General features: G+C 62.9%; 104 protein-coding genes and 1 pseudogene (2 of these 105 cut by a window edge). 50 read left to right on the forward strand and 55 right to left on the reverse strand.

Annotated features, from left to right (window positions below; all coding sequences use genetic code 11):
* Positions 1-990, forward strand: partial view of an ABC transporter substrate-binding protein gene (locus JQ609_RS02790; protein ID WP_212271929.1) — the 3' portion only. Its footprint begins 6 nt before the window's first position; the window shows 990 of its 996 coding nt (coding positions 7-996); its start codon lies beyond the left edge, outside the window; the stop codon is at positions 988-990.
* Between the two features lie 242 nt (positions 991-1232).
* Here JQ609_RS02790 and JQ609_RS02795 read toward each other — a convergent pair whose 3' ends face one another.
* Entirely contained in the window at positions 1233-1460 is a 228-nt protein-coding gene (locus JQ609_RS02795; RefSeq protein WP_212271930.1) for a hypothetical protein, read from the reverse strand.
* A 188-nt stretch (positions 1461-1648) separates the two neighbouring features.
* On the opposite strand from JQ609_RS02795, the gene JQ609_RS02800 reads away from it, so the two are divergent.
* The 6 genes from JQ609_RS02800 (at position 1649) to JQ609_RS02820 (ending at position 8383) form a co-directional block, all read left to right on the forward strand.
* On the forward strand, positions 1649-1858 hold the full coding sequence (locus JQ609_RS02800) for a hypothetical protein (protein WP_212206942.1): 210 nt from the start codon (positions 1649-1651) through the stop codon (positions 1856-1858).
* A gap of 139 nt (positions 1859-1997) precedes the next feature.
* Positions 1998-2132: a hypothetical protein gene (locus JQ609_RS35455; protein WP_283813732.1), complete on the forward strand. Its 135-nt coding sequence runs from the start codon at positions 1998-2000 to the stop codon at positions 2130-2132.
* 302 nt (positions 2133-2434) lie between these two features.
* Positions 2435-4336 (forward strand): Spy/CpxP family protein refolding chaperone, encoded by a 1902-nt coding sequence (locus JQ609_RS02805; RefSeq protein WP_249127567.1) that lies wholly within the window; start codon positions 2435-2437, stop codon positions 4334-4336.
* Positions 4337-4523: 187 nt separating this feature from the next.
* Complete coding sequence (locus JQ609_RS02810; protein WP_212271931.1) at positions 4524-6203, forward strand: hypothetical protein; 1680 nt, start codon at positions 4524-4526, stop codon at positions 6201-6203.
* Between the two features lie 10 nt (positions 6204-6213).
* A complete protein-coding gene (locus JQ609_RS02815; protein WP_212271932.1) occupies positions 6214-7698 on the forward strand; it encodes a UbiA family prenyltransferase in 1485 nt (494 codons plus the stop codon).
* A gap of 211 nt (positions 7699-7909) precedes the next feature.
* Entirely contained in the window at positions 7910-8383 is a 474-nt protein-coding gene (locus JQ609_RS02820; protein WP_212272050.1) for a VOC family protein, read from the forward strand.
* Between the two features lie 52 nt (positions 8384-8435).
* On the opposite strand, the gene JQ609_RS02825 is transcribed toward JQ609_RS02820, so the two are convergent.
* Positions 8436-9365, reverse strand: coding sequence for a LysR family transcriptional regulator (locus JQ609_RS02825; RefSeq protein ID WP_212206939.1), 930 nt, complete (start codon positions 9363-9365; stop codon positions 8436-8438).
* Between the two features lie 182 nt (positions 9366-9547).
* Between JQ609_RS02825 and JQ609_RS02830 the strand changes: the two genes are divergently transcribed.
* Both JQ609_RS02830 and JQ609_RS02835 read left to right on the forward strand, forming a co-directional pair.
* Positions 9548-9994: an ester cyclase gene (locus tag JQ609_RS02830; protein ID WP_212206938.1), complete on the forward strand. Its 447-nt coding sequence runs from the start codon at positions 9548-9550 to the stop codon at positions 9992-9994.
* 41 nt (positions 9995-10035) lie between these two features.
* A complete protein-coding gene (locus JQ609_RS02835; protein WP_212206937.1) occupies positions 10036-10635 on the forward strand; it encodes an NADPH-dependent F420 reductase in 600 nt (199 codons plus the stop codon).
* A gap of 212 nt (positions 10636-10847) precedes the next feature.
* Here the strand turns inward: JQ609_RS02835 and JQ609_RS02840 are convergent, their stop codons facing one another.
* The 3 genes from JQ609_RS02840 to JQ609_RS02850 form a co-directional block, all read right to left on the reverse strand.
* The gene (locus JQ609_RS02840; protein ID WP_212206936.1) at positions 10848-11081 is read right to left on the reverse strand and encodes a pentapeptide MXKDX repeat protein; all 234 of its coding nucleotides are present in this window, start codon (positions 11079-11081) and stop codon (positions 10848-10850) included.
* Between the two features lie 111 nt (positions 11082-11192).
* The gene (locus JQ609_RS02845; protein ID WP_212271933.1) at positions 11193-12443 is read right to left on the reverse strand and encodes an MFS transporter; all 1251 of its coding nucleotides are present in this window, start codon (positions 12441-12443) and stop codon (positions 11193-11195) included.
* Positions 12444-12556: 113 nt separating this feature from the next.
* Positions 12557-13048: a cupin domain-containing protein gene (locus JQ609_RS02850; protein WP_212271934.1), complete on the reverse strand. Its 492-nt coding sequence runs from the start codon at positions 13046-13048 to the stop codon at positions 12557-12559.
* 297 nt (positions 13049-13345) lie between these two features.
* On the opposite strand from JQ609_RS02850, the gene JQ609_RS02855 reads away from it, so the two are divergent.
* Positions 13346-14062 (forward strand): peroxiredoxin-like family protein, encoded by a 717-nt coding sequence (locus tag JQ609_RS02855; RefSeq protein ID WP_212206933.1) that lies wholly within the window; start codon positions 13346-13348, stop codon positions 14060-14062.
* A gap of 13 nt (positions 14063-14075) precedes the next feature.
* On the opposite strand, the gene JQ609_RS02860 is transcribed toward JQ609_RS02855, so the two are convergent.
* Entirely contained in the window at positions 14076-14972 is an 897-nt protein-coding gene (locus JQ609_RS02860; protein WP_212271935.1) for a LysR family transcriptional regulator, read from the reverse strand.
* A gap of 167 nt (positions 14973-15139) precedes the next feature.
* Here JQ609_RS02860 and JQ609_RS02865 point away from each other — a divergent pair, with 167 nt between their 5' ends.
* Together JQ609_RS02865 and JQ609_RS02870 are read left to right on the forward strand one after the other, a co-directional pair.
* Positions 15140-15964, forward strand: a complete 825-nt coding sequence (locus JQ609_RS02865; RefSeq protein WP_212271936.1) for a 3-hydroxybutyrate dehydrogenase — start codon at positions 15140-15142, stop codon at positions 15962-15964.
* Between the two features lie 33 nt (positions 15965-15997).
* Positions 15998-17155, forward strand: coding sequence for a patatin-like phospholipase family protein (locus JQ609_RS02870; protein ID WP_212271937.1), 1158 nt, complete (start codon positions 15998-16000; stop codon positions 17153-17155).
* 24 nt (positions 17156-17179) lie between these two features.
* Here the strand turns inward: JQ609_RS02870 and JQ609_RS02875 are convergent, their stop codons facing one another.
* A complete protein-coding gene (locus JQ609_RS02875; RefSeq protein WP_212206929.1) occupies positions 17180-17812 on the reverse strand; it encodes a LysE family translocator in 633 nt (210 codons plus the stop codon).
* Positions 17813-18184: 372 nt separating this feature from the next.
* Between JQ609_RS02875 and JQ609_RS02880 the strand changes: the two genes are divergently transcribed.
* The 7 genes from JQ609_RS02880 to JQ609_RS02910 all read left to right on the forward strand — a co-directional run bounded on the left by JQ609_RS02880 (position 18185) and on the right by JQ609_RS02910 (position 24844).
* Positions 18185-18406, forward strand: a complete 222-nt coding sequence (locus JQ609_RS02880; RefSeq protein ID WP_212271938.1) for a hypothetical protein — start codon at positions 18185-18187, stop codon at positions 18404-18406.
* Positions 18407-18412: 6 nt separating this feature from the next.
* Positions 18413-18832, forward strand: coding sequence for a hypothetical protein (locus JQ609_RS02885; RefSeq protein ID WP_249119352.1), 420 nt, complete (start codon positions 18413-18415; stop codon positions 18830-18832).
* A gap of 571 nt (positions 18833-19403) precedes the next feature.
* Positions 19404-19889: a hypothetical protein gene (locus JQ609_RS02890; protein WP_212206927.1), complete on the forward strand. Its 486-nt coding sequence runs from the start codon at positions 19404-19406 to the stop codon at positions 19887-19889.
* Positions 19890-20627: 738 nt separating this feature from the next.
* A complete protein-coding gene (locus tag JQ609_RS02895) occupies positions 20628-21440 on the forward strand; it encodes a lytic transglycosylase domain-containing protein (RefSeq protein WP_312014792.1) in 813 nt (270 codons plus the stop codon).
* Between the two features lie 87 nt (positions 21441-21527).
* Complete coding sequence (locus JQ609_RS02900; protein WP_212206925.1) at positions 21528-22511, forward strand: ABC transporter substrate-binding protein; 984 nt, start codon at positions 21528-21530, stop codon at positions 22509-22511.
* A gap of 166 nt (positions 22512-22677) precedes the next feature.
* Positions 22678-24267 (forward strand): M48 family metallopeptidase, encoded by a 1590-nt coding sequence (locus JQ609_RS02905; RefSeq protein ID WP_212271939.1) that lies wholly within the window; start codon positions 22678-22680, stop codon positions 24265-24267.
* 19 nt (positions 24268-24286) lie between these two features.
* On the forward strand, positions 24287-24844 hold the full coding sequence (locus JQ609_RS02910; protein WP_212271940.1) for a hypothetical protein: 558 nt from the start codon (positions 24287-24289) through the stop codon (positions 24842-24844).
* Between the two features lie 121 nt (positions 24845-24965).
* On the opposite strand, the gene JQ609_RS02915 is transcribed toward JQ609_RS02910, so the two are convergent.
* Entirely contained in the window at positions 24966-25220 is a 255-nt protein-coding gene (locus JQ609_RS02915; RefSeq protein WP_212206922.1) for a hypothetical protein, read from the reverse strand.
* Positions 25221-25376: 156 nt separating this feature from the next.
* Here JQ609_RS02915 and JQ609_RS02920 point away from each other — a divergent pair, with 156 nt between their 5' ends.
* Positions 25377-27041, forward strand: coding sequence for a thiamine pyrophosphate-binding protein (locus JQ609_RS02920; protein ID WP_212271941.1), 1665 nt, complete (start codon positions 25377-25379; stop codon positions 27039-27041).
* Here the strand turns inward: JQ609_RS02920 and JQ609_RS02925 are convergent.
* The 4 genes from JQ609_RS02925 to JQ609_RS02940 all read right to left on the reverse strand — a co-directional run bounded on the left by JQ609_RS02925 (position 27038) and on the right by JQ609_RS02940 (position 30272).
* Positions 27038-28249: an NAD(P)/FAD-dependent oxidoreductase gene (locus JQ609_RS02925; protein WP_212271942.1), complete on the reverse strand. Its 1212-nt coding sequence runs from the start codon at positions 28247-28249 to the stop codon at positions 27038-27040. The two genes, JQ609_RS02920 and JQ609_RS02925, sit on opposite strands and share 4 nt — an antisense overlap.
* A gap of 214 nt (positions 28250-28463) precedes the next feature.
* On the reverse strand, positions 28464-29180 hold the full coding sequence (locus JQ609_RS02930; RefSeq protein WP_212271943.1) for a dihydrofolate reductase family protein: 717 nt from the start codon (positions 29178-29180) through the stop codon (positions 28464-28466).
* Between the two features lie 86 nt (positions 29181-29266).
* Positions 29267-29698, reverse strand: coding sequence for a cyclophilin-like fold protein (locus JQ609_RS02935; RefSeq protein ID WP_249127571.1), 432 nt, complete (start codon positions 29696-29698; stop codon positions 29267-29269).
* Positions 29699-29876: 178 nt separating this feature from the next.
* Entirely contained in the window at positions 29877-30272 is a 396-nt protein-coding gene (locus JQ609_RS02940; RefSeq protein WP_212272052.1) for a cupin domain-containing protein, read from the reverse strand.
* Between the two features lie 253 nt (positions 30273-30525).
* On the opposite strand from JQ609_RS02940, the gene JQ609_RS02945 reads away from it, so the two are divergent.
* Positions 30526-31419, forward strand: coding sequence for a LysR family transcriptional regulator (locus tag JQ609_RS02945; protein WP_212271944.1), 894 nt, complete (start codon positions 30526-30528; stop codon positions 31417-31419).
* An 18-nt stretch (positions 31420-31437) separates the two neighbouring features.
* Here the strand turns inward: JQ609_RS02945 and JQ609_RS02950 are convergent, their stop codons facing one another.
* The 4 genes from JQ609_RS02950 to JQ609_RS02965 are packed head-to-tail and all read right to left on the reverse strand — an operon-like array spanning position 31438 to position 33407.
* Positions 31438-31833: a putative quinol monooxygenase gene (locus tag JQ609_RS02950; RefSeq protein WP_249119351.1), complete on the reverse strand. Its 396-nt coding sequence runs from the start codon at positions 31831-31833 to the stop codon at positions 31438-31440.
* Between the two features lie 25 nt (positions 31834-31858).
* A complete protein-coding gene (locus JQ609_RS02955) occupies positions 31859-32236 on the reverse strand; it encodes a cyclophilin-like fold protein (RefSeq protein ID WP_212206915.1) in 378 nt (125 codons plus the stop codon).
* Complete coding sequence (locus JQ609_RS02960; RefSeq protein WP_212271945.1) at positions 32233-32625, reverse strand: DUF1330 domain-containing protein; 393 nt, start codon at positions 32623-32625, stop codon at positions 32233-32235. The genes JQ609_RS02955 and JQ609_RS02960 overlap by 4 nt, the downstream gene beginning before the upstream one ends.
* A gap of 20 nt (positions 32626-32645) precedes the next feature.
* On the reverse strand, positions 32646-33407 hold the full coding sequence (locus JQ609_RS02965) for a carboxymuconolactone decarboxylase family protein (protein WP_212271946.1): 762 nt from the start codon (positions 33405-33407) through the stop codon (positions 32646-32648).
* A gap of 1092 nt (positions 33408-34499) precedes the next feature.
* Between JQ609_RS02965 and JQ609_RS02970 the strand changes: the two are divergent.
* The 4 genes and pseudogenes from JQ609_RS02970 to JQ609_RS02985 all read left to right on the forward strand — a co-directional run.
* Positions 34500-35863 (forward strand): annotated as a pseudogene (locus JQ609_RS02970) (CoA transferase); the annotation flags it as partial.
* A gap of 156 nt (positions 35864-36019) precedes the next feature.
* The gene (locus JQ609_RS02975) at positions 36020-37267 is read left to right on the forward strand and encodes an efflux RND transporter periplasmic adaptor subunit (RefSeq protein WP_212271947.1); all 1248 of its coding nucleotides are present in this window, start codon (positions 36020-36022) and stop codon (positions 37265-37267) included.
* A 34-nt stretch (positions 37268-37301) separates the two neighbouring features.
* The gene (locus tag JQ609_RS02980; protein WP_212271948.1) at positions 37302-40424 is read left to right on the forward strand and encodes an efflux RND transporter permease subunit; all 3123 of its coding nucleotides are present in this window, start codon (positions 37302-37304) and stop codon (positions 40422-40424) included.
* 107 nt (positions 40425-40531) lie between these two features.
* The gene (locus JQ609_RS02985) at positions 40532-42130 is read left to right on the forward strand and encodes an FAD-binding protein (RefSeq protein ID WP_212271949.1); all 1599 of its coding nucleotides are present in this window, start codon (positions 40532-40534) and stop codon (positions 42128-42130) included.
* Here JQ609_RS02985 and JQ609_RS02990 read toward each other — a convergent pair.
* The 5 genes from JQ609_RS02990 to JQ609_RS03010 all read right to left on the reverse strand — a co-directional run bounded on the left by JQ609_RS02990 (position 42125) and on the right by JQ609_RS03010 (position 46534).
* Complete coding sequence (locus JQ609_RS02990; RefSeq protein WP_212271950.1) at positions 42125-42376, reverse strand: hypothetical protein; 252 nt, start codon at positions 42374-42376, stop codon at positions 42125-42127. The two genes, JQ609_RS02985 and JQ609_RS02990, sit on opposite strands and share 6 nt — an antisense overlap.
* An 82-nt stretch (positions 42377-42458) precedes the next feature.
* Positions 42459-43559, reverse strand: a complete 1101-nt coding sequence (locus JQ609_RS02995) for a hypothetical protein (protein ID WP_212271951.1) — start codon at positions 43557-43559, stop codon at positions 42459-42461.
* Positions 43552-43974: a hypothetical protein gene (locus JQ609_RS03000; protein ID WP_212205293.1), complete on the reverse strand. Its 423-nt coding sequence runs from the start codon at positions 43972-43974 to the stop codon at positions 43552-43554. Before JQ609_RS03000 ends, JQ609_RS02995 begins: the two co-directional genes overlap by 8 nt.
* Before the next feature lie 34 nt (positions 43975-44008).
* Positions 44009-44980 (reverse strand): alpha/beta fold hydrolase, encoded by a 972-nt coding sequence (locus JQ609_RS03005; protein WP_212271952.1) that lies wholly within the window; start codon positions 44978-44980, stop codon positions 44009-44011.
* A gap of 135 nt (positions 44981-45115) precedes the next feature.
* Positions 45116-46534 carry a TolC family outer membrane protein gene (locus JQ609_RS03010; RefSeq protein ID WP_212271953.1) on the reverse strand — a complete coding sequence of 473 codons (1419 nt, stop codon included), beginning with the start codon at positions 46532-46534 and terminating at the stop codon, positions 45116-45118.
* Between the two features lie 238 nt (positions 46535-46772).
* Between JQ609_RS03010 and JQ609_RS03015 the strand changes: the two genes are divergently transcribed.
* Positions 46773-48623, forward strand: coding sequence for an acetyl-CoA hydrolase/transferase C-terminal domain-containing protein (locus JQ609_RS03015; RefSeq protein ID WP_212271954.1), 1851 nt, complete (start codon positions 46773-46775; stop codon positions 48621-48623).
* Between the two features lie 149 nt (positions 48624-48772).
* Here the strand turns inward: JQ609_RS03015 and JQ609_RS03020 are convergent, their stop codons facing one another.
* On the reverse strand, positions 48773-49552 hold the full coding sequence (locus JQ609_RS03020; RefSeq protein ID WP_192737398.1) for an enoyl-CoA hydratase: 780 nt from the start codon (positions 49550-49552) through the stop codon (positions 48773-48775).
* Between the two features lie 143 nt (positions 49553-49695).
* Positions 49696-50328 (reverse strand): hypothetical protein, encoded by a 633-nt coding sequence (locus JQ609_RS03025; protein ID WP_249119640.1) that lies wholly within the window; start codon positions 50326-50328, stop codon positions 49696-49698.
* A gap of 307 nt (positions 50329-50635) precedes the next feature.
* Between JQ609_RS03025 and JQ609_RS03030 the strand changes: the two genes are divergently transcribed.
* Together JQ609_RS03030 and JQ609_RS03035 are read left to right on the forward strand one after the other, a co-directional pair.
* The gene (locus tag JQ609_RS03030) at positions 50636-51181 is read left to right on the forward strand and encodes a sigma-70 family RNA polymerase sigma factor (RefSeq protein WP_212271955.1); all 546 of its coding nucleotides are present in this window, start codon (positions 50636-50638) and stop codon (positions 51179-51181) included.
* Positions 51182-51183: 2 nt separating this feature from the next.
* The gene (locus JQ609_RS03035) at positions 51184-51822 is read left to right on the forward strand and encodes an NrsF family protein (RefSeq protein WP_212205310.1); all 639 of its coding nucleotides are present in this window, start codon (positions 51184-51186) and stop codon (positions 51820-51822) included.
* Between the two features lie 47 nt (positions 51823-51869).
* Here JQ609_RS03035 and JQ609_RS03040 read toward each other — a convergent pair whose 3' ends face one another.
* Both JQ609_RS03040 and JQ609_RS03045 read right to left on the reverse strand, forming a co-directional pair.
* On the reverse strand, positions 51870-52976 hold the full coding sequence (locus JQ609_RS03040) for a DUF2336 domain-containing protein (protein ID WP_212271956.1): 1107 nt from the start codon (positions 52974-52976) through the stop codon (positions 51870-51872).
* 68 nt (positions 52977-53044) lie between these two features.
* A complete protein-coding gene (locus JQ609_RS03045) occupies positions 53045-54187 on the reverse strand; it encodes a GGDEF domain-containing protein (RefSeq protein ID WP_212271957.1) in 1143 nt (380 codons plus the stop codon).
* 416 nt (positions 54188-54603) lie between these two features.
* Here JQ609_RS03045 and JQ609_RS03050 point away from each other — a divergent pair, with 416 nt between their 5' ends.
* Genes JQ609_RS03050 through JQ609_RS03060 form a run of 3 tightly spaced genes read left to right on the forward strand, consistent with a single transcriptional unit; the run spans position 54604 to position 57771 of the window.
* Positions 54604-55173 carry a sigma-70 family RNA polymerase sigma factor gene (locus tag JQ609_RS03050; RefSeq protein ID WP_212205314.1) on the forward strand — a complete coding sequence of 190 codons (570 nt, stop codon included), beginning with the start codon at positions 54604-54606 and terminating at the stop codon, positions 55171-55173.
* The gene (locus JQ609_RS03055; protein WP_212205316.1) at positions 55170-55877 is read left to right on the forward strand and encodes a hypothetical protein; all 708 of its coding nucleotides are present in this window, start codon (positions 55170-55172) and stop codon (positions 55875-55877) included. Before JQ609_RS03050 ends, JQ609_RS03055 begins: the two co-directional genes overlap by 4 nt.
* A gap of 31 nt (positions 55878-55908) precedes the next feature.
* The gene (locus tag JQ609_RS03060) at positions 55909-57771 is read left to right on the forward strand and encodes a S8 family serine peptidase (RefSeq protein WP_409411158.1); all 1863 of its coding nucleotides are present in this window, start codon (positions 55909-55911) and stop codon (positions 57769-57771) included.
* On the opposite strand, the gene JQ609_RS03065 is transcribed toward JQ609_RS03060, so the two are convergent.
* Complete coding sequence (locus JQ609_RS03065; RefSeq protein WP_212271958.1) at positions 57761-58096, reverse strand: hypothetical protein; 336 nt, start codon at positions 58094-58096, stop codon at positions 57761-57763. The genes JQ609_RS03060 and JQ609_RS03065 overlap by 11 nt on opposite strands.
* Before the next feature lie 139 nt (positions 58097-58235).
* Between JQ609_RS03065 and JQ609_RS03070 the strand changes: the two genes are divergently transcribed.
* Positions 58236-58730 carry a TIGR03809 family protein gene (locus JQ609_RS03070; RefSeq protein ID WP_212271959.1) on the forward strand — a complete coding sequence of 165 codons (495 nt, stop codon included), beginning with the start codon at positions 58236-58238 and terminating at the stop codon, positions 58728-58730.
* 86 nt (positions 58731-58816) lie between these two features.
* Here the strand turns inward: JQ609_RS03070 and JQ609_RS03075 are convergent, their stop codons facing one another.
* From JQ609_RS03075 to JQ609_RS03100, 6 genes are all read right to left on the reverse strand, one after another.
* On the reverse strand, positions 58817-60187 hold the full coding sequence (locus tag JQ609_RS03075) for a TIGR03808 family TAT-translocated repetitive protein (RefSeq protein ID WP_212271960.1): 1371 nt from the start codon (positions 60185-60187) through the stop codon (positions 58817-58819).
* Positions 60188-60414: 227 nt separating this feature from the next.
* Positions 60415-61068 carry a pyroglutamyl-peptidase I gene (locus JQ609_RS03080; protein ID WP_212271961.1) on the reverse strand — a complete coding sequence of 218 codons (654 nt, stop codon included), beginning with the start codon at positions 61066-61068 and terminating at the stop codon, positions 60415-60417.
* Positions 61065-62054 (reverse strand): methylmalonyl Co-A mutase-associated GTPase MeaB, encoded by a 990-nt coding sequence (gene meaB, locus JQ609_RS03085; protein WP_212271962.1) that lies wholly within the window; start codon positions 62052-62054, stop codon positions 61065-61067. Before meaB ends, JQ609_RS03080 begins: the two co-directional genes overlap by 4 nt.
* A gap of 51 nt (positions 62055-62105) precedes the next feature.
* Positions 62106-63614 (reverse strand): tripartite tricarboxylate transporter permease, encoded by a 1509-nt coding sequence (locus JQ609_RS03090; protein WP_212271963.1) that lies wholly within the window; start codon positions 63612-63614, stop codon positions 62106-62108.
* Between the two features lie 3 nt (positions 63615-63617).
* Entirely contained in the window at positions 63618-64103 is a 486-nt protein-coding gene (locus tag JQ609_RS03095) for a tripartite tricarboxylate transporter TctB family protein (protein ID WP_212271964.1), read from the reverse strand.
* Between the two features lie 46 nt (positions 64104-64149).
* A complete protein-coding gene (locus JQ609_RS03100) occupies positions 64150-65142 on the reverse strand; it encodes a tripartite tricarboxylate transporter substrate binding protein (RefSeq protein WP_212271965.1) in 993 nt (330 codons plus the stop codon).
* 217 nt (positions 65143-65359) lie between these two features.
* Here JQ609_RS03100 and JQ609_RS03105 point away from each other — a divergent pair, with 217 nt between their 5' ends.
* Complete coding sequence (locus JQ609_RS03105; RefSeq protein ID WP_212271966.1) at positions 65360-65830, forward strand: SRPBCC family protein; 471 nt, start codon at positions 65360-65362, stop codon at positions 65828-65830.
* Between the two features lie 2 nt (positions 65831-65832).
* On the opposite strand, the gene scpA is transcribed toward JQ609_RS03105, so the two are convergent.
* The 8 genes from scpA to JQ609_RS03145 all read right to left on the reverse strand — a co-directional run bounded on the left by scpA (position 65833) and on the right by JQ609_RS03145 (position 73096).
* Positions 65833-67989 carry a methylmalonyl-CoA mutase gene (gene scpA, locus JQ609_RS03110; RefSeq protein WP_212271967.1) on the reverse strand — a complete coding sequence of 719 codons (2157 nt, stop codon included), beginning with the start codon at positions 67987-67989 and terminating at the stop codon, positions 65833-65835.
* 45 nt (positions 67990-68034) lie between these two features.
* Positions 68035-68499, reverse strand: coding sequence for a GFA family protein (locus JQ609_RS03115; protein WP_212271968.1), 465 nt, complete (start codon positions 68497-68499; stop codon positions 68035-68037).
* A 2-nt stretch (positions 68500-68501) separates the two neighbouring features.
* Positions 68502-70367, reverse strand: coding sequence for a methylmalonyl-CoA mutase family protein (locus JQ609_RS03120; protein WP_212271969.1), 1866 nt, complete (start codon positions 70365-70367; stop codon positions 68502-68504).
* Between the two features lie 111 nt (positions 70368-70478).
* Positions 70479-70976, reverse strand: coding sequence for a 2-amino-4-hydroxy-6-hydroxymethyldihydropteridine diphosphokinase (gene folK, locus JQ609_RS03125; protein ID WP_212271970.1), 498 nt, complete (start codon positions 70974-70976; stop codon positions 70479-70481).
* Between the two features lies 1 nt (position 70977).
* Positions 70978-71349, reverse strand: coding sequence for a dihydroneopterin aldolase (folB, locus tag JQ609_RS03130; RefSeq protein WP_212205344.1), 372 nt, complete (start codon positions 71347-71349; stop codon positions 70978-70980).
* On the reverse strand, positions 71346-72206 hold the full coding sequence (folP, locus tag JQ609_RS03135) for a dihydropteroate synthase (protein WP_212271971.1): 861 nt from the start codon (positions 72204-72206) through the stop codon (positions 71346-71348). Before folP ends, folB begins: the two co-directional genes overlap by 4 nt.
* Positions 72207-72280: 74 nt before the next feature.
* Positions 72281-72688 carry a DUF4332 domain-containing protein gene (locus tag JQ609_RS03140; protein ID WP_212271972.1) on the reverse strand — a complete coding sequence of 136 codons (408 nt, stop codon included), beginning with the start codon at positions 72686-72688 and terminating at the stop codon, positions 72281-72283.
* A gap of 42 nt (positions 72689-72730) precedes the next feature.
* Positions 72731-73096, reverse strand: a complete 366-nt coding sequence (locus tag JQ609_RS03145; protein WP_212205350.1) for a DUF2267 domain-containing protein — start codon at positions 73094-73096, stop codon at positions 72731-72733.
* Between the two features lie 340 nt (positions 73097-73436).
* On the opposite strand from JQ609_RS03145, the gene JQ609_RS03150 reads away from it, so the two are divergent.
* The 5 genes from JQ609_RS03150 to JQ609_RS03170 all read left to right on the forward strand — a co-directional run bounded on the left by JQ609_RS03150 (position 73437) and on the right by JQ609_RS03170 (position 81013).
* Entirely contained in the window at positions 73437-75062 is a 1626-nt protein-coding gene (locus JQ609_RS03150) for a helicase HerA-like domain-containing protein (RefSeq protein WP_212205352.1), read from the forward strand.
* Between the two features lie 158 nt (positions 75063-75220).
* Complete coding sequence (locus JQ609_RS03155; RefSeq protein WP_212271973.1) at positions 75221-76597, forward strand: glycosyltransferase family 39 protein; 1377 nt, start codon at positions 75221-75223, stop codon at positions 76595-76597.
* A gap of 230 nt (positions 76598-76827) precedes the next feature.
* A complete protein-coding gene (locus JQ609_RS03160; RefSeq protein ID WP_212272054.1) occupies positions 76828-78105 on the forward strand; it encodes a glycosyltransferase family 87 protein in 1278 nt (425 codons plus the stop codon).
* Positions 78105-79508, forward strand: a complete 1404-nt coding sequence (locus tag JQ609_RS03165) for a M20/M25/M40 family metallo-hydrolase (protein WP_212271974.1) — start codon at positions 78105-78107, stop codon at positions 79506-79508. The genes JQ609_RS03160 and JQ609_RS03165 overlap by 1 nt, the downstream gene beginning before the upstream one ends.
* A 23-nt stretch (positions 79509-79531) precedes the next feature.
* Positions 79532-81013: an aldehyde dehydrogenase gene (locus JQ609_RS03170; RefSeq protein WP_212271975.1), complete on the forward strand. Its 1482-nt coding sequence runs from the start codon at positions 79532-79534 to the stop codon at positions 81011-81013.
* A 219-nt stretch (positions 81014-81232) separates the two neighbouring features.
* Here the strand turns inward: JQ609_RS03170 and JQ609_RS03175 are convergent, their stop codons facing one another.
* The 3 genes from JQ609_RS03175 to JQ609_RS03185 form a co-directional block, all read right to left on the reverse strand.
* Positions 81233-82216 (reverse strand): NAD(P)-dependent oxidoreductase, encoded by a 984-nt coding sequence (locus tag JQ609_RS03175; RefSeq protein WP_212271976.1) that lies wholly within the window; start codon positions 82214-82216, stop codon positions 81233-81235.
* Between the two features lie 39 nt (positions 82217-82255).
* Positions 82256-83035 carry a class II aldolase/adducin family protein gene (locus JQ609_RS03180; protein WP_212271977.1) on the reverse strand — a complete coding sequence of 260 codons (780 nt, stop codon included), beginning with the start codon at positions 83033-83035 and terminating at the stop codon, positions 82256-82258.
* Between the two features lie 111 nt (positions 83036-83146).
* Entirely contained in the window at positions 83147-84796 is a 1650-nt protein-coding gene (locus tag JQ609_RS03185) for a glycosyltransferase family 39 protein (RefSeq protein ID WP_212271978.1), read from the reverse strand.
* Between the two features lie 379 nt (positions 84797-85175).
* Between JQ609_RS03185 and JQ609_RS03190 the strand changes: the two genes are divergently transcribed.
* On the forward strand, positions 85176-86057 hold the full coding sequence (locus JQ609_RS03190) for a DUF308 domain-containing protein (protein ID WP_312014793.1): 882 nt from the start codon (positions 85176-85178) through the stop codon (positions 86055-86057).
* A gap of 199 nt (positions 86058-86256) precedes the next feature.
* A complete protein-coding gene (locus tag JQ609_RS03195) occupies positions 86257-86670 on the forward strand; it encodes a MucR family transcriptional regulator (RefSeq protein ID WP_192737430.1) in 414 nt (137 codons plus the stop codon).
* Between the two features lie 49 nt (positions 86671-86719).
* Here JQ609_RS03195 and JQ609_RS03200 read toward each other — a convergent pair whose 3' ends face one another.
* Both JQ609_RS03200 and JQ609_RS03205 read right to left on the reverse strand, forming a co-directional pair.
* A complete protein-coding gene (locus tag JQ609_RS03200; RefSeq protein ID WP_212265406.1) occupies positions 86720-87148 on the reverse strand; it encodes a SufE family protein in 429 nt (142 codons plus the stop codon).
* 95 nt (positions 87149-87243) lie between these two features.
* Positions 87244-87672 carry a DUF5330 domain-containing protein gene (locus tag JQ609_RS03205; protein WP_212271980.1) on the reverse strand — a complete coding sequence of 143 codons (429 nt, stop codon included), beginning with the start codon at positions 87670-87672 and terminating at the stop codon, positions 87244-87246.
* Positions 87673-88100: 428 nt separating this feature from the next.
* On the opposite strand from JQ609_RS03205, the gene JQ609_RS03210 reads away from it, so the two are divergent.
* The gene (locus JQ609_RS03210; RefSeq protein ID WP_212271981.1) at positions 88101-89945 is read left to right on the forward strand and encodes a PAS domain-containing sensor histidine kinase; all 1845 of its coding nucleotides are present in this window, start codon (positions 88101-88103) and stop codon (positions 89943-89945) included.
* Positions 89938-90690 (forward strand): peptidoglycan-binding domain-containing protein, encoded by a 753-nt coding sequence (locus JQ609_RS03215; RefSeq protein WP_212271982.1) that lies wholly within the window; start codon positions 89938-89940, stop codon positions 90688-90690. The genes JQ609_RS03210 and JQ609_RS03215 overlap by 8 nt, the downstream gene beginning before the upstream one ends.
* 9 nt (positions 90691-90699) lie before the next feature.
* On the opposite strand, the gene JQ609_RS03220 is transcribed toward JQ609_RS03215, so the two are convergent.
* The 4 genes from JQ609_RS03220 to JQ609_RS03235 all read right to left on the reverse strand — a co-directional run bounded on the left by JQ609_RS03220 (position 90700) and on the right by JQ609_RS03235 (position 96431).
* Positions 90700-92340 (reverse strand): ankyrin repeat domain-containing protein, encoded by a 1641-nt coding sequence (locus tag JQ609_RS03220; RefSeq protein ID WP_212271983.1) that lies wholly within the window; start codon positions 92338-92340, stop codon positions 90700-90702.
* Positions 92341-92575: 235 nt separating this feature from the next.
* Positions 92576-93658: a class I SAM-dependent methyltransferase gene (locus JQ609_RS03225; protein ID WP_212271984.1), complete on the reverse strand. Its 1083-nt coding sequence runs from the start codon at positions 93656-93658 to the stop codon at positions 92576-92578.
* 28 nt (positions 93659-93686) lie between these two features.
* The gene (locus JQ609_RS03230) at positions 93687-95798 is read right to left on the reverse strand and encodes an alpha/beta hydrolase (RefSeq protein ID WP_212271985.1); all 2112 of its coding nucleotides are present in this window, start codon (positions 95796-95798) and stop codon (positions 93687-93689) included.
* A gap of 9 nt (positions 95799-95807) precedes the next feature.
* Complete coding sequence (locus tag JQ609_RS03235; RefSeq protein ID WP_212271986.1) at positions 95808-96431, reverse strand: TetR/AcrR family transcriptional regulator; 624 nt, start codon at positions 96429-96431, stop codon at positions 95808-95810.
* Between the two features lie 274 nt (positions 96432-96705).
* Here JQ609_RS03235 and JQ609_RS03240 point away from each other — a divergent pair, with 274 nt between their 5' ends.
* Complete coding sequence (locus JQ609_RS03240) at positions 96706-97050, forward strand: DUF1491 family protein (RefSeq protein WP_212271987.1); 345 nt, start codon at positions 96706-96708, stop codon at positions 97048-97050.
* Between the two features lie 70 nt (positions 97051-97120).
* Here the strand turns inward: JQ609_RS03240 and JQ609_RS03245 are convergent, their stop codons facing one another.
* Positions 97121-98095: a DUF2336 domain-containing protein gene (locus JQ609_RS03245; RefSeq protein WP_212271988.1), complete on the reverse strand. Its 975-nt coding sequence runs from the start codon at positions 98093-98095 to the stop codon at positions 97121-97123.
* Positions 98096-98337: 242 nt separating this feature from the next.
* Here JQ609_RS03245 and JQ609_RS34885 point away from each other — a divergent pair, with 242 nt between their 5' ends.
* Positions 98338-98529: a hypothetical protein gene (locus JQ609_RS34885; protein WP_249119637.1), complete on the forward strand. Its 192-nt coding sequence runs from the start codon at positions 98338-98340 to the stop codon at positions 98527-98529.
* A gap of 15 nt (positions 98530-98544) precedes the next feature.
* Positions 98545-99318: a hypothetical protein gene (locus tag JQ609_RS03250; protein WP_212271989.1), complete on the forward strand. Its 774-nt coding sequence runs from the start codon at positions 98545-98547 to the stop codon at positions 99316-99318.
* A gap of 41 nt (positions 99319-99359) precedes the next feature.
* Here the strand turns inward: JQ609_RS03250 and JQ609_RS03255 are convergent, their stop codons facing one another.
* From JQ609_RS03255 to JQ609_RS03265, 3 genes are read right to left on the reverse strand one after another with little or no spacing between them, the layout of a single operon-like run.
* Positions 99360-99980: a DUF1254 domain-containing protein gene (locus JQ609_RS03255; protein WP_212205409.1), complete on the reverse strand. Its 621-nt coding sequence runs from the start codon at positions 99978-99980 to the stop codon at positions 99360-99362.
* Positions 99977-100555 (reverse strand): DUF1214 domain-containing protein, encoded by a 579-nt coding sequence (locus tag JQ609_RS03260; RefSeq protein WP_212205411.1) that lies wholly within the window; start codon positions 100553-100555, stop codon positions 99977-99979. Before JQ609_RS03260 ends, JQ609_RS03255 begins: the two co-directional genes overlap by 4 nt.
* A gap of 27 nt (positions 100556-100582) precedes the next feature.
* Positions 100583-102868: a transglycosylase domain-containing protein gene (locus tag JQ609_RS03265; RefSeq protein ID WP_212271990.1), complete on the reverse strand. Its 2286-nt coding sequence runs from the start codon at positions 102866-102868 to the stop codon at positions 100583-100585.
* A gap of 306 nt (positions 102869-103174) precedes the next feature.
* On the opposite strand from JQ609_RS03265, the gene JQ609_RS03270 reads away from it, so the two are divergent.
* The 5 genes from JQ609_RS03270 (at position 103175) to JQ609_RS03290 (ending at position 110277) form a co-directional block, all read left to right on the forward strand.
* Positions 103175-103693: a YcgN family cysteine cluster protein gene (locus JQ609_RS03270; protein ID WP_212205416.1), complete on the forward strand. Its 519-nt coding sequence runs from the start codon at positions 103175-103177 to the stop codon at positions 103691-103693.
* Between the two features lie 104 nt (positions 103694-103797).
* Positions 103798-104931: a patatin-like phospholipase family protein gene (locus tag JQ609_RS03275; protein WP_212205418.1), complete on the forward strand. Its 1134-nt coding sequence runs from the start codon at positions 103798-103800 to the stop codon at positions 104929-104931.
* Between the two features lie 12 nt (positions 104932-104943).
* Positions 104944-106923 (forward strand): S8 family peptidase, encoded by a 1980-nt coding sequence (locus JQ609_RS03280; RefSeq protein ID WP_249127576.1) that lies wholly within the window; start codon positions 104944-104946, stop codon positions 106921-106923.
* Positions 106924-106933: 10 nt separating this feature from the next.
* Complete coding sequence (locus tag JQ609_RS03285; protein ID WP_212271991.1) at positions 106934-108238, forward strand: MBL fold metallo-hydrolase; 1305 nt, start codon at positions 106934-106936, stop codon at positions 108236-108238.
* Between the two features lie 455 nt (positions 108239-108693).
* Positions 108694-110277, forward strand: a complete 1584-nt coding sequence (locus tag JQ609_RS03290) for an MDR family MFS transporter (protein ID WP_212271992.1) — start codon at positions 108694-108696, stop codon at positions 110275-110277.
* A 68-nt stretch (positions 110278-110345) separates the two neighbouring features.
* Here JQ609_RS03290 and JQ609_RS03295 read toward each other — a convergent pair whose 3' ends face one another.
* The gene (locus JQ609_RS03295) at positions 110346-110735 is read right to left on the reverse strand and encodes a response regulator (protein WP_212205435.1); all 390 of its coding nucleotides are present in this window, start codon (positions 110733-110735) and stop codon (positions 110346-110348) included.
* Positions 110732-115343: the 3' portion of a GAF domain-containing protein gene (locus tag JQ609_RS03300; protein WP_212271993.1), read on the reverse strand. It continues 605 nt past the right edge of the window; 4612 of the gene's 5217 nt are visible here — the last part of the coding sequence; its start codon lies off the right edge, out of view — the gene reads right to left on this strand; its stop codon occupies positions 110732-110734. Before JQ609_RS03300 ends, JQ609_RS03295 begins: the two co-directional genes overlap by 4 nt.

A 115343-nucleotide genomic window follows, 5' to 3' on the forward strand; every position in this document is an offset into this window, starting at 1 on the left:
CGGCGCGAGTTCATTGGAACCATTGGTACGGTCGCTCTGCTCCCGTTGATGGCACGGGCGCAACAATCGAAGAAAGTATACCGGATCGCGATATTGCATCCATCGCACCCGGTAGCTGAGCTGACCGAAGTCAGCAGTTTCCGGTACTGGCGCGAATTCTTCCAGGAGCTTCGCCGGCACGGCTATGTCGAGGGACAGAATCTGACAATCGAGCGCTATTCCGGCGAAGGGCGTGTCGAGAGCTACCCTAAACTCGCCCGTGATGTCTCAACTCGCAGTCTCGATCTGATTTTTGCGATCACGGTGTGGATGGTGGCCCCTCTCAAAGATTCGACCCGCACCACCCCGATCGTTGCGATGACCAGCGATCCGGTCGATCTGGGCCTTGTCTCAAGCATGGCACGGCCGGGTGGCAATATCACAGGTGTCAGCGTCGATGCCGGACTGGAGATTTGGGGCAAGAGGCTTCAGCTTTTCCGGGAGGTCGCCCCAGCAATATCGAAGCTGGGAATTCTGGCTTTGCGACGAAACCCCGAAGGAGCTGCAATGCAGGCGACGGCGGAGAAAGCAGGCATCAGTGTAGTGGGCTCCTCTTTTCTCGATAATGGGAGCGAGCCAGAATATCGTCGTGTCTTCGCCCTCATGTCACAGGAAGGCGCCGACGCGCTCTTTGTCGATGGCAGTCCGGAACACATTACGAAGCGACAACTAATCGGCGAACTGGCTGAGAAGTACCAGCTGCCGGCCATTTATCCATTTCGTTCATTTGTGGAGGCCGGCGGGCTCATGGCCTATGGCATCGACTTTCTGGAGATTTTTCGCCAAGTCGCCCGTACGATTGATCAAATCCTCAAGGGTGCGCAACCCGGTGATATTCCGTTCCAACAACCTACGAAATTCGAACTCGTCATTAACCGCAAGGCTGCGACCAACATTGGGTTACTGCTTCCAGAGCCGTTGCTCGCTCGCGCCGACGAAGTAATCGAGTAAGCGGATTGTGACTTCCGTTGTTCGTCAGAATAATCGGTCTCGAACGTCCGCTTTTCGGCAACGATGCTGATCGAGGGCGAACTGGCCCGCCAAATCCACCGGCACGGTTCGGAGTTCTCGGGACGATCGCGTGTTTCATCAGAAATTCGGCTACGGCACGCCGTGGAGATCGACGGCAACAAGCTCACCATCGCGTTCGGAATGCGGCGCGTTGCAACGCGCCGACTCAAGAAAAGAGCGCCTCACATGCCGCGGCTGGCAAATACCTTTTGGCAGCTCGAACTCAGCTTGGCCCTGTTCTGTTGCAGGCATGTTTGAACCGCTCCATCATCGCCCAATTGCTTTCGGCAAAAGCGCTGTGCATCTCGTGTGCAGGCGTGCTGTTCTTGCGGTGTACCCTTGTGACCCTGTGCAAAAGACAGCGAGGTCTCGGTCAGCAGAATGACCAGAACCAGGACGATTGAACGCATAACGATGCTCCCTATGTTGACCGGAATAAACGTTGCTCCCGGTCTGCGGTTCCTCGATCGACATAGCCCCGTGGCAGCGGCGGCCTTCCGATCCGATCCGCCGGGATGAAACATATTCTCGGGAAAAAGTGGCAACTTTTGTCGCCCGATCGAATTGAATGTAAGCGCGACAGATTTTGGAGTTCGAAATGGACGACGATTTTCCGCTGAAGACTGCTGTCGATCGAGCCTGGACAGTGCACTTGGCCACGCACGATGATGTGGACGCGGCCGATCCGCGTCGTTGCTCGCTTGAGAGGTACCTGAGCGGAAAATGGCAGGCTGGTGAAAGCGATCCCGAAGAACTGACATGCTCCGGCCTTTCGTATCTGGATCGCCTGGGATCCGAGAGTTGGTGATGGCAAGCTTTGCAAAGGCCCTGACCGAACTCGCAATACAAAGCGCGCGACCGGATTGGACGCTGGCCGCCATTGCAAGTCTCATGGCAGCCGGCGTCGCGACGTCGCTTCGATATGCGTTTGGATAAGGGTCTGACCGATGGCGGATACGCGCGGCTTGAGATTCATCGGACTTGCCTTCGCAATCGTGGCCCTGGCCGTCACTGCAACAGCGGCGGTGGTTGCGACCGCTGAGGCCGAGCGGCTCGACGTGCAATCGACCCGCCAACCGTAAACAGTCCTGCGCCGATTTTGAGTTTCGTCCGGTCTTGAGTTTCGTCAGGCTTGCGCGCCGCCAGCCTGCGTCGCAAAGCCGCAATGGCGGTCATAGACCGATTGCCGCGCTCGCGCGTTGAGCGTGACGGGCGACTAACGAGCTGCCAGGTAGCGACGATCATGCTTGCACCCAGCCTTCGCCTTTCAGCATTTCTTCTCGGCGTTTCGATGGTCGCGGCGAGCGTCGGCTCATCCGCGGCTCAGGAGAAAAGGCATGGTCCGCCTGCGGGCGCGGGCGGGCCCGCGGGTCCGCCGCCCGGCATGGCGCGGCCTGCCGCCCCGCCACCCGCCATGGCCCGTCCTGCCGCCCCGCCCCCCGCCATGGCGCGGCCCGCCGCCCCGCCACCCGCCATGGCGCGGCCCGCCCCACCTCCTGCAATGGCCCGCCCTGCACCGCCGCCTGCCATGGCGCGGCCCGCCGCGCCGGCAATGCGTCCGGCTCCGCCGCAACAGCGTCCGGCCATGGCGCCGCGTCCGGCGCCGCAGATCGCGGCGCCACCGCGCCCGGCCGCTCCGAGGATCGCGGCACCACCGCGCCCAAGCGCACCAGCTGCCGCGGCTCCATCCCGGCAGGATCGGATCGGCCAGCGCGAGCAGCGCATTCAGCCGCCACAGCAGGCGATTCAGGAGCGGCAGCGCGACGGGCTTTCGCCCCGCAACGCGCAGCGCCAGGAGCGCATCGACCGGCTGCAGCAGCGCGTGCAGGACCTGAAATCTCAACAACCGCAAGACCAGCGCGCCCAGCGCGCGCAGCAACGCTTGCTGCAGACGGAACAGCGGCAGCTCCAGCGCGAGGAGCGACTGCAGCGGCTCCAGCAAACCGCGCAGGAACGGCAGCGCGACACGCTCAACCGGGAGAGCGCGCAACGCGAGCAGCGCATCGACCGCTTGCAGAAGCGCGTGCAGGAGCTGCAGGCGCGCCAGCCGGATGGCGTGCGGGCGCAACGCGTGCAGCAACGATTGCTGCAAACCGAACAGCGGCAGCTCCAGCGCGAGCAGCGGCTCCAGCAACGTGATGTGGCGCGCCGGCAGGAATTGGGAATGCCGCCGCCTTCCGGCAGGCAGGCCGAGACCGTCGGTGCAGCCGTGCAGGCCGCCGCCCGCGGGCGGTTTGCCGAACGCTTCCGCAGCAATCCTGATCCGCAGGTCCAGGCGGCGCTCGAGGGCGGCCGGCATGGCTGGGCTCCCCGCCACGCCTGGAAGCGCGGCCTGCGCGCGGCATTCGTGCCGTGGGCCGGCCACGTGTTCTGGCCCTATGCCTATTCCGACATTTTCGAATACACGTTCTGGCCCTCCGGCTACGACGTCGGTTATTGGGCCTACGCCTATGATGACTTCGTCGATACCGTGTTCTGGGGCGCGGACAGTCCGTATTCCGCCTACGCCAGGCTCAGCCCGACCGGGCGCCAGGAGAGCGACGGCGTGATCGGCGGCTCCCGGCCGCGCGACAGCTCGGGCATGAGCCAACAGGCTCTCAGGCAACTGTGCGAAGCGCCTGAAAAGGGCATCACCGCATGGCCGATTGCTTCAATCGAGGAAGCGGTGCGGCCGACGTCCGAGCAGCGCGCATTGCTCGACGAGTTGAAGGACGCAGCTGCAATGGCCGCTGCCGCGTTCAAGGAATCCTGCGGCGATCAGTATGCGATGACTCCGCCCGGCCGCTTGCGGTCGATGACGAACCGCATCAGCGCCACGCTCGAGGCGGTGCGGACCGTGCGGCCGGCCCTGGAGAAATTCTATGGCGCGCTCAGTGACGAGCAACAGGCTCGCTTCAACGCGCTCGGTCCTGATATCGGCGATCGCTCGAAACCGCAGCCGCAGCAGGAAGCAAACGCGCAGGATACTTGCGGCGAGCCGAAGCCCAGCCTGACCAACCTGCCGATCGAACGGATCGAGACGGTGATACGTCCGGCGGGCAAGCAAAAGGAAGCGCTCGACCGCCTGCGCGACGCGACGGAGAAGGCCGTTCAGACGCTGCAGGCGGCTTGTCCGGTGGACGTGCCGCTCACGCCGGTCGGACGCCTGGAGGCGATGGAGAAGCGGCTCGAGGCCATGCTGCAGTCAGCCAAGCTGGTGCAGCCGGCGCTCGACGATTTCTATGCCACGCTGGCCAGCGAGCAGAAGGCGCGCTTCAACACGCTGGGACGGTTCGCGGGCCGCTGATTGCAAGCGATCGATCGCCGAAATTGTGTGCCAATGATCGACATTGTTGTGTCAACAGCGTCACTCTGAGACGCCGCAAAGCAGTGCGATGAACGTTCATCTTAAATAGTTACCGTAATTCTTAAATCGAGTTTGCTCCCGCTCCAAAAGACCATATCGACCGAAGCGCGATAGCTGAGGGTTCGATATGTCGGAAGCAATTTATGACCTCATCAGGTCCCGGGCAGCACCTTTCAATTGGCGGATCGCCGCGATTGCAGCCTTCACGGTCCTGGTCGTGGCAGTTGCGGCCATGGTCCACGTCGTTCCCTACGGCCGCGCGGTGTGGGATTTCGTCTTCATCCTCGATGGCGCCTATCGCATCGGCCACGGCCAAATTCCGCACGTCGATTTTTCTTCGCCGATCGGCGCGCTCACGCTTTATCTGACCCATTTTGCCGAACGTCTGTTTCCCGGCGGGCAGCCGTTCATCGGCCTGCACGCGCTGGCGTGGCTGATGGTGGTGCCGCCGTTCGCCGTCATCGCATCGCGCATTCAATCGCCCTGGGGTTTTGCCGCCAGCTTCGCGGTTCTCGCCGTGGTGGTTCTCGTGCCCTACACGCTCGACTCCACCATGCTCTCCGAGATCAGCTATTTTGCCACCTATAACCGTTTCGCCACCGCGATCCTGTTCCTGGCAGCATTGTGGTATGTGCTGCCGAAGGCCCGTGGCGACGGCGTGTTGCTGGGTTACCTGCTGACCGCCCTGATCTTCATCAAGATCACCGCCGCTATCGCAATGCTCGGCCTCGTCGTCGCGGCCGTGCTGCTCGGTCGCGCGCGAGCCGCCGCGCTGTTCGCCATGCTGTTGGTTGCCGCCGCGTTGGCGGGACTGGTCGAACTGGCGACCGGAGGGCTCGTCTCCGGCTACCTGCACGACATCGTCTCGATGAGTGCTTTGAACCGGGGCGGCGCCGCCTTCCGGCTCGCCGCCTCGGCGGCTCGCAATTGGCTGCCGCTTGTGGTCACGATCACGATCGTCGTGCTCGCGGCCCGCGAACTCGATTTCACCGCGGCAGTTCGGCGTCCGCTCAATTTCGTGCGCGACACCCTCGCCCGCGAAGCCTTCGTCGTGGACGCAGCGCTGCTGGTCGCGGTCGCACTGGCCGCGGAGAGTCAGAACACCGGCGGCGTCGGCTTGATGGCCGCCGCGGCCGTCCTTTTCCACCCGAGCCTGCGCACGACCCGTGGCTGGCGTCCGATCGCCGCGGCGGTCCTCGGCGCGACGCTGGTGCTGCCAGTGGCCGATGTCGTCGAAAAGCGCGTCGTTTCGACCTTTGTAAGGGAAAAGCAGGGCACGACCGACCACGGCTTTGCGACGTTCCTTCCGGGCATGCGCGTACCAACAGCCACCCTCGCCGGCTCCCGGCTGATGACGCGCCTGCAATCCGAATGGCTGCCTTTCCTCGACGAGACCGCCAACAACGGCTTCGATCTCGACGGCGATCCCGGCAGCACCAGCCCGGCCACGCGCGCGGCATGGGCCATCAGCGTTGCCGAGGCCGGCGCGAACTTCCAGCGGCTTGGCTACGCGAACAAGGCGCAGCGCTATACGACCATCGATTTCGCCGAATCCTTCCCGCGGCTGCTCGGCCTGACGCCGGCGCGCGGCACCACGCTGGCGATGGATTTCCGCCGCACCGTGCCGGCGTTCTCCGTAACCGAAGCGTCGGCCTATCTGGCGGACGCGGACGGCGTGTTCTTCCGCACCTGCATTCTGCCCGGCGCCACCGACACCAATCCCGCGACCTTCCGCACCGTGCTGGAACGGGAGTTCACGCGACACAAGCTGCATCCCTGCTGGGATTTCTACAGCCGTACCCGCTGAAAGGTCCCGCATGTCCACCTTGCCCCTGCCGCTCGATGCCGAACTCTCCGATCCGCGCGAGGCGCCGCTACCGCGGCCGCTGATCCTCGATCTCGACGGCACGTTGGTGCGTGCGGACATGCTGCTTGAGACCGTTCTGGCGCTGCTTAAGAGCGCGCCGTGGCGGCTGTTCGAAATCGGCCTGTGGATGCTGCGTGGCCGCGCCTATCTCAAGCGCCGTCTCGCCGAGGAGACCAGCATCGAGCCGGATGTTCTGCCGTTCAACGAAGAACTGCTGGCCTACGCGGCCGATATCGCGGCGAGCGGACGGCCGGTCTACGTCGCCACCGCCGCCGATGCCAAGGTCGCGGAAAAGGTGGTGCGGCGGATTGCCTTCATTCAAGGCGTCATCGGCAGCGACGGCTTGCGCAACCTGAAGGGCGAAGCGAAGGCGCAGGTTCTCGCTGAACGATTCCCCGACGGATTCGACTATGCCGGCGACGCGCGCGCCGATATTCCGATCTGGCGCCGCGCCGACAATGCCATCGTCGTCGAGGCGGCAAGTTCGGTTGAGCACGCCGCCGCAAGCGTTGCGACCGTCGCCAGGGTATTCCCGCGGCCGTCTCGGATCCGTGCGCTGGTGCGCAGCATGCGCCCGCACCAATGGGCAAAGAACGCGCTGGTTTTCGTGCCGCTCATTCTCGCCGGATTGATCTCCCACGTCGACGCCGTCTACGCGACGACATGCGCGTTCCTCGCCCTCGGCCTGGTCGCCTCATCGACCTATCTCGTCAACGATATTTGGGACCTGACCGACGACCGCAGCCACTGGTCGAAGCGAAACCGGCCGCTGGCGAGCGGACGCCTGCCGCTGGCAACGGCGATCGCCGCCGTTCCGATCGGACTGTTCGCCGGCATCGCCGTGGCGGCGCTGGCCGGGCCGGCCACCGTTGCCGTCGTGCTTCTGTATCTGGCCGTAACCCTGCTCTATTCGTTCGCGCTCAAGCGCATCCCCATTCTCGACGGTTTTGTTCTCGCCGGATTGTTCACGCTGCGCCTCGGCGCTGGCATCGTGGCATCAGGGGCGCCGCCGTCGCCCTGGCTCTTGGTGTTCGCGATGTTCCTGTTCGCCTCGCTCAGCTTCGCCAAACGCCACACCGAGGTCGCCCGCGTCATCGAGCGCGGCGGAACCGAAGTCCGCGGCCGCGGCTACAAGTCGATCGACCTGCCGCTCATCATGGGCATCGGCATGGCGACCGGGGTGGCCGCCGTGCTGATCATGGTGCTCTACATCATCAACGACGCCTTCCGGCAGAGTTTTTATGGCAACACCGCCTGGCTCTGGGCCTTTCCGGCCATCCTGTTCCTGTTCGTCTGCCGGATCTGGCTGAAATGCGGACGCAGCGAGCTGCACGACGATCCCGTGGCTTTTGCCGTCACCGATCGGCCGAGCCTGGCGCTCGGCGGCGCCCTGATGGTGTGCTTCGGACTGGCATGGTCGGGCGTGTTCGGCTGACACGGCGCCACCTGCGCATCGACGCGGAGAGGTTCCGCGTCGTCGGACGTGGAAGACACAGGTTGGCGCCCTGCAAATCAACCAAAAAAAAAGCCGTAGGACGATGTCGGATTCGGTCGACCCCGTTCGTCGTTTCGCCAGGCCGATCGGGCCGGCTGGATACCGCAAGCGGCACGCAAGCGAAGCGAAAGGATGAGAAATGGCCAAGAAGATTGCGAAAAACACGATTTGCGTCTGGTACGACAAGGACGCCGAGGCGGCGGCCCGCTTCTACGCCGAAGTCTTTCCCGACAGCGCCGTGCACGCCGTCTACCGCGCACCTAGCGACTATCCCTCGGGCAAGAAGGGCGACGTGCTGACGGTCGACTTCACGGTTGCCGGCATTCCCTGCATCGGCCTCAACGGCGGTGCCGTGTTCAAGCAAACCGAAGCGTTTTCGTTTCAGATTGCCACCGACGACCAGGAAGAGACCGACCGCTACTGGAACGCCATCGTCGGCAATGGCGGCCAGGAGAGCGCGTGCGGCTGGTGCAAGGACAAATGGGGCGTCTCCTGGCAAATCACGCCGCGCACGCTGACGGAGGCGATGGCGGCCGGCGGCGCTGAAGCCAAGCGCGCCTTCGATGCCATGATGACCATGAAGAAAATTGACGTCGCCGCGATCGAGGCCGCGCGGCGCGGCTGATGTTCCCGGGATAGCCCTGGCTTGGCGCGGCTCAGTCGTCGCGCCTGCCCACCTAACCAATGCTGCCGGCAAACCGCTCGGCAAACCGCTGACGTCGAAATGCTTCCGCTACGAAATCGACGAAGAGGCGCGTCTTGGCCGGCATCAAGGTGCGGCTGACATAGTAGACCGAGATTGCGCCCGCGTCGGCATACCATTGCGGCACCAGCCGCACGAGCGCGCCGCTCTCCAGATGCCGCAGCGCGTGTGCCACCACGATCTGCGTGACGCCCATGCCGAGCACCGCAGCCTGGCACATCGCCTCCGGATCGTCGAACGTGATGGTGGGCTTGAGAGGGACCGTCATCTCGTCGCCCGCTGCGTTGCGCATCGGGCGCTCACGAACACGCCGGGTTTTTGAGGAGCGCATGACAATGCCATCAAGCGCGGCGAGTCCCGACGGATCGGCGGGCGGGGTCCTTCCCTTCATGTAAGACGGCGAGGCCACCGCGATGATGTGAGCGGGCGCAAGGACCCGCGATACCAGACCAGGCGCGAGATCGATCCCGCCGCCGATCGCAGCATCGAAGCCTTCAGCAATCAAATCGACTTGCCGGTTCTCGAACTGCCAGTCGGCGCGAACGCGCGGATAATTTTTCAGGAACTCCGGCAGCAGCGGCAGGATGTATTCGACGCCAAACGTCATGCCCATGCTGACCCTGAGCACGCCGGCCGGTTCGCCGCGGTCCGTTGCGACGCTCGCAATCGACGCCTGCAGCTCGTCGAGATTGTTTCGGATGGCGTGGAGGAAGCGCTCGCCGGCCTCGGTCAGCGTGAGCTTGCGCGTGCTGCGCTGAAAGAGACGAATTCCGAGATTCCGCTCCAGCATGGCAACGTTGCGGCTCACCGCGGCCGGGGTGAGCGACAGGCGCCGCGCGGCAGCGGAAAATCCGCCTGTTTCGGCGCTTCGGACGAAGGATTCGAGATTTGCCAGCGTTTCCATACGACACTTTCAAGCAATCATTGAAAGTAAGTATAGCAATTACCGGCTAATCACGCAGCAATAAAAGTGGCGGTATGGGCTTCCGAAGCGGGGGTACGGCACCGCGCTCGCCCGGGAGCCCCAGCTTCCCGGTCAGCGGCAGGCGCCGGAGCACCGAAGGCAAAACCCATTTGGAGCAAGTCATGACCACCAACGACATCAGCGAAGCCGCCAAGGCCGTCATCCGCCGCAACACCGAAGAGGTCCAGGGCGGCGGGAATTTCGAAGTGTTCGAAGAACTGTTCGCCGACGATTTTCTTGATCACACGCCGCAGCCGGGACGCACGCCCGATAAGGACGGTGCGCGGCAGCTCTACAAAATTCTTCGGGCCGCGTTTCCCGACTTTCACGCCGACATCCATTGGCAGATTGCCGATGGAGATCGTGTGACGACCTACAAGACCTATCACGGGACGCACCAGGGAGACTTCCTTGGCGTGGCGGCGACGGGCCGCAAGATTCAATTCGAGACCGTCGACGTCATGCGTGTGCGTGACGGCAAGATCACCGATCACTGGGGCGTGGCCAATCTTTTCTCGCTCATGCAGCAACTCGGCGCGTGGCCGCCCGCAACGGCGGCTCGCTCCTGATCCTGTTCGTCCATCACATACGACCCTGACAGGAACATTCCATGTCAATTGGCATCATCGGTTCAGGCGCCATCGGCGCAGCCTTTGCGCGGGTGCTGGCTCGGACAGGCACCGAGGCGACAATCTCCAACAGCCGCGGCCCGGAGTCGCTGAGTGAACTCGTCCGGGAAGTTGGACCATCGATCAAGGCCGGATCACGCGAGGAAGCCGCACGCGCCGACATCGTCTTCGTTGCTGTCAACTGGACGAAGTTGTCGGCGGCGCTGGCGGGTCTGCCGGAATGGTCCGGGCGCATTCTCATCGACGCCAACAATCCGATCGAGGCACCCTTGTTCAAGCCGGTTGACCTCCACGGCCGGGTATCGAGCGAGTTGGTCGCCGACCTCGTACCCGGAGCACGCGTCGTCAAGGCGTTCAATCATCTCCGTGCAGAAGTGCTCGCCGCGGACCCGCGATCGGGCGGAGGACGGCGCGTGCTGTTTTATTCCGGCAACGACGGCGCCGCGAAGGCGGAGGTGGCAGCGCTCATCGAGAGGATCGGCTTCGTCGGAATCGATCTTGGATCGCTAGCGGTCGGCGGCAAGCTTGCGCAATTTCCAGGCGGTCCATTGCCAAATCAAGATCTCATCAAGATCGCCTGAAAGTCCGCTATTCGCCAGGCGTCCTGACGCGGACAAAGGTAATCGACGCCGAACCGGCGCGCCCCAGGCGGGTCATTCTCCCGGTCCGTGTCAGGCGTGACGCCGGTGAACAACAACAGGCCGCCCATCGGCGCCTCGCCCATGCCATGACAAGGGAAGAATAGCAGGCTCGCTTCACCGAACCGAGCCTGCAGCTTTCTGGCGACCGGACCTTACTTCTTCATTCCGTCTTTCGACATCGCATCCTTCGACATGCCGTCGTGCTTCTTCATCGCGTCCTTGGACATCGCATCGTCCTTTTTCATGCCGTCCTTGGACATCGCATCTTTCGCCATCCCGTCCTTGCCCATCTTGTCCTGCGCGTAGGCCGCGGGCGCGGAGGCAAGCCCGACCGAGAGAGCGAGAGCGGAAATCGAGAGCAAGGTGCGCAGATTCTTGGTTGTCATGTTCAGTACCCTTTGTTGTGCGTGTTAGCGGTGAGCCGCTGTTTCGATTACGTTGATCGATCGGCCTTCGTTACGAATGACGATCGAACGGTGGTGAACAAATCGCTGTGATCAATCGGCCATCATTGCCGGCATCATTGGCGTCTCTCCTCTGTTAGATGGAAGTTTGAGTTGTGTGGTCATCATCGCCGCGATCGCGAGCGACGCTCCGACGCCCACGACGCAGGCGCTCCAGCCAAAACGGTCGAACAGCTGGCCGAGCACGGCGCTACCCGCCATGCCGCCGAAGAAGTAACAGGCGAGATAGGTCCCACTGGCGACGCCGCGGTTGTCCTGCGCGGCCTGACCGACGAAACCCGTCGCCGCGGCCTGCGCAAAGAAAGTGCCGACGCCGACCAGCACCATGCCGGCGAGTACGTACGGAAGATGCGATGACAACATCATGGGCAGGCCGATCGCGGCGAGCGCGAGCGCACCAGAGATCACCTGCCGGGAGCCAAACCGTGCGACGGCTTTTCCGGCAAACGGCGTCGTGATCACGGAGGGTGCAAAGACGAGATAGACGAGCCCGAGGTCCATTCGTCCGAGCGACAGCGGCTCGCGAACCAGAACGAAGTTGACGAAAGTGAAGGTGCCGATGAAAGCGAACAGGATGCAGAATCCGATCGCGTAGGCGGCGCGCAGCGACCGGTTGCGCCAGTGGGCGATGCTTGCCTCGAACGGAGACAGCGCCGCCGGCATCGCATGCATCGGCCTGGCGCGCGACACCGTGAAATACACCAGCGCCGCACCGGCCAGATTGAGCAGTGCGAAGAAATAGAAATTCGACGCCAGCCCGAACGTATCGACCAGCGCGGCCGACAACAACCGGCCGATCAGATTGCTGGCGACATTGCCGGCGATATAGGCCGCGAACGCGCCGCCGGCGTCCATCGAGCTGCATTGCTCGCCGAGATAGGCCAGCGTCAAGGCAAAGGCCGACGCCATGCAAAGTCCCTGCAGCACACGCAGGATGGTGAACGCGGTAAGATCGGGTGCGCCCGCCAGCAGCGTCGTGGGAACCGCGAGCAGAACGAGGCTCACGAGGATGCCGAACCGACGGTCGATATACCGGCTAAGGGAGCCGACCACGATACTTGCGACTGCCATGCCCAGGGTGCTGGCATTGACCGCAACACCCATCGCGGCCGGGGTTACATCATAATGCTTCGTCAGGGAGGGCAGGATGGCCTGTGTCGCGAACAGGTCGACCACGGTGAGAAAGGCCGTGAGGCCGATGACGAGCGAGCGCAGCACCACGCCCGGCGAGGGGTCGCGCATGTGTATGGCGTGCGTCTTCATTGGCACGGAGGTATCGGCCATGGCGCGTCTCGCTGGGTGATGGAAGGGATGTGACGCCTGGGCGTGCGGGGCAACACGGGGGATCCCAGGACGTCACATCGGCAACGGGCGCGGGAAGCGCGCGTTACATCCGGTTACATGTGGTGGTCATGCGGATCCTTGCGAACGTCGCCGACATAGAGAATGACCGTCTCTTTGCCGAGATTCTTCCACCAGTGCGACACGCCGGCGACTTCGGGTCTGATCTCGCCGGTCTTGTGCACGATCGGTTCGGCGCAGTTGCTGGCGTATTCGACGATTTCGCCCTGCTGCACGAAGATCAGCGCCGGACGGTCGTCATGGCTGTGCCACGGCACGATGCCGCCGGGCTCGATCGTCAGCTTGCGGAAGCGCAGTTCGCGATCCCTGATGTTGGCCGGCTGTTTCTCGAGGTTGATCGCGCCGAGCGTGACGTCGGTGACGCCGACCGCCTTGTGGTCGACCTTGTCGCGGACATTGGCCTGCATCTTGCCGGCAGGACATTCGCCGGCGAAAGCCGCCGGTGCGGTCGCGAGCGAGCCCGCGAAAATGCCGGCAAGCGCGAGGCCGTGCCAGCGCGTGCGGGATGTGACGTTGGATGTGGACATGTCGTTGTCTCCTCGTTTGCCTTTACGTTGCCTTTACGTTGCCTGGGGCCCAGATGATCTGGCCGGCTACGTCACGACATTCGTTGAAACCACTTGAGGAATGAAATGCCGGTTGGCTCTCGACTCGATAGCGCGGCGCTATGCGTGCCCGGCTCGATACGCCGCGGCTATCAAACCCATTGGGCGACGGCATTTCATACGCGGGGCAATCCACCCTCTGATGGGTCAGCGCCACCCCTTGCGGGCAGCCCGCGCTGGAAAATAGTATCAAGTCAAACCGACCGGCCGGAGTACGACATGACCCAGCTTTCGCCTGCCAACGCCGAACGCCTCCGGCAGGCCTTTCAGCGCTGCCGCGACATGGAGGGTTCGCTCGGTAACCGATTGCAAGCCTATGCCGCCGCCGGTCGCGATTTCTTTCCTGCCTACAGCGAGGCGGTCGATCGTCTGGTCGCGCGAATCCACGAGAACGGCGGCGGCGAGAACGCGCCGCAGCCGGGCGAGGTGATGCCGCCGTTCATGCTGCCGGACGAGACCGGCCGGCTTGTCAGCCTGACATCGCTGATCGGCAACGGGCCGGTCATCGTCATGTTCTATCGCGGCCATTGGTGTCCCTACTGCCGGCTGAACGTGATGGCGATCATGCAGGCTCAGGACGAGATCAGCGCGCTGGGCGGACAGATTGTCGCGATTATGCCGGAAACGCAGAAGTACGCCGAGCGCTTCAAATCCGAGGCCGGCGCCCCCTTCCCGGTGCTGACCGACCTCGACAACGGCTATGCATTGTCGCTCAATCTTGCGATCTGGCTTGGAACGGAGATCCAGCAACTGCTCTCCTATCTGGACCTGTCGGATTTTCACGGCAATGACGGCTGCATGCTGCCGATTCCCGCGACCTTCGTGGTCGGCCGCGACGGGCTGGTGAAGGCCCGCTTCGTCGATCCCGATTTCCGCAAGCGAATGGAGATCGACGAACTGCTTGTTGCGGTTCGAACCGCCAGCGAGGATCGCTAAGACATCGCTAAGCTTAGGCGATCCTGCTCAGGAATTGCTGCCAGTCCGAACCGCGCAGCATCCTCATGACGGCGGACGCGACCGCCGTGCGCTCACGCCCGGCGACACCATAGAGATGAACCGTGCGGCGCGATTCCAGTCCCTCGACCGGAGCGCGTTTCAAGGTGGTTGGAAGCGAAGCGGTGTGAGGAACCACGGCGACGCCGATATCGGCTTCCAGGAGTTCAATCAGGTCGCGCTCCGACGAAATCTCGTGGTTGCGATCAACCGCAACCCCATGCTCGCGAAGCGACCGGCTTAGCGAAGCGGAATGTTCGCAGTAATTTCGCGACAACCATTGCTCTGCCCGCAGGTCGTTGAAACTGATTGTGTCGCGCTCCGCCAGCGGATGCCGCCGACTGACGACAAGATCGAAATCCTCGGTGAATAGCGGCCAGGTGTCCAGCCGGTCCCAGTCGCCGCCGAGTTCGGCAGCGATGCCGAGTTCGGCGTCGCCCTTCTTCAGATACTCGCCTACTTCCTCGCTGTTGCCGCGCAAGAAACGAAATTCGAGTTGGCTGAACTGCCGCCTGATCTGGTCGAGAAACGGCACCAGAATCGACAAATCGACCGAGTGGCTGAGCGCAATCCGAAGCGCCCCGATTTCACCGCTCTTGAACGTCGACGCCAGCATGCGCGCGCCGCTGGCGGCGTCATAGCATTGCTGCAGCAGCGGGTGCATCCGCAGGCCGAGCTCGGTCAATTGCGCGGCCGGCCGTTCCCGGCGGAACAGGTCGCCGCCCAATTCGGCCTCGAGCTGCTTGATCGCCCGCGTCAGCGATGGCTGTGTGACGTTGCACTCGTCAGCGGCGCGTGTGAAATTCAGCGTCCGCGTGACGGCGAGGAAGTATCGTACCTGATGCATTTCCATGATCGTGCTGCCCCGATCTATCTGGCAGCAGACTAGCCGATCAAGGCTCCTAATGACACTCAAACCGCGATAGCGGGAGCCTATGGTGTAGGAAGCCAAAGGGCATTTCAAAACACGGCGCCCATCCTGCAGGTTTCAGCCCATCAGGCCGCAGGAAAGGGACCGTCATGAACATTCAGGTAAAGGCGCGGGATACCAAGGCCACGCGGCCGCTCGCCGGGAAGGTCTCGCTGGTCACGGGGTCAACCAGCGGTATTGGCCTCGGGATAGCGCGGGCACTCGCCGAGGCCGGATCTGAGGTGATGCTGAACGGTCTGGGGGTCGCCTCGGAGCTCGCCAGGACCAAAGACCAGATCGAGGCGGATTTTGGCGTCCAGGTCAGCTATTCCGCCGCCGACATGACGAGGCCGGAGGCGATCGCCGAGATGATCGCGGCTGTCATCGCCGGGCACGGCCGGCTCGATGTGCTCGTCAACAATGCCGGTATCCAACATGTCGCGCCAATCGACCGGTTTCCGGTCGAGAAATGGGACATGATCCTGTCGATCAATCTGTCATCCGCGTTTCACGCCATTCGGCTCGCCCTGCCGGCGATGCGCCAGAACAGGTTCGGTCGCATCATCAACATCGCCTCCGCCCATGGACTGGTCGGATCACCCTTCAAGGCGGCCTATGTCGCCGCCAAGCATGGCATCGTCGGGCTGACCAAGGTCGCCGCGCTGGAGACCTCCGAAGAAGGCATCACATGCAACGCGATCTGTCCGGGTTACGTCTATACGCCGCTGGTTGAAGCGCAGATCGACGGCCAGGCCAGGGCGCACGGCATCTCCCGCGATCAGGTAATCCATGACGTGCTGCTGGCACAGCAACCAAACAAGCGCTTCGCGACAGTCGAGGAGTTGGGTGCGTTGGCCGTCTTCCTCGCCAGCGACGCCGCGGCATCGATCACCGGCATCGCGCTGCCGGTTGATGGCGGCTGGACCGCGCACTGACGTGCCGAACATAACCAAGCAAAGGAGCGTGACATGAACGACGTCCGGGACGGTTTCTCAACGCTGAAGTCGCTCGCGAAATCCGAGCCGGGCCAGGTCGTGCTGGTGTTGCAGGGCGGCGGCGCGCTCGGCTCCTATCAGGCCGGCGTCTATCAGGCGCTGCACGAAGCCGGCATCGAGCCGGACTGGATCATCGGGACCTCGATCGGCGCCATCAATGCCGGCCTGATCGCGGGCAATTCACCGCAGAAGCGGTTGCCGCGGCTGCGCGAATTCTGGAAGGAGATGGAGCAGAACACGCTCTGGCCTCTTCGCGACATCTTTCCGGGCTTCAACGAAAAGCTGTCCTATTGGTCGACCGTGACCCATGGCATTCCCAGCTTCTTCAGGCCGAACCCGCTGGCGCATGCCGGCGACCTCTATCCGCTCGGAGCCGATCAGGCCGGCTATTACTCGACCGCGCCGCTGGAGCGCACGCTGACCGAACTGGTCGATTTCGACCTCGTCAATCAGTGCAGGCCGCGGCTGACGGTCGGCGCGGCGCATGTCCGCACCAGCCAGATGCGTTATTTCGACAGCCGCGATGGCAAGCTCGGCGTCAAGCACATCATGGCGTCCGGCGCGTTGCCTCCGGCGTTCCCGGCCGTTCGCATCGACGGTGAGTTATATTGGGACGGCGGCATTCTATCGAACACGCCGACGGAGGCCGTGTTCGACGACAACCCGCGCCGGAATTCCCTGATCTTCGCCGTACACCTCTGGAATCCGACAGGCAGCGAGCCGACCACGATGGCGGAGGTGTTGAATCGGCACAAGGACGTGCAGTATTCCAGCCGCATCGCCAGCCACGTCGCGCGCCAGCAGCAGGCGCATCGGCTGCGCCACGTCATCAATCAGCTCGCCGCGCGCCTGCCGGAGTCCGAGCGCAACAGCGAAGCGGTGAAGGAACTGGCGAGCTATGGTTGCCCGACCCGGATGCATGTGGTGCGGCTGCTCGCTCCGCAGCTCGCCCGCGAAGACCACACCAAGGACATCGACTTCAGCCCATCCGGCATCCTGCAACGCTGGGACGCCGGCTATCGCCACACAAGGGCGGTGCTCGAACACAAGCCGTGGATCGGCGAATTCGATCCGCTGTCGGGCGTTGTCCTGCACGAGCAGACGGAACTGTTGGCGGAGGCGGCCGAGTGACGGCCTGACACCGAATTTTCGTTGTCAGGCGTGACGCCGGCTGAATAACAACAGGCCACCCATCGTCGCGAACAGCCCACCTGTTACCTTGTTGATCCAGCGCATGTGCCAGCTGGAGCGCAGGACGGGCGCGATCGCGGAAACGCCGAAGGCGCACATCGCCAGCACGCTGAATTCGCATGCGATGAAGGTAAGGGTGAGGATGGAATATTGCGCGGCGAACGGCTCGGCCGGGTTGAGGAACTGCGGGAAGAACGCGGTGAAGAACAGGATGGCCTTGGGATTGCTCGACCCGACCAGGAGGCCCCTGACATAGTGCGTGCGCAAGCGCCGGCCGCTGTCCGCCGGAGCGCTCTTGATATCGACGGCTTCCGCGGTGTTGCCGAACGTCTTGATGCCGAGCCAAATGAGATAGATCGCCCCGATCACCTTGACCACGGTGAAGGCAAGCTCCGATGCCGCGAGCAATGCACCGAGGCCCAGCGCCGAAAGCGCCATGACGCCGAGGACGGCGCTGATGCTGCCAGCCGCGGCCGCCAGCGCGCCTGACTTGCCTTCGTTCAGGGCCGTCGTCATGCAGGTGAGCATGGTTGGGCCGGGTGACAGCACCAACACGGCCACGGCGGCCAGGTACAGCAAATAGGTCGTCAAGGTCATTATTCGCATCCATATGCGTAGTGAGGTTCAAGCGTGCGTAGTGAGGTCAAGCGACACCCTGTCGGGTGTGCCAGCCGGTGATGGCTATGACGGAGGCAGGCCCATTTCATTAGCAGTTGGGTAGCCGCCCACCCAGCCTCTACTTGCACCAAAAGCGACGCGAATTACCCTGAGGGCCCGCTCCCCGTTCGGAATGTGAACAATTTCGACCAGCGCAGCGGAAAATTGCTCCCTGCCCGCATTTCGAAAATGAATCGCCCATTTCTGAACCGGCCGGCGGGCGACAATTGTATTTTGGCGAGCCTTTGGAACTTTTCGGAACTTCTGCCATTGCAGATTTGCTGATGGTGCGAACCCCAAGGAGTGTTTGCAATGGCAACCCAAATCGTTATGGACCACACCGGCGATACCCGCCATGAATTTGATGCGAACGACGCGAAGGCGTTGCTTGAAGCGGAAAGGCGCTTCGAACAGCTCACAGGCGCCGGCTTCACAGCGGCAATCAGAACTTCCTCTGGCGGTCCGACGATAACCCGCAGGTTCGATCCGAAAGCCGAAGAAACCCTGTTTTATCCAAGGCTGGTCGGCGGTTAGCGTCTCATGTTGCAGACAACGCTACGTAACGCGGTCCGTAACATCAGGCAATTGCTGGCGGATAGCGCGAACCGCTGGCAATTGCTGCGGGCTCAATATCGGGAATTGGGCTGCCCTCAAAGGGAGGTGCGCGGCATAAGGTTGCTGCAAGCATGGCTATCGCCTGAACAACTGGTTCAGTTCAACAAATACGGGTATTTCGAGGTCACGGGCTGCCAAAGCGGCAAGCGATACCGGATCTGTTATGGCACCGCGACAAATATTCATGAACTAGACCAATATGGGCGCCCGAAAGCCGGTTGGTGTTTTGTGCCAAACCAGCCACTGGTGCCCGGCGACGTCATGCTGGCACAGAAAATTGCTTTGGAAACCGACGAGTGGGCTGCGCTGGCGGTGGCTAAATCGTTCAGGCCGACGTGGCATTGAACAGATTTGCCCCAAGTCCTTGGCCTAAGTCCTCCTTGGCCTAAGTCCTTGGCCCACGGTCCACTGCGCCGCGACAGGAGAAGCGCCAGCGATCCTGATGCGGCGCGGCGCGGGCTGCGCCGCTGCACTGCGGCGCATGATGTGCACTGCGATCGAGCTTTGTCACGATTGTGGCAGCCTTGCCCATATCAAGGCCGCGCCGACCGATGTGGCTGGGCGAACGGAAAATGGATGCAAGCAGACTGTTTACCAACTCGATCAAGGACGTGAAAACCACCTTCCCTAAGCCGTCCGAAACGAATCCGTCCTAGGCTGCCTCCAACAAGAAAGAGGCAGCAAATGTTCACGATCATCAGGGCGCTCGTCATCGCGGTATGCGCGTATGCCGGTTCATCGGTAGCAGGCAGTCAATTCCCGGACCTGCCGAACTCCCATCAAATCTACACCGAGTAGATCACAGAAGTTTGTGATCGAACTCGGCAACAGCAATTCCGGCAGTAACCACGTTCAGTTACGGACTGTCAGGAATTACGGCGTTTGCTCTCCGTCAGGTTCTGTGGCGGAGATGGTTATGCCTCTCGGACGATACATTGCCTGGGTCGGCGCATCGTTGCTTGTGTTGCTGTTCGTGGCCAACTGGTTCTTTCCGCAACCTTTGGCGGAGCCGGCCGGTGACGAAGTTAACAGGCCGGTCATCCGGATCGCTTCTCTGCAGCAGCCGCCGGAACGGATCGTCATCGACACCAACCTTCCGACGATCGTTCCGCCGCCAGCGCCGGCCGCCGAAGCCATACCGGACGCGCCGCCCCCGCAAGCACAATCATACGCGCCGATAACTTCTCATGCGTCGGTTACCGGCGTGGAAAAAACCAAGCCAAAGGCCACGAAGAGGCTGGTGAAGGAGGCTGCAGCCAGACAGCCGTCGTCGCCCCATACGCAAACCAACACGCCTGTGGCCCCGAGTAGCAGCCCGGCACCGGCCGCACCGCCTACCAGGTTGTCGTTCGCGAATATCATTTCCGGGCAGCTGGTGAGAGAGCTGTTCAACCTTCATTGAGCCTCAGCGCAGCGACACCATCGCCGTGCCCCCATGCCGAGCACACGGGCCCGCCCCCGGCGCCTCTAAGTTCCCAAGATGAACGCGGTGATCTACGCCGGGCAACGGCTGGATCATTGCCACGGCCAATGGATCGATCGCGCGTCTACTCGCGCCTCCGCGTATTAACCCTGTTGTCAGACTTACTTCGCCGCTGCTGCGCGCAAGTCAATTCTGCCGCTAACCCGCCGCATTGGACCTTAGAAATCGTTCTGCGACGTTGGGCAGATTATTTCCCCGGCTCGGGGCAAGCATCTTCGTCCTGGAACAGTAGATCATGATGAGGGCAGGTCTCATCGTTGTTGGCCTCAGCGCACTGACCATCATGGAGCTGGGGACACCGCGACGCACGAAGACAAGTGCGCCAGATCGGTTCGAGCAAGTGACCATCGACGTCAGCGTAACAGGCGACACCCTGGAGACGGCTGACCGGCGCGAGATCCACCGTTTGCAGCATGAAGCACCGGTTCAGCCGATCTCATCGGTCGAACCAACACCGCCGCCGGCTACGACGGCGGCCTTAACTCCAGAAACCAATCCGGGCACCGTTGGGAGCGCTGCAGGCGGCAAGAAGCACGTTGCCGGAAAGTTGCGACCTCGACCCAAATACACGGAGCCTGACAGACCCAGGCCTCAATCCACAAATCCCAACAAGGCGGCAAGGATGGCCCGGCCGAAACCGATCGGCGAGGCCAGGCCGTGTCGTCCGAACGCTTTCGATGGTCTGCTGCAAGCATTGAACTTGTCTTCCCGATGCCAGACCTAGCGCAATGGCCTTCGTTCAATGTCGTGTTGGCCGGCGCCGAACCGGCCGACCTCGCTCCTACGCCAACGAGGGTAGCGCGTGTGGACGAAATCAGGCCGCCGCGCCCGGACGAGCGGGGCGCTCCTGACAGATCGCGAGATTTGTTCAACTTGGCAATCATCGCCATCTTGTTAGCGGTGGCGATTGCGTTGGCCGCAGTCGCAGGCCCCTACATTTTTCGCAGTGCGCATTCAAACCGGCAGACAATCGAGTCAATCGACGTCAAGGCTCTGGTGGAACGCATCATCAAGGTCGAATCGGCGGGAATTGCGACTAAGAAGAACAAGCTTTCCAGCGCCACAGGGGCTGGTCAGTTTCTCGATGACACCTGGCTCGAAGCCATCCGAAAGCATCGCCGCGATCTGATCAAGGGCCGCAGCGACAAAGAACTGCTGGAGCTGCGGCAGGACGTCGAGCTTACGCGGGAGATCATTGCGCGGCTGCTCGAGCAATATGCCAGGACACTGAATAAACGCGGTCTGCCCCTCACCTCCGGTTCGCTTTATCTGGCCTATTTTGCCGGACCGGCTGGCGCCGTGGCTCTGCTGTCCGGCGCCGAACATGCCGACGCCGCGTCCGTCATGGCCGCCGCTGACGCGACCGGTCGAACCACGCGCCAGAAACTTGTCAGGGCTAACCCGTTCCTCGAGGTACTGACGGTACGCGATCTCAAGAACTGGGCCGATCACAAGATGCGCGGCATCTAGATCGCTTTCCCGATAGCTCCGGCCGCTCTTGGACCCCCGCCGAAAAGTGCTTACCATCGGGTGAAACCATCGAGCGCGGGGCCGGCCATGAAGCGACGCGAGTTCATCCGGCTGGTCGGCGGCGTGGCGGCCTCTTGGCCGCTGGCAGCGCGGGCACAGCAGCGCATTCCGATCGTGGGCTTTGTCGGATTTGCCAATGCCGACGTCGACGACGTGACGGTCGGCGCTTTTCGCAAGGCGCTGGTTGGGCTCGGCCACGTCGAAGGACGCACCATCATCGTCAATGCGCGCAGCGCCAACGGCGACGTCGCGCGAGGGCACGCCATGATCGACGAGCTGGTGGCGCTGCCGGTGAATGTGTTTCTTTCGCCGGGCCAGGCCGCGGCGCGGGCCATCGTGCGCAAGACGAATATTCCCGTGGTCGCGGTGGCATTGCCGGCGGTGCAGAGCGACCCCGAACTGTTCCAGAGTCTGGCCCGGCCCGGCGGCACCGTGACCGGCTTCTCGGCGTTCGGCGAGGAGATTTCGGCCAAGCGCATCGAAATGCTGAAGGAGATCCTGCCCGGCCTGAAGAAACTCGGCGTGATGCACAACGCCACCGATCCCACCTTCAGCGCCTGGGGCTCGCAGACCATGGCGGATGCGAGGAGCGCCGGTATCGAGCCGGTACGCCTCGGGCTCAGTGCGCCGTCCGCCGTGCAACTCACCGAGCAGATCAAGAAGCTCGCCGACGACGGCGGCACAGCCATGATCGTCATCCGCGATTTCCTGACGGTGGCCATGATGGCGGACATCTGCCGGATCGCGGCAGACCTGCGCATTGCCGTGATCGGCGAACATGCCGAAATCGCGCGGGCCGGCGCGCTTTTCAGCTATGGCGCCGATCTCGCCGACCTGTTCCGTCGCGCTGCAAGCTATGTCGACAACATTCTCAAGGGCCAGAAGCCGGCGGAGATGCCGATCCAGTTGCCGACGAGGTTCGAGCTGATCGTCAACGTCAGGGTTGCCCGGACGCTCGGGCTCACATTCCCGCCGACAATCCTTGTGCTCGCGGATCAGCTGATCGAGTGAAGCCCAACAGCGTCTCGCCGAGGCCCATCCAGGCCCAATGCCCGGGAGGGGCCCGAAAGGTCAATTGCGCTGCCATGATGCGGTGGTTACGGCAAAGTGTTACGGCAAAGGGATGAAAGTCGTATAGTACAGCCATTCTTGCCAGATGAGCCAGGGGAGGAAATCCATGCGGAAGTCTCCATTCGGTATCGCCGTCGCGGCTCTTATGCTTTCAACGTCTCAGCCGCTGGTCGCCGCGCAAGACGACGTCGATCAGCAGCTCGGCAACGTGAACTTCAAGACATCCTGCAACGATGTTGCGCAGCGCCGCTTCGATCGCGCGATGCGATATCAGCACTCGTTCTGGTACACCAACGCCAAGGAGATCTTCGAGGAGGCCATCAAGGCTGATCCGTCATGCGCCATGGCCTATTGGGGCATCGCGCTCACGATGATGGACAATCCGCACGCCGCAATTCCGCGGCCGAATCTTGCGCCCGGCCTCGCCGCGATCACCAAAGCCAGGGAGATCGGAGCCAAGACCGAGCGCGAACGCGACTACATCGATGCGATGATGGTGATGTATGCGGACCACGAAACGATCCCCCATGCCCAGCGCATGCGCGCGCTGCGCGACAAGCAGGCCGACATCGCGGCGAAATATCCTGACGATGACGAGGCCCAGATTGCCTACGCCATCACGCTCAACACGTCGGCGGATTTGAAGGACAAGACCTACGCGCAGCAGTCCAAGGGCGCCGCAATCCTGGAGCCGATGTCGGTACGGCTGCCGCAGCATCCGGGCGTGACGCACTATTTGATCCACCTCTACGACTATCCGGCGACCGCGCAAAAAGGCCTCGACGCCGCCAACCGCTACGCCAAGATCGCGCCGGCCGCGCCGCACGCCCAGCACATGCCGTCGCACATCTACACCCGCGTCGGCTATTGGAAGGAATCGATCGCCTCCAACGCCGCCTCCGTGAAAGCCGCGAAGTCCGAGAAGTCGGTGGGCAATTACCTGCACGCGCAGGATTACATGGTTTATGCCCATCTTCAGCTGGCCCAGGACCAGCAGGCGCGCGCCGTCATAGACGACATGATCAAGGAGACCGACTTCAAGGCGACGGTCGCGGCCGCCGACTACGCGCTGGCGGCCTCGCCAGCCCGCTATGCGATCGACCGCGGCGACTGGGACGCGGCCTCGCAACTATCGGTCAGGCCGAGCGGCCTGAACTACGCGATGGCGATCTCGCATTTCGCGCGCGCAATCGGCGCGGCGCGCTCCGGCAAGCCGGAAGCGGCCAAGGCCGACGTCCAGAAGCTCGCGGAATTGCGCGATAAATTGCGCGACGCCAAGGATAATTACTGGTCGCAGATCGTCGACATCCAGCATCAGGTCGCCGTTGCCTGGGTGCTTCACGCGGAGGGCAAATACGACGAGGCTCTCAAGGCCATGAGTGCGGCAGCGGACGCCGAGGACCTGACCGAGAAACATGTGGTGACGCCAGGTCCGCTGGCACCGGCGCGCGAGCTCTATGGCTTCATGCTGCTCGATCGCGGCATGGCCAAGGAGGCGCTTGTGGCATTCGAGGCCACCAAGGCCAAGGAGCCGAACCGATTCCAGGGCTACGCCGGTGCAGCCAAGGCGGCCGACACGCTCGGTGACAAGGCGGCGGCGCGGCAGAACTATCAGCAACTAATGACGCTCGCGGCGAACGCCGACACGGAGCGGCGCGAGGTAGCGGCGGCAAAGACCTATCTCGCCGGCAACTAGCGAGCAGAACGGTGGTGCAATGAGAAGGGTAGCTATCGCCGTCGCAGCAGCCTCGCTGGGGTGCGTACTCGCGGCGGCGTTGGCGTGGTCCGGTCTGCCACGGCACGCCGCCGCAACTGCGACCGCGCCGGTATGGACCGAGGTGGCCTGGCCGTTCCCCATCGATCAGTGGGGCAAGGGAAAGGCGTTCCGCTGCAAGGCGGCTGACTGCGGCGCCGAGGTGAGCCTCTATCTGCGTGCCAAGATCGGGTTCTGCAATTGCACGACCGGCGTCGCCGATGATGAAGATCTGGACCGCATGGGAGATCTTGTTCTCGTCGGCGACGTTGCGCCGCTCGGTGCCGGTCGTCCGGTCAACATTGCGTGGATGAAAGGCCGCAGCCGCGCCTACACGCTCAACGCCCGCAATCCGCCCGGCAAAACCGCGATATCGGTCGTCTTCAACGAACGCTGCGACATGATCGCCGCAACCGCCGTGCTCGGTCACGACCGGCCGGCGGCGACCGAGCCCAGCGTGATCGAGTTTCTCAACGGCGATAGGGTGATGCGCTGGGCCGAGGTCACGCTTGGCCTTTGATGTGAGATAGTACGTAGGATGGGTTGAGCCCTTCGCGAAACCCATCTTTTCTTCGCGGGCAGCAAATGATGGGTTTCGCGAAGAGCTCAACCCATCCTACATGCTGCGGACTGGTCCTGGCTTAGTCGCGAGTCATTGCGATCAGCTTGAAGTCCTTGTCGAGCTTGATGTCGTACTGCCCATCCCTGCATTTGGCGTCATCGACTTCAAAATAGCTGCTGGCCTCGGTTTCCTTTTCCATCTTGCCGCCCGTGCAGCCAAGGCCTTCCAGGACAGCCTTGATTTTCTCGGCCTCGGCCGGTGTCACGGGGGTGTCAGCAAGCGCAAAGGTGCTGCTTGCAAGTGCAGCAGCGAACGCCGTCACGAACAGCTTCATCGGTGCGTTCTCCAGTTGAGAAAACGAAACCAGCCTGACCCAGGTTAGTTCCAAAAACAAGCGCGCCACGAGGAACCCACATGCGCGCCCGGGAGCTCGCTCACGATGCTGCCGGCGTGTTATCGTCCAAAAAACGAACCTGAAAGGGAGCAAGCAATGCGCGGACGGCGTGTAGTAATGGATTCGCTGGTGTCGAATGGCGTGAGCCACATCTTCGGCAATCCCGGGACGACAGAAACGCCGTTGCTGGACAGTCTGGTGAGCTATCCGCAGATCGAATATGTCATGACCCTCCATGAGGGCGTGGCGGTCGGCGCGGCGAGTTTCCATGCACAGGCCACCGGCCGCGCGGCTGTGGCCAATCTCCACGTAGCTCCCGGACTCGGCAATGCCATCGGCGCGATCTACGGCGCGCTCAAGGCCAATTCGCCGCTCGTCGTGACCGCCGGCCAGCAGGATACGCGCATGCGGCTGGCCAACCCGGTGCTGGGCCACGACCTCGTTGCCATGGCGGCGCCGGTCACTAAATGGAGCGTGCAGGTGGAGCGTGCGGATGAACTCGCGCCCTTGCTGCGCCGCGCTTTCAAGGTTGCGACCGATGCACCCAGGGGACCGGTCTTCGTCTCGCTTCCGATCAACGTGCTGGAGCAGGAAACCGACGTCGAGGCGATCGCACCAGATAAATTGTGGCGTTCGTCACAACCGGACCCTGCCGGGATCGAGGAATTCGCCTCGCTTCTTTTGAAATCAGGGCGGCCCACCATCGTCGCCGGCGATGACGTCGCCCGATCAGGGGCCTCTCAGGCGCTGGTCGCGCTGGCGGAGGCGATCGGCGCGCCGGTTTGGTTCGAAGGGTTGCGCGCCCATGCGCCGTTTCCGACCAGCCATCCGAACTATCGCCAATCGCTCCCGGCCGACGCCGCGCAGGTTCGCAAAGCCTTGTCGGATGCCGATCTCGTCTTGCTGCTGGGAGGTCCGTTCTTCGAGGACATCTGGTATGCGGAAGGCAGCCATTTCCCTGATGGCGCCGTCGTCGTCCAGATCGAGGAATCGCCCGAGCGCCTGGCGTTCAATCACCGCCTCGACGGCGGCATCGTCGGCGACATGGCGGCCAGCATCGCCTCACTGGCGAAGATTGTGAGCGCGCGGCAAAGCGCCGAATTCAAGCTCGCCGCAGAGCGCCGCAATCAGGCGCTGGCCGAGTTGAGCGCCCGCGACCGGGAGGCGCACCGGGCGCGGCTGGAGAAAGCCTGGAACCGCGAGCCGAGTTCGATGGCGCGGGTGACGGCCGAACTCCGGCGCGGCCTGCCTGACAATGTCGTCATCGTGGATGAAAGCATCACCGCCAGTCTCGACCTGGCGCGGTCGTTCGATTATCGCGGCTTCGGTGATTATTTCGGCGGGCGCGGCGGCGGCATTGGTCAGGGATTTTCCGGTGCGATCGGGGTGAAGGTCGCGATGCCGGATCGCCCGGTGGTCGCCGTCTCCGGCGACGGCTCAGCGATGTACAGCATTCAGGCGCTATGGACCGCGGCACACCACAAGCTGGCGATCGTGTTTGTCATTCTTTCAAACCGGCAATATCGCATCCTCAAGCACAATGTGGACGTCTGGCGTCAAAACTTCGAGGCGGGCACGCAGCATCCCTATCAGCAGATGGACCTGACGGGACCGGACCTCGATTTTGTGCATCTGGCGGCCGGCATGGGCGTCGAAGGCGTCAGGGTCGAAAAGGCCGGTGACATTGCCGCGGTCATGGAGCGAGCTGTGGCGGGAAATCGGCCTTATCTGGTCGAGATCGCCATCGAAGGAAAGCGCTAGCGCACGGCCGGAGGCTTCTGCACCGTCGGTGCGGCGGCAGCCAGAATATCCGCGCGAACACCGCTCCGCGGCGGATAGATCCGCTGCCGGTTGATAATCTGCTTGGTCGCCTTGGCGGCGGTGCCGGAGACATGAAGCTGGCGATCCCATCCGACGGTATGCAGCGCGCCCCAGGCGCCAAGGTCGAGCACGGTGACATACCAATCGATGTCAAGGGCAAGCATCGGCTGCTCAAGCAGATCGGCGACGACGTTGTTTCCGGCAAAGCGGCCCATCGGCCTCGCGAACTGGCAGGACATCACGGTGGCATGTTCGCCGTCCACGACGCAGGAAGCCACATCGCCGGCGGCAAAGATGTTTGTCGCACCGGTGAGGCGCATGAACTGATCCACATGGAGGCGGCCCAGCCGATCGCGCTCGACATCAATCGTTTGAGCCACCGGGCTTGCCTTCATCCCTCCGCACCACACCACTGTCTGCGTCGGGATGACTTCGCCGGAGCTCAGCGTGACGGTATTCGCATCGATCGCCGTGACCCTTGCGTTGAGCCGCGTTTCCACACCGAGCGCCGCCAGCGCTTCACCGACGATCGGGCGCGCTTGTTCTCCGAGCGTCACGCCAATCACCGGATTGGGATCGACGAGAATAATGCGCCGCTCGCCGGTGAGACCTGCCTTCGCAAGCTTGCCCGGCATCTCGGTGGCGACTTCGATGCCGGTAAAGCCCGCGCCGACGATGACCACCGTGGCACGGCCTTCGGCACTCGCCTGCCCGCCCAACGCGGCGAGATGCGCCTCGAGCCGGACGGCCGCCGCATAACTATCCACATCGAAGCCACAGGCCGCCAGCCCCGGTATCGCGGGGCGCGCGAGCTGGCTGCCGAGCGTCAGCACCAGCCGGTCGTAGTCGATGGTCTCGCTGCCGCTATTCGTGGTGACGCTCACCTGCTGCCGGGCGGGATCGACCGCCCTCACATCGGCAACCCGGTGATCGACGCCAGCCGGGTCGAGCACTTCGGCAAGCGGTATCGCCGCCTCGCCGATGTCGACCTCGTAATTGCGAACCCTGATGTTGTGGTAGGGGTTGCGGTCGACGACCAGTATCTCGACATCCGCCGCCGGCGCACCGATCTCGTCGCGCTTGCGCGCAGCACCCAGAGCGGCCCACAGCCCCGCAAATCCAGCACCAAGAACAACAATGCGCGGCATGTGATTCTCCCGGACGTTCGGCGGGAGCTAATCGCGTGAGAGAAGCGGAATCAAGGGCCAAAACTCGTAGGGTGGGTTAGCGCAGCGTAACCCACCATCTTCGTTCACCAGGCCGTAGGTTACGTGGAATATATCATCAGACGCGCATTCGCGCGACCCATGGCTAACCCACCCTGCGATCTCGCTGTCATTGCGAGCGCAGCGAAGCAATCCATTACCCGGGCGCGCGTTCCACTGCGTGACGTAGCCAGACCATTCCGCCATCAAGCGCCTCGCAGTGAGTCAACCGCAACGCCTGCCCGGCACCGGGACGGTCGCCCTCCGGCCCGCTGTAATCGACAATGCTTTGCGTGCCGGCAACGCCATCTACCGCGGGAAAGATCAGTGTGCTGAACTCATCGATAAGCTTGTGCTTGAGGAATGCACCATTGATCCTGCCACCGCCTTCGAGCAGCAGTTTTTTGGCGCCGAAAAGCGAGGCCAGCTGCTCCATCGCCCGTGACAGCTCATCGCCTTTTTCGCCAGCGAAGACATATGAAACACCATCTTCGCGAAGTTCCGCGAGGTAGGCGTCAGACACCTGCTCGCCGAGTACCGCAACGACATGGTCGCCGCCGACATTGTCCTTGCCGTAATGAACATGGCCCGATGGGTCGATAGCGACGGCGAGCTTGCGGCCATGGCGTTCGGCGAGATGCGCTTCACGTGGCACCTTCGACGCTTCGGCAATGCTCCGTTCGGTTCCTTTGGCCATTTCACTCATGGTTTTGCGGCCAACGATCCATCCATCAGCCTCGAAGCGCTCATGCATTTTTTCGTGGTACGCGCGCAAGACATCCCACGAAATGCCCGGGGCCGCCCGGGTGAATCGGCTGGGATGCAGGCGTCCATCAATCGACGTGCTCATGTGGCAGATGATGTAGGGTCGCATGAATCGCTTTCTTGTTGAAGGGTACCAACGCCGAGATAGACATAGCCGGTATGTTCGCGCTCCCATCGAGCCTCGCAGGGCCGCTTCTATTGCGCACGCTCAATCCGAACAGTGACGGATCCGGGTCGGTCGAACATCGAAACGTCGCCGGCCACTTGTCCAAGGATGATGATCCCGGGCTGAGGAACCTGACCATCGCTATAGTAGATGACGAAGTGATCCGAAGTCCAAAGCCCAAGCGTCCCCTTGGAGAACCGTGTTTGGCGCACCGACTCCTGTAGGGGCGCAGGCAGATTGCCGGTCTTCTCCTGGCGCAAATGATCGCGCATCTGGATCGTAACCGGCAACATGCGGACGAGCGATCTGGCAGCGTCGTTGTCGGCCAGATCGGCAGTGACTTTGCCCCACTCAGAGGAAATCAGAATGCGCTCCTTTGCCATGAGAGGTCCTGTCAGTCCGAGGATGGCGACGATCGTTGCCAGGGTCGCCACGATCATGGGGTGTGCTCTGGTGATCATCGGCGGCTCCTCCGTTTGGTTGGGGAAGATACGGATTTCGTCATGAGTTGCACTCATGAATTTGAGGCTGCGCAGTCGGTGCAACACAGCATTTCACCGGCTTCACCCAACAATCGATGTGCTCATGCGGCAGATGATGCAGGGTCGCATGAATCGCCTTCAGGTTAGAGGCTGGCCGCTATCTACTGTATTGCGCGTCACTCACCTTCTCCATCCAATCGACATTCTTGCCGTTGAGAGCTTCCTGAACCGCAATATGCGTCATCGCGGTGTTGGGCGTTGCGCCATGCCAGTGTTTCTCACCGGGCGGAAACCACACCACATCACCCGGCCGGACTTCCTCGATCGGGCTGCCTTCGGTTTGCACCCAGCCGAGACCGGCCGTGATGATGAGGGTTTGGCCAAGCGGATGCGTATGCCATGCGGTACGCGCGCCGGGCTCGAACGTCACGCTACCGGCGTTCAACCGCATCGGATCACCGACTTGAAAAACCGGTTCGACGCGGACCGAGCCGCTGAAGTAATCCTGCGCCCCTCTTGTCGATGGGCGCGAACCATTGCGTTCAATCCTCATTGCCGTTTTCCCTTCCATCGATTGCTGCATTGGCAGCTGAGCAAGGGCGGGCGGATACCCGACCAGCACTGCCAACCCGCCGACGAGGCGAAGCAGATGCCTGCGCGTTACCTCCAAGCCGGTTGAATCCCGTTCCATTTGCTCATCCCCGCTCAGCCACGCGAATACGCGTCGTTTCGTCCACGGATATAAGCCGTGCGTGTCTTTCGACTAGCCGCTATAATCCGAAAGGACTTATGATGAGGAGCGATAAATGCAGCGCGGCTACCTCGATGACCTTCTCGCCTTCTCGGTCGTTGGCAGGGAACGCAGCTTCACGAGGGCCGCCTTGCAGTTGGGCGTGTCGCAATCCTCTCTCAGCCACACCATTCGCGAGCTTGAGGCGCGCCTTGGCGTGCGGCTTCTTACCCGCACCACCCGCAGTGTAGCCCCGACAGAGGCAGGTGAGCGCCTGCTGAAAAGCATTGGCCCCCGCTTCGAAGAGATCGACGCCGAGCTCTCAGCGGTGCGTGAGTTGCGTGAAAAGCCGGCTGGCACCATCCGAATCACCGCGACGGAATATGCCGCCGACGCGATCCTGTTGCCAAAACTCGCTTCGCTTCTACCGAAGTATCCCGACATCAAAGTCGAGATCGTTGTTGACTACGGCTTAAGCAATATCGTTGCCGATGGTTACGATGCTGGCGTACGAAGCGGCGAGCAGGTTGCCAAGGACATGATCGCGGTGCGCATCGGGCCGGATTTGCGCATGGCGGTCGTCGGAACGCCGTCTTACTTCCGCAAGCGGCCCGAGCCGAAGAAACCGCAGGATCTCATCAGCCACAATTGCATCAATCTGCGTCTTCCTTCACATGGCGGGTTGTACGCATGGGAGTTTGAGAAAGGCGGCCGGGAGCTGAAGGTGCGCGTGGACGGCCAAATGACCTGCAACGGCGCAATCCAAACGCTGAATGCCGCTCTGGCGGGGCACGGCCTGGCCTACATTCCCGAAGAGATGGCGGAGGCGTATCTGGCGAACCGCCGCCTGAAGCGCGTCCTTGGCGATTGGTGCCAACCATATTCGGGTTATCACCTGTTCTATCCCAGCCGCCGACAGTCGTCCGTAGCCTTCAACCTTGTAGTGGATGCGTTACGGCACCGAAGCTGAGTCGCAAGCCATCGCCTGTTACTTCGCCTGGCTGCCGAGCACGACCGGGTCCACCGGGATCAACTTCAGCGATTTGACCATCTTCTCGACGGTCGCCTTGTACTTCAGGAAGTGAGGTGCTTGCAGGTGAGCAAGATAAGCTTCGCGGTCCCGGTAAATCTCGAACACCGTGATCTGGCTGGGATTATCCTTGTTGGATACCGAATAGAGAACAAGCACACCCGGCTCCAGCCGGATGGCGGCTTCGATCTGTTCGGCCACGGCAGATTTGTAGCTATCGAGCTGGGCCGGATCGACGACGATTTCGGCGATCTGGATATGTTGCTTTGATTTTTCCTCACTCATGGCGGACGCTCCCGACAGCACCAACAGCAGGGCCGTCACACCAAAGATCAGGGATTGCTTGACGCTCATTGTTCACCCCTCCCACACGCTTCACTCATGACCGTTTGATGGTGGCACTTATCGCGCCTCGCACAGAGAGAGCTTCCACTCCCGCCTTGACCTTGCCAATAACGATCAGGCCGGGCGCCGGAATGCGTTCTCCATCATGACGATAGAAGATCGCCACGTCCGGCCCGGGAGGCCAATAGCCAATGGTCCCCACCGCGTAATCATGTGTGCGCTTGCCTCGTTCGGAAATCGCCCTTGGCAACGCTGCAAACTTCTCGCGCCGGAAAAGATCGTTCATGGAAAGCGTGAGCGGCAACAGGGATGCGAAATCCCGCGCCGCGTCGCTGTCGGCCAGGGTTGCCTCAATCGACGTGTCGCCAATGATGATGCGCACGCAGGCTTCTGCGCTTGTATCTTTGCTCATCGCACCTCCGGCGCACCCTCAACGATATAGACACGGGATTTCGCCGATTGAAGACGGATCGGCCTGATCGCACGATAGGCCGGCGAGTCATACCAGGCTTGTGCCAGTGCCATGCTGTCGAAGGCGATCATGACAATGCGTTTGGGCTGATCGCCTTCCAGGGACGCGGTTTGTCCGCCGCGCACGATATAGCGGCCAGTAAACGGCGCAAACGTCGCTTCTACCTGCTGGCTGTAGGGTTTGATGCCTTCGGGATCGCTGAGCTCGAATTCGGAAATGTAAAAGGCAGGTCGCTTGGGCTGGCTTTGCGTTTGAGCAAAGACCGCTCCGAATGTGCCGATCGCTACGGAAGCGACGGCCGCAAGCAGCGCAGTTGTTGTCGTTGTCATGTCAGCTCTCTTGCAACGCGTCAGCGCGCTCGCTTTTCAAACACGTCCTTGGCCACCGGCATCGCAGAGAACACGTTGGGCCAGCCCGCATAAAAGGCGAGATGCGTCATGGCTTCTGCGATCTCGGCCGGTGTCAGCCCGTTGTTCATCCCTATGGTGACGTGGCCGGTGAGCTGGGCGACCTGTCCGGAGGCAACCAGCGAGCTGATCGTGACAAGGCTCCGGTCGCGCGGCGCAAGCCCCGGCCGCAGCCACAGATCGCGGAAGAGGACATCGGTGGTGTACTGCGTAACACCCGGGAAGACCGCGCCATAAAGCTCGCCAACGCGTTTCGCGCGATCCGCTTCGGCAGCTTCGTTGAGGGCAAGTAGTTTTGGCATCGCCGGGGAAAGCTGCTCTGTTGCGATTTTCCGAACGGCAAACACTTCCCTGGCGACCGCGACCGCCTGCATCGCGTTGCCCCAGCCCGCGTAGAATGCCAGATGGGTCACGATTTCGGAGATTTCAGATGGCTTGACGCCGTTATCGAGCGCGAAGCTGAGATACTCCGGCATCTCGGTGGTTTGATTGCGCGCAATCAGTGCGGCAAGCGTTGCGATACTGCGATCACGGACGCTGAGGCCGGGACGCTTCCACAGATCGCCGAATAGCGTTTCCTGCCGGTATTTTTCAAGCGCAGGCGCTACAGACGCCACATCAGCACGCGCTTTGGTCGGGTCAGCTACTGCCATGGATGACGCAAATAAGGACAGTGACGCAAGTGTCATGGCAAGAACCTTCATATGATCTCCTGTGGTTGTCGGGATTTCATGCGTTCACGCACGTTGAATTACGAAGAAGCATGGCGGCGGCCCGCCGCGCAGAGAACAACCATCGCGCGAGCGGTGATAGCTGTGTGATGAAGCATGGACCCAATCTAGGGCTTCCGACACCATGCGATTAGCCTGCTAAATGTGCATGGACTTATCGGTCCAGCGCAATAATCAGCGTAGGCTGAGGATGCCTGTCTCTGTTCCTTCGCGCCGCGAACTGAGTCGCCTCGCGCAACCACGATATGACGCGGTGGGTGCGACAAAGCAACCCGACGGGCAAATCAGTTCTGATTTACGGAAATCATGTCAAGTCGAAAATTTACGAAAATCAAAAATATTTCGCTTTCCTTCCACCCAAATCACCGGCACATTCTCGCCATCCCGTCCCACTCAGAGGGGCGCGTTGGCCATCGTCACAACGAGGGGCGGGTCGCGGTGGACGCCTGGTTCACGTCTGACGACGGCGTGGATTAAGCGTACGGCAAAACCGTGTGGTCCTGGCGCCCGTTGCAGGCGTCAAGCTGTCGGAGAAGCGTGAGCGGAAACGGCAGTGACGGAGTCAACCAAGAACTCGTCTCCGGGGAGAGCACGGCATAAGCCGTAAAGCCATTGCGCAGGGAATGTCGGGTGTCCTCCGCTGCCCTGTATGCTCGTGTGCAGCTTTCTTTGCACTATTCGCACACGAGACCGCGGGTGCAGCGCGCACCCGGTCTTCCCTGCGCCCTCTGTATTTAGGGCGGGAAGTTTCCAGCAAAGCTCGGGCGCAATGCGTCGCGAGAAGGTGAAAGTGCGCTTAGTGCGCGGTGCAGCTACAAACACCGCCGTCGTCCCGGCCTTGCGCCGGGACCCATACGCCGCGGCCTATCCGTTAGAGCGCTGGCGTTAGACACCTTCTGCAACAATGAGCATCACGCGGTATGGGTCCCGGCTCAAGGCCGGGACGACAGACTACTCCGGCACCGCACCGACCAGCGGGCCACCCGGCCTTCCAGTTTAAGGCGGCCATTGCAACTCCTTTTGAGGTCGGGCAGAGCTTTTGAAACGTAGGGAAGAGAGACGGCCATGCAAAGCCCGCGTGAAATTCTCGGCGATATCTGGACGTCGGCCGGCGGCGAAGCTTCCGCGCTCGATGCCGTCAAGCTGACCGGCGAAGAGCCGCAACTGCCGTCGTCGTTTCGCGTCGGCGCCGCGGCGCAGGCCAGCGTTGCCGCGACCGGCCTTGCCGCTGCCGAAATCTGGAAGTTGCGCAGCGGGCAATCGCAGGACGTTACCATCGACATGCGCCACGCCGTGGTCGAATGCCGCTCCGAACGTTATCTGCGCGTCGACGACAAGCCGCCGCCGCCGGCCTGGGACGCGATCGCCGGCGTCTACAAAACAGGCAATGCGCGCTTCGTGCGGCTGCACACCAATTTCCCGCATCACCGCGACGCCGTCTGCAAGGTGTTGAACTGCAAGCCGGAGCGCGACGAGGTGCAGGCCGCGCTGATGCAATGGGATGGCGAGGCGTTCGAGACCGCGGCCTATGCCGCTGGCGGCGTGGTGTCGATGATGCGTTCGCACGACGAATGGTCCGCAACGCCGCACGCCAGGGCGCTTGCCGGATTGCCTCTGATCACAATCGAGAAGATCGGCGATGCCGCACCAAAACCGTGGCCGAAGGGCGACCGGCCGCTCGCCGGCATTCGCGTGCTCGATCTGTCGCGCGTGATCGCAGGTCCCGTCGCGGGCCGCACGCTCGCCGCCCACGGCGCCGACGTGCTGCTGATCTCAGGTCCAAATCTGCCGGCGATTCCCTGGCTTACGATCGATACCGGGCGCGGCAAGCTGACGAGCTTTGTCGAACTGAAGAGCGAACAAGGCCGCGCGGTGTTTCGCGATCTATTGGCGCAGGCCGATATTGTTTCGCAGGGCTACCGGCCGCGCGCGATCGCCGGCCTCGGCTTTGCACCGGAAGAGGCGGCCCGCATTCGTCCAGGGATCGTCTACGTGACGCTGTCCGCCTATGGTCATGAAGGTCCCTGGGCGGAGCGCCGCGGGTTCGACTCGCTGGTGCAGACGTCCACGGGCTTCAACCATGCCGAAGGGCAGGCGGCCGGAATCGACGGGCCGAAAGAACTGCCGGCGCAGATCCTGGACCACGCCACCGGTTACCTCATGGCGTTCGGCGCCATGATGGCCAAGGCGCGGCAGTCGCGCGAAGGCGGCAGCTGGCACGTTCGGGTGTCGCTGGCGCAGACCGGTCGGTGGCTGTGGAATCTCGGTCGCGTTGCCGATGGCTTCAAGACCGGGGATTTGAATGGGGAAACCGTGATGCCTTTTATCGAGGAGGTGGCTTCCGGCTTTGGTGCCCTGCGGTCCACTCGGCGCTGTTGTCGAAAACCCCGGCGTTCTGGGCTCGCCCGGCGATGCCGCTCGGCAGCAATGGCCGGCGCGCGAGTAGATATTTTCAGCCGGCGTTCAGGCCGACCTCCCCAAATTTTAACGGCTGTCTTCGTTTTTTCGCTTGTTTGGAACTCCGATTAGGCACTATTAGCGCAGGGTGAGGCAAATTGTCGCCATTGCTGAGTTGAACAAACCGCATGCGTAACAAATTGATTGAGCAATTACGGCTATTTAGCCGACGACGACCGGCGGTATTGATCGCCGCGCTCCTGCTTGCAGGCGCGGGCGTCTATGGATTCGTGCAGTTCAACGGAACCGCGCCCAAGCATTCCGAGGTGTCGAGCCAGTCCCGCAAGGGAGGACAGCAGCGCTACAAGCTGTCGCCGGCCGAATGGGCCAGCCTGACCATCCAGCCCGTTGCCACGCGGGGCTTCCGGGCCGAGCACGTCACCGAAGGCAAGATTGCGATCGATGAGGATCGCTCGACGCCGGTGTTCTCGCCCTATGCCGGCCGGGTCACCCGGCTTCTGGTCCGGCCCGGCGATAATGTCGTTAAGGGTCAGCCGCTGTTCGTGATCGAGGCTGCCGACAACGTGCAGGCGCAGAACGATTTCATCGGCGCAATGAGCGCCATGAACAAGGCCAAGTCCGCGCTCGATCTGGCGCAACTGCAGGGCCAGCGCGCCAAGGATCTGTTCGAAGGCAAGGCCGTTCCGCTCAAGGATTATCAGCAGAGCCAGGCGACGCTGATCCAGGCGCAGAACGACATGCGCTCCTCGCAGACGGCGATGGAAGCGGCGCGCAACAAGCTGCGCATTCTCGGCCTCACCGACGAGGACATCGCGACCTTCCAGGAAAAGGGCCGCATCAATCCGGAAACCACCATCTTCGCGCCGATCGCCGGCACCGTGGTCCAGCGCAAGATCGGCCCCGGCCAGTATGTGAACTCCGGCGCCAGCGATCCGGTCTATGTCATTGGCGATCTCTCCACCGTCTGGATGGTCGCCTTCGTGCGTGAGACCGACGCCGCCAATGTTGCGGTCGGGCAGGACGTCACGTTCAACGTGCTGGCGTTGCCGAAACAGGCGCTGTCGGCGCGCGTCAATTACGTTTCCACCGCGATCGATCCGGCGACGCGCCGGCTCCTGGTGCGCGCCACCGTCGACAACACCAACGGCGTGCTCAAGCCGGAAATGTTTGCCAATGTGACGATCTATTCGGCGGGCGATCACCCGGCGGTCGGGGTGCCGAAAACGGCGCTGATCTACGAGGGGGACCAGGTCCGGATCTGGGTCGCGCATGAGGACCACACGATCGAACTCCGCCAGATCAAGGCGGGCCTTGCCAACGGCGATCTCGTCGAAGTGATCGGCAATCTGAAGCCCGGCGAGCTGATCGTGACAAAGGGCGCGCTGTTCATCGACCGGGCCGCGTCCGGCAGCTGATCTCCCGCTCTACTCACTGAAAGCTTCGATCTGGATGGATCGCCTCGTCGCCCTTGCCGTCAGCCGCCGCTATTTAATGGTCGGCATGTTCGTCGCGGTGATGGTCGGCGGCCTGATCGCGTTCAGGCAGCTCAACATCGAGGCCTATCCCGACCCGACCCCGCCGATGGTCGACATCGTGACGCAAAGTCCGGGCCTGTCGTCGGAAGAGATCGAACGCTACATCACGATCCCGATCGAGACCCAGGTCGCCGGCATCAAGAACCTGCGCACCATCCGCACCATCTCGCTGTACGGCCTGTCCGACGTCAAACTGCAGTTCTCGTTCGACTACACCTATGATGAAGCGCTGCAGCAGGTATTGAACCGCCTGTCGCAGCTCGCGCCCCTGCCGGGTAACGTGCAGCCCGGCATTTCGCCGCTCAGCCCGATCGGCGAAATCTACCGCTACCGGCTGAAGGGCCCGCCGAACTACAGCGTGCTCGATCTGAAGACGCTGCAGGACTGGGTGTTGCAGCGCCGCTTCCGCGCCGTGCCCGGCGTGATCGACGTCACCGGCTGGGGCGGCAAGACCAAGACCTATGAGCTGCAGGTCGATTTCAACAAGCTGGTCGCCAACGGCCTGACGCTGCCGCAGGTGCTGCAGGCGGTCAGCAACGCCAACATCAATGTCGGCGGCAACACCGTCAATATCGGCGCGCAATCCGCCGTGGTGCGCGGCGTCGGACTGATCCGCTCGATCGACGACCTCAACAACACCATGGTGTCGCAATCGGGCGGCAATCCGGTGCTGGTCAGCGACATCGCGCATGTCACGATAGGGGAGAAGCCGCGGCTCGGCATTGCCGGCCTCGACCAGGACGACGACATCGTGCAGGGCATCGTGCTGATGCGGCGCGGCGAACAGAGTGCGCCGACCATCACCCGCGTCGAGCAGCTGGTCGCGTCCATCAACAATTCCAGCATCCTGCCGCCGGGGGTCAAGATCGAGCGGATCTACGACCGCAAGGACCTGATCGACATCACCACCCACACCGTGCTGCACAACATGGTGGTCGGGATCATCCTGATCGTGCTGCTGCAATGGCTGTTCCTCGGCGATCTCAGAAGCGCGCTGATCGTCGGCGCCACGATCCCGTTCGCGCTGTTCTTCGCCGTCATCATCCTGGTGCTGCGCGGCGAATCCGCCAATCTGCTCTCGGTCGGTGCGATCGATTTCGGACTGATCGTCGACGCCACCGTGATCATGGTGGAGGCGATCTTCCGCCGGCTGTCGCAGACCACGGCGTTGTCGGAAGCCGAGCGCAGCCAGATCTCCTTCGACACCACGAGGGGAATGAAGAGCCACGCCATCCTGTCCGCATCCGCCGACGTGTCGCGTTCGATCTTCTTCGCCGCCGCCATCATCATCGCCGCCTTCCTGCCGCTGTTCACGCTGAGCGGCGTCGAAGGCAACATCTTCGGGCCGATGGCACGGACCTATGCCTATGCATTGGCGGGCGGCTTGCTGGCGACCTTCACCGTCACGCCGGCGCTGAGTGCCATCATCCTGCCCTCGCATATGGAGCACACCGAAACCTGGATCATGCGGCAACTCGACCGGCTCTATCTGCCGGTGCTGCGATGGGCGGTCGCCAACCGCCGGATCGTGATGGCCGGCGCTGCGGTCCTCGCGATCACGACCATCGTGTTCGCGCGGCTGCTCGGGCTGGAATTCCTGCCCAAGCTGGAAGAGGGCAATCTGTGGATCAGAGCCACCCTGCCGCCGACCATCTCGCTGCAGGAAGGCAATACCTACGTCAACGAAATGCGCAGGATGATCCGCAGCCGGCCCGAGGTGGAATCGGTGGTCTCGCAGCACGGCCGCCCCGACGACGGCACCGACGCCGCGGGCCTGTTCAATGCCGAATTCTTCGCGCCGTTGAAGCCCGCCAGAGAATGGCCCAACACCCATGACAAGGACGAACTGACCGCGCAATTGCTGGCGCAGTTGCAGGAAAAATTCCCCGGCGTCGAGTTCAACTTCTCGCAATATCTGCAGGATAACGTCTCAGAGGCGGTGTCGGGCGTCAAGGGCGAGAACTCGATCAAGCTATACGGCAACGATCTGCAGGCGCTGACCGACACCGCCAACAAGATCAAGTCCGTCCTCGCCACCGTGCAGGGCGTGACGGATCTGGCGGTATTCACCTCGCTCGGTCAGCCCACGATCCAGATCGATGTCGATCGCGCGCGGGCGGCGCGCTACGGCCTGTCGCCCGGCGATATCAACGCCACCATCAAGGTCGCGGTCGGCGGCGACAGCGCCGGCGACATCTATGAACCCGGCAGCGACCGGCATTTCCCGATCATCGTTCGTCTCGCCCCGGAATATCGCAAGAGCGCCGAGGCGATTCATAATTTGCGGATCGGCGCCCCGGGCCCGAATGGCACCATCACGCAGATCCCGCTCAGCGAGGTCGCCTCGATCAATCTGATCTCGGGCGCCGCCTATATCTACCGCGAGGGGCAGGAGCGCTATCTGCCGATCAAGTTCTCGGTCCGTGAGCGCGACCTCGGCAGCGCGATCCGGGAAGCGCAGGACAAGGTCGCCGCGCAGGTGCAGCTGCCGCCGGGATCGCGGGTCGAGTGGGTCGGCGAATTCGGCAATCTGCAGGACGCCATCAAGCGGCTGTCGATCGTGGTGCCGATCAGCCTGGCGCTGATCGCGGTGCTGCTGTTCTTCAATTTCGGATCGATGGTCGACACACTATTGGCGATGAGCGTGATCCCGATGGCGATCTTCGGCGGCGTGCTCGGGCTCTTGATCTCAGGGATTCCGTTCAGCGTGTCGGCGGCGATCGGCTTCATCGCGCTGTTCGGCATCGCTGTCATGGACGGCATCATCATCCTGTCGCAGTACAATCAATTGATCGACGAAGGCTATGAGCGGATGCGTGCCGTGATCCGCACCGGCGAATTGCAATTGCGGCCGGTGCTGATGACCTGCGTCGTGGCTGGCGTCGGGCTGCTGCCGGCGGCGCTGTCGGCGGGGATCGGCTCGCAAGTGCAAAAGCCGCTGGCGGTGGTGGTCGTCACCGGCATGATGCTGGCGCCAATCGTCATCCTGATCACGCTGCCGGTGCTGATCTCGGTGTTCTCAAGGAGGGCGCGTTAAAACGGATTTGTCGTTCCGTAAAATCAGTACGTTATCGAACCATAAGCTCGGCCATTTGACTAATTATCCACCTGCCGGGACTATCGGACATCACCTGGAATCAATTCATGCGAAAATTTTCACAGAAGTTCAAAACCGGGGCGTCCGTCGCCGCGGTGGTCGTGGTGCTGTTTGGGGTTTACGGCTACCGCAAACTGCAGGCTCTTGCCGCCGATCCCAGTGGCGAAAAGGATTGCGGACCGGCGGTGGGGGGTGGCGAGCAGGCCAAAATCGATCTGGAGCGGATCAAGGCGATCGCACCGCTGAAAGACGTAAAATGGTCGCAGCTCGGCGGCAGCATCAATGATGCCAGCTATCTCAACAAGACCGAAATCTACGGCGTGGTTGAGGTGCGCAGCGTCGACGACATCGCCAAGACATTGACGTTCGCGCGCGACAACAAGCTCTCGGTCACGACCGCCGGCGTCCGCCACAGCATGGGCGGGCAGGCGTTCCGCAAGGGCGGCATCGTGCTGGACATGCGCGGCTTCAACAAGATCGTGCTCAACGAGAACCGGCGATCGACCACCGTGCAGCCGGGCGCGACCTGGCACGACATCCAGAACCTGCTGCACCCGCGCTTTGCGGTGCGCGCGATGCAGTCGACCGATATTTTCAGCGTCGGCGGTTCGATCTCGGTCAATGCCCACGGCATGGACCATCAGGCCGGTGCGCTCCGCAAATCGATCAAGTCGATGCGCGTGATGCTGGCGGATGGCACGTTGCGCACGGTGTCGGAAACCGAGAACAAGGAGTTGTTCAACCTCGTGGTCGGCGGCTATGGCCTGTTCGGCGTGATCGTCGAGGCCGAACTCGATATCGCCGACAATCTGGTTTACCAGACCGGACGCCGCATCATGGACTACAAGGAGTTTCCGAGGCTGTTCGCCAGGGAGATCGAGAAGGATGCCAGTATCGGCCTGATGTACGGCCACCTCTCGACCGCGCCGAGCAGCTTCCTGCAGGAATTGCTGCTCTATACCTACACCAAGGTCGACGGATCAGATTTCAAGCGCGAACCGCTTGGCGAGGTCTCGGGCACCAAGCTGCGGCGGCTGACGATCAACCTGTCCAAGCAGGGCCCGCTGTTCCAGGAAATGAAGTGGCTGTCCGAGAAGCACATCGAGCATCGGATGGAAACCTGCACGGTGACGCGGGCGCAGGCGATCGGCTCGGCGGAAGCCTGTCTCGTCAACCGCAACGACCCGATGCATGACTCGGTGCCGTATTTGCGCAACGCGCTGCCTGACGATACCGACATTCTGCATGAATATTTCATCCCGCGCAGCCAGTTCGTCTCCTTTGTCGACGGCATGCGCAAGGTGCTGACCGACAACAAGACCAATTTGCTGAACGCCTCGGTGCGCATCGTGCATCAGGAAGACAACTTCCTGACCTATTCGCCGGAGCCGGCATTCTCGCTGGTGCTCTACATCAACCAGACCACGGATGATGAAGGCAACAAGCGGATGAAGAAGGCGACCGAAGAGCTGATCGATCTCACGATCGCGCACAAGGGCCGGTTTTTCCTGCCCTACCAGCTCTATTATTCGAAGGATCAGTTGCAGCGGTCCTATCCGGAGATCAACGACTTCTTCGCGGCGAAGAAGAAATACGATCCGACGGAGCTGTTTACGAATACGTTCTATCAGAAGTATGCGTCATAATTGCGCGACGCGCCTGGGCGGCAGGCCGCTGCAGCCGCCGGCTTGCTCCGCATCCAGCACCAATAGCGCGCCCGCGGCATAGAGGCGGGCGACGAAGCCGGCATCGTCTGAGCGCGCGAAGGTGACATAGTCGCTCGCCGCCAGCACGCGGCCGTTGGCCTTGGCGATGATGGCCAGCGCCTGCGCCGGCGAGCCGATGATAGCCATCGACTTGCCCGGCGCCGATCCGAAGGTGAGAGCGACCACAATCACAAGCCAACCGCATACCACGAGTGCGCAAGCGCCCGCGATCCGGCGTAATGGCCGCAACGTGCGATGATGTGGCGTTTCAGTAATCATAGAAATGCTCGATGCTCACGCCCCTGGCCTTGAGGTCGCGGTTGATATCGACGAGACGGTCGATCCTAGCCTTCAGGCCGGCCCTGCGAAAGCCGGGTCTGGCATCAAGCTCCAGTGAAAACAGCTCCGTCGTCCCCTTGACGTCGAGCTTGGCGGCATCCGGTGCGATCACGGTGATCAGGATTTCATGGTTACCGGCGATCTCGGCAAGGGCATATCCCTGATCCAGGAGGCTCTGCAGGATTTCGGTGAAATCCTTGTAGCGCGGCGTCTGCACCAGCTGCCATTGCGGCGTCAGCGCGCGGATCGGTTTGATGCGCGGCTCCTTCGCCAGCACCGCCGTCGGCAACGTTGCGACCGCGAACATGATGTCGCGCGGCTCGTCGTCGCCACCGGCATCGAGCGCTTTCTGGATCAGCGCGGCATAACCGACCTTGAGGTAATATTCCGTGCCGAGCGCGAAGCTGCGCTCCCAGGTTCGCAAGGGGCTGTCGGTCCGCGCCGAGATCGCCATCAAGCCATCGAGCTTCTCGCGGAACGGAAATTTGAACCAGGGGACGGTGTAAAGAAACGCCGCGTAGTCCTGCAGTACCTTGCGCGCGTACAGGTCTTGCGGGGTCCGTTCCTCGCCCCGAATCCATTCGAACACACGGCCGATGGTGTTCTCGTAAAATCCCTTGATCGCGTATTCGATTGAGTAGCTGACGCCGATGACATAGATCATGGTCTTGACTTCGGTGAGCGATTCACCGGTCGGCGGCACCGCCTGATTGATGGTGCAGAAGCTGCGCCAGAATCCGAAAATGTGTCCGAGATAATTGAAATGGCTTTCGCTGGAGCGGTCGAGGAAGCGGCCGAAATCCTCGAACGAATAGACGATGTACCATTCGGGAAAGGTGAAGAACGTGTTGTTCTGCTTGCGCTGGTAGCGCGGCTCGTTGATCGCAGGCAGCGGCACCGACGGCGCAGGTGACGCCGAAGCTGCCGAAGACGGGCGGCAGGTGCCCTCGATATAGGCGAGCGGCGCAAGCACGAACACCGCGATCAGGATCGCGATGACGACAGCAATGCGCCGCAGCCATTTAAGCATGAACGGCCGCTCGCGTCCGCGGCGCCAGCAGATAGCCGATCAGGATCGCAACGCCGCCGAGGGTGAGATGCGGCGCATTGGCGAAAAAGCGCGTCGCCAGCGGAAGGTTGAGCACGCCGTTGATCAGGATGCCGAAGTCGAGATAGCCCGAGCCGGTGAAGAGGCCGAGCAAGCCGTCGGCAAAGTAGAACGCGCCGAACAATTGGAAGAACAGTTCCGAGGCGCGGCGAGAGGTCAGCGCTGCCGCGAGCGCCCACAGCGCGGAAACCAGATGCAGCCCGTCGGCATACCAGGTGCGGCGGAACAGGCCGAAGATCATGTCGTTCTGATCGATGAAGGCAGGGATGTATCCGGTCAGGATCACGAAGCCGAGCAGGGCGGCGTAGCCCCAGGCGCACAATCTGATGATATCCATGATCCCTCCGGCCTGCTCGAATCTGTCCTTAAGTCTAGAGCTTTCCGAGCGCCTTGAGCAGGGCGTCGTTGAACAAAGCGGGGTCCTCGATTTGCGGAATATGGCCAAGACCCGGCAGCAGGGTGAGGGTGGTATCCGGCGGCAACAGCGTTCGCAGATCAAGCGCCTGCTCAACCGGCGTCGTGTTGTCCTTGTCACCCCACAGGATGGCGACGGGGAGCTTCACCCGTGCATATGCGGTGCGATCGGCACTCACGGCGTTGCGGTCGGCGCCGAGGAAGTAATATAGCCAGTCGGCGATGTCGGGGGTGCTGTCGCGCTGCGTCGTCGGCCGTTGCAGGATCGTGACGAATTCGGGCAGCGCGCGTTCCTTTTTCTCGATCAGGGATTCGAGCAACGTCTTGGTTGCCACCGGATTGGTGATGGTCAGCGAAACCAGTATTTCGCGGATCCATTTCGGCTGGACGATCCATGGCGCGTCTGACGGCGGGGCCGTCAGTCCCAGCGCCGCATCTACCAGTACGAGGCCCCGCGCCCGGTCCGGATAGCGCATCACCAGTTCGGTCGCTGCACCGGCGCCAAAGGAATGGCCGACGATAATTGCTGGCCTGGATTTCAGATGGACGAGAACATCGTTGATGCGTGCAGCCTGATCCTCCCTTGTGTAGCTGCCCGGACGTTCCGAAAATCCAAACGGCGGCAGGTCGAGGGCGATGACGCGGAAGCCGGCGGCGGCGAGCACACCGGTCGTGTGCCGCCAGAGTTCGCTCCACGCCGCGGTGCCGTGAAACAGCACCACGGGAATTCCATCCGCCGGGCCCTTTTCCTGCACGAACACGCCACCGGTGCTGGTCGGCACCAGACGGCCCGATGGCGGCGCCAGTTCGGCGCGGGTATGGGTTTCGCGGATCGATGCCGCCATCCGGAACGCCGTTATCGCGATCACGATCAAGATCAGGAGCGCCAGCAGCGTCTTGCCCGACCAGCGCAGGATGTTTGAGATCACGAGGCCTCGCAGAAATGGATCGATCAAAATCGGGTGCAGTCAAATCAGATCGAATTTTAAGCTAGTGCAGATTCCCGGTGATGAAAAATCGCGGACATGAACAGCGGGCAGTTAACACCGGCGACAAAGTTGCGATTACTGTCCCGACGGCGTGCGCAGGCCGTGCCAGGCGTCGCGCACCTGATGGTAATGCACTTCCGGCAGATAATCCGGTGTGTTGAGCCCCAGCGTCTTGACGTCAAGCCGGCCGATGGCGCTGAGCAGGGTATAGGAGGCGATCACGCGGTCGCGTTGTGCGCCGATCAAGCGGGCCTTCGCCAAAATCAGATCCTGCTGCGAGTTCAGCACGTCGACAGTGGTCCGCTGGCCGCCCGCCGCCTCGCGCTGCACGCCCTGCAAGGCGACCGTTGCAGCCCGCACTTCGGATTCGGAAGCGGACACCGCGACCTTGGCGCCTTCATTGGCAACCCAGGCGCCGACCGCCGCGGTGCGCGCCTGGTTGCGGACCTGGTCGAGCACCAGCCGGCTTTGGGCTGAGATTTCCTTGGCCTGCCGGGTCTGCGAGGCCGCCATGCCGCCATCGTAGATCGGCTGGTTGAGCTGGCCGGCTATCGAAGCCTGGTCGGTCCCGAAGGTGCCGAGCGTGGGATCCGACTGTTTGCTGCGGCTGACGCTGCCTTGCATCGTGATGGTCGGCATCAGGCTGCTTTCGGCGACGCGAATGCTGGTCGAGGCGACGTCGACGTCAAAGGCGGCCGCCATGACCGCCGGATGCTGTTGGAAGGCGAGACCGGTGGCGTCATCGCGGCTGCGCGGCAGATAGCGGTCGACGGTTTCGGCGAGGCTCAACTGCGTCGGCGCGTTGCCAATCACCTGGGTATAGGTGGCCTGGCTGATGGCCAACGCAACCTCGGCGGCGTTGAGGTCGGCGAGGCCACGGTTGAGGCGGGCTTCAGCCTGGGCAGTGTCGGTCGGCGTCACGTCACCGGCATTGAGGCGCTTCTGGGTGATGCCCAGCGTTTCCCGCAGGAACGCGACGTTGGATCGTTGCGCTGACACCAGCGACTGATTGGCCAGTACGTTGGTGTAGACGGTGACGGCATCGAGCAGCACACCCTGGCCGACATTGCGCAGGGCCTCGCGGCCGGACGATACCTGCAGTTCTGCGACGCGGACGCTGTTGGCGGTCTTGAAGCCGTTGAACAGGGTCTGAGTCACCGTCACCCCGATGGTCCAGGGTTTCAAGCTCGCCGACTGCACGGTGTTGTCGGGCAGGAGATTGCGGACCGCCTGCAGGCCGGCGGTGAGGCTGGCGACGATCTGCGGCCGGTATCCCGCCAGCGCCTGCGGCACGCCTTCGTCGGTGGCCCGCTGGCGCGCGCGTTCGGCGTTGAGCTGCGGATTGGTCTGATAGGCCTTGGCCAGCGCATCCGGGAGGTTTTCGGCTTGGGCGCCTGCCGCGGCAAACGCCACGCAAATCACGACGCCAAGGCAAATGCCCGATCGAAGCACGCGCCTTGCAACGTGGCCAACTCTAGCGGCACGCCCAACCATTTGATCCCGCAACTACCCAAGGCCCATCCGCCCCCGCCGACGGCCTCGTCACATCTACCTGTTTAGGGGGCGGTGCCGCCACTGGCAAACGGTCGCGCGACATCATCACAGGAATTCGGCGCTCGGCTGTTGCAGGTTCGTCACAGACGAAGTTCGGTAACAAATGCGTTATAGCTCGGAGCAGCCGGCGTCCTATTCCAGGGCTGTCGGCGTTTCATGACGCCGGATCCGCATTTTGATGCCGAAACTGTTTTCCGACCCCGAAGCGATCGCGGAAGATATCATCCGCGATGTCGGAACCAACCTCGTGGTCGGATTGCCGCTCGGGCTCGGCAAGGCCAACCACATCATCAATGCGCTCTATGCGCGTGCCGTCGCCGACCGCTCGATCAGCCTGACCTTGTTTTCCGCGTTGACACTGGAAAAGCCGAGGCCGGGCAGCCTGCTTGAAAAGCGCTTCATTGGTCCCGTCATCGACCGGCTGTTCGGCGGCTATCCCGATTTGACCTACGCCGCCGCGCTGCATGCCGGCGCGCTGCCGCCCAACATCCAGGTAATTGAATTTTTCTTCCTCGCCGGAAAGTGGCTGCATGTACCGTATCCGCAGCAGCATTACATTTCTGCAAACTACACGCATGCCGCGTCCTATCTGCTGGCGCGCGGGCTCAATGTCGTCACCCAATTGATAGCGAAGCGCGTGGAGGGTGGCGTCGCGCGCTACAGCCTGAGCTGCAACACCGACACCACGCTCGACATTTTGCGCGCCCGCGCCGAGGGCCGGGCGTCGTTCAGGCTGGTGGGCCAAGTCAATTCCGAACTGCCGTTCATGCCCGGCGCCGGCGATCTCGCGGGCGACGAATTCAGCGCGGTGCTCGACAGCCCCGAGACGGACTTCCCGCTGTTCGCGCCGCCGGCCGAGCCGATCAGCGACACCAAATATGCCATCGGCCTGCATGCAGCTAGCCTCGTGCCCGATGGCGGCACGCTGCAGATCGGCATCGGTCAGGTCGGCGATGCACTGGCGCAGGGCCTGATCGTTCGTCACCGCGACAATGCGCAATTCCACGCCGTGATGAAGCGGCTCGCGCCGGAACAAGCGGCGCCGCAGGGCGGACCGTTCGAGAAGGGGCTGTACGGTGTTAGCGAAATGCTGTTCGAGGCGTTTCTCGGCCTGATCGACGCCGGCGTACTCAAGCGCGAAGTCGATGGCGTGACGCTGCACGGCGCGTTTTTCCTCGGGCCGAAAGCGTTTTATCGCACGCTGCGCGAAATGCCGGCGGAACAGATCGCGCGCATCCAGATGATGCCGGTGTCGTTCACCAACCAGCTTTATGGCGACGAGAAAATCAAACGCCGCGCGCGCATCGATGCCCGTTTCGTCAACAATGCGATGATGGCAACCCTGATGGGCGCTGCGATTTCCGACGGCCTCGAAAACGGTCAGGTCGTGAGCGGTGTTGGGGGGCAGTATAATTTCGTGGCGCAGGCGTTCGCATTGCAGGGCGCGCGATCCGTCCTGGCTCTGGAATCGACCCGGCAGGCCGGTGCTAAGGCGAAATCCAACATCCTCTGGAACTACGGCCATCAGACCATTCCGCGGCATCTGCGCGATGTCTTCGTCACCGAATATGGCGTCGCCGACGTCAGAGGAAAATCCGATGCCGAAACCATCGCTGCGATGCTTGCCGTGACCGACTCCCGCTTCCAGGCCGAACTCGCAAAGGTCGCCAAGGATGCCGGCAAGCTGCCGAAGGATTTTGAAATTCCGCCCGCGCATCGCCGGAATTTTCCGGAAGCAATCGCGGCAGCGTTGAAGCCCGCGCGCGAGGCGGGCCTGCTGCCGTCGTTCCCGTTCGGCAGCGATTTTACGGAGACCGAACAGCGGCTGATCCCGGCCTTGCAATTGTTGCGGGAAGCGCAGCGCACGCCGCTGCGGTTACCCGGGCTGCTCTGGCAGGGAATGACGCAGCCGCCCGACACCGCGCGTCTCGAATGCCTGGCTCGACTAGGCCTCGACCGCCCGACGACATTTGTCGAGCGGGCCTATCGCGCGCTGGTGAATGCGGCGCTGGCAAGGAGCCACGAATAATCTCTACGTCGTCCCGGCCTTGAGCCGGGACCCATAACCACCGATGCTGATTATTGTGCCTGGCTGTAGCTCCAGCCTTCGCAAAACACACGACAGTGGCTATGGGTCCCGGCTCAAGGCCGGGACGACATAGGAGAGACCTCGCGCTCCTATCGGTTCTTGTTCACCGGCTTGCGCTTCTCGATGAACGCGGCCATGCCTTCGGAGCGGTCTTCCAGCGCAAAGGTCGAGTGGAACAGATTGCGCTCGACGTTCATGCCTTCCGACAGCGGCGTCTCGAACGCCCGGTTGATGGCTTCCTTGGCCATCGCGGCGGCCGGGCGCGACATCGAGGCGATTTTTTCCGCCGCTGCCAGCGCTTCGTCCATCAGGCTGGAAGCCGGCACGACGCGGCTGACCAGGCCCGAACGCTCGGCTTCCGCGGCGTCCATCATCCGTCCCGTAAGACAGAGATCCATCGCCTTGGACTTGCCGATCGCGCGCGTCAGCCGTTGGGTCCCGCCGATGCCGGGGATGGTGCCGAGCGTGATTTCCGGCTGGCCGAATTTGGCGGTGTCGGAGGCAATGATGATATCGCACATCATCGCAAGTTCGCAGCCGCCGCCGAGTGCATAGCCGCTGACAGCCGCGATCGTCGGCTTGCGGCAGGTGGCGATGCGGTCGCCACCGATGGCGGCGAAATCGCTGGAGAACATGTCGATGAAGGTTTTTGGCTGCATTTCCTTGATGTCGGCGCCTGCCGCAAAGGCCTTTTCGCTGCCGGTCACCAGTATGCATCCAATCGCGTCGTCGGCTTCGAGGTCGTCGACGGCGGCGGCGATCTCGCGGAACACGCCGAACGACAGCGCGTTGAGCATTTTCGGTCGGTTCAGCGTGATAATGCCAACCGCGCCTTTGCTTTCGACAATGATGTGTTCGAATGTAGCCATGGTTCACCCCGGTGCCTGATTTGGCGGGCAATGTGCCCGCTGGCGGCCAAGGCTTCAAGTAGGCTGGGCTTCAAGTAGGCTGGGCTTCAAGTGGGCTGAAGAGGCGGCCCGGACGCATTTCGCCGCGTCCGGTGCCGAATACCTCACGCCATGAACATGCGCGCCGCCGAGGCCATCGTCAGCAATGCGCCAAAGGCGATGAAGATTTTCCCGATCAACGAGGTCTGATCCCAGGTCGAACTGTCATGGCTGGAAGCCAGAACCGGCGCCGCGGGGGTGGGCTTGGCAGCGGCCATCGCGACGGTCTGCGTGGCCGGGTTCTGCTGCAGGGCGCGATCGACATCATTGAGTTGATCGGATGAGACCACGGCGTCGGTGGTGGACTGCGCTTCCCCCGGCTTGTCGGCTGACGCCAGCAGGATGTGGGCCTTTGCCGTCATCGCCTGGGCGCTGCCGGCGGGGAAATCGGCGGAAGCCAGTTGCGCATTGGCGTTGGCGACCGACGCCGGGATCGTGAGCGCGCTGTTGGTCGAGGCGTCGCCGACGTCCTTCCTGGTCTCGGCAGGTTTCGACGCGATCTTGCCCGACCGACGCGTGTAACGTTTCCAGTGGCGGGTGCTCGGCCGGACGGACTTTCCAGACGTCGCGCTATCCGATTTCGACGTCGTAGCCGCGAGGGCCGTATTGGTGGCCGTTATCGGCGTCGGCCCCGCGAAATATACGAAGAGTCCTGTTGCAACAATCAAGGCCGAGCGCCCGCTGGCTTTGACGATCATGTGGCAATCTCCCCATTTGCCCCGCCCCCAGGGCGAAATGAGACCCCGCCCCGTGTCCACAGCGGGGCAAAAAAAGGGAATCTTCGGGCAAGAACGGCAAAAGCAGGGCAGCCGCGTTGCGGCAGCCGGCGCGAGTGCGAGCCGGGCCGATCGATGGTATGAGCCAGCCGGCAAGGAACCGGCTGTCCGATTCCCGAATGAGGATGCGCGAAGAAATACGCTGGGGCATGTCGATCACGACTTCGTGATCGTGTCGCCCCGACGTAACAAATTGAAAAAGCGACCGAATTGCAAGGTGGGAGCGCGCGTGCGCGAACGTGAGGACGAATGGACCGGCCTGATGCGGTCGGCCATTTCAGGCGACAGTACGGCGTATCATCGCCTGCTCAAGGCCGTCACGCCGGTGCTCCGGGCCGCGGCGCGCCGCGGGCTCGCGCGTGCAGGGCAACCGGTCGATCAGTCCGAGGACATCGTGCAGGACATTTTGCTGGCGGTGCATTTGAAGCGGCACACCTGGGACGTCAGCGCCCCGTTTGCCCCATGGCTGTTTGCGATCGCCCGCAACAAGCTGATCGACGCGCTGCGGCGCCGGGGGCGGCGGGTGTTCGTCAACATCGACGATTTCGCCGAGGTGCTCTCGGGCGAGGCCCCGGTTGAGACGGCGTCGGCAGGCGAGGTCGCCGCCCAGTTGGCGTCGCTGCCGGCGCGCCAGCGCGACGTCCTGCAGTCGATCGCCGTCGAGAGTGCGTCGATCAAGGATACCGCGGCCAAACTGGCGATGAGCGAGGGTGCGGTGCGGGTCGCGCTGCATCGGGGGCTTGCCAGCCTGACCGCGAAGTTACGGGAACAATGAGAATGGATACCGATCAGCTCATCAAAACCCTGGCGGCCGACAACGCGCATCGCGCGCGGCCGGTCGGATTTGCGCTGATGCTGGCGCTGCTGGCGGCGGCTCCCGTCTCGCTTTTGATGTTCTTCACCGAGCTTGGCATCCGGCCCGACGTGATGACCGCGATGCGCAATCCGTTCTTCGACCTGAAATTCGCGGTGACGCTGGCATTGGCGGCTGCGGCCATCGCCGTCAGCCTGCATCTGTCGCGGCCGGAAGCCTCACTGCGCGGCTTCGGCTGGCTGCTGTTGATTCCGGCCGGGCTTCTGACCGCAGGCATCGGCGGCGAGATGATGATGCCGCAGCGGCTGCCGATGATGACGCGGCTGATGGGCAACAATTCGCGGATGTGCATGACGGCGATCCCGCTGCTGTCATTGCCGATCCTGGCAGGCGCGCTGATTGGCCTGCGTCACGGCGCGCCGGCGCGGCCTGCTGTGGCCGGCGCCATCGCCGGAATGTTGTCGGCGGGATTGGCTGCGACCCTCTACGCGTCGCATTGCACCGATGATTCACCACTGTTCGTCGCGACCTGGTACACGCTCTCGACTGCGTTGGTCACGGCGATCGGCGCGCTCGCCGGATCGAAACTGCTCAGGTTCTGATGCTTTTGTCGTCTCGGCGTTCGCCGGGACAACGCGAACTTTGTGGCTCACTTCGCGGGCGCGTTTTGCTGCATGCGGTGGAAGCGCAGCACCTGCTGGGCAGTCGATGGCCGCAGCCGCTCATAGGTGTCCTTGCACGCCGCGATGTCGGTCGGCTCGCCACCCGACAACTCGTCGCGCATGTTGATGATCGCCCGGACGGTGGACCATGACAGGCTCGCCACCTTCGCCAGGATCATCACGCCTTCGGCGCGGGTTTCGATCATCATGTTCTCGGCGATCGCCACCGGCACGTTGGCCAATGCCGCGATGGAGGCGTTGGCTTCGTCGAATTTACCGGCCTCGGCAAATGACGCCACCTGGAATTCGTCGAGCCGGCCGTCCTGGTACAGCGATTTGACCAGCGCGTGGGCAATCTCGGTGTTTCTGGTGATCGCAGACGATGCGGAGCGCGCGCGCCGCGTCGCCTCCTTGACGGCGGTCGGCACCTGCGCCGCCATTTGCGGGTTGGCCGCCTCCAGCCGCTGCCGGACCGCGTCGGAGGCCTTGGCCAGCAGCTTCAAATACAGATGTCGCGGAATCGTCGGACGCAGGCCGACGCAGGTCGCGAGATTGTCGTATCCCTCGGCGCGGTTGACCAGCTGCGTGAAGCCGCGCTCGGTGAATTCGGCGCCCGGATTGTTGACGGTGCTCTGGACCACCGCATCATTGCCGCGCTGGACCAGCACGTCGGTGACCGCGCCGCTCAACACTTTTCGTGTCGAGATCGCCATCAAATGCGCCTGGCTTTTGCTGCGCGCATTCTCGATCAGGGTCTCGTCGTCGAGCCGCGCCGATTGCGACAGCACGGGTCCGGCAACCTCGATCACGTCGTCGAACGCCAATGCCCGGATCGTCAGCGGCGGCGCGGTGTCGACCGGCGCGAGGCGGTTGGCCAGCAATGTCTTGGCTGAGGTCTCGATGTGATCGATCAGGCACCGGAAGACATCGTCGAACAGCCCGACCTGTTCGTCCGAAAAGTCCACTGCGCCGTTGATGAAAAGGTCGGTCACCCGGCGCAAGGTTTCGACCCGGCGGGCGACAGTCCCGTGCGCGAGCGTGGTCTGCAGTTCGTCGAGCAGGCTCATGGGGGCGATAGCGGACTTCGAACTCATATGACTCTATCCTGGAGCAAAAGCCCGGCGATGGATTCTCCGTCGCCGGAACAACTGAAATGGCCGGTTCAGGCGCTGGCGATGCGGTTGCGTCCCTGTGCCTTGGCTGCGTAAAGCGCGCTGTCGGCGCGGGCGAGAAACAGGTCCGGGGTTTCCTCCGGCTTCAGCGTCGCGACGCCTCCGGAAATGGTCACGTTCATGTCGGGCGAGAATGCGCTCCAGTCGAGCTCCGCAATGATCCCGCGCAGCCGGTCGAGTGCACGCACGGCATTGTCGGTGCTCATGCCGGGCAGCACCAGCAGGAATTCCTCGCCGCCGTAGCGGCCAAAGCGGTCGATGCCACGGATGTTGGCGAACATGGTGATGGCGAAAGTCCGCAGCACCTCGTCGCCGGTCGGATGACCAAAGGCGTCGTTGATGCGCTTGAACCAGTCGAGATCGATCAATGCGATCGAGCAGGGTGCGTCATTGCGGCCGGCGCGGGCGATCTCTTCATCCAGCATCCGCATGATGCAGCGGCGGTTATACGATCCCGTGAGTTCGTCGAGTTCGGCGAGCTCCTCGATCCGTTTGTAGGCTTCCTTGAGTTTCAGCCCGCTCTGATACAGCGATTGCTTCAGCGAGCTGGAGAAGATGCCTAAGAACATGCAGCGTCCGATGGTCAGGACGAACACCAGCAAGGTGGCAAAGCGCTCGAGGTGACTGCCATGCGGCATCGAGATCGGCTTGTCGGTCAACAGGAACAGCCCGGCGAGGCCGATCGTCATCGCCGTCCAGATCATCATGGTCTGCGCAGGGATCGAGCGCAGCGAACTGAAGCTGAACACGATGAACAGGGTGCAGAGGAACATGCCGCCGACTTCGGGCGCCAGATAGGTGAACGCCAGGGCAATCAGCATGCAGATGGTCGCCTGCGGGGCGACCAGATAATGATCCTTGAAGCGCTCGTTGAACCCGAATTCCGAAAGGATGAGGCTGAAAATCACCAGGGTCAGGCCGGAAGCGGCATAGGCCGGGGCGATCATGAGGGGCGTCGAACCGGCTTGCGCATACAGCAGCAAGACCCCGGCGTCGATGATGTAGCTGGCCCCGATCATGATCAGGATCTGGCGACGCTGCTTGGCGCGCCGGGCAAGCGCCTTCGCCGCCGGCTGGGGACCGACGCCATCCAGATCGGCCGGATTCACGAATGAGGAGGCCGCGGTGCCCATGGACTCGCCGTTGATGGAACTCGGCAAAAATCTAAGTGGGAAAGCCTTTAGGTTTGGTATCTTTTGGAACCGAATCTGGTCCGTTAAAACACCTCCATTGTCCTGTTTCGCAACGGAAATTTGGCGGATTCGGGCGGCCGCGACCGTTGCGTGGCAGCTCAACTTGTACGCAGATGCTGCCTTGCGGACCGAGCCTTGGTAAGGTCGCAACGGGTGGTGCAACCTCTAGGAAAGCAATTCCGTATTATGGTACCAATTCCGGGCCTTCGTTCGTTCTCGTCGGCATCTCGGCCGTCCGGCGATCCTCTGTGGGGTAGATCACACATGCAGTCCGGTCATTGCCGTAATGTGAAGAATCTTGCCTCGGCCATCGAACCCTCCGCCATCTCCCCCCGACCAACCTTGCGAGACGGCAATTGAGTGCGGCACAGGCGGCTTCAGACGAAATTCTGATCGCTCGGATCGCTCAAGGCGACCGGCTCGCCATGCAGGTGCTTTACGGAAGGCACCATGTCAGGGTGTTCCGTTTCGGGCTTCGGCTCGTCAGGGACGAACAGGTTGCGGAAGACCTCATCAGTGAGGTGTTTCTCGATGTGTGGCGCCAGGCTGGCAAGTTCGAAGGCCGATCCGCTGTTACCACCTGGCTGCTGGCGATTACGCGGTTCAAGGCCCTGTCGGCACTTAGGCGCCGGAAGGATGTTGGACTGGACGATGAGACCGCGAACGCGATCGAGGATACGTCCGATGATCCGGAAGTGGTGGTTCAGAAGAAAGATACCAGTGATGCGTTGCGCAAGTGCCTGACATCACTTTCGCCTGAGCATCGGGAGATCGTCGATCTCGTCTACTACCACGAGAAGTCCGTGGAAGAGGTGGCCGAAATCGTCGGAATTCCGGAAAACACCGTCAAGACGCGTCTGTTTTATGCGCGCAAGAAATTGGCCGAACTGCTCAAGGCAGCCGGCATTGAGCGAGGTTGGCCATGATGGCGATGAGCAAGAAAATGCTGGATCAAGAGCCCGGCGAAATCGAGATGCTGCTGCCATTCCATGCGGCCGGCACGTTGAACGCGCGCGATGCGCGTCGCGTCGATGAGGCGCTCGCCGGCGATCCCGACCTGGCCCGGCAATATGCCGTGATCCAGGAAGAATATGCCGAGACCATTCATCTCAACGAAAGCCTGGGTGCGCCGTCCGCGCGCGCCATGCAGAAGCTGTTCGCGGCGATCGACGGCGAGCCCGAGCGCAAGCCGTCGGTGTCGATCAATCTCTCGACGCGGATCGCGGAATTCTTCACAAAGCTTTCGCCGCGGACGCTGGCCTGGTCGGCGAGCCTCGGCGCTGTTGCGCTGCTGTTGCAGGCCGGGGTGATCGGCGCGGTGCTGATGAAGAACCAGACTGCTTCCTTTCAAACGGCTTCGCTGAGCCTGAATCAGACGGCGGCGCCCCTTACCCGCGAACTTGGTGCCGCGGTGCCACCGCGCGCGCTGGTGCGGTTTAACCCTGACGCGCGCATCGCCGACATCAACGCGCTCCTGGACAATTATCAGGCTTCGATCGTCGATGGCGCCAAGGGCGGCATGTTCCGGCTGCAGTTCGGCAACCGGGCGCTGGGCAAGGATGAAGTCACGAACCTGATGAACAAGTTGCAAGGTGAGAAGATCGTCAATCTTGCGGTGCCGACGCCGTAAGGCGTCGGTCGCCTGACCAAGCCGAGGTCCCATGGTCGATGCTCGCGTGAATTGGCGGATAAGGGCGCAGCGCGCGGCATGGGCTTTGTCGGCGATGGCGCTGCCGCTTGTGCTGTTCGGCGGTTCGGTCGCCGACGCGCAAGCCATCATGCGCACGCCGAGCCTGAACGTCAATTCCCGGGTGCCGACAATCAATCCGTCCGCAACGACCAGAATCAACCCAACCGTCGGGGCGCGGGTCAATCCGGCCATCACGGGCCGTCCCGTCATCACGAACCGGCCAGTTATCACGAATCGCCCTGTCATTGTGAACCGGCCTGTCGTCACGACCCGGCCCGGTCCCGGGGTCATCGCGCGCGTTCCGCCGACCACGCACGGCGGAGGCGGGACGTTGGTAGGGCGGACACCGAACGGGCGTCCCGAGATTTCCCGTGTCGGTGTGGATCCGACGCTTCCGCTGCGTTTTTCACCCAACCTCTATCCGGTCTGCCAATACGCCAATCGCGGCCCTGACGGCGAATGCTTCGACCGCCCGGTCCTTTCGGTCGATGGCGGCGGCAGCGGCGGCTCGGCCAAGAAGGGCAATAACGCTCCGCGCAACAACGCGCCGCCGCAGGCGGCCGCGATCGACACGCGCGCGATCCCGAACGAACTGGTGGCCGAGATCGACAGTGCGCTATCGCCGGCGCAGGCCGACGAACTGGCCCGGCGTCACGGCCTCGAGCGGCTCTCCTCGCAGGAATTCCCGCTGATCGGCGGCACCATCGGCCTGTTCCGGATCATCGATCAGCGCCCGGTGGACGTCGTCCGCCGTGAGTTCGCCGCTGACAGCGCCGGCGGCGTGAAGTCGGTGCAGCTCAATTTCCGCTATATGCTGCAGGATCAGAAGCGCTCGATGAGCGAGGGCGACGCCGCGCAATACGCGGTCGCCCAGCTTCGGTTGCCACAGGCGCACAAGCTGGTCCGCGGCATGAACGTCACCATTGCGGTGATCGATTCAGGCGTTGACGTCAAACATCCCGAACTCGTCAATTCGGTTGCCGACAGTTTCGATGCGCTCGGCAGCAAGGAAGGCCCGCACGTCCACGGTACCGGCATTGCGGGCGCGATCGTGGCGCATGGCAAGCTGATGGGAAGCGCGCCGGAGGCGCGGCTATTGGCGATCCGTGCGTTCGGCAGCGGCGCAAATGGTGCTGAGAGCACTTCCTATGTGATCCTCAAGGGGCTGGACTATGCGGCCGAGCACGGTGCGCAGATCATCAACATGAGTTTTGCAGGACCGAAGGATCCCTTGATCGAGCGCGGCGTTGCCGCGACCGCTTCCAGGGGGATCCTGATGGTGGCCGCCGCCGGCAATGCCGGAGCCAAATCGCCGGCGCTCTATCCCGCCGCCAATCCGAACGTCATTGCGGTGAGCGGAACCGACTCGCAGGCAAAGCTGTTTGCGGCATCGAACCGCGGTGTCCATATCGCCATCGCAGCGCCCGGCGCGGATATCTTCCTGCCGGCGCCGGACGATAAATACCAGATCACCTCGGGTACCTCGTTTTCCGCCGCCTTTGTCAGCGGCGTTGCCGCCCTGATGCTGGAGCGCAATCCTGCGTTGAAGCCGAACGATCTGCGCGCGATCCTGACGAAGACCGCCCGCGACCTTGGCGCGCCCGGCCGTGACGATATGTTCGGGGCGGGCGAGGTCGATGCTTTCGCTGCCGTCACCGCCTCGACGGCCGCGCCTGCTGTACCGCTCGCTGCGGTTTCGGGGGCGCCGGGATCTCAGAAGGCGCCGGCTCCCGCCGATAACGCTTCCGTGAGCAGAGCGATGAACGACTCGGCGCCGTCGATGGCGTCCGAGAAATCGGCCGCAAACACCGTTAATCGCCCCGCTACGCGGTGATTTCGGCCGGCTCGCCCGAATAAAAAGTTAAAAAAATCGATCGGCCTTTTGAACGTCCCGCGAAGCTGCTGCGACTAATGAATGTGGGAGCGGTTATCCCTCCCCATCGGCTGTATTCGGCGCGAGCGCCCATCCACCCCAAGCGCCCATATGGCTTGACCCGTCCGGTTGTCCCCCCGGACGGGTCTTTTCTTTTCAACACCCCGTTTCTGAGCGAGAGCTCATCGACCCGCGTTGCCGTCCGTGAAATCACCGCGAGTCCGCGCAACGCGGCCATGCCGTCGAACGGCTTGACGGTCGATAGCGCGAGTAACCCTGCATTCATGCGGGTTTCTTGCACCGGGGCGTGTCCCGTAATGTCACGTACTGGACAATCAAGAAGTTTTCCACAGAATATCCCCACCACGTCCAGTTGATTCGCCTCTGTTGCGTCTGCGTCCGTTCTTCTCCTTACGGGCAGGTTTATGACACATCATGCAGACGTGGCACGTGGCCGCGATATCGTTGCGCGCTGGTGCAATCTTGCGGAGCAGCGGCTGGATTACCTCACCGAACTGTTCGAGACCGGGCGCTGGCGGCGCTTTCATACCGAAGACGCATTTCTCGAAAATATCCGGGAAGCCAAGGAAGCGGTCGAACTCTGGCGCAAACTGGAGACGCGCGAGGCCTCGCTCGATAACACCGCCGTCGATCTGTCCTGGCTCGGACGTCGCCACTCGACTGAACACAGGTTGCTGCGCGATCGGCTTCCGCCAGCGCCGCGGCCGCTGCGAGTCGATGCCGAATTACCAACCCGCGATGTCCCGGGCGATGTCCTGGTCGCGCTGGAAAGCGTGCTTGCCGATTCCGCCGAAGCGCCCTCGGTGCCCGACGCGCCGGCGTTGGACGATCTCTCACCACCGACGCTGGATCTTGACGCGATCAGGGATCGCTACCCGCTGCTGCGCAACGCGCTGTAGCGACATAGCGTTTTCAAGCGAAAGCCTGCCCCGGACTTGTCCGGGGTGGATACCGGTTCGCGTCAAGAAAACGCGTCAAACAAAGACTACCTGCGCACCGCATTTGTCCCGATCACCACCTGGGCGTAACGCTGGGCGCCTTCGGCGGACAGGTCGGTCGTGATGGCGCGGGCGTGGTCGAGGCCGACCACGGCGCCGCGCGGGGTTCCCGAAATCATGTTGTTGTTGACCAGCGCCGTGCCGGCGCCCGGCACGACAGACACGCCGACCCCGACAAAGGCCTTGCGGATCACATTGCCCGTGATGGCGACATCGCGCAGATATTTGCCCCAGCCGGCGATGATCCCGAAGGAGGGGGCGTTCTCAATCACATTGCCGGTCACAGAACTGTCCGCCTCGACATAAATGCCGATGCCCGCGTCATCGTCCGGAATGGTGCCGACCGGCCGCTTCGGCAACAGATTGCGGATGACGTTGCCCTGCACGACCGCGATGCGGCCGCCCTCGTTGAAATTGCAGACGGAGACGCCGACGGCGGCGCCGTCGACGGTGTTGTTGGCGATCACAGCACCTTCGAACGAGAATTCCGAATACAGCGCGACCTCGCGGACATCGCTGACGCTGTTATCCGTGATGTGGATGTTGGACGCCGAATTGCCGCGCACCGCCGAATAGTCGCAATTGCGGATGCGGTTGCCGCGCACGATCACGTTGCCGGCGCGGAAGGCGTTGATGGCGTTGCCGTACTGGCCGGAACCGCCGGGCCCGGCCTTGATGTCCTCGATACGGTTGTCCAGGACCAGCGTGCCGTCATCGCCGATCGCCGTCCGCAGGATTTCGATGCCGTTGTCGTTGGTGTCGATGATGGTGTTGCGCGAGACGATCAGGCCCTTTGCATCAAACGACACCACCGCCGTGGTCGCGATCCTGGTGAAGATGTTGCCGCTGATGTCGCCCGAGACCTGCTCGAGCCAGATGCCGTTGCCGCCGCTGGCGGTGATTTCGCAGTCGGTGATGCGGACATCGCGACCGCCCGCGCAATGGACAAGGCCACGCCGCGTCGGCAGCGGAATGGCGCCGCCGTCGAACGTGATGCCTGATAGCCCGATGCCGCCGGCGCCCTCGCTCTGCAGCATCGATGCGCCGCCACTGAAGACAAATTTGGTCGCGCCGCGCACACCGACCAGTTGCGAGCCGTTTTGCAGACGGAGCAGGCCGGTGCGGTAGACGCCCGGCGGCAGCGACAGCGGCACCTGCGCCCGCGCGGCTTCATCGATCGCGCGCTGCAATACCTTGGTTTGATCGTCGGGGTTGCCAGGACGCACGCCATATTGCGTGGCGTCGCGCCCGAACGTCGAGGCCGGCGGCGCCGCGCGCGCAGCGTCCGGCGACATCGCCAACGCGCCGGCAATGCCGGCGGCGGAAACGCCCATGAACTGGCGGCGTTTTGCGTCCATGATTCGATATCCTCGCGCAATGCAGGTCATGGCATTCGCAGGCCAAAGCTAGCGCGAAAATGGGCCGGCGCATGATGAACGCGAGGGCGGAACAGGGCCATTGTTGGGGGTAGGGTTAATCCTGGGTAGATCAGTCGTAGGCCGTAGGGCGGGCAAAGGCGCGCCAGCGCCGTGCCCACCATTTCTTACGCGAAACGAATGGTAGGCACGCTTACGCTTTGCCCGCCCTACGAATTCAGCACTGCCTGTCGCGCCAGCACCACCATCTCCAGCAGCATCGCCTCGCCCGCATCGACCAGTTCATCGAGCGTGATGCGTGCGTTGCCCTTGCGCCGCAATGCGCCGCCGCGTGCGAGCGGCGGGATATGCACGAACGACGCCAGGCGGAGATGGTCGTTGGTGGCGGCGGCCTCGATCGCGCGCCAGCTCAAATAATTGCAAAGATAACTCCCGGCATCGCGCGACGGCCGTGCGTCGATGCCGGTCGCCTGCGCGGCGTGCAGCAGCCGCAGCGTATGCGGGCCGAACCGCATCGCATCCGGGCCGAGCCCGATCGATCCCTTGCGGACGCGGGTTTGCGCCGCATCGGGCCACAGCAACGTGACGGCGTTGCGCGCGCGGGTCTCGATCCTGACATGCTTGGTGCGGCCCGCGAGGCCAAACATCAGTATTGCCTGCGGCCGGTGTTTTGCGAGCGCTTGCGGCAATTCGAGATCGACCGCTTTATAGGTCACGGGAAAGATGTGACTCGATACTTCCACGTCGGCGAAGGCCGGACGGCGCAGCCGCAACAGCCGCTCGACCAGCGCCTGCGTTGGATTATACGGCGCGCCCGGAAACGGACCGAAGCCGGTGACGAGAATGCGAAGCCTGTCGTTCACCGCAGCATCTCCGCGATCTGTTCGGCCGCAAGCGCCGGCGTGATGCGCCCGTCGGCGACCTCCGCCTCAGTCTTTTTCACCCGGGCGCGAATCGCGGGGTCGGCGCGCAGCCGCGCCATCATCCGTTGCTCCAGCATCGACCACATCCATTTCACCTGCTGCTCGCGCCGCCGGCCTGCGAATTCGCCCGAGGCATTCATGGCGGTGCGGTGATCGAGGATCTTCTGCCACAGCGTGTCCATGCCGGTGCCGGTCAGCGCCGAATAGGTCAGCACCGGCGGATGCCAGTGCTCCGAACGGGGCGTTAGAATATGCAGCGCGCCGCGATATTCTGCGGCGGCGAGATTGGCGCGCTTGATATTGTCGCCATCGGCCTTGTTGACCGCGATCATGTCGGCGAGTTCGACCAGGCCCTTCTTGATGCCCTGCAATTCGTCGCCGGCGCCGGGCAGCATCAGCGCCAGGAAGAAGTCGGTCATGTCGCAGACCGCGGTCTCGGACTGGCCGATGCCGACCGTCTCCACCAGCACCACGTCAAAGCCGGCCGCTTCGCACAACAACATCGCCTCGCGGGTTTTCGCGGCGACCCCGCCGAGCGTGCCTGACGCAGGCGAGGGCCGGATGAAGGCGTCGTCGGAGGCGGACAATCGCGCCATCCGCGTCTTGTCGCCGAGAATGGAGCCGCCGGTCCGCGCCGAGGACGGGTCCACCGCCAGCACCGCGACCTTGTGGCCGCCCTCGATTAGAAACATGCCGAGCGCATCGATGGTAGTTGACTTGCCGACCCCAGGGGAACCGGTGATGCCGACCCGCACCGCCTTGCCGGTGTCGGGCAGCAGCGCCTGCACCAGATCGCGCGCGGCGGCTTGATGGTCGCCGCGGCGGCTCTCGATCAGGGTGATCGCGCGCGCCAGCGCGGCGCGGCTGCCGGCACGCAGGTCCGTGGCGAGCTTGTCGATATCGGGGGGAGCAATCGGCCGGTTCATGCCTTGGTTTACAACGGCTGCGCGGTGCAGGCGAGGGGATCGTGTGGAGCGTCAGCGGGGCGCGGCGGCGGGCGAAGCCGCCTTGAGCCGTCGCCACCCCCAGATCAGCACCGGCCAAATCAACGCACCGATCGCCAAGGCGGCGAGGATCGCGGAAATCGGTCGCTCGAAGAACGGCAACACGCTGCCGTCGGACTTGATCAGCGAAGTCACGAAACTCTGCTCGATCATGGTGCCCATCACGATACCGAGCACCATGGCGGCGACCGGATAACCGTTGGCTTCCATGACGTAACCAATGATTCCGAAAGCCGCGACGGTCACGACGCCGAACATGTTGTTGCCGATGGCGAACGAACCGACCGCGCAGCACAGCATGATGAAGGGCATGACGGAGGAACGGGGGGCGCGCAACACGTAAGTCGCCAGACGGATCATGACGATGCCCAGCGGAATCATGATGATGTTGGCGATGATGAACATGAGATAAATCGCATACATGCTCGACGCCTTCTCGGTGAACAGCGTCGGGCCGGGGTTCAATCCCTTCATGTAGAGCACGCCGATGGCGATGGCCGCGATGGTGTCGCCGGGAATGCCGAACAGCAGCGACGGCACCCAACCCGACGCGATGCTGGCGTTGTTGCTGGCGCCGGCTTCGACCAAGCCCTCAACGTGGCCTGTTCCGAACTTCTCGGGCTCCTTCGAGAAGCGCTTGGACATCGCGTAGCTGACCCACGCGGCCATGTCGGCACCGGCGCCCGGCAGCACCCCGATGATGATGCCGATGATGTTCCCGCGTGTCATCTGCCAGCGATACTTCCTGGTGAGCCTCCACTGGCCCGCCATGATGCTTCCGAACTTGCGCTTTGGGATTGGCGGCGGTTCCGGCGTCAGCATGGCACGCATGACTTGCGCCACGGCAAATACCCCAACCAGTGCCGGGATCGGCTCGATGCCGCCGAACAGATTGGTCATTCCAAACGTGAAGCGAGGCACGCCGCCGGGATTTTCGATCCCGATGCAGGCGACAAGCAGACCGATGAACATGCCCGCGATGGCCTTTACGGGCGAAGAGCGCGCGACCAGCGTCGCGCACATCAGGCCCAGGAATGCGAGCCAGAAGTATTCGAAGGTCGAGAACGACAGCGCGATCTCGGCAAGCGGCGGCGCGAGGATCATCAGCGAGAGCGTGCCCGCGATACCGCCAACGGCGGAGAACCATACGCCGGCGCCAAGCGCCAGTTCGGCTTCTCCCTTGCGGGTCATGGCATAGGCTTCGTCCGCGTACGCTGCCGAGGCGGGAGTACCCGGAATGCGAAGCAACGCGCCGGGGATGTCGCCGGAGAAGATCGCCATCGTGGACGCCGCCACGATGGTCGCAATCGCGGCGATCGGTGACAAATAGAACGTAACCGGGACCAGCAGGGCGGTCGCCATCGTCGCGGACAGGCCGGGTAGCGACCCGATGACAAGGCCATAGACCGATGCCGCAAGCATCGCGATGATGACTTCCCAGGTGGAAATGAGTGCGAACGCTTCAATCAGGGTGTTAAGCATGGGTCACCACGGCATCGGCAACAGCCCGGCCGGGAGCGGCACGCGCAGCAGCTTGCTGAAAATCAGATGGATGACAATCGGTGCCATCACCGCGAGCGGCAGCGAAAGCTTCCAGCGCGCGCCGAGCGCGGTCGACGTCACGAACACGATCAGCGCGGCCGTGATGATGAACCCCAATCGGTCTGCGACCGCCACGTAGAACAACAGCAGTGCCGGCGGTAACAGTGCGCGCAGGCCGTAAAGCCTGCCGGTGGGCGGCCGCGCTTGTCCGGGCTCGAGCGGAACAATCTCTTCTTCCTCTTCGAAGGTACGGCCGATGCCGAGAGCGATCGCAAGCCCGCAAAGCGCGAGACCCGATCCGATCACCAGCGGAAAGATATTGGGGCCCACGGGCTGACCGGGCACGGGCGGCAGCAGCCAGCCGCCATAGGCAGCCGCCGCTCCGAGGCCAACAAGAAACAATCCCGTGACTTGATCGGGAAGACGCATGAAACGAGCCCCACGGATTTCCGAGCAAGTGAACCGGTGGGATCGATCAGGCCTTGGAGAGGCCGGCAGCCTTCATCGCCTCGCCCATTTGGGCGTCGCCCTTGTCCATGAATGCCGCGAATTCCGTCGCGTCGCCCCACACCGTTCCGAAACCGCGATTGCTCATGAAGTCCTTGAAGTCCTTGGAGTCGTAGACCTTCTTCAGTGAAGCCGTGAGCTTGGTCGCGATATCCGCAGGCAGGCCCTTCGGACCCGCAATGCCGCGCCACGCGCCTGTTGCATAGTCGATGCCCATCGACTCCTTCAGCGTCGGCACGTCAGGGAAAGACGGGTTGCGCTTGGGCGCCATGATGGCGAGGCTGCGCGCCTTGCCGGCTTCGATGATCGCGCGCGCTTCCGGCACCGAGCAGGTGGTCAGGTCGAGACCGCCTGCCGCGAGATCCTGCATCGCGGGCGCGGCACCGTTCGACGGCACCCAGGCCACCTGATTTGCAGGAAGTCCGAGCGCCTGCATCCAGCCGACCAGCGCCAGATGCCAGATGCCACCCTGACCGGTGCCCGAGGCTTTGAACTTGCCGACGGGCGCTGCCTTGATGGCGTCGGCGAGTTCCTTCACGGTCTTGTAGGGCGACGCTGAAGGGACCTGGATGCCGGGCGGGTCCTCGTTCATCAGAGCCAGCGGCGTGTAGCTCTTTGGCGCCAGTTCCGTCAGTCCCTGCCAGTGCATCATCGAGATCTCCACCGTCAGCATGCCGATGGTGTAGCCGTCGGGCGGCGCGGTTGCGATGGCGGAATGGCCGACCACGCCGGAGCCGCCGGTGCGATTGACCACGTTGAACGGCTGCCCGAGATCCTTCTCCAAGAGCGCCGCCACGATACGCGCGGTCGCATCGGTGCCGCCGCCGGCGCCCCATGGCACGATCACGGTCACCGGCCGTGCCGGATAAGCCTGCGCCAGAGCCGGCTTGAATCCAAAACCCGCGACGGCCGCTGCTGCGGCGGTTGAAGCCGCAAATGCGCGGCGCGTAATTTTGGTCATGTAATCCTCCCTGCGGCGTCCCTGACAGCGGGCGCTCTTGTGATGCGGCATTCTAGGCGGCTTTGCGCTGCGCTCGCAAGGCGTTACGCGATGATGCCGGATGATCGCCGGTGGGAGATCACGACACATCCGGAAATCGGGTGGTGGCGATCAGGAGGCGCGGATAGGTGTCCATACGCGGCGTCACAGGACAGCCGCGATCGACTGCGGAGGTAACATGACGACAGCCTATTACAGCACCGTGCTGGATTATCCGCTTGCTACCGTGTGGTCGCTGATCCGCGATTTCAACAATTATCCGGCCTATATCGATGGCGTGAGCGAAAGCGTCATCGAGGACGACAAGGGCGGCGACGAGGTCGGCGCCATCAGGCGCTTCTGCTATCTCGGCAGCTGGATCCGGCAACGCCTGGCTCGCCATTCCGACGCGCAGCACAGCCTGACCTATGCCGGCATCGAACCGTTCCCGTTTCCATCAGGTCTTCTGCCGCAAGCGCCAGGACCGACGCGCTACGAGGGCACCATGCACCTGCTGCCAATCGTCGAGGGCGACCGGACCTTCATTGAATGGGACGTCGTGCTCGACACCGCGCCAGAGGATGCCGATCGCTGGCGGGCGCTGTTTCAGTCCTGGATACCGGAGTGGACCCATTCGCTGGAGCGGGCATTGGAGCGCCGCGCTGGGTGAGGCTACTCCGCCGCCTCGCTGTGCCCCAGCCTTGCATTGAGCTTGTGGATCAGCTCTTCGGCGGCGTCGGCGATCACGGTGCCCGGCGGGAAGATTGCTTCGGCGCCGGCCTTGTAGAGCGCCTCGTAATCCTGCGGCGGCACCACGCCGCCGATGATGATCATGATATCCTCGCGGCCTTGCTTCTTCAGCGCGGCCTTCAATTCCGGCACCGCGGTGAGATGGGCGGCCGCCAGCGAGGAGACGCCGAGGATATGCACGTCGTTCTCGACCGCCTGCCGCGCGGCTTCGTCGGCGGTGGCAAACAGCGGCCCGATATCGACGTCGAAGCCGACGTCGGCAAAGGCTGACGCGATCACCTTCTGGCCGCGGTCGTGGCCGTCCTGGCCGATCTTGGCGACCAGAATACGGGGGCGGCGGCCCTCGGCATCCTCGAACGCATCGATCAGCGCCTGCACTTTTTCGACCCGATTGGACATGGTGGACGCCTCCCGCTTGTAGACGCCGGTGATGGATTTGATTTCCGCGCGATGCCGTCCGAACACCTTCTCCATCGCGTCCGAGATTTCGCCGACGGTGGCCTTGGCGCGCGCCGCATCGATCGCGAGCGCCAAAAGGTTGCCGTTGCCTTCGCCGGCCGAGCGCGTCAATGCCGCCAAGGCCTGGTCCACGTCCTTCTGGCTGCGCTCGGAGCGCAGCCGCTTGAGCTTGTCGATCTGCAGGCGGCGCACGGTGGAGTTTTCCACCTTCAGCACGTCGATGGCGGCCTCGTTGACCGGCTTGAACTTGTTGACGCCGATCACCGCCTGCCGTCCGGCGTCGATCCGCGCCTGCGTCTTGGCGGAAGCTTCCTCGATCCGCAGCTTGGGCACGCCGGCCTCGATCGCCTTCGCCATGCCGCCGAGCGCCTCGACTTCCTGGATATGGCCCCAGGCCTTGGCGGCGAGATCGCGGGTTAGCCGTTCGACATAATAGGAGCCGCCCCAGGGATCGATGATGCGGTTGGTGCCGCTTTCCTGTTGCAGGAATAATTGCGTGTTGCGGGCAATGCGCGCCGAGAAATCGGTCGGCAGCGCGAGCGCCTCGTCGAGCGCGTTGGTGTGCAGCGACTGCGTGTGGCCTTGCGTTGCCGCCATCGCCTCGATGGTGGTGCGCATCACATTGTTGAAGACGTCCTGCGCGGTCAGCGACCAGCCCGAGGTCTGGCAATGCGTACGCAGCGACAGTGAGCGCGGGTCTTTCGGGTTGAACTGCGTCAGCAGCTTGGCCCACAAGAGGCGCGCCGCGCGCATCTTTGCCACTTCCATGAAGAAGTTCATGCCGATGGCCCAGAAGAACGACAGCCGCGGCGCAAAGCGGTCGACGTCGAGGCCCGCCGCCAGTCCGGCGCGGAGATATTCGACGCCGTCGGCCAGCGTGTAGGCGAGTTCGAGGTCCTGCGTCGCGCCGGCTTCCTGCATGTGATAGCCGGAGATCGAAATCGAATTGTATTTCGGCATCTTTTGCGAGGTGTAAGCGAAGATGTCGGAGATGATCCGCATCGAGGGCGCGGGCGGATAGATGTAGGTGTTGCGCACCATGAACTCTTTGAGAATGTCGTTCTGAATGGTGCCCGACAGCTTCTCCGGCGGTACGCCCTGTTCCTCGGCGGCGGCAACGAACAGCGCCAGGATCGGCAGCACCGCGCCGTTCATGGTCATCGACACGCTCATCTGGTCGAGCGGGATGCCGGCAAACAGCGTGCGCATATCATAGATCGAATCGATCGCGACGCCGGCCATGCCGACGTCGCCGGAGACGCGCGGATGATCGCTGTCATAACCGCGGTGCGTCGCCAGATCGAATGCGACCGAAAGACCCTTTTGTCCGGCCGCGAGGTTGCGGCGGTAGAACGCGTTGGAATCTTCCGCCGTTGAGAACCCGGCATATTGCCTGATCGTCCAGGGCTGGTTGACATACATGGTCGGGTAGGGGCCGCGCAGATAGGGCGCGATGCCGGGCCAGGTCTCGAGGAAGTCGATGCCTTCGAGATCGGCCTCGCTGTAGGCGGGCTTGACGAGGATGCCCTCGGGCGTCAGCCACGGCTCGGCGCCGCCGGCGGGCTGCGCTGCGGCGGTGGATTCAAAAGCGATATTCGCGAAGTTCGGTATGCGGGTCATGGGTTACCAATATAGCACTTGTGAAGCGTGGGGGGACGCCACCCCTCAATCGCGGTCCGGATGCTGGTGGCTGACGATACGGCTGAGCACTTCGCTGCCGATACCCTCTCGCGTGCTTTTGCCGGGCAGATCGCCGATCCTGCCGACCCAGGCCAAATGGGACTCGGTTCCCGAGGCGTAGGTTGGAACCACGAGGTCCGGCCGGTCGAAGCTGCCGGTGGTCAGCTCAATGACGTCGGCGTCGACGGCTCGATAGCTGAGCGGCGTCCCGCACGCCGCGCAGAAGTCGCGCTCGGCAATCGTCGACGAGCGAAAGCTTGCCGGCTTGCCGCGGGTCCACGCAAAGTCGCCGTGCTTGACTTCGGCGAGCGAAATGAAAGGGCCGCCCACGGCCTTCTGGCACATGCGGCAGTGGCACAATCCGATTTTCACCGGGCCCGCATAAACCGCAAAACGCACGGCGCCGCACTGGCAGCCGCCGCTCAAAACAGCTTTTCTCTCCGATGCCATGCTCACTCCATTCGCTTCCAGGCGTCCTGCAACATTGCGAGCGCATCGCCGCCGGCAAAAATGAAGTCGCCGACGCCGGCGGCCCGTAGTGCTGCTTCCTGCTCGCCGGGCCGGCCTGCCAGATAGATATGCCTTGCACCGGCGGCTTGAAGGGCCTGTGCGGCCGCTAGCGCGTGGGCGGCATAGACCTTGTCGGAGGAACAAAGGCACGCCACGTCGGCGCCGGAGGCCTTGAATGCGGCGGCAAGCGTCGCCGGATCGGCAAAGCCCTGCGTATCGATGGCCTCGATGCCGCCGGTCTCGAAGAAGCTTTTTGCAAATGTCGCCCGTGCGGTGAAATCGGCCGGGGTGCCGAGATTGGCGAGGAAAATCTTGGGCCGTGCGCCCGCGCTCTTGAGCTTCGCGTCGGATTTGTCGCGCAACGCTTCGAACGGCGCCGCCAGCCGCATCGGCGGCAGCGCGTCGAATTTAAATTTGGCTTCGCCATAGGGCGCCAGCGCAATCGGCGTTGCATCCAGCACCGCGGTCTCCGCCTCGTGCAGGTTCGGAAATTCGCTGGCTCCGGTCAGTACGTCGCGGCGCTTGGCGATGTTGGCCTCGCGCACGGCGCGCGTTGCAGCGACCTTGCGCTGGATCAGGTTCTGCTCGAGCGCGGCGAACAGGCCGCCGGCCTTTTCGATCTCCTGGAATAACGACCACGCCGCTTCGCAAAGCTGTCTTGTCAGCGTTTCGATGCCGCCGGAGCCGGCGGCGGGATCGGACACCTTGGCGAGGTTGGATTCTTCCAGCAGCACCAGCTGCGTGTTGCGCGCGGCGCGGCGCGCGAACGGATCGGGCAAGCCCAGCGCCAGCGTATGCGGCAGCACGGTGATGGCGTTGGCGCCGCCGAGGCCGGCGGAGAAGGTTGCCATCGTCGCCCGCAGCATGTTCACGTACGGGTCGCGCTGCGTCAGCATGCGCCAGGCGGTATCGGCCGCGACGAACAATGGTTTGGGCGTGAGGCCGCAGGCCTGTTCGACCCGCGCCCACAACAGCCTGATGGCGCGGAATTTCGCCAGCGTCAGGAACTGATCGGCGTCGGCGGAAAGCCGCGCATAGACCATGCCCTGCGCGTCTTCGAGCGGGATGCCGGCGGTTTCGATCGCGCGCAGATAGGCGACGCCTGCGGCCAGCACAAACGCCAGCTCTTGAACTTCCGATCCGCCGGCATCGTGGATCACGCGCCCGTCGGCAGCCGCCAGCGGACCTTTGAAGCCGAGCGCGGCAAGGCCTTTGATGGCGCTGGTGACCGCGGGCACGATCTCGGACCAGCTATAGGGGCTGGATCCCCACACCGCGCCGGCGCCGAGCGGGTCGAGCCCGAAACGGATATCGCAGGACGCAGGATCGAGCCCCTTGCCCTTGATATATTCCGCGACATGGATGGCCGCCATCCGCGACTGCGGGCCGATCTGAAGCTCAACGCCGATGCCGGCATCGAGATAGATGCCGTCGAGGATCTGCGCCACAGCCTCCGGCGAAGGATCCAGCCCGAAGCCGTAAGCACCATTGGCGCCGGCGAACACGAGGGTGAGCCCGGTCGCGCCATTTTCGAGGTCGTGCAGCGCCTGCGCGTTGGCCGCCTTGGCGTCGGGATGATCGGCCCGCTGCATGATCTGCCAGGGCGCGGCCGCAGGGCGGCCTGCGACCGGGGCGGCGCCTTGCGCGCGCGGGTAGATCGGATCGATCTTCAATCCATCGGATGTCTTGCCGACCAGTTTTTCGAACGGCGCGCCCTTCAGCACCCCGTCGACCAGCTTGCGCCAGTCATCGTAATGCGCGGGGGCAAAATCCGCGGCCAATCGCAGCTCGTCAGTGGTCGTGGTCATCGAGAAAGTGGTTCCTTGAATAGTTTCCTTGGGTAGCCTCTTGATTTGGCCGGAAATTGCCACGGGGCGGCCGCCAAGCCAAACGGTTGTTTTAGGCCACCCGGGGCCTGGTCAGGGCTGGTCGAGGTCGGGTAGTCGCAAAATACCGTCGGTCGAAAGCCCCGTCAGCGCGTCCCTGACACGGCGTCCCGCGATGATACGGTCGGGCACGATCTCGGCGAGCGGCACCAGCACGAAGGCGCGCTCGAACAGCCGGGGATGCGGTAGCGTCAGCTCCGGCTTGTCGATCCTGACGTCGTCATAGGCGATCAGGTCGAGGTCGAGGGTGCGCGGGCCCCAATGCTGTTCGTTGGCGCGGTCGCGGCCGAATTTCTTCTCGATCTTGTGCAGCGTGAACAGCAGCGCATGCGGATCGAGACTGGTGTCGATTTCGATGCAGGCGTTGATGAAGGGCGCCTGCGCTTCGTTGCCCCAGGGCGGCGTGGCGTAATCCGACGACCGCGCCAGCAATGCCGCCTGCGTCATGCCGCAGATGTTGGAGATGGCTTTGCGGAATGTCGCGCGTACGTCGCCGACATTGCCGCCGAGCGCGATCAGCACATCAGCCATGTCAGGGCGACTGCCGTGTGCGCATCAAGACCACGCCGACATCGTCGAAGATCGCGGCGATCGGCGCGTGCGGCTTGTGGACGGTGACCTCGACCGCGTTGATGCGCGGAAACGCGGCCAGGATGGCATCGGCCACGGCGCCGGCCGCACGTTCCAGCAGTTTGTAATTGGTGTTCTTGAACGCCGCCGTCGCGGTCGCGACCACGTTGGAATAGGACACGGTGTCGGACAGGCGATCGGTGCGCGAGGATTCCGACAGGTCGACGGAAAGTTCGAGATCGATCACGAAGCGCTGGCCGACTTCGGTCTCGTGTTCCATCACGCCATGGCGGGCATGGATGACGACGCCGGTGATGAAGATCGTATCGGTCATCTCTGCAGTTCCCCAATGGCGGTTGCGACGCGTAGCGCTTGAACGGTTTCCGCAACATCATGGGCGCGGATGATGCGCGCGCCGCCCTTCGCCGCAATCAGATGGGCGGCAATCGAGCCGCCAAGGCGCTGATGCGGTTCCGACGGCGTCACCACGCTGATGAAGCGCTTGCGCGAGGCCCCGACCAGCAGCGGCAGGCCGAAGGATTGCAGCTCATGCAGCCGCGCCAGGGCCGTCATGCTCTGTTCCGGTGTCTTGCCAAAGCCGATGCCGGGGTCGAGCACGATCTTGCCGGATGAAATACCGGCCTTCGCGGCGATGTCGAGCGATCGCGCGAAGAAGGAGACGATATCCTTCATGATGTCGATGGCGGGATCGGCGCTGTCGCGGTTGTGCATGATGACGACGGGCACTTGGCGCGCCGCGATCAGGCCGGCCATGCCGGCATCGCGCTGCAGCCCCCAGACATCGTTGGCGATGACGGCGCCATGGTCGAGCGCCCAGGCGACGACGGCCGACTTCATGCTGTCGATCGAGACGGGAACCCCAAGCGAAACAACCTCCGGTAGCACCGATTGCAATCGCTTCAACTCTTCTTCTACCGAGATCGGTTCTGATCCGTAGGGTCGGGTCGATTCCGCACCGATGTCGATGATGTCGGCACCTTCGGCGACCATCCGGCGGGCCTGCGCAAGCGCGCTTTCGGGGGCAGCGAACTGTCCGCCATCGGAAAATGAGTCGGGGGTCACGTTCAGCACGCCCATCACGGCCGGGCAGGGCCGTGACAACAGCGCCGTCAGGTCAAAATGACCGGCCGGGCCGGCCGCGGTGGCGGGTCTGGACATGGTTGCGATCATGCGGTCGCTTTGCGCGGTCCGCGCCAGCGAGTCAAGACGCGGGACCCCGCCAGCGTATGTCGGCTGGCCGACTTTTAGTAGCTGATTTTCGGCTGAAGCTTGCGCGCCTGGGCGATCAGTTGCTCGACCGACTTCTCCGAGGGCATGACGCGGACCAGCTTACGCTTGGTATTGACGTCTTTCATGTTCTGGGCGAGCCGCGCCGGGTTACGCAGCGCGAGTTCGCGAACCGTCGGCACGCCGGCAGCGCGCACCAGCCCGACCTTCGCCTTGCCCATCCCGGGAATCCGCATGTAGTCGGAGAAATTGGCCCATTCGAGCAGTTGCTGTTCACTGATCCCGGTCTTCGCGGCGAGCGCCTTGCGTCCTTTGACGGTGCGGGCGGCTTCAAGCAGCGCTTCGGTCGTGCGAATGCCAAGCGATTTGAGTTTCGAGGCAGAATAGGCGGTCAAGCCTTCGATCTCGGATAGGGGATATGTCATGATACTCGATGCAAGAGAATGTGCGCGGCCGAAGGGGGCGATTCAAGCGAACTGGCTTAGCCCCGGTGTCCCCGAAATGATTTCGCCCATTTTGTCCGCTCCGATTTTGTCGCGGCCGAACTTGAAAAGTTCACGCGCCACGTTCTGAATCTCGTTCATGCCCAGACCAAGCGCCATCAGCTTGGTGCCGAGCGCCATCAGCCCGCCGCCCATCAACCTGGAGAGCCCGCTGCTGCTGTTCGAGGCCGCGATCGCAGCCTCGGCGCCTGGAATTTGATCGATCAGAGCCTGAACCTTGTCGGAAGGCCCCTCGTTACGGAGAAAACCCAGAACGATGCCGATGGTTTTTTCAGCGACAACGCTATCGATGCCGGCCTTGCTGGCCAGCTGTCCAATCAATTCGTCCATATTGCCCCGCCCTCAGCCGGTTTGTTACCGGGTCGTACCTTGTGAATTTATCTTGAGCGTCTGCGACCTGAAATACAAGCGATCCGCGCGCGCGAAGGCGATTTCGTCCTAGATCGCTCGTCGAGTGTTGCAGCAATGCAAGAGTGAATGCGGGATTCACGCCATGTTACCGCACTGCGGCCCACGTATTTCTACCGGAGTTAGAGAAAAGTATGAGGCAGGGTGTGCAAGGCCCGGGCTATGTCCTTGTCCATGGACGGTTTCAATCGACCGGCAGGATGCGATATGATGGCATTGCTTGGCGACCAAACTTTCCCGATGCGCGCGAAGAGGCGATGTGATGGCGACCCCCGACAACAAGACAGCCGATACCAATGAGAAGATTTTCATCGGCAAGGGCGAGCAGACAGCGTGGCTGACGCTCGCACTCGCTAATCGGCACGGCCTCGTTACCGGCGCGACCGGGACCGGCAAGACCGTGTCGCTGCAGGTGATGGCGGAAGGGTTTGCCCGCGCCGGTGTTCCGGTTTTCGCAGCCGATATCAAGGGTGACCTGTCCGGGATCTCCGAAGTCGGCGAAGCCAAGGACTTTATCCTGAAGCGCGCGGGCGAAATGGGGCTCAACTTCCAGCCCGATCAGTTCTCGACCGTATTCTGGGACGTGTTTGGCGAGCAGGGCCATCCGGTCCGGGCCACCGTAACGGAAATGGGACCGTTGCTGCTGTCCCGGATGCTCGATTTGAACGACGTCCAGGAGGGCGTCCTCAATGTTGCGTTCCGTGTCGCGGATGAGAACGGACTGACGCTGATCGATCTGAAGGATCTCCGCGCGCTGCTCGATGCCATCGTACCGGCTGGCGGCAAGAAGGCTGCCGATGCGGAAGAAGACCCGTTGGCGCCGATCCGCAAGGCCGCGCAGGGCTTCGGCAACGTCTCAAAGGCGACGGTCGGCACGATTCAGCGCCAGCTGCTGGTGCTGGAGAACCAGGGCGCAGCGAAATTCTTCGGCGAACCGGCGCTGACGCTGAAGGATTTCATGAAGACCGACAGCGATGGCCGCGGCATGGTCAATATCCTCGTCGCGGACAAGCTGATGCAGAGCCCGCGACTCTACTCAACCTTCCTGTTGTGGATGCTGTCGGAACTGTTCGAGGAATTGCCTGAGGCCGGCGACCTGCCGAAGCCGAAACTGGTGTTCTTCTTCGACGAGGCGCATCTGTTGTTCACCGATGCGCCGAAGGCGCTGATGGACAAGATCGAGCAGGTGGTGCGGCTGATCCGCTCCAAGGGCGTCGGTGTTTATTTCGTCACGCAAAATCCGATCGACGTGCCGGACAAGGTGCTCGCGCAATTGGGCAACCGCGTGCAGCACGCGTTGCGCGCGTTCACGCCGCGCGACCAGAAGGCGGTGGCGGCTGCGGCGCAGACGTTCCGGCCCAATCCGAAGCTCGACACCGCACGGGTGATCATGGAGCTCGCCAAGGGCGAGGCGCTGGTGTCGTTCCTCGAAGGCGGCGGCACGCCGACGATGGTCGAGCGGGTGATGATCCGGCCGCCGACGGGACGGATCGGCCCGATCACGCCGGAGGAGCGCAAGGCGCTCATGAACAAGAGCCCGGTGAAGGGCAAATACGACACTGCGGTCGATGCTGACTCCGCTTATGAGATGCTGCTGAAGCGCATGGCAGGAACGGCCGCGCCGGCGGATGGATCGGATGACGGCGGTGGTGGCGGTGGAATCCTCGGACAGATCGGCGGGATCGTCGGCACCATCTTCGGCACCAACAACAAGCGCGGCCGGTTGTCGACCGGCCAGGTCATTGCGCGGGATGTCACGCGATCCGTCACTAACAAGGTGATCGGTGGTGTTGTCGCCGATCTCGGCAAATCGGTCGGCGGCTCGCTTGGCAGTTCGATCGGCCGCTCAATTGTGCGCGGCGCACTTGGCGGATTGCTGCGCCGATAAGTCTGGGGCTCACGGGACGCCGAAACGCAATTTTGCACGGCCGCCGGATTGATGGCTTCGGCGACGCGATTGATTGCCGGTTAGGGGACTAGATGGAGCGAAGGGCGAACCAGGCTGACGGCTCGACGGCCGTCACGGAATACGTATGGACGTGGTTCTTGAGTCAGGTCGCGTATGTCCGCGGCGCCAATATTCCAGGCTGGATTTGGGTCGTGTTGCTTTGGGCGCTCATGGCCTTTCCGGCGGTCTCGCTGCGGGGCACCCATTTCGAAGAGGGAACGGTCATCGGACTCGCGCGAGGCGCCGTCGAGGACGGGCAATGGCTTACGCCCCATCTGTACGGCGTTCGGTATATCGAGCGTCCGGTTCTGCTGTCGTGGATTGCCGCGGCAATCGGCAAGCTCTCGGGTGGCGTTTCGGTTTGGTCGGCGCGCATACCGCATTTGCTGTTTCTGCTCGCCGGCGGGTTGATGGTCTTCCATCTGGTGTTGCCGCACACCCGCAAGGCGCCTGCGGTGTTTGGCGCGCTCTGCTGGTTTGCGTGTCCAATGGTCAGTCAGAAGTTTGTCACTGCCGAGCCTGATGTTACCTTGTCGGTGCTGCTGTTCGGCGGTTTCTTCTTGTGGTGGAAGGGCGTTTCCAGCGGATCCACGTCAATTTTCCGGTGGCTCGCCATCGGTGTTCTGCTGGCGGCGGCGGGCCTCGCCAAGGGTCCCCAGCCCATTACCTATTTTGCGCTGGGCGTTGGTGCGTACCTGCTGGTGAAGCGGCGTTGGAGCGATATTCCGGGTTTTGTCTTCGCCAACGCAATGGCCGGGCTGACCGTTGCGGCCTGGTATTGGATGGTCATGATTCCAGGCGACGTAAAGGCCTGGATCCTCCATTCGCGTTTGTCCGAGGGAATGACGCTGATGCAATGGGTGAGGGATCACCTGGATTTTGTCCTCAGCCTTTTCCTGGTGGAATGGTTGCCGGGTTCGGTGCTGCTGTTTCCGGCAATCGTCGCCCTCGCACGGAACGCCTTCGGTCGAGAGCGCGATCTCATGCTTGCTGCCGTGCTTTATGCGACGGTCGCGTCCATGCTGCTGATCTGGCCCGGGGGTGTGGCGACGCGCTATGCGATGCCTGCCAATTTGGCGCTCGCCGTAGTGGGAGGGATCCTGTTCGACCGGTGGTGGGCCACGCGACCCTGGTTGATTGCCGTCAGCAACACGGTTGTAACCGGGATATCAACTGCCTTGATCGTTCTCGGCTGGATTGTTATCCCGGCCGCTCCGATCGCGTTTAGTCAGTCGAAGACGTCGGCGCAGACGATAGCCGCGGTCAGGGATGCGATGCAGGGTACGCTCTATGTCACCACCAGTGCCGATTTGAACACGCTGGCGTATGTTGCCGCACCTATTCGCATGGTAGGGCTCACGGATATAGCCAACCTGAAGCCGCCCGCCTTTGCGATCCTGAGGGGTTCGGAGGTCGCTGAGATCATCGCGCAAAAACCCGATTTTGCGGCCATTGCCCACGCCACACTGAACTAGGGTCTGCTTACCAGGATTTTCGAGATCAGGGGTAAGCAAGAGCCATGATCGTCCCGAACTGACGTCCCAGATTGTGCAAGTAAGCCTCGCATCGACTGGTCCGCACGTGAACCTGGTTGCTACTGAATGCAGCCGCCGTGCACCGTCTCCCTCCGTGAAAGTGAGTAATCCCCGTGCTTAGATGGCCATCTTTGCGACGTCCGCTGGATGTCCTCTTTATCGTTGTCTGCATCGCCTTGACCGCAGACGTTCTGGTTCCCGAAATCTGGGGCAACGGCAAGACGAAGGACTACGCGCTCTGGTATTGGGCGGGCCAGCAGGTGCTTCACGGTGGTGATCTTTACCTGCGGGTGACGCGAGGGACCCTCGACTTCATCTATCCGCCGCTGTCGGCGCTGCTGTTGGCGATTCCGAGCTACTTCGGCAAGATCCCGCTTTATCTGTGCCTGTCGTTCCTCAACATCGTCGCGTGGTGGATGACGGCGCAGTATTCGCACGCGATGGCGGGGTCGGGTCAAAAGCCCGGTCCTTGGCTGGAAGCGCTGCCGGGCATTGTCACGGTTACCTTCGTGTTCGACATGTTCGACCTCGGGCAGCCCAACCTCGTGCTGCTGGCACTGATGCTGTACGGATTCTGGCTGCTGCGCGATCAGCGCGGATGGATGGCGGGAAGCATGTTTGCGCTCGCCACCGCGATCAAGGTGTTTCCGGTGGCGGTGTTCCCCTATCTGGTCTGGCGCAGGCAGTGGGCGGCCGCCGCCAGCATGCTGGTCTTCCTGATCGTGTTTCTGTTCGTGCTGCCGGCGCCGTTCCGCGGCTTCCAGCACAACGTTGCCGAATTGAAGACCTGGTATCAGGGCATGGTGGGATCGACCTCGGAAAAGGGGTTCGGCCAGCGTGACGAGCAGAACTGGTCGTGGGTCAATCAGTCCATCATCGCGGTGACACACCGCCTGGCGCGGCCGGTGAACCACAATCAGGAAGATCCGGCCAAACCGGTTCGCACCATGAATATCGCCAACCTCGACTTCAAGACGGCGAACTGGATCGTGCTGGCGGTCTCGCTGGCGATCGGGCTCGGTTACATTGCGGTGATGCCGCCGGCGTCGCGTCGCACCGAACGCTCCGACGCCGAGGAACTCGGCATCCTGTTCTGCCTGATGACGGTCGCCTCACCGCTGGCCCGTCAGTACTATTTCATGTGGCTGTTCTTCCCGATGACAGTTCTCATCCATCGCGCTGCGTATGACCCGCGGCCTGCGGTGAAGGCCGGCACCTGGACGCTTCTGGCCGTCGCAGGCTTGCTCTTGTGTCTGTCGCTGCCGATCTTTCCGACCGACCTGCAGGCTTACGGGAACAATCTGGCCTCGACCGCGCTGCTGGTGGCGGGGCTGGTCTGGCACATGCTGCACCCGCCGAATGCGGACGCTTCCGCCACTTTGCCTCGGTCCACAAGCGGGCTACAAATCGACGCAACAACAATGCCCACAGCCAAGGGAAAACCGTGATGGCCAACGCACAGCTTCAGCCGGTCCTCGACCGCATCGATGCCGATTTCGACAACAGCCTCGAACGGCTGTTTGCGCTGCTGCGGATCAAGTCGATCTCGGCCGATCCCGCCTTTGCCGGCGATTGCAAGGCGGCCGCCGATCACCTGGCCAAGGACATCGCGACGCTCGGTTTTGCGGCGGAGGTGCGGCCGACGGCGGGGCATCCTGCGATCGTCGCCAAGATGAATGAAGGCAAGGACGGGCGGCCGCACGTGCTGTTCTACGGGCATTATGATGTGCAGCCGGTCGACCCCTTGAACCTGTGGCACCGCCCGCCGTTCGAGCCGGTCGTGACCGACCATGCCGACGGCCGCAAGATCATCGTTGCGCGCGGGGCGGAGGACGACAAGGGACAGCTGATGACCTTCGTCGAAGCCTGCCGCGCCTGGAAATCGGTGACCGGATCGCTGCCGGTCGACGTCACCATCGTCATCGAGGGCGAGGAAGAGGTCGGCTCAAAAAACTTCGTGCCGTTCCTCGAACACAACAAGGCTGACCTGAAAGCGGACTTCGCACTCGTTTGCGACACCGGCATGTGGGACCAGAATACGCCGGCGATCACGACGTCATTGCGCGGGCTCGTCTATGACGAGGTCAAGATCAAGGCCGCCAACCGCGATCTGCATTCCGGCATTTTCGGCGGCGGTGCGCAGAACCCGATCCGGGTGCTGACCAAAATTCTCGGCGGCCTGTTTGACGACAACGGCCGCATCACCATTCCCGGCTTCTACGACGGCGTGAAGGACCTGCCGCCGGACATCCTCTCGCAATGGAAGAATCTCAATCTGACGCCGGAATCATTCCTGAAGCCGATCGGCCTTTCGATCCCTGCCGGCGAAAAAGACCGTCTCCTGATCGAACAGGTGTCCTCGCGCCCGACCTGCGACATCAACGGCATCGTCGGCGGCTACACCGGCGAGGGCTCCAAGACCGTGATCGCGGCGGAAGCCTCCGCAAAAATTTCGTTCCGCCTGGTGGAGGGACAGAACCCGGACAAGATCCGCAAGGCCTTCCGCGATTATGTGACGGCGCGGCTGCCCGGCGATTGCAAGGCCGAATTCATCGATCACTCCAACGCGCCGGCGATCGCGCTCGACTGGAACATGAAGCCGCTGGCGGCCGCCAAGCGCGCCCTGACCGACGAATGGGGCAAGGAAGCGCTGCTGATCGGTTCCGGCGCCTCGATCCCGATCGTCGCGGACTTCAAGCGCACGCTCGGCCTCGATACCGTGCTGGTCGGCTTCGGCCTCGACGACGACAACATCCATTCGCCGAACGAGAAGTACGACCTCAAGAGTTTCCACAAAGGTATCCGCTCCTGGGCGCGGATCCTGGCGGCGTTCGCGGAAGCGGGGAAATAACGTTCCATAAATAGGAGGGTCAGATGAAGACCTATCGGCATTTCATTGGCGGCGAGTACGTGAATCCTGTCGGTGGTGAGTGGTTCGAGTCGGTCGATCCCTACCGCGGCGAGCCCTGGGCGAAGATCCCTCGCGGCAACAAGGCCGATGTCGACAAGGCGGTAAAGGCCGCCAACGACGCGATGTGGCGCGGCCCCTGGTCGACGATGACGGCGTCCGCACGCGGAAAGGCGATGCGGAAGCTTGGCGACCTCGTGGCGGAAAATGCCGAACGCCTCGCGGAGATCGAGGTGCGCGACAACGGCAAGCTCTTGGCGGAGATGCTTGGCCAGCTTCGGTACCATCCGGAATGGTGGTGGTATTTCGGCGGACTCGTCGACAAGCTCGAAGGCGGCCTGGTGCCGATCGATAAGCCGGACACCTTCGCCTACACGACGCACGAGCCGGTCGGTGTGGTCGCGGCGCTGACGGCCTGGAATTCGCCGCTTCTCTTTGTCGCCTGGAAGTGCGCCGCGGCCCTTGCCGCGGGCTGTGCCGTCATCGTCAAGCCGTCGGAGTTCACGTCCGCCAGCACGCTGGAATTCGCCGCGCTCACGAAGGAGGCCGGCATTCCAGATGGTATCTTCAACGTGGTGACGGGCTTCGGCCCCGAGGTCGGAACGGAACTGATCTCACATCCTGGCGTCGCCAAGATTACCTTCACCGGTTCGGACGCGACCGGCGCGAAGGTGTACGAGACCGCTGCGCGCAGCTTGAAGCGAGTTTCGCTCGAACTCGGCGGGAAATCACCCAACATTGTCTTCGAGGATGCCGATCTGACCGCCGCTGCCTCGGGCGCGGTCTCCGGCATCTTTGCGGCGACAGGGCAGACCTGTATTGCGGGATCGCGCCTTCTTGTTCAGAATTCGATCAAGGACAAGTTCGTGGAGCGTTTGCTGGAGCTCGCAAGGTCCGCCAAGATCGGCGATCCGATGCAATCGGATACCAATATTGGTCCCATCACCACCCCAGCCCAATACAAGAAGGTGCTCGATTACATTGACGTAGCGAAAGCGGAGGGTGCCCGCTGTCTGCTCGGCGGAAAGCCCGCCTCGGGCGCCGGCATCAAGGGCGGCCAGTTCGTTGAACCGACCATCTTCACCGACGTCGACAATTCCATGCGGATTGCGCGGGAGGAAGTGTTCGGGCCGGTGCTCTCGATCATCGGCTTCGACACTGAGGAAGACGCGATCCGCATTGCGAACGACACGATCTACGGTCTTGCCGCCGGCATATGGACTCAGGATCTGGGACGCGCGGTGCGGGTACCAAAGCTTCTGCGTGCCGGCACCGTTTGGGTGAATACTTACCGGGCGATCAGTTACATGATGCCGTTCGGCGGGATGAAGCATTCGGGTCTCGGCCGCGAGAGTGGCATTCACGCGGTGGGAGAATATCTGGAAACCAAGAGCGTTTGGATATCGACGGCAAAGGGCGCGCCAGCCAATCCATTTGTCATGCGTTGAACGACCTCTATGGGCGTAAGGCCTGAGGCAGTGTTTTTGGATAGGAAGCCGCGTGCGATTGGCGGACGCTGTATTTCCTGATCAATGCCGAAGAGCTCGGCCGCCAAAACAAAAACGCCGCCCGGAATTGGGCGGCGTTTTGATTCGGTAGTGCAGAGGTCGTTGGAAAACACCTTACACGCAATTCCCAAGATTTTCAATTCCGATAACCCGGGCGAATCACTCCAGCGGATAGGGCCCGTCGTGGAAGACGCGGTCGTGATAGCCCTTGCTGCCGACCTGCCGCGCGAGCGGGCTGCGGATGTCGTCACCGGTTTGCAGCCGCGCCAGCAGGGTGTGGAAATCATGGCGCGGTTGCCAGCCGAGTTCAGCGCGCGCTTTGGCGTTGACGTAAACCCGGTCGATGCCGGACGCCATCGTCCAGCCGCGCCGTGCATATGCCGCCTCAAAGCCGGGCACGTAACGGCGCAGCACAAGCGGCAAATCGCTGCGCAAGTCCGCGGTATCATCGCGCGAGAACGGCGTCGTGGCGCTGATGATGTATTTCGCGAAACCTGCTGATGGCGCGTGGCTGATGGCCAGCAGATGCGCGCTGACCACGTCCTCGAGATCGACGCGGCGATGGAGAAATTCGTTGGCCTTGAGGTTGGCGTCGGCATAGCCCTCGCGGACGGAGCGGTTGTCGTCTTCCTCGGGAAAGAAACGCGAGGTGCGCAGGACGATGGCGCCAAGTGAATGGTTGCGGGCAAACAGCTGGCACAGGTCCTCGGCGGCCGCCTTGGTGACGCCGTAGATGTTTTTCGGCACCGGGATGACGTCTTCCGTCACCCAAGCCGCGGGCTCGCCCGGTGGCGGCACCAGCGCGTCACCGAACACGCTCGTGGTGCTGGTATAGACGAACCCCGTGACGCCCGCAGCCGTGGCTTCCTCAAGCAGATTGAGCGTGCCTGTGATGTTGACGTCGACAAAGTCCTGACGGCTGTGGGTCGCCACATGCGGCTTGTGCAGCGTCGCTGCGTGCAGCACGGCCGTGACGCCCTTCATGCATTGTCGCACAACGCCGCGGTCCGTGATCGAGCCCACGAGCTGCGTGAACGCGCCAGGAAGAACGTCGATGCCGAGGACTTCACGCCGCTCAGCCTGCAGGGTACGGACCAGTGCCTCGCCGAGATGTCCGGAACTGCCGGTCACCAGAATAGTCACTTCGCCAGGCCTTTCGCACTGTTCACCCGCGTGCGGGCGTCAGGTCCGGTAGCTCGGGTCGATGCGATCGAGCTTGCGCAGCAGCGGCGGCCACACCAGGTTGGTCGAGCGCATTTCCGCACGGTCGGGATTGCTGAACAATGCGGCGTTCTTGTCGACCACGGCCGCTTCGACCGGGTAGGCGGTCGGCCCGAGCATGCGGGTGCGCACCTGCATCGTGCAGGCCCGCTCCAGATGGTACATGCGCTCGAAGGCGGAGGCGACCGAGCGGCCGACGGTGAGCGTGCCGTGATTGCGCAGCAGCATGTGGTTCTTGTTGCCGAGGTCCTTTTGCAGCCGCGGGCGCTCGTCATGGTCCAGCGCAATGCCTTCGTAGTCGTGATAGGCGAGGTCATGGGTGACCAGTTGCGCGGTCTGGTTCATCGGCAGCAGCCCTTCCATGCAGCTCGCCACCGCCGTGCCGTCGGGCGTGTGCAGATGCAGCACGCAGCCGGCGTCCTCGCGGACCTCGTGGATCGCCGAATGGATGGTGAAGCCGGCCGGGTTGATGCTGTAGTCGCTCTGGGTGAGCTGGTTGCCATTGAGGTCGACCTTCACAAGGCTGGAAGCTGTGATCTCGTCGAACATCAGGCCGTAAGGATTAATCAGGAAGTGATGCTCCGGACCGGGTACCCGCGCGGAAATGTGGGTGTCGACGAGATCGTCCCAGCCATACAGTGCGACCAGGCGATAGGCGGCGGCGAGATCGACGCGCTGGTTCCACTCGGCACCGGTCATCCCGGACGGTACTTCCTTGAGGCGAGCTTCGGCTGGCGACATGACCGGTTTCTCCCGTGTGTTGCTGATTTGGTGCGCAAGCTAGCCCTGCGCCCGCACCACAGCAAGGCGCGGCCAGGGCTGGCTGTTATGCCTTTGTGCGCTTGATAAGGGCTACGGCGCCGGAATGGCCAGCAGGGAGGAAATGGCCCGGCCGCGGATGTCGTAGACGCGCGCGAACACGACATCGTCGCGCTTGATTTCCACCATCACCGGCGCGGTGAGGCCCTTGCAATAGAATTCGCCCAGCGTCATCGCGAAGTCGGCGGCGTTGCTGTCCCAGCCGATGGTGAAATCCGGACCGAGCGCGACCTGCGCCGGACGTTGCGGGCCGCACACCGCAACCTTCCACTTGCGCCCGCTCGGCGCGACTTCCTGCCGCTCGACCAGTTCCTCGCGCAGGCCGTCGGAAGCCTGCTTCAGCGCTAGGCCCCAATAATCCAGCATGAAGAAATTGTCGGCGGAGCGGACCGTGCCGGCGATGTGGTTGAAGTGGGTGTATTCGTAAGGATGCAGGCGGATCATTTCGCTGAGCGGCAGCAACAGCCCGAATGCGAACGCCGCAAGGGCTGCGGGTTGCCAGCTGCGGCGGTTTTCCTTCAGCCAGGTCATGCCCCGGCCGAAGGCGACGCCGGCCAGCACCGCCATCGGCGGGATCACGAACACGAAATGCCGGATGCCGTTGTAGAGCGCGGGCCGCTTCACCATCGCGATCACCAGCGGCAGCGTCGCCGCCATCGTGAGCATCAGCATAATGGTCTTGCGGCGGGCCGGCACGTCGGTGCGCGACAGCGACATGAAGGTGCCGATGATGCCGGCGAACAACAGCGCCAGCAGTACTTCGGGAAGCTGCAGCGCGAACAGCGTCGGCAGATACGACCACGGCATGTCCGGCACCGATACCAGGGCGCCGTCGAACATTTCCTTCCAGGGCTTTTCGAAGAAATGCGAGAAATAGGTCAGAGCCTTGAACGGATGGTCCGGCTCCATGATTGCCCACGGCCACACCAGGCCCATCAGCAGGTAGCCGAACACGAGGCCCGGCAGCAGCACGTAGACCACATGACCAAAGCGATGCACGGCTTCGCGCAGCCCCTGCGTGCGATATTCCTCGATCAACAAGGGAATGAAACCGACGACGGCATAGACCAACGCCAGGCCGCCGAGGATCCGGCAACCGATCGCAAGGCCGGCACCCAAGCCGACGATCAGGATGGTTCGCGGCGAAGGCTGAGGATATTCCTCGGCGAGGCGGACCAGACCCAGGATCAGGATCACCATCGAGACCGCGAATGGTGCGTCCTTAGGGTTCATGAACATGTGGCCGTAGAAGGTCGGGCACAGCGCCAGCAGCAACAGCGTCGCGAGCCCGGCCAGCGGACCGCCGACCCGCCGCGCCAGCCGCCACGTCACGGCAAGTCCGATGACACCGACGACGGCGCCGAGCAGGCGGCGTGTTTCGAACAGTTCGAGCGGGATGACCTTGTGCAGCAGTGCCGCCGCCATGTCGAAGCCGCCGCCATACATGTAGAGATTGGCGAACGACAGCGCGCCGATATCCTTGAAACCGGAACCGTACATGCGCAGCAACAGCTCGGCATATTCGGCGTGGGTGTAATCGTCCCAGCCCAGTCCGTAATCACGGAAGGTCAAACCTGCGACCAGGGTGACAGCGGCCAGCACGACCATGGCTAGGTCGTCCCAAGTCCGCTCCATCGAGCGCCGCTCGGGCGTATCGACGGCAGATGTCGTGATGGCTGACATGGCTATTGGCTAACCCGGTGTCCCCTTTGGCCCAGCGTTTGCGCTTTTGAGCCTCTTTTCCCCGGCATCCATATAGCGCAGTTCCATTTTCGAGTAATCGGGAATTGTGGTCTAATTCCCTGATGCAATGCAACAAATTGGCGGTAATTAGTAGGCAGTAGATTTACGGGAGGCGTCTGAATGGCAGCTGAATGCCGCGATCGGCGCTTGAATTTTGCAGAGGGAAGGTTTCCGCCGCCGGGATTTTTGAGGAACCGTTTTTTGAGGAACTCTGTGCAGAATTGCTGGTTGGCGGTGCGCACATTATGACGGTATCGTGGCATAGGCGGTTTGCGAGCATTTCGGGCGCAGCCGGGGGGTTAGTTCGATGATGGTTGGCATGTTGGTCGCGGGTACCGGCCTTGTTTTGGCGGGCCTGCTGGCGATTGGCTACGGGATCACGATCAACGAATTCAGCACCGGCAACACGCTGATCCTCTCCGGCGTGACCGGGTTTTGCACGGGCGCGATCATGCTCGGGCTCTGGGTGGCGGTGCGGGAACTGAGGAACATCGGGCGGCAGCTCGGTGCGAGCGTATCCCAGCCGCGCGGCGAGGCCATGGTACGGCCGGTGCTTCCACCGGGTATGTCACCGGAGGCTGGTTCAGGCGACGGCCTTGTTCCGTTCAAGCTGGAGACCGCCGAGAGTGCCGGCAGCGAGCCCGCCGCACCTGCTGCCGCCTCGCCGTCTCCGCCGCCATGGCAGGGTGAGGTCGCCACGCGCGAGCGCCCGCGTGGCGATCTGCCGCCGGAATCCGAGCCCGCCGAGGCTGCGCCGAAGCCAAAGCGCAATCTGTTGTTTTCCTCGACGTCGCGAAAGGAGCGCGAGCGCGCGCAGGCAAGGACCAGCGAGCCGCTGCCGCCGGATCTGTTGTCGCCGGACCTTCGCCCCAATCCGCCAGCCGCGCCGCCGCCGCCAGTTCCCGCCGAAGCGCAACCGCCATCGTTCGATGATGCCTGGCCGAAACCGGAGCGATCGCGGCCTGGTGAGACCCCGCCGCCGCGTCGCGCGGGCCGGACACCCCCTGCATTTGACGAACCAAACGGCGTCCCGCCGCGCAATGACCAACAGCCGGCCGTAACGGTGCTGAAATCGGGCGTCGTCGACGGCATGGCCTATTCGCTCTATTCGGACGGATCGATCGAGGCCCAGATGCCCGAGGGCATGATGCGCTTTGCTTCCATCGACGAGCTGCGCACGCACCTCGATCAGCGGCCCTGAAGCGCCAATACTTGGCCGGCAAGCCGGCGTGAAAATAAAACGCCGCTGTTCTTGTCAGATTCCCGGTAATTCGGTCATATTCGCCAAGTCGTAATAAATTCCCCTTGCGTATAGGCGCGGCCGGATACTTTCAGCACCCTACGCGCTCGCGCGTTCGCGATCCCAGGATCGCGATTGCGATTCCCAGGAAGGTTGAGCCATGACCGATTCCGCCGGCAAGACGCCCGTCGAACTGACCGCCAATATCGTATCGGCCTATCTCAGCAACAATCCGACGCAGGCCTCCGAAATCCCGAGCCTGATCAGCCAGGTTCACGCCGCGTTGCTGCGGGTATCGACCGGCCGGATCGAGACGCCGCTCGAACCGGCAAAGCCGGCCGTGTCCGTCAAGAAATCGATGACCCCGGAGTATCTGATCTGTCTCGAGGACGGCAAACGCTTCAAGTCGCTGAAGCGCCATCTGCGCACGCAATACAACATGACGCCGGAGCAATATCGCGACAAATGGGGCCTTCCGCCCGACTATCCGATGGTCGCGCCGAATTATGCGGTGGCCCGTTCGCAGCTCGCCAAGAAAATGGGCCTCGGCCAGCAGGCGCGGAAGCGGAAATAGCAAAGCGTTTTCGAGCGAAGTGGATACCGGGTCGCGTTAAGAAAACGCGTCAGGAAGCCGTGGCAAGCGCCTCGCGCGCATCGGAGCGGATGCGCTCGACCATCGAGCGCAGACCGTTGGAGCGCTGCGGCGTCAGATGCTCGCGAAATCCGAGTTCGTCGAACAGGGCAATCGCATCCGTCGACAGGATCTGTTGCGGCGTGTGCCCGGAATAGAGCGTCAGCAGGATAGCGATCAGGCCGCGCACGATGTGGGCGTCGCTGTCGCCGAGGTAATTCAGGCGCGGTTCGCTGTTGCCGCTGCGGTCGAGCTGCTTCGAGAGCCAGACCTGGCTGGCGCAGCCGTTGACCTTGTTGGCCGCTGAATGCTCGGCTTCCGGCATCGGCGCCAGTGTGCGGCCGAGTTCGATGACGTACCGGTAGCGGTCGTCCCACTCGTCCAGCAGCTCAAAATTTTCCCTGATCTCGTCGATCGTCATCGTGGTCCGTGTTCCATGCTCCACCGTCTATATAGGATGCGGGTGGAGCGAAAGCGACGAAAATGGAACCGGTTCCGGACCTATTTTTCAGCCATTTAATCCTTCAATGCAGACGTCGTGCCGCGCCACTCGGCTGCGAGATCGTCTTGCGTGAGCGTGTCGCCCCGCGCGGTGGCCGCCGGCGTGGCTTCGTCGTCGCCCGAGCCGTCGATCGAGCCGGTGTGGTCGGGGGCTTTCTTGTCGGGCTTATCGGACTTGTCGGGCTTGTCGGTGATGATCTGATACAGCTTGCGCGCGCCGTCCTGAGCGCGCTGGCCGATCACGCTCGCGGCCTGGCCGCCGACTTCACAGGCCGCCGGCTGGCGCTTGCAGAACTGCCCCATGTCGGAGACGGCCGCGGTCGCAGCCGATACGGCTTCGGAGGCGCCGATCTGCGGCAGCTTGTCCGATTCAGGCGTCTTTTCTCTGGGCAGCAGCACGAGCACCAGTCCGAGCCAGAACACCATGCGAAGCAGAAAGAACATCTCGCGACCCCGGTCGTTTCTTTTGGTCTTGTTGCGGTTATGTCCGCAGGTTTGCTCCTGACTATCAGCCGTCGATAAATCGCAAGTGTTTGCATTGAAGTAAATTCGCCGAAAATTCGCGGAAAATTCCAATGATTTGATTCGACGTAAATTTTCGATTGATATTCGCGAACACAAAAAAGTGGGCGTGCCGGGGCCGTCCACCATTTCGAAACCATAGATTGATCGCGCCGGAAACCTGTCGTTCACCATCCGCGTCGAATGAGCGTTCCGTAACGGGTTAAAGCTCCGCGAATGCACGGTGTTTGCCGCCCGGCCGTCGTGCCTTAGCGTTCGCTTAAGTTCGCTCTGACACGGTGGGCCAAAGATAAGGGGGCGTTCCGGCGCGTCTGCAAGCCAACAGACGAACAAGCCGAAGCGCAAAAGCCGTGAGTGTTTTGAGTATCATCCGCGATTGTCTCGATGCGCTGCTGCATCCGTCCGCACGATATGATGCGCTGACGCGCGCGCGCCATCGCGCCTTCATGGCGCCGCGGCTGCTCGGCAGCCTCGCCGCCTTTGCGGCATTCCCGGTCTACCTGGCGATGCGCGGTGCGCCCACGGCTATCGAGGTTGCGGCTTTTGCCTGGCTGATCGCACCCATCCTGCTGTCATGGTTCTTGTCGCGCACCGGCCGTTACGACGGCGCACATATTCTGTCGTCGCTGGCGCTGGCCGGTCTCGTCATGATGGTCGCCGCGAACACCGGAGGCATTGAGTCCTTTGCCGCGGTCGGGCTGGTCGTGGTGCCGCTTGAGGCCGCGCTCTCGGCCTCGCGCCGCGTCGTCGCGTTTGCTTCGGCGCTGGCGTTGTCCTGCGCCGCGCTCTTGATCGCCCTCGGGCATTTCGACCTGTTGCCGGTGGTGGAGCCGAACGCGGCGTTGCGTAGCCTCTTGATGGCGGTTGGAATCGCGGCGGCGACGCTCTATGCCGTCGGTCTCGCCTTTGGCTCGGAATCGCTGGCGCGTACCAGCGTCGCACTGCTCAGTGTCGAGGAAGACCGCTACCGCCTGCTGGCGCTTAACATGAGCGACGTGATTTCACGCCACAGCCGCAACGGCGCGGTGCAGTTCATCTCGCCCGCCGCGGAAACCATGCTGGGCACTTCAGTCACGCGGCTTGCAGGTCACGGCCTGTTCGACCGCGTCCATGTGGCCGATCGTCCGGCCTATCTGACCGCATTGTCGGACGCCGCGCGTGGCGGCGAGGCGCGCAGCGTCGAGTTCCGGCTGCGGCGCGATGTCGTCCGCGGCCAGAGCAACTCCGATTTCATCTGGGTCGAGATGCGCTGCCGGCCGCTCGAGCATGCCTCGCCCGAGGCCGAAGTCGTCGCCGTGATGCGCGACGTCACCGACCGCAAGGTGCAGGAGCAGGCGCTGGAGTTGGCGCGTACCGCCGCCGAACGGGCGGATGCATCCAAGACGCGTTTCCTCGCCACCATGAGCCATGAACTGCGCACGCCGCTCAACGCCATCATCGGGTTCTCCGAGATGATCGTTCAGGAAGATCTGCTGATGATCGACGCGGCGCGGCGCAAGGAATACGCGCAACTGATCAACGATTCCGGACAACATCTGCTGTCGGTCGTCAACGGCATTCTCGACATGTCGAAGATGGAGTCCGGCAATTTCGAGATTTCGCCGGAGCCATTCGCGCCGCGTGCCGCATTGCTGCATTGCTGCAACCTGCTGGCCCTGAAAGCGCGCGACAACGGCGTCGATCTCGTCACCCGTGCGCCGGAAGATCTGCCCATGATGACGGGAGACCCACGCGCCTTCAAACAGATCGTGCTGAACCTGGTCGCCAACGCCGTCAAGTTCACCGAGCGCGGCGGCCATGTCACCGTCTCGGCTGCGGTCGAGGGCTCGCGCCTGATGCTTCGCGTGACCGATACCGGGGTCGGCATCGCACCCGACGATCTCAAGCGGATCGGCGATCCGTTCTTCCAGGCCGGCAAGACCTATCAGCGCAAGCACGAAGGCACCGGCCTCGGGCTGTCGATCGTGAAGGGCCTGGTCGGATTGCACCATGGCGAGGTGAATGTTCAGAGCAAGGTCGATGAGGGAACCACGGTAACCGTGGTCTTGCCGCTTGCCTTCATGCCGTCGGCGGTGGAATTGAATTCGCCTTCGAGCCCTTCGAGCCAAGCACCTTCGAGCAATGTCGCGACGCTGAAGCCGGCGCTGCGATCAGGATTACAAGACCAAGCCCATCAGGTGAAGAAAAGTGCCTAAGCGAACGATCGATGACGACGAGATGCCGCGCCGCCGCCGCGGCGCGAAAGCGGTTGCAGTCGACGCGGAAGAAGAGCGTGGATTTGTGATGCGCATGCTCTTGCGCAGTCCGAAGGACATGCTGGCCGGCGCGCTGGCCGTTGCCGCCATCGGCGCCATCCTCACCAACGCGTTGTTTCTGCAAGCCGGTCGTCATCCGTCGCCGATGTTCGGTTCGGTCGTGAAACTGCCGGCGCCGGCGCCGGTGGCTGCGAACCCGCTGCCCCGTCCGCGCCCGGTAGAACTGGTGCGTTCCGCTGAGCCCCCGGAACCGAAACCCGTCGAGAGCAGAAACGCCGATCCCAAAACCACCGACCCCAAGAGCGCTGACCCCAAAAACACTGACCCCATGACCAATCTGGTGGTCAGGTCGACCGGTTCGGCTCCCGCCGCCGCAGCTTCCAGCACTGCTACTCCGGTGGCCAAACCGAACGGGTCCGTGCCGGCTGCGGCGCCCCAGGTCATGCGGCCGCCGGCGCCGATTCCGGCTTCCGCGCAATCCGCGGGCGCGCGCCGCGTGGCGTCGGTGCAGCGCGCGCTGACCGAATACGGCTACGGCCAGTTGAAGCCGACCGGCGCCGTCGGTGCCGACACGCAGGCGGCGATCACGAAATTCGAGCGCGACCGCAAACTGCCGGTGACCGGACAGATGTCCGACCGCCTGGTGAAGGAGCTCACCGCGATGACCGGCCGTCCGATCGAGTAGGGACGGGCCTTACGACCCACCCAGCAGGATCTCGGTGACCTCGTCGGAGAATTGTTTTCTCCGCCCGTGGATCAAAATCCATTCCGAGCCGTCCTGATCCGGCTTCGCGCGCGGCATGCCATGGTCGAGCAGGGCGCGCGCACAGCCCGACCAGTCGCCGCCTTCGACCGGCTCGTTGCAAGACGCCCAGGAAAGCGAGCCGCAGGCATTGTCGCCAAAGCCATGTTGCTCGGTCCAGCTGGCCCCATGTTCGAGCAGGAACCGGGTCAATCCGGCATCGCCGCGAAACACCGCAAGATTGAGCGCGGACGCATTCCAGTCGCCGCCGCGCACCGCGATCGGCCAGCCAAGCCTGACCATCAGCCTTACCCCCACATCGTTGCCCTCGGCGGCAAGATCGGGCAGCAGCCGCAACTGCGAGGCCGGAAGCGTTTCGGGAAGGTCGGGCCGCCTGGCGCGGATGCGCCGGGCCTCGGCCTCATCGCCGCAGGCGCAGGCCGCAATGAATGCTTCCTCCTCCGGAATGGGCTCGTCCGTAGCGCTCGCGCGCAGGAGATCGGCGACCTCGCGAAGGCCGAACTGCAAGGCGAGCCTGTAGGCGCTGACGCCGTCAGGCGTCGCTGCCAACGGGTTTGCGCCTGCTTCCAGCAGCGCCTCGATACACCGGCGGGATCGCCTCCGCCGGATCGCCCACAGCAGTGGCGATCCCCAATCGGTCAAGGGTGAATTGCGCGCCGGCTCATTCGGATCGCCGCCGTTCTGGAGCAGAAGTTGAAGTGCGACGACATTGTCGAAGTCGAGCGCATGGTAGATCACGTTACTGCCCGCGACACGCGCGCCACGCTCCAGCAGCAGGCGGGTACAAACAAACGTCTCCAGCGAGTGATAGAGGGACTCGCCGTCGTTTGGATCGGCGCCGGCGTCGAGCAGCAGTTTCGTGAGTTCGGGGTCATGGTTGGTTCCGGCGGCGCCGTAAAGCGCCGACAACGGATTGCCGTCGTCGGGTTCGCTGACCGATGCCGGCGGCCAACGATTGCCGATACGCTGGTTGGGATCGGCGCCTGCCGCCAGCAGCAGACGGGCACAGCGATGCAGCCGCGCGCGGAATTCCGGAACAGACAACAGGCTGGAATGCGTGACGGCGACAAGTGGGGGCAGTTTCAGTGGTCCACCCGGGCGGTTGACCCATGCTGCATCCTGCTGCGTGGCCTCTCGCAACGCGTCTTCTGCGCCGATCGCACATGCCAGATAGGGGTTTCCGGCGGCGAGGTCGGGGCTTTCGGCCAGCATCCTGATGGCAACGCGCGGATTGGCGCGATTTGCCGTGCCATTGATGTCGCCGGCATAAACCAGTTGGAGCCAGCGCAGGACACGTTCGTCGCGCTCGCTGCCGATGGCCGATTGCGCTTCGAGATAGCGTCTCAGGTCCTGCCAGGAAGCGAAGCCGTAGTCGCGCGCCACACACGATTGAGCGTCATGGAGCCGGAGATTCAAGGATGCGATCTGGTCGTCGCTGTGCCCTGCGGCTGCCGGAAGGACGCGGCGAAAGCGGGCAAAAGCGTCGCCATCACGCTGCCGGTAGAGACGGAGCAAATCCTTGGCTTGCTTCTTGAGATGGTCGAGATTTAGTCGATCAGGCGATCGTTCCATTGGAAACCTCCGTGCATGGAATCGCCGATGGTCCGCAATACCGGCTTGCACAAAGGCTCTGGGTGTCGCTTGGAAGCTGCAAGTGGGTTCGACCCTTCCCGCGGACCCGGGCGCGGCTTGCACCGCAGCTTTGAGAATATGGTTGGTCCGCGCGACGGTCAACCCGCCGTATGCCGGCCGCAGGGATTCCTGCGGCCGGTGACCTTGGCCAGGCTTGCAGTTGCCATGCTGGAAACTACGGCCTTGCTTCGAGGATCATGTTGAACGGCGTCTCGGTGGCACGACGCACGCTCTTGAAGCCACCCTTCAGGATGACTTCGCGGAGCCGTGCTTCGCCGGCCTGCGCGCCCAGCGCCGTGCCGACTTCCTGCGAGAGCGAGGTCGGCACGCAGATCATGGTCGATGCGGCATAGTACAAGCGCCCGACCGGGTTGAGGTTCTGCTCGAGACGATCGCCCGCTATCGGCTCGCAGATCATCCATGTCCCATCGTCCTTCAGGGATTGGCGGATGTGGGCGGCGGCTCCCGCCGGGTCGCCCATGTCGTGCAAGCAGTCGAAACAGGTCACGAGATCGTAGTCCTTGCCGGGATAGTCCTTGGCGAGTCCGACCTCGAAGCGCGTGTTGGCGGAAGCGCCATGGGTTTCGGCATGCGCCTTTGCATCCGCAATCGAGCCGGGATGGAAGTCGTAGCCGACGAATCGGGATTTGGGGAAAGCCTTGGCCATCAGGACCGTCGACCAACCGTGGCCGCAGCCGACGTCTGCGACATTGGCGCCGGCCTCCAGCTTCTTCATCACGTCACCTCCGAGAGCAGGAAGCCACGTCGACACGATGTTGTTGTGATAGCCGGGCCGGAAGAAGCGGGCCACCGCGCAGAACATGCAGCCGGCCTGATCGCCCCAGGCGACACCGCCGCCGGACTTGAGCGCGGCCTGAACTTTCGGCTGGTTCTCGAGCATCGCCGCCATCAGATCGAAGCCGCCCATCAGATAGACCGGGCTGTCGGGAATGGCGAACACCATCGCCTGCTCGGGCGGCAGCGCGAATTTCGCCGAGGCAGGATCGTAGGACAAATAGTTGGAACTCACCTGATTGGACAGCCACTCGCGAAGGTATCGCGGATCGACCTTCGCGGTGCCGGCGAGTTCGTCTGAGGTCATCGGCCCATTGGTGTGTAGCGCCTTGTACAATCCGAGCGCATCGCCCATCCGTACCATGGCGACGCTGGACGCGCCCCCGAGGTCGCCCAGCATCTGGCCGACGAATGCGTTGAGTTTGCCTTCATCAATCCGGGTCGCTTGATTAACGCTCGACATAGCTACCTCCACTGACAATTGATTGCGGTTAGACCAGATCCGCCAGCATGCGGGCGGCACGGACGGCACCGTCGACTTCGACGGATTTGAATTTGGCCGGCGCGCGCAACGCACCAACCATCGCTTCCGCGATCATGTCCGGCGTCGACGACGCGAATGCCATGCGCGTGCCGGCGCCGTAGCGATCAAGACGATGGGCGACGTGGAAATTCTGCTCGAAGTGGTTCTGGAGCGGGAAATAGAGGAACGGTGTTCCGGCCGCGGTCAACTCCATGCAGGTGGTAAGGCCGCCCTGCACGAGCGCGAGATCGCATGCGGCGAGATGACGGTCGAGGTCGGGTACGAAGGCGCGCATCTCGACGCCGTCGGGCGCGCCGAGCGAGGCCGGATCGATCCGCGGGCCCGCCACCACGATCATGCGCAATTCGGGCAGTCTGGCCCGTGCCATCGGATAGCTCTGCAGGATGCGTTTGATCAGGTGGGTGCCGACGGCGGATCCGCCGACCGTGACGATGCAGACGCGCTCGTCCGGCCGGTAGCCGAGCCGCTCGCGCAGCTCCGCGCGGCTGCCGAAAATATGCGGATGTTCGCCGATGATGTAGCCGGCGAAATCGAAATGCCGCGGCACCCAGTCGCGCATCGCCGGCAGGTCCTTGCCGAACGACAACGGGATGATGTCCTCCAGGCTTCCGACGAAAATGGCGCGGTCGCGCACGCCGGGATGCCGCTCGATGTGTTCGATCATTTCGGCGTTGTAGTCGGTGGTCAGAAACGCCTCATGCTCGCCGCCCGACGGCATCGGCACATAGCCGACGAAGTCGGTGAACCAGGCGAGTGCGGCTTTCTTCAGCTCGGGGTGCTCGTGCCAGTAATGATCGATGTCCCAGGCCTCGTCGGCGATGACGAGATCGTAATTGCCCTCGTCGACGGCATCCTGGAAGGTCATGAAGTTCGCGATCAGCACCTCGTCCATGTGGCGAAGAGCCTGGAAACAATGCAGGTCGTGCTCGCCCGACTCCATCTCGATATGCCTGGACTCGCTGGCCAGCCGCGCACTCAGCGGATGAACGCGTTCGCCGTTCGCCTCCAAGAGGCGTGTCACGGGATCCTGTGCCAGCCAATCGACCTCCATATCCGGGTGCAGCTTGCGCAGCTCGCGGGCGATCGCGATATCGCGCCGCCCATGCCCGAGGCCGATCGGCGAGGAGAGATAGAGTGCGCGTTTGGCCTTCCTTGTCGTGCGGTTCGATCGGCTTGCGGGGGAGGCGATGGCGAGCCTGCGAGCGAGGAAATCGACAATCAGGGTGTTGGTCTTTGCGGGGATGCGGCCGAGCGGGTTGTGACCGCCGCCCGGAATGGTCACCAGCTCCGCATTCATGACCTCGGCCAGCGATTTCGCGCGTGCATGGCGCTGGATCTGGTCGTTGTCGCCGTGAATGAGCAGCACGGGACAGCAGATCTTGCGGTACATCGCTTCGCTGACATCGAAGCGCGGCGGGATCAGCCGTGCGTCGACGGTGTTGATCAGCACCGGGCCGGTGGTGTCGCTGGCCCAGCCGATGCCGTCCTCGATCTGCTTGGTCGAGTGCGGCTCGGTATGAATGTTGCGAATGAAGTGCTCGGCGAAATCAGGATAATCCGCCAGCCAGTGCTCGCGGTTGAATTTATTCCAGCCGTCGAACCGTTCCTGTTTGGCGTCGAAATGCTGGTTTGCCAAATGGGGATAGTTGGCGGGTCCGATGCTCGCTACCGTCCCGACCAGGATTGCGGCCTTCACGCGATCAGGGTGATGTGCGGCCAGCACGCTGGCGAGCATGCCGCCAAAGGAAAGGCCAACGAGGATTGCCTTGCCCGCGCCGGTGGCGTCCATGACGGCCAGCAGATCCGCCACGTAATTGTCCAGTGAGTAGCTCTTCACATCCTCAGGACGGTCGGACTTGCCGTTGCCGCGACCGTCATAGGTGATGCAGCGGAAGCGCTCGCTGAAATACGGCAATTGCGCCTTGTAGATCCGCGAATGGACGATGCACCAGGGCGGCACGAACAGCATGGTTTCCGGACCAGTGCCGTAGATCTCGTAGTAGATCCTGACGCCGTCGCGATCGATAAAACCACTTTCGTCGGGCAATTTCGCACGCATCGCGTCACCTCATCGATTGGCTGCACCTTCGACGCTGCGAACGAGATCACCGACCCGTCGCAAGGACTGGCGTATCGGCGAGCCTTTCTTCTCGAAACCAAGCAGATAGAGGCTTTCGGCGCCGATGAACGCATTGGCAGCAAAGGCTCCGACCTCCTCGGGCGTCAGCGGGCCGAGGCCGCCAAATTCACGTTCAGCCTTGCGTGTCGCGCCGACGATGAGATCGACCCATCCCATGATCGCGGTGCGAACGACCTGCGCGACCGTCGGGTCGGACCAGCTCGCAGCGATCAGTTCCTGCAGCACGCGCACATAGCCGGAGGCGATGTCGTCATCGAGATAATCGCAGGCCCGGTCCCATTGCTCCGACAGTTTGAGACTGGTGTCGCCGAACATCGCGTTCTGGCGATCCAGGAGCTGCGCGTTCAAGTACTCGAACAGCGCCAGCACCAACCCTTGCTTGGATCCGAAATGATAATGGATCTGGCTCAACGGAACGCCGGCAGCCGCCGCGACGTCGCGGGTCGACAAGCCCGCGTAGCCGTTCTGGCGCAATACTTTCTTGGCGGCTTCGAGCAGCGTGGTGCTGGTCTCTGCCTTTTTCTCAATTTTCTTGGCTGCGGCGCGCGCCACGATGAAAACTCCCTGGTGCGATCGCGGATCATAGTAATTCGGTCGACCGACCGAGTCAATGTTTTGCTCTCCGGCTCACGATCTTGTGCGGGCTCACGTGCGGCGAGGGCCGAGATGATGACTGGTCGGGAACCGCGACTTTGGAAATCGTGCCGGCTTTGACAAGTGTTGGTTACGATCGCGTTGCGGATAACTCTGCCGACTGCGTGCGCGAGGGAACGCGCCTTGGCCATGGCCTCTGGCGTCAGCCTGGACGCTGGCCTATCGTCCGGCCATGCGATTGAAATCATCTATCTGGGTGTCGGCCTATTTGCGCCGTTGCCAAACCGAAGGCGTCTTCGGCGCCGTGCGCCGGCGCGGCGCGGAAGAAGCCGGTGCTGTGTTCGTCAAGGTGGCTCACCTCGACGGCAACGCCATGCTGTACGGGCCGGCGCCGCAGACCGTCTATGACGAGAGCCGGCCGACCGAGCGCCTGTTCGTGCCGGCGTCGCCGCAGCCGGTGCCCGAGCAGTCGGTGGAAGAACGTCTCGCCAAGGAAATCAAGTTCGATCCCGACACCTGGATCGTCGAGACCGAGGACCGGGCAGGGCGGCATTTTCTGGAGCTGGCGAAGGCCTGAGGCCGGCCTATTCTATCATGGGGTTGTTTTCGAGATTTTGTGCCCGGGCACAAGATCGTTAGGCCCTCGTCTAGCGCTTCGTCCCGTCGGTGCCGGTGCGCACGATTGGCGCGCTTCCGGGCTGTACGGCCGGCCGCGTCTGGGATGGCGCGGAGCGGGCGCGGTTGCGCTCGTCGTCGTAGAGCGCGGCGCGATATTTGGCGCGCGTGACCGCCATGGTCGAGCCGCGCCACGCCGCCAGCATGACCAGCGCGGAGCGTTCGGTCAGCCGGTCGTAGAGCCGCGACAGCCGGTAGACATGGTGCACGGAGACGCCGGATTCGGGATTGAGGAACATCAATATCCGCTGGAACGCCGCGCTCGGCATGTCGAGCGCACGGGCCGCGCAGGCGAGCGGCTCGCCGCCGGGGTCATTCACCACCTGGGTGGCGATCCGCGCCGGCAGGATCAGCGCCTCGCCGATCTCCAGCGCGAAACTGTCGGCGTCCTCGGCAAACGCGGCCATCTCCAGCGTCTCGATCGCACGCTTGGCGCGCGCCGCCGGAATTCGCGCAGAGGCCTTCAGCGGCGTGTCGTTGAGATTGTGCAGGATCTGCGTCCGTTCGCTGGCATTGGCCGCGAAGAACATGTCGCTGATTTCGGCGGCATCGTTGGGCCGCATCGCCAGGCTGGAGGCCATCCGCAGTTCCGCTTCGGTCGGCACCCGGGGGGCCGCTTCAGGCGGGGTGGGCGCAATCGAAGGCGCGAGCGGCACCGTCTGGCCGGGATGGGCGCGCCGCAATCCGAGCTTGTTCATGATCTCGAGGGGGGTCGCCGGATAGATAGCAAGCCGGGCCCGCACGGCCGCGCGGGTGGCGTCGTCGACCTGGTCGATCAGCCTTGAAGTTAACTCGACGAACTGCCGTTCCTCGTCGGCGGAATGCGCGCTGGCCTGGACATAAAGGTCGGTCAGCACGCGCAGCAAGGTGGGGCGGATGTCGACGCCCTCGCGGCGCGAGAGCGACATCAGCCCGTCGAAGCCCGGAAATAATGGTGCTGCGGTCATGTCAGGTAAACGCGACTTGGAGATCCCCTTGGGTGAGCCTACTTGGGGCGCTTTAAGAGTTGGTTAAGGAAAACAACCCCTGAAAAAATGCCGGACTTTTGCGGGTGTTGCGTAAACCACAGCGGCCGATCCGGCGGCTCGCCCCCAAGCGGTAATTAAGATGCCGTTAACCACGTTCTGTTCTGAATGATCGCATGTCGCCGGCCAAATCATGTCCGTGCGGCAACGAGAGAGAACGGAACATGGGCACCATCATTGAATTTCCGGCGGATGCAGCTTCGCGGCGGCCCGCCCCGGATGGCGCTTCGGGCGAGGGCATGGGGACCGTACTGATCCTTCCGGTTATCCGGATCGAGCGTCCAACCGACGAGAGCGGCGGACGCGGACCGGAAGAAGGTACAGCTCCCAGCCGCCGTCGCCGTCGGCGCCCCTGACAACGGACATTTGAAATGCCGGAGCTGCGCCATCCGATCCGGACCGCCGGGCTTCGGTCACTCCCGGCTCTTATACTCATCCTGATGGGTTCGGCTCTCGGCGGCTGCAGCGGCGGCGATTTCGGCCGCACCCGCGCCGATTTCCGCAACGACGATATGCATCGCTGGCTGGGCGCCGAGGCCACCGGCAGCGTCGGGCTCAAGCCGTCGCATTTCCAGCTCACCGAAAACGAGCGCCAGCTCCGCGATCTCGCCTATCCCCTGATCGAGCCGCCGCTTTCGCGGCCCGCCTGGAAGAGCGTGTTCGGCGACTACCAGCCGTTGCCTTCGCCATGGCGGCAGAAGGTGGTGTTCGATCGCACCACCTATGGACGCGCCCTGATCGACGAGCCGCACCGCTCGCATACCTCGCGCTATCAGCAATTGATCGAGGACGTGCGCAACGACATCACGCGGTTCGAGCCGTTCTTTGCGTCCGCCATCCGCGTGATTGAACTCGACCGCAAGCGCAGCGCCAGCCTGAAGATGGTCTCGGAGCTGTCGCCGGGCGAACGGGCCGACGCGGTCGCCCGCATGGAAGAGAACACGCTGATCGTGCAATGGGTGCAGCAATGCCTGGAGCGCAGGATCTCGTCCTATCGCTGGGCGCTGGAGCGGCTGGTGATCCATGCGCCTGATGGCATCGCTGCCGATGCCGACCGCCTGATCGGCGAACTCGCTGCCCAAACCGCCAATCCGCCTATTGTCACCAACCCCGTGATCGGGCGTGCCGTCACGGTGAAGGGCTGATGCCTCACACTTGAGCTTGCCGTCCCGCGTGGTCGCGGTGGCTATCGCTTGCCCTTCGGCGCGGGCGCGGGCGCCGGTGCGGGTGGCGGCGGTTCTGGCTGCTTGGGCGGCGGGATTTCGGTCTGCAGCGTGCAGCGCGAGGCCGCCAGCGAAGCCTGGGCCTGCGGCATCAGGCCGGGCTCCGGCGCCAACGCCTTCAGCACGATCAATCCGGTGATGGTCGGGGAGTCGATGATCAGCCGGTCGGCGGCGGTGACTTCCTCATCCTCCGGCAACTGGCCGTGTTGCTCCTCGGTCATCAGGTCGAGTTCGATCACCTTGCGGCCGGCGGAGCGGTCGTTGATGGCGTAGTAAGCAACCTCGTTGCGGGTGTAGAACGACACCGACGTATAGGCCTGGCTGACCGGGACCGTGAGCTTGAGCGGGCCAGTCGACAAATCGTAGCGGCAGATCGCGACCGCGAACGCCGGGTCCATGAACGGCATCGGCGCGTTGTTGGGATCGGCGAGCGCGAGCGGCGTCACGGCGTTGGTCCTGGTCATCGGCGTCAGCCGCGAATAGGCGTCCTGGGTTGCGATGCGCGGCAGCGCCAGCACGCTGACGAGGTGCACCACGCCGCCGAGCAGCACGCCTGCGATGATCGTGAACAACAGCCGGATCATGGGCAGCCCACCGTGGTGATGGAGGGCATCGGCGCGTCGCGCTGCGTGCGCGTCGCGACCCCGACCGGCGTATCGTACAACCGCAGCATCAGCGCGTAACGCTCGATCCCGCCGGTCGGCAGCCAGTTTCCGGCGCGCGAGCGCGAGGCGATGCGGATCTCGAACGCGCCGTCGGAGCCGCGGATGATTTCCTGGCTGGTGAAGCCGTAGCGCTGCAACGAATTCGCCACCAGATGTCCCTTGCGGTCGAACAGCGTCAGCGTCCAGAACCGTGCCGCCGGCGTCACGCCGCTGACCACCACGTCGCAGCGTCCGTCGAGCGGTTTCTTCTTGTCGTCTGTGGTGGCCGAGAAGGCGATGCCGTCGCCGGTGCCGATCGGCAATTCACCGCTGCGTGCAATCGAGGCGCGCGAATAGGGATCGACTTCGGCGGTGCCGCTCTTGGGCCGCGCCGTCCATGAGCCGATCGTGAGCGTGCCCAGATCAGTGCCGCGCGTCGCCGTCAAATAGGTCGAGCCCAGACCGACGACGGTGGCGAGCGCCAACGCGAGCAACGTGATGAAGATCAGCCGCACAGGCCAGTGCTCCGCAAAATCACCGCACTAGTTCTTCCGCTGCGCCGGCGGAGCCTGGTCGCCGGCGGCTGCGACGTAATTGTCGGGGAAGGCCAGCGCGCTCGACGATGTCGTCTTGCCCGGCTTGGCCGGTTCGCTGGCCGACGTCTTGCCCGCGGTCTTGCCGGCTTCGTCGAGCAGCTTCTCGACGCGCACCAGGATGTCGGCGCCGCGCTTGGTGAGCACCGGCGGCGGGCCCGGTTTGGTATCGAGGATCTTCGGCGCGCCATTGGCGGCGACGTTGGCGGGCTGCGCGGCCTGCGGCAGTTTCGTGCCCATGCCGATGCCCGGCACTTCCTTGATCTCGACGCCCTGGTGAGCGACCACCATGACCTCGCGCCAGGTCTGCGCCGGCAGCGAACCGCCGGTCATGCGGTTGGTCGGGGAGTAGTCGTCATTGCCGTACCAGACCGCGCAGGTGAAGTTTCCGGTGAAGCCGACAAACCAGGCGTCGCGATAGGCGTTGGTGGTGCCGGTCTTGCCGGCGGTCGGAATGCCGTCGATGATCGCGCGGCGTGCGGTGCCTTCGCTCACGACGTGGCTCATCATTTCCGACATCTCGGCGGCGACGTTGACGGGAATGGCTTGCAGCTGCTTCTTGCCGTCGCGATCGAAGCGCCAGACCAGATCGCCGGCGCCGGTGCGCACTTCCAGCACCGCATGCGGGATCGGCGCCTTGCCCTTGTTCGGGAAGGTCGCATAGGCCACCGCATGTTCGAGCACGTTGACCTCGTCGGAGCCGATCGGCATCGACGGCGTATCGGGCAGGGGCGCCTTGATGCCGAACCTGCGCGCCACTTCGGTGATCTTGACGCGGCCGGCCTTGGCCGGATTGGGCGACTTGCCGCCGAGCGCGATCGAGAGCTTCACCGGTATGACGTTGATCGAACGCGTGATTGCCTGCGTCAGCGTCATCGGTCCGGTATAGGAGTGGCTGTAGTTCTGCGGACACCAGTTGCCGATGCAGACCGGGCCGTCGACCACGATCGAGGACGGCTTGTAGCCGTTCATCAGCGCGGTGGCGTAAACGTAGGGTTTGAACGACGAACCGGGTTGGCGCATCGCGTCGGTCGCGCGGTTGAACTGGCTCGCGCCATAGTCGCGTCCGCCGACCATGGCGCGCACGCCGCCATCGAGGTCGGCGACGGCAAGGGCCGCCTGGGTCGCATGATAGTCGCGGCCGAACTGGCGGAGCTGGTTCTCGACGGTTGCTTCCGCGGCGCGCTGAACGGTCATGTCGATCGCGGTGCGGACCACGAAGACGCGCTCGGTGTAGGATTTCGGGAACGTGTCGACCAGCTTGCGCATCTCCTCGAACGCCCAGTCGAGATAGTAGTTCGGCGAATTCTCGTCGCGGCGGTCGACGGCGACAGCCGGATTACGCCGCGCGCCGAACACCTGACCTTCGGTCATGAAGCCGGCATCGACCAGGTTGTCCAGCACCACGTTGGCGCGGGCGCGGGCGGCGGGCAGGTTGATGTGCGGCGCGTATTTGGTCGGCGCCTTGAACAGGCCGGCCAGCATCGCGGATTCGGCAAGCGTGACGTCGCGCGCCGACTTGTTGAAATAGAAATGCGCCGCACCGTCGACGCCGAAGGTGCCGCCGCCCATATAGGCGCGGTCGAGATAGAGTTTCAGGATCTCGTTCTTGGTGAGCCGCGTCTCCAGCCATATCGCAAGGAAGGCTTCCTTCACCTTGCGTTCGATGGTGCGCTCGTTGTTCAGGAACAGGTTCTTCGCCAGCTGCTGGGAGATCGACGAACCACCCTGGCGCACGCCGCCGGCCTGCGCGTTGGTGACGAGGGCGCGCGCGGTGCCGGCGATGTCGATGCCGAAATGGTCGTAGAAGCGGCGGTCTTCGGTGGCGAGTGTCGCCTTGATCAGATTGTCCGGAAAGTCCTCCAGCGGGATCGAGTCGTTGTGCTTGATGCCGCGGTTGCCGATCGGATTGCCGTAGCGGTCGAGGAACGACACCGCGAGGTCGGATTTTTTCAGCCAGTCGTCGTCGGCGGTTTCGCGAAACGCGGGAACCGCGAGCGCCAGCATCAGGATCAGGCCGCCGAGACCGATGGTGGCGGCTTCTGAAGCCGGCTCGATGAACACCCAGCGCTTCCAGCCGCCGACATAGAAGCGGTCCATGAAGGTCGAAAAGCGCTCATAGAGTTCGCGCGCGCCCTTGCCGGACGAGAACAACGTCGAGTCGATGCGCGCGTCGAGGTCCAGCATGACGTGCTGGATCTTTGTCTTCCATCGCGCTGGAATGAACTGGCGCACCGGGGCCCTTGGTCGGTTCGTAGGCGCTCTGCGCACGCTTGGCGCTATCGAGACGTCTTGCTTCGATGTTGCGGCAAACCCAAGGCGCTTTTGCGGCTCGCCAGGCGGCCTTCAAGCACGTTGGGGACTCGCGATTGTTCTATCCGAGCGGGGGCCATAAACCAATGGTCTGGCTCACCATTTTGATGGTCAGGACTAACGCTGCCCCCGGCTTTTTATACCGGCTGGAGCGGTCTCACTTGCAAGGCTGCCACCGCACCTCCTAGAAGGGCGCAAGACCGATCCGATCCGGAAAACCCTGAATTTATGACCGCACCGCCCAAGCCCGTTTCCGGCCAGGAGGGATTCTTCTGGAAAACCAAGACGTTGGAAGAGATGTCCAGCGCCGAATGGGAAAGCCTGTGCGACGGCTGCGCGCGCTGCTGCCTGGAAAAGCTCGAAGACGAGGATACCGGCAAGATCTATTTCACCCACGTCTCCTGCAAGCTGCTCGACTCGGGCTCCTGCGCCTGCAAGGACTACCCGAATCGCTCCGCCCAGGTTCCCGACTGCGTCCGGCTGACCCCGGAAAACGTCCGCACCCTGAACTGGCTGCCGCCGAGCTGCGGCTACAAGCTGGTCGCCGAGGGCCGTGACCTCTACTGGTGGCACCCGCTGCTATCAGGTGATCCCAATACCGTGCATGAGGCCGGCGTTTCCGTGCGCGGGCGGGTGCAGGGAACGGAGAACGAGATTGCCGATGAGGATCTCGAAGATCACATCGTGCAATGGCCGGCGCTGTTGCCGAAGCGGGCGCGGCTCAAAAAACGCCCCGTCACCAAATGACGCACGCGCTGGGGCTTCACAACCCAAGGTCGAAGCGCTAGCATGCGAAGATAGTTTTTCTCTGGATTGCATTTTTAAGTAGTTTAGCGCCTGGAAGTGACCGCATGCCTGATGCGCCGGTCGTCGCTATACCAACGGATCCCGAGGTTGCGCAGCTTGAGCCGACCATGGCGCTTTGCCTGTCAGGCGGCGGCTATCGTGCGATGGTATTTCACATCGGCGTGCTCTGGCGTCTTTATGAAACGGGGTTGTTGCGCGATATCAAACGAATATCGAGCGTCTCGGGTGGCTCGATCACGGCCGGCGTTCTGGCGCTGAAATGGCGTGAGCTCAGTTTCAAGCCGAACTCGGTCAAGACCGATTTCATTCCCAAATTCGTTGCACCGCTGCGCGCCTTCGCCGGTGTAACGATCGATGCGGAATCGGTCATTCTGGGTGCGTTGCTGCCGGGCAGCATCGGCGACCGCATCGCGCGCGCGTATGACGAGCATTTGTTCCACGGCAAAACCCTGCAGGACATGCCGGACGAGCCGCGCTTCGTGATCAATGCGACCAACGTGCAATCCGGCGTGCTCTGGCGCTTCATGAAGCCTTACATGCGGGACTATCGCGTCGGAAAGGTTTCGAAGCCGAAGGTCCCGCTGGCGCACGCGGTGGCGGCGTCCTCGGCATTTCCGCCGGTGCTTTCGCCGTTCGAATTGCGCCTCAAAGAGAGTGATTTCGACAAGAAGAGCGGGCTGGACCTGCAGCGGCCGCCGTTCACGACGCGCGTCGTTCTCAGCGATGGCGGCGTCTACGACAATCTTGGACTGGAGACTGCATGGAAGCGGCATCAGACCGTGTTCGTCAGCGACGCCGGCGGCAAAATCGAAGCCGAAGAAGAACCCGAGACCGACTGGCCGCGGCATTCCTATCGTGTGCTGAATCTGATCGATAGCCAGGTACGCTCCTTGCGCAAGCGCCAGGTGATCGAGTCCTACAAATCGGGTGAACGGAACGGTGCCTATTGGGGCATTCGCACCAACATCGCGGACTACAAACTGGCCGACGCTCTGCCGTGTCCTCACGAGCGTACACTGCAGCTTGCGGAAATACCGACGCGCCTGAAGCGGATGGACGACGAGACGCAGGAGCGCCTGATCAACTGGGGTTATGCCGTGTGCGATGCTGCGATACGCAAGCATGTCGCGGCCAAGCAGCCAAAAGCCGAGTTTCCTTACCCGCAATCGCCGATCTAATGCGAGGCACCGATGGCGAAGAAGCAGACGGCAAGCAATCGAGGCTCGGCACGGAAAGCAATGCCCGAGCAGTTCTCGATTCCTGCCGAACTGGTCGAACACATCCTGCTCGGGCCCACCGATGATCGTCGCGTATTGCAGGACTCACCGTTGTTGGGGGACGTGTGGGCCGCATATGCGCTTGATCCGGGCGTCGTTCAAGATGTCCTCATCACTCCGCACAAGAACACAACGGCCGCCGTGGTGGCCGAGAAAATCCCGCCTGGCCTGAAGCTGCGCGAAAAGGAACGCCAGGCGGAAAAACCGGCACCCTCCGATCGCAAGAAGGAGAGGACCAAGATCGCCTATCTGCAGGGCATCGTGGGCGCCAGATTGTACTTCGACGAGGTGCTGCGAATCCTCGTGCCTTTGACGCAATGGTGGAGTCAACCAAAACTCCAGGAACGCATCTTAAAAATCGACCAGGTCGAGCTGAAGAGGCTGCTTGAGCGCGGCCTCGCTAACTCGGGGGCCATCAATCAGAACGATCCCGAGAACTTCACGTCGCTTGAAAGATATATCGCGCTGGCCGGATTGATTTACTGGGTGGGCAAGCTAGAGCGCCCGAAAATCTCGCGCGCGTCCTCCACGCCGGTCGAGCGGTTGCCGCCGCTCAAGTTCGAGGATGCGTTCAAAAAATATCAACCGTACATTCCTGAAATCATCGCCGGAATGTTCGCGCTCTACGAGATTATTCAAGCAAACCCCGATGCACTGGAATCGACGAAACACGATGAAGCCGAAGAAGCCAGGAGCAAGGGTTACATTTTCCAGGTTTCGCTGAACCGCCCAGCCACGGCGGCGCTTGATCGATCCGTCCCCGCCGTAAAGGCCGATGCTGCAAATACGTTGTTCAAGGTGGATTGCAAGAACATCGTTTGGGCAGTGCTGGATTCCGGCATCGACGCTCAGCACGAAGCTTTCATGGACAACGGCAAATCGCGCATCCGCAAAACGTTCGACTTTACCAGGATCCGCGAGATCGTAAGCGATGACGAGGGTGATGTTGCGGGACCGGAACTCGCGAAGCTCGCGGCTGCCGCCGGCCTCAAGCCGCAAGACGCAAAAAAATATCTGAAGGAAATCGCCGCAGATGCCAGAGAAAAGCGTCCGATCAATTGGGCCACCATCGAGAAATTGATCACGCTGAAAGCGCCGCCACCGCCGCCGAGCCCGCACGGTACCCATGTCGCAGGCATCATCGGCGCCAACGGAAAAAGCAGTGGTCATCCCGACGGCATGTGCCCGGACATCCGGATCTACGATTTCCGTGTGCTCGGCAAGACGCTTGATGATACCGAGTTCGCGATTATTGCGGCTCTGCAATACATTCGCTACGTCAACGAGCGGCATACCTATACGATCATTCACGGCGCCAATCTCAGCCTTTCCATTCCGCACAACGTTCGCAATTTCGCCTGCGGGCACACGCCGGTCTGCAACGAATGTGAGCGGTTGGTGGAGAGCGGGGTGGTGGTGGTCGCTGCAGCGGGCAACCGCGGCTATCAGAAATTCGAACTGACGGACGGCGGCGTGTTCGAAAGCTATGCCGCATTCAGTATCACGGATCCTGGGAACGGAGACAGCGTCATCACGGTGGGATCGACGCATGGAAACTGGCCCCACACCTATGGTGTGAGTTTTTTCTCCAGTCGTGGTCCAACCGGCGACGGCCGCCTCAAGCCGGATCTCGTTGCCCCGGGCGAACGTGTGCAGTCAGCCATTACCGGCGACAACAGCCACAGCGAATGGGGCCCGGATTCGGGTACCAGCATGGCGGCGCCGCATGTTAGCGGGGCGGCCGCGATGCTGCTGGCGCGCTACGAAGAGCTGATCGGACAGCCGCGCCGGGTCAAACGCATTTTGTGCGAAAGCGCGACCGATCTCGGCCGCGAACGAAGTTTTCAGGGGCACGGCATGCTCGACGTCCTGCGAGCCTTTCAGTCCATTTAAGGAGGCATGAATGTTTTTCACGCTGGATGTATTGCGCGCGCGCAAAGGCGATTGCCTGATGCTTCATTATGGCCCGGAGGACGATCCGCGTCTGATCCTGATCGATGGTGGCCCGTCCAACGTCTACAAGCCGCACCTCAAGCCGCGGATCGAACAGGTCCACGAGGCGCGCGGGCTCGACGAGAAGGACCCTCTGCCGGTTGATGTGGTGATGGTGAGCCATGTCGACGACGATCACATCAAGGGAATTCTCGATCTGACCAAGGAGCAACGCGGCAAAAACCCGCCCTTGCGACTGGAGGTAACCAGTCTCTGGCATAACAGTTTCGACGATCTGTTGAATACGAAACCCGGTGAACTGATGGTCGAGACCGCCTCGCTGGGAGGCGGAGCGGCCGGCGGGGGCGGGACTTTCGATTCCGGGACGGTGCTGGCGAGTATCGGGAAATCAGCCTTGGCCGATGACGTCGAGGACGAAGAAAAAATGCATGCGTACGAGGTGCTCTCCAGCATTCCGCAGGGCCGGACGCTGCGCGACGACGCCAAGGCGCTCGGCTGGAAACTGAATCACAAGTTCAAGGGTAAGCTGATCCTTGCAAGCAAGGCCTCGAAGCCCGTCACGCTCGATGGCCTGAAGGTGACGGTGGTTGGGCCGCTGCAGCCGGAATTGCTGGCACTGCAGAAAGAGCACGACAAATGGCTGAAGGCTCAGAAAAAGAAGAAATCATCGGAAGCAGCACTGGCGGCTTTCTCGGATGAATCGATCTCGAATCTGTCCAGCATCGTCGTGCTCGTCGAACTGAAGGGCAAGAGCATCCTGCTGACCGGAGACGCCCGCGGCGACAAGACTCTGGACGGGCTGAAGCTGACCGGTATTCTCGGCAAGAGCGGCAAACGGCACGTGAACATCCTGAAGGTTCCGCACCACGGCAGCGACAACAACATGGAAACGAGCTTTTTCAAGAAGGTGACCGCCGATCACTATGTCTTTTCCGGCGACGGCGAGCATGGCAACCCGGAACGCAATACGCTGCAAATGCTGCTGGACGCGCGCGGCGCCGACACGGACTATACGATTCATCTGACCTATCCCATCGAAGAGATCGACAAGGGGCGCAAGGCCGACTGGAACAAGGAACAGGCCAAGGAAAAGAAGCGAAAGAAGAAAAACCCCAAGGTCGAGGTCAGGGAAAACTGGTCCCCTGCCAAGCACGGCCTGGCTTCCTTCTTCGCGAAGAATCCAAAACTAAAGGTCGAGATCGTCGATGAAAAGAAGCCGCATTTGATCGATTTGCTTGAGCCGTTGACGCTTTAGGCCAGGATTGGAAATCTATCGCGGGCCTTTCGGTTCTGATGCAATCAGAACCGGCGCCTTGTTGATCAAAATCTCGTCCATCGCGCCGCTCCTGCAATGAGAGATGCCGCATATCGCCGGGCTTTTTCGAACGGGTAACCCCGCACGCGATCCCGCCTGAAGGGGATCAGCCCGATAGCCGCCGTTGCGGTAGTAAATGTTACACGCAACAACTACAGCGTCGAGTCTTGCGCCCGTTGCGAGACCGCGCCGGATATGATGGGCAGGCGCAAAAAGCGGCCGAAATCGTAGCGTTTTGCGCCATCCGCCGATCACGTGATAGCGAAGCTGCGCTCGCGGGATGCTCCCATGCGCGCAGGTGCCTGCCGCGAGGGAAGTTTGCGCTCTAAAGTGCAGCTGATATAGCGATTCCATCTCGGCGGCTTTGAGCCGCGAAGAAAAATATTACGTCTCAAATGAACAAGTTCGAACGGCAGCGCGGTCAACCTGCCGACCATGATACGTTAACCGACGAAATTTCGGCTGAAATCTCGCACATCACGACCGAGGTCATCGATGTCAGCGATGCGCCGCCGATTGCGCCGCGCGCGCCGCTGACCCAGGACGAGGTCCGCACCATCCTGATCAGCCTGATGCTGACGATGTTTCTGGCCGCGCTCGACCAGACCATCGTCGCAACGGCGTTGCCGACCATTGGCCGCCAGTTCGGCGACGTTTCCAATCTCTCCTGGGTAATCACGGCCTACCTCCTGGCATCGACCGCGGTGGCGCCGGTGTTCGGCACGCTGAGCGACATCTACGGCCGCCGCGTCATGATCATTGTCGCCCTCAGCCTGTTCATCGCTGGCTCGATCCTGTGCGCATTGGCGCCGAACATGCCGATACTGATCCTCGCGCGCGGCCTGCAGGGCCTCGGCGGCGGCGGCATCATGCCTGTCGTGCAGACGGTGATCTCCGACGTGGTGAGCCCACGCGAACGCGGCCAGTACCAGGCCTATTTCAGCGGTGTGTGGGTCGCCGCCGGGATCGGCGGGCCGGTCGTCGGCGGGGTGTTCGCGGAACATCTGCACTGGTCGATGATCTTCTGGATCAACGTGCCGCTCGCGCTCGGCGCGCTGGCGCTGCTGCTGCCGAAGATGGGCAAGATCCCGGTGTTCCACCGCCGGCGCAAGGTCGACTGGCTCGGCGGCGTCTTGCTCATGGCGGCTGCGGTCGTGTTCATGCTGGTGCTGACCTGGGGCGGCAACCGTTATCTGTGGCTGTCGCCGACCATCATCGCGATGATCGGAGCGTCAGCCGCGCTGGCGTTCAGCTTCGTCTGGCACGCGCGCAAGGCCGACGAGCCGTTCCTGCCGCTGCCGCTGATGGGCGGAACGGTGGTGCCCTATGCGATGGCCGCCGGCGGCTGTGCGCTCGGCGCCATCACCGGCCTGACCGTCAATCTGCCGCTCTATTACGAGGTGGTCTACCACCTCAGCGCCAGCGAGGCGGGCCTCGCGCTCATTCCGCTCGCCGCGATCTCGACCTGTGGCGCCGCCATCGCCGGACGCACCATGGCGCGCGCCAAACACTACAAGCGTGTCGCGATTATCGGAACGTCGATCGCCGCGATCTCCGGGTGCGCACTGGCGCTCACGACGCTGCCGCTTTGGGGATTGCTGGTGCTGCTGTCGATCTTCGCGCTCGGGCTCGGAACGACGTTTCCGGTCAGCGTGGTCTCGCTGCAGAATTCGGTGGCGCGGCCGCAGATCGGCACCGTCACCGGTGCGATGAATTTCTTCCGATCGCTGATGTCGTCGTTCACGGTCGCGGCCTTCACCGCGATCCTGCTGATGGTGCTGGGGGCGGACATTTCGCTGGTTGGCGAGCACCACGGTCCCCTGAATTCGATCCCCGTCGCCGACATGATCACGGCATTCCGCTACGTATTCGGCGCCGCGGCCGCGCTGATGGCCGGCGCCACGATTTGCATGATCCTGATGGAAGAGCGCCCGCTGGCTGGGCCGGGGACGCCGCCGCCGGCGGAGATGGCGGAGTAGGGCGTTCCAGATTCTTGTTTTGACGCGTTTTCTTCGCGCGAACCTGTGCCACTTCGCTCGAAAACGTTTTAGCCCGCCTGTGCCAGCCGCGTATCGATTTCGTCCCGGAGCAGGGCAAAGTCGATCGGCTTGGTGAGCAGACCTATCGCGCCGCCGGCGATCGCCTTGCGCCTGGTCTCCGCATCGCCATAGGCGGTGATCATGATGACGGGAACGTCGGGCCGGATCTCCTTGACCCTGGGCAGCATCTCGATCCCGGTCATCCCGGGCATGTTGATATCCGACAGGATCAGGATCAGCGAATGCTCGATGGTGGAACCGATGCGGGCGAGCGCATCGGCCGCGGAGCCGGCGAAATCCATCACAAAGCGTTGCGCGCGCAAATCCTTGCGGAATTGCTGGCGAAACAGCGCCTCGATGTCGGGCTCGTCATCGACCACAAGCACCAGAACACTCACGTCGAACCTCGGGTCTTGTTGAGAGGATTGCTGGTCCTCGGCAGAACAATGCGAAACTCGGTAAACTGACCGGGCTCGGTATCGACGTCGATGGTGCCACCATGCTGTTTCACGATGATGTCGTGGCTCATCGACAGGCCAAGCCCGGTGCCTTCGCCCGCGGGTTTTGTGGTGAAGAACGGGTTGAACATCTTGTCCTTTACCTCGGACGGGATGCCTATCCCGTTGTCGCGGATGCGAATCTCGACGGCGTCGCCGAGATCGCGGGTGGCGGCGATCAGCACGGGATCGAACCCGGGCTGGCCGGCCTCGATCCGGCGCCGGTTCACGGCATAGAAGCCGTTCGAGATCAGGTTCAGGAACACGCGGGTGATTTCCTGCGGAAATACCTCGACCATGCCGGCATTGGCGTCGAAGTCGCGCTGCAGTGTGACGTTGAAGTCGGCTCGTTCGGCGCGGGCGCCGTGATAGGCGAGGTTGAGGCTCTCGTCGATCAGCGCGTTGATGTCGGCGGGCCGGTGATCGCCACCTCCCTCGCGCGAATGCAACAGCATGTTCTTGACGATGGAATCGGCGCGCTTGCCGTGCTGGACCACCCTTTGCAGATTGTCCTTGAGCAGGCCGGTCAGTTCATCGACCTCTTCGCGGATCTTGTCGCTGATCTCGGCAGGCTTGAGCACGTCGTTCAGTTCGTCGGTCAGTTCCGCCGAAAGGGCGGCGAAGTTATTGACGAAGTTGAGCGGGTTCTTGATCTCATGCGCAATGCCCGCGGTGAGCTGGCCGAGCGAAGCCAGCTTTTCGGTCTGGATCAGCCGGTCCTGCGCGGTGCGTAGATCGTCGAGCGAAGCAGCCAGTTCCTTGGTGCGAGCCTGAACCTCGTCGAACAACCGCACGTTCTCGATCGCGATCACGGCCTGGTCGGCAAAAGTCTGCACCAGTTCGATCTGACGTGCGGTAAACGGCTTAACCTCCGATCGCGTCAGCGCGAACACTCCGATGGGCACGCCCTCTCTTAGCAAGGGAACGCAGAGGATGGTTCGATAGCCTCCCAGCCTTTGATATTGGCTGGCGCCATATTCGGGGTCGGCAAGCACGTCGGCAACGTGAAACGTTTTGCCTTCGAGCGCCACACGGGAAGTCACGGCGTAGCGCCCCGGCTTGAACGGATTGGCCTTTGCGAAAATTTCGAGCTCGGGCGGGTTGCCGAAATTGGCCGACCACCGATAGAGATCGCCGTCGCGCTTGAAGATGACGCCCTTGTCGGCGTCGCACAGACGTGCGGCAGATTCAACCAGCGTGTCGAGGACCGTCTGCAAATCGAACGCCGAGCGACTGATGACCTTGAGAACATCTGATGTCGCAGTCTGCTGTTGCAGGGCTTCCGAGAGATCGCGGGTGCGCTGCTGCACCTCTTCAAACAGCCGCACGTTGCCAATAGCGATCACGGCCTGATTGGCAAAGGTCTGCAGCAGCGCGATCTGCTTGTCGTTGAACGGCTGCACTTCGGTGCGCCGAAGCAGGATGGCGCCGATGCTTTCGTTCTCGCGCAGCATCGGCGCACACAAGATGCTGCGAATGCCCAGGCTTCGCGACAATTCCCGCGCTTCCGGAAATTCCGCGCCTTCCTCCGAAAATACGTCCTGCACATGTACCGGCATCCTGTCGACAACCGATCGTCCGGCGACATAGTCGCGGTTGATGGCGCGCTTCTCGCCGAAGACCACGGGTATCGGGCCATGATGCGCTTCGTAGCTAAGCTGATCGCCTTCCTTCAGGTAAACGATGGCATCATTGGCGTCGCAAAGCTCGCAGGCACTCTCCACGATGGCTGCAAGGACGGGAGCGACGTCGGTCGGCGAGGAGGCAATCACCCTCAGAATGTTGCCGCTTCCGGTCTGGTACGTCAGCGCTTCGGAGAGATCGCGGGTTTTGGCTTCCACCTCTTCGAACAGGCGGACGTTCTCGATCGCGATCACGGCCTGGTCGGCAAAGGTCCGAACCAACTCAATCTGCCGGTCGGTAAAGGGCTCCACCCGCTGCCGTCCCAGAATGATGCTGCCGACCACGACCCCCTCGCGCAGCAGAGGCACGCCGAGCATGCTGTGAATCTTTTGAAGCACCACCGTCTCGCGCATGGTGTATTCCGGGTCGGCAGCGATGTCGGCGATGTGGACGACCTGTCTGTCGATCGCGACCCGCCCCGCAACGCTCCCGCGCCCTGCGGGTAATGCGCGACCTCGCATGAACGCGTCATACTCCGGCGAGAAGGAAAAGGTTGCGGCCACCCGGAAAGTGTCGACGTCGCGATTGGCGATCAGCCCGGCATCGGCCTCGCACAGTCGGGTGGCGGATTCGGTAAGCGTATCCAGCACCGTCTGCAGATCGAAGGCCGAGCGGCTGATCACCTTGAGTACGTCGGCGGTCGCAGTCTGCTGCTGCAGGGATTCGCTCAAATCTTCCGTGCGCTGCTTGACCTCATTGAACAGGCGGACATTCTCGATCGCGATCACCGCCTGGTCGGCAAATGTCTTGAGAAGGTCGATCTGATTGTCGGCGAACCGTCCCGGTTCCGCGCGCGAAACGCCAATGGTGCCGATCGCAACGCCTTCGCGCAGCATCGGAACGGAGATGATGCTTCGGTAACCCCGGGCGCGCGCCGTTTCCTTGACGGCTTCGGACACATCCGGTTCGGTTTCGATATCGGAGCGGAACGCGATCCTCCCGGTCAGCGCCACCCGGCTGTGCATTCCGGAGGAAGCAAGCGGGGTCGGGAACGAACTCTGTATCGCCTCATCGCCGGCATGGCTTCCGGCGGTGTGGGCCGCCAGATCAAGCTGGTCGCCGACGACGCGGGTGACCAGCGCCGTCTGGCCGCCGAGCAGCCGCTTGGCACTTTCGGCGATGGCGTCGAACACCGGCTGTACGTCGGTCGGCGATCCGGCGATGACGTTGAGGATCTCCGCCGTCGCGGTCTGCCGCTCCAGCGCTTCCCGCGTCTCGTTGAACAGCCGCGCGTTCTGGATCGCGATGACAGCCTGGTCGGCGAAGCTGCGCAGCAGGCTGCATTCCTTTTCGCTGAACGGCTTCATCGAAGTGCGGCCTACGAAGATCGAGCCAATGGCACGGTCCTCCCACAGCATGGGCGCGAGCGCCATCGAATAGTTCGTGCCGATACGGCGAGCGATCTCGCGCAGCGGCGAAGGCACGTCGGGATCGTTGAATACGTCGGCGTAATGGATCAGGCGGCGCTCGCGGAAGGCTACCTCGCTCGCGGTACCCTCCAGCGGCACCGGGTACAGCGCGCGCACGCGCTCGGCGTTGACGCCGTGGGCCGCGCCGATATGGAGCAGTCCATCGTCGCCTGCGAGGTAGATGAACCGGTCATCGCCGCCAAACAGATGCGCGATGCTGCGCAAGATCTCGTCGAATACGGGCTGGGCATCGGCGACCGAGCTGCTGACGACCCGGAGGATGTCCGCAGACGCCTTTTGCTGTTCCAGCGCCTCCCGCGTCTCGTTGAACAGTCGCACATTTTCCATCGCGATCACCGACTGCGCGGCGAACATTTGCAGCAGCCGGACGTGCGGCTCGTCGAACGAGCCGGGTGCCCGGCGCGTGACCGTGATGATGCCGACGGCCTTGCCCTCGTTCATGAGCGGCGCGAACAGCATGCTGCGATAGCCCCGTGCACGCGCGATGTCGCGTGCGGCCGGCTCGAGTTCGGTATCGACGAGTTCCGCCGGCGCGCCGTCGCGGACCAGCTGGTAGGGCGGGAAGCTGCCAAGCGGCATCGGGAACGAGGATTGTAGCACCGCGTCGCCCGCGGGGTCTGTCGGAGTGAACGCGGACAGATGGATCTGGTCGTCGACGTAGCGAAACATCGCGGTGGAAAATCCGCCGATCAGCCGGTTCGCGCTGGTCACGACGGCCTCGAACACCGGCTGCACGTCCGACGGCGAGCCGGCGATCACCTTGAGGACATCAGCCGTCGCGGTCTGTCGCTCCAGTGCCTGCCTGGTTTCGTTGAACAGGCGTGCGTTCTCGATCGCGATCACCGCCTGGTCGGCGAATGTCTGCAGCAATTGCACGTGGTCGGCGGCAAAGGCGCCCGGCTCCGCGCGGGTCACGCTGATCATGCCGACCGGCACCCCCTGGTTCATCAGGGGTGTGAACAATACACTGCGGAAGCCGCGCAGCCGCGCCAGATCCCGGTTCAACTTCGGGACGTGCGCGGCTTCGCTGTCGGGAAACTGAACGGTCTCGCCATTGCGCACCAGCGCGAAGGTCGGGAATTCCGAGATCGATCTCGGAAAAGAGGCCTTCAGGCCTTCATCGGCGGCGGGGCTGGTCGGCGTGTACGCCACCAGATGCAGTTCGTCGCCGAGAAAGCGCAGCACCGTGGCGGAGAACCCGCCGAGCAATCGCTTGGCGCTGGCAGCGATGGCTTCGAACACCGGCTGCGCGTCGGAGGGAGAGGCGGCAATGACCTTGAGGATTTCGGCCGTGGCTGTCTGTCGCTCCAGCGCTTCCCTTGTCTCATTAAACAGCCGCGAATTCTCGATCGCGATGGCGGCCTGGTCGGCAAAACTTTGCTGAAGCGCGAGCTCA

The sequence above is a fragment of the Bradyrhizobium sp. AUGA SZCCT0169 genome (assembly GCF_018130085.1).
In the GTDB taxonomy this organism is placed as follows: domain Bacteria; phylum Pseudomonadota; class Alphaproteobacteria; order Rhizobiales; family Xanthobacteraceae; genus Bradyrhizobium.

Bases quoted from the DNA above. Each gene is read 5' to 3' on its own strand.
- JQ609_RS02795 (WP_212271930.1), bottom strand. From the start codon at position 1,460: ATGCGTTCAATCGTCCTGGTTCTGGTCATTCTGCTGACCGAGACCTCG.
- JQ609_RS02800 (WP_212206942.1), top strand. From the start codon at position 1,649: ATGGACGACGATTTTCCGCTGAAGACTGCTGTCGATCGAGCCTGGACA.
- JQ609_RS35455 (WP_283813732.1), top strand. From the start codon at position 1,998: ATGGCGGATACGCGCGGCTTGAGATTCATCGGACTTGCCTTCGCAATC.
- JQ609_RS02805 (WP_249127567.1), top strand. From the start codon at position 2,435: ATGGCGCGGCCTGCCGCCCCGCCACCCGCCATGGCCCGTCCTGCCGCC.
- JQ609_RS02810 (WP_212271931.1), top strand. From the start codon at position 4,524: ATGTCGGAAGCAATTTATGACCTCATCAGGTCCCGGGCAGCACCTTTC.
- JQ609_RS02815 (WP_212271932.1), top strand. From the start codon at position 6,214: ATGTCCACCTTGCCCCTGCCGCTCGATGCCGAACTCTCCGATCCGCGC.
- JQ609_RS02825 (WP_212206939.1), bottom strand. From the start codon at position 9,365: ATGGAAACGCTGGCAAATCTCGAATCCTTCGTCCGAAGCGCCGAAACA.
- JQ609_RS02830 (WP_212206938.1), top strand. From the start codon at position 9,548: ATGACCACCAACGACATCAGCGAAGCCGCCAAGGCCGTCATCCGCCGC.
- JQ609_RS02835 (WP_212206937.1), top strand. From the start codon at position 10,036: ATGTCAATTGGCATCATCGGTTCAGGCGCCATCGGCGCAGCCTTTGCG.
- JQ609_RS02840 (WP_212206936.1), bottom strand. From the start codon at position 11,081: ATGACAACCAAGAATCTGCGCACCTTGCTCTCGATTTCCGCTCTCGCT.
- JQ609_RS02845 (WP_212271933.1), bottom strand. From the start codon at position 12,443: ATGGCCGATACCTCCGTGCCAATGAAGACGCACGCCATACACATGCGC.
- JQ609_RS02850 (WP_212271934.1), bottom strand. From the start codon at position 13,048: ATGTCCACATCCAACGTCACATCCCGCACGCGCTGGCACGGCCTCGCG.
- JQ609_RS02855 (WP_212206933.1), top strand. From the start codon at position 13,346: ATGACCCAGCTTTCGCCTGCCAACGCCGAACGCCTCCGGCAGGCCTTT.
- JQ609_RS02860 (WP_212271935.1), bottom strand. From the start codon at position 14,972: ATGGAAATGCATCAGGTACGATACTTCCTCGCCGTCACGCGGACGCTG.
- JQ609_RS02865 (WP_212271936.1), top strand. From the start codon at position 15,140: ATGAACATTCAGGTAAAGGCGCGGGATACCAAGGCCACGCGGCCGCTC.
- JQ609_RS02870 (WP_212271937.1), top strand. From the start codon at position 15,998: ATGAACGACGTCCGGGACGGTTTCTCAACGCTGAAGTCGCTCGCGAAA.
- JQ609_RS02875 (WP_212206929.1), bottom strand. From the start codon at position 17,812: ATGACCTTGACGACCTATTTGCTGTACCTGGCCGCCGTGGCCGTGTTG.
- JQ609_RS02880 (WP_212271938.1), top strand. From the start codon at position 18,185: ATGGCAACCCAAATCGTTATGGACCACACCGGCGATACCCGCCATGAA.
- JQ609_RS02885 (WP_249119352.1), top strand. From the start codon at position 18,413: ATGTTGCAGACAACGCTACGTAACGCGGTCCGTAACATCAGGCAATTG.
- JQ609_RS02890 (WP_212206927.1), top strand. From the start codon at position 19,404: ATGCCTCTCGGACGATACATTGCCTGGGTCGGCGCATCGTTGCTTGTG.
- JQ609_RS02900 (WP_212206925.1), top strand. From the start codon at position 21,528: ATGAAGCGACGCGAGTTCATCCGGCTGGTCGGCGGCGTGGCGGCCTCT.
- JQ609_RS02905 (WP_212271939.1), top strand. From the start codon at position 22,678: ATGCGGAAGTCTCCATTCGGTATCGCCGTCGCGGCTCTTATGCTTTCA.
- JQ609_RS02910 (WP_212271940.1), top strand. From the start codon at position 24,287: ATGAGAAGGGTAGCTATCGCCGTCGCAGCAGCCTCGCTGGGGTGCGTA.
- JQ609_RS02915 (WP_212206922.1), bottom strand. From the start codon at position 25,220: ATGAAGCTGTTCGTGACGGCGTTCGCTGCTGCACTTGCAAGCAGCACC.
- JQ609_RS02920 (WP_212271941.1), top strand. From the start codon at position 25,377: ATGCGCGGACGGCGTGTAGTAATGGATTCGCTGGTGTCGAATGGCGTG.
- JQ609_RS02925 (WP_212271942.1), bottom strand. From the start codon at position 28,249: ATGCCGCGCATTGTTGTTCTTGGTGCTGGATTTGCGGGGCTGTGGGCC.
- JQ609_RS02930 (WP_212271943.1), bottom strand. From the start codon at position 29,180: ATGCGACCCTACATCATCTGCCACATGAGCACGTCGATTGATGGACGC.
- JQ609_RS02935 (WP_249127571.1), bottom strand. From the start codon at position 29,698: ATGATCACCAGAGCACACCCCATGATCGTGGCGACCCTGGCAACGATC.
- JQ609_RS02940 (WP_212272052.1), bottom strand. From the start codon at position 30,272: ATGAGGATTGAACGCAATGGTTCGCGCCCATCGACAAGAGGGGCGCAG.
- JQ609_RS02945 (WP_212271944.1), top strand. From the start codon at position 30,526: ATGCAGCGCGGCTACCTCGATGACCTTCTCGCCTTCTCGGTCGTTGGC.
- JQ609_RS02950 (WP_249119351.1), bottom strand. From the start codon at position 31,833: ATGAGCGTCAAGCAATCCCTGATCTTTGGTGTGACGGCCCTGCTGTTG.
- JQ609_RS02955 (WP_212206915.1), bottom strand. From the start codon at position 32,236: ATGAGCAAAGATACAAGCGCAGAAGCCTGCGTGCGCATCATCATTGGC.
- JQ609_RS02960 (WP_212271945.1), bottom strand. From the start codon at position 32,625: ATGACAACGACAACAACTGCGCTGCTTGCGGCCGTCGCTTCCGTAGCG.
- JQ609_RS02965 (WP_212271946.1), bottom strand. From the start codon at position 33,407: ATGAAGGTTCTTGCCATGACACTTGCGTCACTGTCCTTATTTGCGTCA.
- JQ609_RS02975 (WP_212271947.1), top strand. From the start codon at position 36,020: ATGCGTAACAAATTGATTGAGCAATTACGGCTATTTAGCCGACGACGA.
- JQ609_RS02980 (WP_212271948.1), top strand. From the start codon at position 37,302: ATGGATCGCCTCGTCGCCCTTGCCGTCAGCCGCCGCTATTTAATGGTC.
- JQ609_RS02985 (WP_212271949.1), top strand. From the start codon at position 40,532: ATGCGAAAATTTTCACAGAAGTTCAAAACCGGGGCGTCCGTCGCCGCG.
- JQ609_RS02995 (WP_212271951.1), bottom strand. From the start codon at position 43,559: ATGCTTAAATGGCTGCGGCGCATTGCTGTCGTCATCGCGATCCTGATC.
- JQ609_RS03000 (WP_212205293.1), bottom strand. From the start codon at position 43,974: ATGGATATCATCAGATTGTGCGCCTGGGGCTACGCCGCCCTGCTCGGC.
- JQ609_RS03010 (WP_212271953.1), bottom strand. From the start codon at position 46,534: ATGGTTGGGCGTGCCGCTAGAGTTGGCCACGTTGCAAGGCGCGTGCTT.
- JQ609_RS03015 (WP_212271954.1), top strand. From the start codon at position 46,773: ATGCCGAAACTGTTTTCCGACCCCGAAGCGATCGCGGAAGATATCATC.
- JQ609_RS03020 (WP_192737398.1), bottom strand. From the start codon at position 49,552: ATGGCTACATTCGAACACATCATTGTCGAAAGCAAAGGCGCGGTTGGC.
- JQ609_RS03025 (WP_249119640.1), bottom strand. From the start codon at position 50,328: ATGATCGTCAAAGCCAGCGGGCGCTCGGCCTTGATTGTTGCAACAGGA.
- JQ609_RS03035 (WP_212205310.1), top strand. From the start codon at position 51,184: ATGGATACCGATCAGCTCATCAAAACCCTGGCGGCCGACAACGCGCAT.
- JQ609_RS03040 (WP_212271956.1), bottom strand. From the start codon at position 52,976: ATGAGTTCGAAGTCCGCTATCGCCCCCATGAGCCTGCTCGACGAACTG.
- JQ609_RS03045 (WP_212271957.1), bottom strand. From the start codon at position 54,187: ATGGGCACCGCGGCCTCCTCATTCGTGAATCCGGCCGATCTGGATGGC.
- JQ609_RS03055 (WP_212205316.1), top strand. From the start codon at position 55,170: ATGATGGCGATGAGCAAGAAAATGCTGGATCAAGAGCCCGGCGAAATC.
- JQ609_RS03060 (WP_409411158.1), top strand. From the start codon at position 55,909: ATGGTCGATGCTCGCGTGAATTGGCGGATAAGGGCGCAGCGCGCGGCA.
- JQ609_RS03065 (WP_212271958.1), bottom strand. From the start codon at position 58,096: ATGAATGCAGGGTTACTCGCGCTATCGACCGTCAAGCCGTTCGACGGC.
- JQ609_RS03070 (WP_212271959.1), top strand. From the start codon at position 58,236: ATGACACATCATGCAGACGTGGCACGTGGCCGCGATATCGTTGCGCGC.
- JQ609_RS03075 (WP_212271960.1), bottom strand. From the start codon at position 60,187: ATGGACGCAAAACGCCGCCAGTTCATGGGCGTTTCCGCCGCCGGCATT.
- meaB (WP_212271962.1), bottom strand. From the start codon at position 62,054: ATGAACCGGCCGATTGCTCCCCCCGATATCGACAAGCTCGCCACGGAC.
- JQ609_RS03090 (WP_212271963.1), bottom strand. From the start codon at position 63,614: ATGCTTAACACCCTGATTGAAGCGTTCGCACTCATTTCCACCTGGGAA.
- JQ609_RS03095 (WP_212271964.1), bottom strand. From the start codon at position 64,103: ATGCGTCTTCCCGATCAAGTCACGGGATTGTTTCTTGTTGGCCTCGGA.
- JQ609_RS03100 (WP_212271965.1), bottom strand. From the start codon at position 65,142: ATGACCAAAATTACGCGCCGCGCATTTGCGGCTTCAACCGCCGCAGCA.
- JQ609_RS03105 (WP_212271966.1), top strand. From the start codon at position 65,360: ATGACGACAGCCTATTACAGCACCGTGCTGGATTATCCGCTTGCTACC.
- scpA (WP_212271967.1), bottom strand. From the start codon at position 67,989: ATGACCCGCATACCGAACTTCGCGAATATCGCTTTTGAATCCACCGCC.
- JQ609_RS03115 (WP_212271968.1), bottom strand. From the start codon at position 68,499: ATGGCATCGGAGAGAAAAGCTGTTTTGAGCGGCGGCTGCCAGTGCGGC.
- JQ609_RS03120 (WP_212271969.1), bottom strand. From the start codon at position 70,367: ATGACCACGACCACTGACGAGCTGCGATTGGCCGCGGATTTTGCCCCC.
- folK (WP_212271970.1), bottom strand. From the start codon at position 70,976: ATGGCTGATGTGCTGATCGCGCTCGGCGGCAATGTCGGCGACGTACGC.
- folB (WP_212205344.1), bottom strand. From the start codon at position 71,349: ATGACCGATACGATCTTCATCACCGGCGTCGTCATCCATGCCCGCCAT.
- folP (WP_212271971.1), bottom strand. From the start codon at position 72,206: ATGATCGCAACCATGTCCAGACCCGCCACCGCGGCCGGCCCGGCCGGT.
- JQ609_RS03140 (WP_212271972.1), bottom strand. From the start codon at position 72,688: ATGACATATCCCCTATCCGAGATCGAAGGCTTGACCGCCTATTCTGCC.
- JQ609_RS03145 (WP_212205350.1), bottom strand. From the start codon at position 73,096: ATGGACGAATTGATTGGACAGCTGGCCAGCAAGGCCGGCATCGATAGC.
- JQ609_RS03150 (WP_212205352.1), top strand. From the start codon at position 73,437: ATGGCGACCCCCGACAACAAGACAGCCGATACCAATGAGAAGATTTTC.
- JQ609_RS03165 (WP_212271974.1), top strand. From the start codon at position 78,105: ATGGCCAACGCACAGCTTCAGCCGGTCCTCGACCGCATCGATGCCGAT.
- JQ609_RS03170 (WP_212271975.1), top strand. From the start codon at position 79,532: ATGAAGACCTATCGGCATTTCATTGGCGGCGAGTACGTGAATCCTGTC.
- JQ609_RS03180 (WP_212271977.1), bottom strand. From the start codon at position 83,035: ATGTCGCCAGCCGAAGCTCGCCTCAAGGAAGTACCGTCCGGGATGACC.
- JQ609_RS03185 (WP_212271978.1), bottom strand. From the start codon at position 84,796: ATGTCAGCCATCACGACATCTGCCGTCGATACGCCCGAGCGGCGCTCG.
- JQ609_RS03190 (WP_312014793.1), top strand. From the start codon at position 85,176: ATGTTGGTCGCGGGTACCGGCCTTGTTTTGGCGGGCCTGCTGGCGATT.
- JQ609_RS03195 (WP_192737430.1), top strand. From the start codon at position 86,257: ATGACCGATTCCGCCGGCAAGACGCCCGTCGAACTGACCGCCAATATC.
- JQ609_RS03200 (WP_212265406.1), bottom strand. From the start codon at position 87,148: ATGACGATCGACGAGATCAGGGAAAATTTTGAGCTGCTGGACGAGTGG.
- JQ609_RS03205 (WP_212271980.1), bottom strand. From the start codon at position 87,672: ATGTTCTTTCTGCTTCGCATGGTGTTCTGGCTCGGACTGGTGCTCGTG.
- JQ609_RS03220 (WP_212271983.1), bottom strand. From the start codon at position 92,340: ATGGAACGATCGCCTGATCGACTAAATCTCGACCATCTCAAGAAGCAA.
- JQ609_RS03225 (WP_212271984.1), bottom strand. From the start codon at position 93,658: ATGTCGAGCGTTAATCAAGCGACCCGGATTGATGAAGGCAAACTCAAC.
- JQ609_RS03230 (WP_212271985.1), bottom strand. From the start codon at position 95,798: ATGCGTGCGAAATTGCCCGACGAAAGTGGTTTTATCGATCGCGACGGC.
- JQ609_RS03240 (WP_212271987.1), top strand. From the start codon at position 96,706: ATGCGATTGAAATCATCTATCTGGGTGTCGGCCTATTTGCGCCGTTGC.
- JQ609_RS03245 (WP_212271988.1), bottom strand. From the start codon at position 98,095: ATGACCGCAGCACCATTATTTCCGGGCTTCGACGGGCTGATGTCGCTC.
- JQ609_RS34885 (WP_249119637.1), top strand. From the start codon at position 98,338: ATGGGCACCATCATTGAATTTCCGGCGGATGCAGCTTCGCGGCGGCCC.
- JQ609_RS03250 (WP_212271989.1), top strand. From the start codon at position 98,545: ATGCCGGAGCTGCGCCATCCGATCCGGACCGCCGGGCTTCGGTCACTC.
- JQ609_RS03255 (WP_212205409.1), bottom strand. From the start codon at position 99,980: ATGATCCGGCTGTTGTTCACGATCATCGCAGGCGTGCTGCTCGGCGGC.
- JQ609_RS03270 (WP_212205416.1), top strand. From the start codon at position 103,175: ATGACCGCACCGCCCAAGCCCGTTTCCGGCCAGGAGGGATTCTTCTGG.
- JQ609_RS03275 (WP_212205418.1), top strand. From the start codon at position 103,798: ATGCCTGATGCGCCGGTCGTCGCTATACCAACGGATCCCGAGGTTGCG.
- JQ609_RS03280 (WP_249127576.1), top strand. From the start codon at position 104,944: ATGGCGAAGAAGCAGACGGCAAGCAATCGAGGCTCGGCACGGAAAGCA.
- JQ609_RS03285 (WP_212271991.1), top strand. From the start codon at position 106,934: ATGTTTTTCACGCTGGATGTATTGCGCGCGCGCAAAGGCGATTGCCTG.
- JQ609_RS03290 (WP_212271992.1), top strand. From the start codon at position 108,694: ATGAACAAGTTCGAACGGCAGCGCGGTCAACCTGCCGACCATGATACG.